The organism is Gordonia sp. UBA7860 (assembly GCF_002500165.1).
Taxonomy (GTDB): Bacteria; Actinomycetota; Actinomycetes; order Mycobacteriales; family Mycobacteriaceae; genus Gordonia; species Gordonia sputi.
On record NZ_DLSO01000030.1, the window covers coordinates 1 to 84,154 of the forward strand.

Genomic DNA, 84,154 nt, shown 5'->3' on the forward strand with positions numbered 1-84,154 from the left:
CCATCGCGGTCAGGTCGTTGATGTTCACCAGCACCGAACACCATCCGGCCCATTCGGGATCGCGCTCCACCATCGAGGGAAGAATCGCGTCGCAGGCGGCGATGACATCGGTGCCCGGCACCGGTGTTCCGTCGTCGCCGCGGAAACCCTTGGGCCCCAGACCGTCGGGTTGATCTGCCAACGGGCTGAGAACCTCGGCCAATATCGCCTTCGTGGCTTCTACGGTCCGTTGTATCCGACCGATAGGCCACCGCATCCGACGATGAGTTCGTCCGGCGATCGTCTCGCCGGCCCCGCAATCACGCCAGCCGAGGGACAAGAACATCGGCGCGTAGCGGTCCTGGACAGTCGCATCGAACCGTACGACACCGATCGACTCGGCATGAGCACACGCGGCCCGCACGAGAGCTGCCCCGATCCCGGCGGAGTGCTGGGGGTCGAGCACGACCAGACGGCTACCCGACCACCAACCGATGTCTGGAGTGTGGTTGGGCGCCAGACGAACTCCGCCTACGACAGCACCATCCCGGGTGACCGCGACCAGAACGACGGTCCGGGGGTCGTCATCGATGTCGTCGCGGTCCGACGCGTCGAACAGTCCCTGACGTTCGACGAACTCGCGATGGCGTAGTGCGTGATGGGCGGTCACCGTGGACGGTTCGTCGGCAACTCGGATGAGGAAGGTCGGCGGAGCCGGGGGTTGGCCGGCCAGTATCGAGAGATCACGGTGGGCGGTTCCGTATGGAGTCGTGTCTCGACCATCGAGAATCATGTCACCCTCCGACGTTCGGTAACACGCTGCACGCGCCACAAGCCGCGCAACCCGCACGTTGATCCGACCCCGACATGCCGATCAGTTGCAGATGTCCGGCGACCTCGCGGCTGATCTTCTCCACGATGGCGGGATCGGGGGCCCGCGCGTCGTCGACGTCGACGGCGAGGGTACCGACATGTGGTCGGAAGGGAACGATGAACGGATACACCCCTGAGTCCGCGAGTTGCTGTGCGCCCCGGATCATCTCGTCCGGGTCCTCACCAAGACCGACCAGGAGGTAGGTGGACACCTGGTTTCGGCCGAACACTCGGACGGCCTCGTCCCAGGCGGCGCGGTATTCGCCGAGCGACACAGTTGCCTTGCCGGGCATCCAACGCCGACGAACATCGTCGTCGAGCGATTCGACGTGTATGCCGATCGCGTCGGCTCCGGCCTCGCGAAGTTCAGTTATCGTGTCGAGCGTGGCGGGCGGTTCGCACTGCACCTGGATCGGAAGGTCGGGCACAGCGGTTTTCACGGCACGGACGCAGCGCGCCAAGTGTTTTGCGCCGCGATCGCGGCCCGCCGATGTGCCCGTGGTCATGACCATCTGCGAGACACCGTCGAGTTCGACGGCTGCACGCGCGACTGCCGCGAGGTCGGCGGGCTTCTTCACCGCGACTGTCGACCCCGACCGCAGTGACTCCTCGATCGAACAGAATCGACACCGTTGATCGGCGTCGTAGCGGATACAGGTCTGTACGACGGTCGTGGCAAGAACATTGCTGCCGTGCAGTTTTGCGATCTTCTCGTAGCTGACGCCCTCGTCGGTGACCAGGTCGTAGAACCGCGGACGAGAGATGGCTTGTACGTCGAGTCCGGTGTCGTGGCCGTCGTAGAGGACACGGTCGCCGTCGAAGCTGAACGGGCTGGCCGGATTTCGTGGGATCGCAGCATGTAGGCCGTCGATCATCAGGTGTCCGTCGTCGGTCGGCCCGGCACCACCGGTCCGGTTGACGGGAGGGGTGCCGCGGATACCCAGCAGGGCGAGATCTGTACGGGTGGAAACGGTCACGTGTGTGCTCCGTTCGGTGGAGAGTGGAAGTGAAGCCGAGACATCGATGGCCCGTCACGTCTGGTTGGCTGTCAGGAAGCGACGCGGACGTGTTCGTGCGTGTCGTCGAGCGCTTCGATGATCGAGTCGGCGACGTACTTTGCGTCGGCGTCGATTCCGAGGAATCGTCCCGACCCCCAGGTGTGCATCCACGGCAGTCCGATGAAGCTCAGGCCGGGTACCTGGGTGATTCCACGCGTTTGCATGGGACGACCCCCGCCGTCGAACGCACTCGCCTCGATCCAGCGGTAATCCGGTCGGAATCCGATCGCCCACACGATGCTGGTGACGCCCGATTCGATGAGATCGAGATCTGTGGGCTCAGCGTCGGGCTGCCACACGGGTTCGTATCGCGATGGTGAAGGTGCTTGAATCTCGTGGGCGTCGATGTAACGGTCGATGTCGGCGCAGATCGAGTTGTACACGGAATCGGCCTTGTCGAGCGCTGAGCGCAGTGTCGGCGCGAAGGTCAGTCCTGAGTCCTTGCCGCCCGTGAGCGAGCCGTAGACGCGCATGCCCTCTGTGGCGAACTGGCGGAGGTCGACGTCGCGGCCACCGTCTCGGCCCGTCACGTAATGGTTTGTCTTCTCCTGTGCCGCTTTGCCTCCCGGGTACTGTGCGGTGGGGGTGTCGTACAGGCCCATGTCGGCCAGCCACGTCATGCAGTCCCGTCCCCGGTAACGTCGTGCAACCCGCGGTGCGTTGCCGACTGCGAGATGCACCTGACGGCCTGCCAGATGAAGGTCTTCGGCGATCTGTGCACCCGACTGCCCGCTCCCGACGACGAGGACCGCGCCATCCGGAAGCTGTTCCGGGTTGAAGTACTGCTCGGAATGCAGTTGCTGCACCGAGGAATCGAGTGCTGCCGCGTAGGGCGGTATCACTGGGAGTGGGTAGCCACCCGTCGCGACGACGACCTGATCGCACGTGAACAGTTCGACGTCTTCGCCGGATTGCAGGGTGAGTTCGAAAGTCGCCGAGTCGATCTGACGTAGCCGGGTTACCGTCGTATGCGCGCGGATCGGGGCGTCGAATGTCTCGAGCCACCCGCCCAGCCACTCGACGACCTCGTCTCGGGTCATGAAGCCGTCGGGGTGGGGACCGTCATAGGCGTAGCCGGGGAGGCGGCAGTGCCAGTTCGGAGTGACGAGAGTGAAGTTGTCCCACCGTGAGTCGGCCCAGGCGTGCGTCGGGGTCTTGGCCTCCACCACAAGGTGTTCGACGTCGGCCTGACACAGATACCAGCTGACCGACAGGCCGGCCTGGCCACCTCCGACGATGACGACCGGCACGTGAGTGGAATGAGCCGGTGTGCTCATGAGGAGGTCTCCAGGGTCGACGGGGCTGGCAACGGCGGATACATGTCGACGATGTGCACGTTCTCGCGCGAATCGAATCGTGCTGCCGCTTCAGTGATCTCATCGATCGTCGCGGCTGCCGACGTACATGCGAATCCATACTTCGCGCGGACTCTTTCGGCTGCTTCGCGCAGAGCCGTTGTGGAGCGCTCGCGGAAGTCGCCGACGGTGTACTGCTCACCGGCCCTGAGATGGTCATGCATCACCAGGCTGGGCGAGTAACAGTTCTGGGTGGTTCCGTCTGGCCACCGAACCACGAATGTCATCTCAGGCATGGGCCAGATCCCTCCACCCTGCGGTGCCGGTCGCGTCGAGTTCGGTGAGCGGTCCGTAGACGTCGGGTCGGCGGTCGCGCAGATGGAACATTCCGCCGCGCATCGTCGTGAACGTTTCGGCGATGTCGATGTCGGCGACAGCCATCCCCTCCGACAGCAGGGTGGTTGCCAGTACATTGCCGCCGGGGTCGACGATCTTCGCGTTGGCGACGTAGCGCAGCGATCCGAAGGTCCCAGACTGGTTCGAGGCGATCCAGAACACCTGATTGTCGAGCGCTCGTGCGGCGTCGAATAGGTTGAACCGGTAGGTCCAGCGGTCCTCCTGGAGGTTTTCCGCAGTAGCAGTTCGAGCGGCAGGCCACGCCGACAGGCTGGCGATGATCTCGGCGCCGTCGAGTGCCATCAACCTGGCTGCCTCGGGAAAGGCTTTGTCGTAACAGATCTGGAGTCCGACGCGCCCGACCGGCGTGTCGAAGACGCCGTAGTGGGTGCCCGACGAGTACGACATGTTCTCACCGAGTGGTTGATGCACTTTTCGGTAGCTGCCGTAGATCTGTGCGCCGTCGAGCAAAGCTGCAGCGTTGTAACGGGTTTCGCCGTCGTCGGCCAACTCGCAGAAGCCGATCGCAATGACCATGTCCCCCGCGATTGCCTGCACACGGCGAATCTCGGGACCGTCGAGAGTGATCGCAGGCGGAAGTGATCGTGTCGTGTTCTTGATGGTGTCGCCGTGATTGCCCAGCGACGAGAGATAGCCACCGATCGCCGCTTCGGGGAACACGAGGAAGTCGACGCTCGCACGCCTCGCCTGGGCGACGAAGTGTTCGATGGTTGCGTAGTTCTGTTCGAGATCGCGCGAGAAATTCGCCGCGACTGCTGCCACTCTGGTCATGTCAACCCCGGAACATGGTCGAAGTATGTTGTGCGCATTGTCATCTCAGACCATGTAGGTCGAGTTGATGATCGCGCCCTTACGGGCGTAGTGGATGACAGCATCCTGCACGTCGAGTGGATGGGCGGGGATCACGCCCTCGATGAGGTCTTCTTCTCGACCGCCGTGCAATGCCAGTCCGAACCGGCAGCAGAAGACGGTCCCGCCCTCGGCGATGAACGTGGCCAGGGAGTCGTTGATGTTCTGCTCGCCCGGGAAGCCGGAGTCACCTGTCTTCGGGAAGCCGCGTGTGGCAAGGCAATTGATGGCACCCGGACCGTAGAAGTAGATCGCCGACTCGAAACCCTTGCGGAGTGCGCGGGTGGCCTGTAGGACTGCGACGAATGACACCGACGACTCGTGGGCGATGCCGTGTACCAGGGTGAAATACGTTTCGCCGTCCTCTGCCTGGTAGTCGGGGAAGATCTTCGTCCCGCCGTAGATGTTCGAGCCCTTGGGCAGGGAGGGATGGGGAATCTCGTTGAGGGACTTGGTGATGTTGTCGCTGATCGACGCGTCGAAGGAAGACACGATGCTCCTCGGGGTGCTGCCGCGAGTCCACGCGGACGGGTGAAGGATGGTGAGGCGACATTGCCTCGAGAGTGGAGCCGACGCTTCGCTGCGGGGCGGGTGCTGGTCGTTTCGGCTACATCAGTAAGTTCACGCCCGAGATATTTCGTGGTGGTTACGCGCGGAATAACTCATACGCGGCAGCGCGTAACCAATGCCGACGGCGTCCGAAAGATGGTGGGCAGGCGCGTGTGCTCAGAAACTCGGCGGCGTACTCACGAACAGGAACCGGGTCTCGGCGTCGGACTCGTTGTGCCAGCGATGCGGCACCATGGCCGCGTAGTGGATGGTGTCGCCAGCGCCGAGTGTGTAGTCGCGACCGTCGACCGTCATGTGCAGCTCGCCCGTGATCACGAAAACGAACTCCTCACCCGCGTGCGTGTTGTCGGAGTCCTGCTCGGTGTGAGGTCCTGCCGTGACTTCGTTGCAGTCGAGGAGACGTGTTCCCGAAATGCAAAAGCGGACAGAGGCGTTCGGTCCGAGGTCGTAGCCGGGGGTGTCACTCGAGCGGGAGACTGTCGTTGGCATTCGGTCGCTCTGCTCGAGCAGGGCGTGCGCGGTGGTGCCAAGGGTCTGGGCGATCTTGTGGAGGTTGAGCACACTCGGCGTCGTATTGCCGTTCTCGACCTGACTCAGGAACGGCTGCGAAAGTGCAGTCTTCTTGGCGACTTCAGAGAGGGTCATCCCCAGGTTCTTGCGCGCAACGCGGATGGCGGCGCCCAGTGCGCGGGCGAGGTGATCCTGGTCGTCCTCCATTCGGGCAACTTATCAGGCGGAGATGCCGCCTCGGATGCGGCGAAGAGCACCGAAATGCGAGCAAATATTGATTGAGGTAATATTCCATTCATGCTGCAGGTCGCAGCCCGCGATCACCCCTCCCGCACACGTGTGTGTCATCGGTGATCGTGCTCAGTGAAAGCAACATTCAAGCCATGAATACACAAGAAGACTCCTCAATGTTCTCGGTGCCCGTAGTCGACATCACCCCCTACGTGGACGCCGACAGCACTGCGGCAGACCGCGCGCGTGTCGCGGCCGAGATGGACGCAGCGTGCTCGACCGTCGGTTTCATCCAGATCCTCGGACATGCCATTCCAGGAGGCGTATGGGCTGGACTGGGCGAGGCTGTCGACGACTTCTTCGGTCAATCGCTCGAAGACAAGAAGAGCTATGTGGCACAGGGTAATCGGGGGTACTCACCGCCCAAGAGCGAGTCGCTCAGTCTGAGCCTGGGTCTCGAAGCGCCGAGCCGGATGAACGACTTCTTCGAAGCCTTCAACGTCGGTGTCGAGGCGAGATCATTCACCGGCCTCAACCTCTCCGAGGACGACTACGGAATCAACGTTTGGCCCGATGTCGATGGCTTTCGGTCGAAGGTGGAGAACTACTTCGAGCACGCTTCTCGTGTTGCGCGCGTCCTGACGTCGGTCTTCGCCGACGCGTTGCGGGTGCCGCAGGGTTACTTCGACGCCATCACCGACCATTCGATCGACGTGCTGCGGATGAATAACTACGCGCTGCCCGAGGGCACTGTGTCGCTCGACGGTGAGCTGACCGGTATGGGCGAGCACACCGACTTCGGCATCGTCACGGTTCTCTGGGCCGACCAGGTCGCCGGATTGCAGGTGCTCGGACGCGACGGCGTCTGGCACGACGTGTCGCCCATAGATGGTGCGCTGCTGGTCAATCTGGGTGACTTGACTGCTCGCATGACCAATGACCGGTGGATGTCGACGCTGCATCGGGTCAAGCCGCCGATCGTCGACGGGACGATCAAGCGCCGTCGATCTGTGGCGTTCTTCCATGACGGCAATGTCGACGCGACGATCGAGACGCTGCCAAGCCATCTCGAATTCGACAACGGGATGGCCTACGAGCCGATCGTGGTGCGCGATCACATCGCGGCGAAGCTCGCCGGTTCGCGTCAGGGCAAGGCCAACACCGCAGCGGTGCGTGAGGCGGCACGGGTTCTGTCAGCGGGCAAGCCGCAGTGACGCAACGTCCTACCGCGGTGTTGATCCACGGCGCGTGGGCGGGTCCCTGGGTATGGGATCGCGTGCGTGAACCCCTGCTGCGGGCTGGTGTCGAGTCGATCGCGGTGACGTTGCCGGGCGTCGGCCCCACCCTCGACGAGCCGGCCGAACTCGACGACATCGCCATCGCGGTGATCGGTCAGGTCGCCGACGTCGACGGGCCGCTGTTGCTCGTCGGCCATTCGGGCGGTGGGATCGTGGCCACCCATGTCGCAGAACAGATCTGTGAGCGAGTGTGCGGCGTCGTCTATGTCGCCGGCATGATGCTGCCCTCGGGCTGGGGGTTCGGCAGATTGTGCGACGACGCGGGGCTGCGTGCTCCGGTCGGGATTGCAGCCTTCTTGGACTCGACAGATGATTCGACGGTGACGTCGGTCAGCCCCGAGGCGGCAGTTAGCGTGTTCTTTCACGACGCCGATCCCGCCGACGCGATCGCCGCGTCGAGAATGGTTGCGCCGCAGCAAGAGTCGGGACGCCTCATCTCGCCGTCGTGGACCCCGGAGCGCTTTGGCCAACTACCCCGCCTCTACATAGAGGTCACGCGGGACCGATCCGTGCCGCTCGTGGCGCAGCGCCACATGCAAGAGCTCGTTCCGGGAGCGCGGGTGGTGACCCTCGACAGCGATCATGGGCCACAACTCTCACAACCGGCAGCTGTGGTCGACGCGATCCTCGCGGCCGTCGGTGCGCGGGAATGGTCGTGATTGCGCCGCGCGCATTCATACCGCTGCGCGACGGTGACTCACCATGGGTGAACGAGTCGTCACTGAATGATCGCATGACTCTGCCCAGTGGCCAGTCGAGGGGGACAGCTGGTCAACCGACTCCGAGTAGCCGGTCGATCAGCGGGCCGACATCCTCGGCCAGTTCGTCGACGGTCGCGTCGGCGATCTCCGGACGACGGAACACGTACCTCATGGTGACGAGGCTGAGCATCTGACCGGCGACGAGAACGAGCCGACGATCTCGATCGTCGGCCTCGACGATGTCGCCGAGCGCGACATGCGCCACGCCGACATAGAAGCTCACCATGCGCTCCGACACTTGTTCGTCGGTCAGCGCAATCCTCAGTAGTGCGATGGCCCGTTGTCGTTGCGCGGCGTCGTCGTCCCAGAGATGCAGCGCGCGTCGAACGAAATCTCGCCCCGGATGCGCCGCGTCCAGCGGTGTATCGCGGAACACTGCCGTGGGGTCGACGTCCGGCCGCAATGCCTCGACCGTCAGCGCGCGCTTGTTGCCGAAGTAGTGGTGGATCAGGGCGGCGTCGACCCCCGCACGGCCTGCAATCGCGCGCATGGTGGTCCGCTCGAACCCTTTCTCCGACAGCAGCTCTCGGCTTGCGGAGAGGATCGCGTTCCGCGTGGCAGTGGAATCGGATGACGGGGGTCTTCCGGTTCTTCGGCCGCTCATGCTGGTGCGCTGTCCCTCGCAAGCGAAAGCATCTTCTCCTCGATGGTCGCGGGAACTGTTGTCACGCTTGCATGTATGCCTGCTTCGTCGAGGACCTGCTGGAGTCGTGCGGGGTCGGTGTCGACAACACGGATCGATGTTCCGGACAGAATCACGGGCACGTTGGCGTCGTTGAGCACGGAAAAGGTGTTCGCCCAGTCGTCTGTGACGACCTGCACGGCTGTGGTGTCACCGACGATATCCGCCTCACTGCCCTGGGCCACGAGTTCTCCCGCCGACATCAGCAGCAGGCGGTCGCACTCCTGCGCTTCTTCCATGTAGTGCGTGGTCACCAGGACGGCTGTGCCCCGATCTGATTCGCCCCGGATCGTATCCCACAGTCGCGCGCGTGAGAGCGCGTCGACGCCCGATGTCGGCTCGTCGAGGATCAACGCGTCAGGAGTGTGTGCCAGTGCCACCAGAAATGCGATCCGACGCTGCGCTCCGAGGGGTAATGAACCGACGAGCGTGTCCTGGTGTGCTGCGAGGTCCTCGGGGAGTTCCGGCACCGCGACGCCATACGCCCCGGTCGAGAATTCGAGATTCTCGCGCACAGTGAGATCGCGGTAGAGTCCGAGATTCTGTGGTACATAGCCCAATCGGGCTCGTCGGCGCTGATCAGGCGGACCGTCGAACAGGGTTACCGAGCCGCGGGTGGGTCGCAGCAACCCGAGCAGCATACGGATGAGTGTTGTCTTACCTGCACCGTTGGCGCCGAGAAGTCCGACGACCTCTCCGCCGCCGACACTCATCGAGACGTCGTCGACGGCGGTGAAGTCGCCGAAGCGCTTCGTCACCTCATCGGCAGCGAGCAGGGGCCGGTCGGCGGTCATCGTGCACCTGCTGAAACGAGTTGGCGCCGTAGTGACAGCGAGATCACGATGTCCTCCAGGTCGGGATCTACGGTGGTGGCTCCCGAAGAGGGCCGCTCGGTTGAGTCCTCGGGCCAGTACTCGTGACGCTCATGTCCTCGACGCCATGACCACTCCCGTCGGACCGGGTGAGGTGACGAGGTGATGATTCCGGTGAATTCGGCGCACACGGCGGCGTACGAACCCTGCGCCAGCGTGCGGCCTTCGTCGAGGACGAGTAGTTCTGCTGCGCGTTCTGCCTCGTCGAGATAGGTCGTCGACATGATCACCGCCGATCCTGCTGCAGCCGACTCGGAGATCATGCGCCACAGATCGATTCGACTCACCGGGTCAACCCCGGTGCTCGGTTCGTCGAGGATGACAAGGCGCGGTCGGTGAATGAGCGCCATCGACGTGGCGAGCTTGCGCCGCATGCCGCCCGAGAGTGCACCGGCCGGTCGATCAGTGGCTACGGTCAGTCCTGCGCGCTCGATCATCTCGTCACGACGTGCGACGAGTTCGTCGCCCCGTAGTCCGTACATCTCGCCGACGAAATCGAGGTTCTCCCGCACGGTGAGTGCGGCCCAGCACCCGGGACCGGCGGGAAGATACCCGAGGTGCTGCTTGTCCGGTGACGTGATCGTCCCGGAGTCGCAGACCACCTCGCGCGCAAGAACTCGCAGGAGCGTCGTCTTGCCTGCGCCATCACCGCCCACCGCAGCCAGAATTGTTCCATCGGTGAGTTCGACCGATACGTTCTCGAGAGCGACGGTGTCGCCGAACCGAACGGTCACCGACGACGCTGCGGCGATCACGACGCCGCACCGCTGGTCGTATCCGCCTGCTCTCGTGCCGACGCGGACGGACGTGCATTGGGAGCGAGGTCGCGACGGAACCGCAGTGTGGCGGCGGTGAATACGACGACGGCCATCGCCGCCAGAACCAGCAGCGGGACCCAGAGCGAGCCGATCGATGCGCCTCGGATCATGACACCCTGCGAGATCATCGTGAAGTAGGTGAGCGGGAGTAGGTAGCCGATCCAGCGGACCCCAGCTGCCATGGCATCGAGCGGAAAGATCATGCCCGACAACAGGATTTGTGGCATGAGAAAGAGAAAGGCGGTCTGGATGGCCTGCCCGGTGGTCTGCGAGATGGTGGAGATCAGCACGCCGAGTCCGAGGACGACGAACAGGAACAGGGCGGCGCCGAGTGCGAAGACCCCGACATTGCCGTTGAAGGGCACACCGAAAAGCCACATGCCGAGCACGGTCACGATGATCATGTCGATGGCCGCGAGAAGGAAGTAGGGCGCTATCTTGCCGAGAATGACCTGGCTGGGCTTGATCGGCATGACGGCCAACTGTTCGAGCGTTCCTGCCTCACGTTCGCGTACCAGCCCGATGCTGGTGACGATCGTGCCGATGAAGGTGAGGATGAGGCCGATGATCGCGGGGACCATGACCCACGATGTCTTGAGTTCAGGGTTGAACAGCACGCGGACCTTGACGCTGTTGCCCATCTTGTTGAGCAGACCCGATGTTGCCTGTGCGCCAAACAGATTCGATCCGTCGAGCAGTGCCACGACGGTCGGTTGACCTGGTGTGCTGTGCCCGGTGACGAAGGCGGTGTCGACCTTGTTGTCGCGCAGCAGCTCGGAGGCGTCGGCCTCGGTGCCGTTCGTGTCGACGGTCGTGACGTCGAAATACTCCGGCAACGACTTCGCGAACTGCGTCGCCTGGGGGCCTACGACCGCAGTCGTCGACGACGACACGTAGAAGTTGGCCGCGTACCCGAAGATCACGAGCAGCAGCAGCGGTAGTACGACCAACATCGCCAGGGTGCGCGGATCGCGCCGTAACTCGCGGAATTCCTTCAGGATCATCGCTCGCATGTGGCGAGTGTAGGCACGATGCCCGCCAAAAGTCATCAGATGATGAATTATCGTTACGGAGTGAACACGCATACAGGGGCGACGGCTGTGCGCCGTCGCCCCTGTAGGTCAGAACGTCAGGACATCAGTCCTCGATCGTCTCCAGCTGTCCGAAGATCTCCTCGCGACGATCCTCGAACTGCGACGGGAGTTGGAAGCGCATGCCCAGTTCCTGCGGCGACTCGTCGCAGTCCCAGCCGCCGTCGGCGTGGGTGACAGCGATCTCGAACAGCGCCCCACCTGGTGAGCGCACGTAGACCGACTTGAAGTACTTGCGGTCCTTGAGCTCGGAGATGTCGGTGTAGCCGGCCCCCTCGATCTCGAACTTCAGCTCGTCCTGGTTCTCCAGGCTCGACGCATTCCATGCGAAGTGGTGGTAGGTGCCCGCGCCGTAGCTCCAGGTGCCCTGGTCGTCGGTGCGGTTGCCCACCAGCTCGACCCAGTTGCCGACCTTCTCGTTGCCGACGCGGAATGCAGCACGGTCGCCGTCCTCGATGATGTCGCCCTGCGAGTAGAAGACATCCTCGGCGAAGTCGACCATCCGGTCCGGAGTGTGGGCGTGGATGCCGACACCGTGGATTCCGTGAATGGCGTGCTCCTGCGGTACGCCGTTGCCCGAGTAGCCCTCACGAGCGTCGTTGTCATTGGCGACGAAGACGTACTCCAGGCCCGAGGGATGACGGAATGCCAAGCGGCGCTGACCGAACACCTCGATGTCCTGCACGTCCTTGACGTCGTGCTCGGTCAGGCGGGAGTGCCAGTAGTCGAGCGAGTTGGTGGGCACCGACAGCAGCACCTCGCGCGCCTGGTTGGTGCCGGGCTTGCCGAAGCGACCCTGCTGCGCCCACGGGAAGGTGGTGATCACGCTCGACGGATCGCCGTTGGCGTTCGAGTAGTAGAGGTGGTAGATCGGCAGCGAGCCGTCGAACAGCACGGTGCGCTTGATGAAGCGCATACCGAGTGTCTTGACGTGGAAGTCGACATCCTCCTGTGCGCCTGCGACGGAGAGGGTGACGTGGTGTGAACCTTCGACAAAGGCCATGATTTCTTTCCTTTCGGTGATGAAGCGAACTTCGTTGTTATCCAGAGGTTTTCAGTGGGTGACGAGTGATCAGGACGCGGTGGTGAGCAATGCGGACCCGTAGATCGGAGCCGTGATGTCCTGGACGATCGTGTTCTGGTGACTGTGCAGCATGCTGAAGTCGCGCCAGATCCGTTCCATGCGGGAACCGTTCACGAGGTGGCTGGAACCCGAGGTCTTCATGAGCGTGCCCTCGAGCACCTGCCACGCCGTCGCCTGCGCTGTGTAGGCGCACCGCCCGATTCCAGCGTCGTCGGTCATCGAGAACGTGCCCTCGCCCTTCGCGGCACGCGTCGCGCACTCCGTGAACTGTTCGGCGGCGGCGTCGAGCGTCGCTTCGGCCACCTGGAGTCGCGTTGCCGCGTCCGCGTACCAGAGCTGGTATGTCGGATTCTCCGACCGAAGTGTGATGGGCGGCAACGCAGTCCGCTTGGTCGTGATGACCTCCCGGTACTGATCGAGGGCGCCCAACGCACCACCGACGCCGAGGCTCGCGAGTTCGAGCGTGAAGGTCGACAGTCCCCTTCCGTTGTAGATCGGGTTCTTGTGCAGTGCGTAACCCGGCGTACCTTCGTCGACGGCGATGTCGGTGATCGCCTGACCCAGGAGAACGTGTGAATCGGGAATGAATCCGTCGGTGATCTCCACGGTGTGCGAGCTGGAGCCCTTGAGTCCCAGCGTCTTACCCCAGTCGTCGCGCACGGTCCAGATGTCTCGCGGAGCCATGAACACGCTCAGCGGACCCTGGCTACCGTCCTCGTTGACCGGGAACACGTGGCCGAGGAAGTGGGTGGAGTACGCTCCGCCGGAGGCGTAGGGGAAGACACCGTTGACGATCCAGCCGCCGTCGACCTTTGTCATCCTCCCGCCGGGAGCCGACGTACCGCACGCTGCCGTGTGCGCGCTGGCGAAGAACTCGCGTTGCGCCTCCTCGGGCCACCACGATGCCATCCACAGCACGTGTGCCGAGGCGAGGCAGAAGCCCCATGCGGTGCTCATGTCTGCGCGTGCGATCTCGCGAACCACCTTGAGGTAGGCGGCGATCGGGAACTCGTAGCCGCCGAATGTCCTCGGTCGAAGCATGTTGTAGAGGCCTGCGCGCATGAAGGCCAGGTGGAGGTCCTCGGAATAGAAGGTGCGCGCCTCCGTCTCGGGTGCTTCCGCGCGGATCTGCGGGGCGAGTTCGGCGACGACGGCGAGTGCTTCGGCGACCGTGAGGTCTTTCGGCGGGTCGACGACTGCGACTTCTCTTGGTGGGATGGGCATCTGGGCTCCTCTGCTGATGAGTTCGGTTGGTGAATGTGGGTGCTGGTGGGCGACTGGTTATCGGGTGACTGGGGACTACTGGGCGACGTAACCGCCGTCGCAGGCGAGTTCGGCGCCCGTCACGTATGCGGCGTCGTCGCTGGCCAGGAATGCGATGGCCGCGGCCACCTCGGCTGGTCGACCGACACGCGCCATGGGGATCACCGGTGCGAAGACGGAGTCGTCGGCCCCGCCGAGCATCGCGGTGTCGATGAATCCGGGATGGACGGAGTTGACGCGGACACCGTCGGGCGCCCAGGCGACCGCAGTGCCCTTGCTCATGCTGCGGAGAGCGCCCTTGGCCGCGTGATAGGCGGGTGACACCGTTGCGGTTCCGACGAATCCGAACATGGAGCTGACGTTGACGACGGAGCCGCCGGTCTCCTTGAGTGCGGGGCCGACCGCCTTCATCCCGAGAAAGGCGCCGGTCTGCAGAATGCCGATCACGTGCTCGTAGCTGGCCCGCGTGCTCTCCTCGATCGTGCGGAGGTCGCCGATACCCGCGTTGTTGATGAGTGCGTCGATGCGGCCGTGCTCGGCGAGTGTCTGCTCGACCACTGCGTCCCAGCCGTCCTCGTCGGTGACGTCGAGCGTGGTGAACGACCCGCGTGAGAACGGGACGCGCAGTTCCTTGGTGATCTGTTGTGCGTCGGCGTCATTGACGTCGGTGGCGATCACGACGGCGCCCTCCTCTGCGAGGCGTTGCGCTGTCGCGCGGCCGATCCCGCCGGCCGCCCCGGTCACAATTACGACCTTCCCGTCGAATCGATTCACTGTGCTTCCTCACTGTGCGCTTGCGTATTGAGCCGGACGATTCCGGTGATTCCCTTGCGATTTCGCATGTCATCGAATGCGGTCTCGATGTCGGCCATCTCGTAGACGTCCGTGACGATCGCCGTCGGATTCAGCGCACCTGTGTCGAGTAACTCCGAGAATCTGGGGATCATCGAGATGATGTCGCCCCCGCCGGTCTGGGAACTCAGGATTCGCTTCGACCCGATCGCGAACTCGTACCCGTGCAGGGTGACCGTGGCGCTTGGGCTTTCCATTCCGGTCGGCACGACCGTGCCGCCGCCCCGCGTCATCGCGAATGCCTGCTCCATGGCCGCGGTGCGACCGGCGGCTTCGAGTGCGACGTCGACGCCGCGCCCGTCGGTGAGTGCTTTCACCTGCGCGACGGGATCCGACTCCTCCGGGTCGACGAGGTCGGTGGCCCCGAGTTCGCCTGCGAGAAGGCGCCGGGACTCGATGGGCTCGACGGCGATGATCTGAGCGGCTCCGGCAAGAACCGCAGCCTGAATCATCCAGAGTCCGAGATGGCCGCACCCGAGAACCGCTACCGAATCGCCCGCTTTGACCTGAGCAACATCGAGGACCGCTCCGAGACCTGAGACGATCCCGCAGCCGAGCATCGCCAGATGCTTCGGATCAGTGGCGCTGGAAACGACGACCACGTTGGATTCGCGGTAGATCATCTCCTCCGCCATGGTCGCGACGCCGCCGTCGGCATGGACCGCCCGGCCGTCGGAGTCGGTGCCGATGACGCGGGACATGCCGTCGAAAATCTGCTCGCAGGCGCCGGGGGCGTCGTGCTCGCAGTAGTAGCAGTGGGTGCACTGGGCCGAGCCGACGACGATCACCCGGTCGCCGGTCGCGACTCGGGTGGTGTCCGGTCCGACCGCCACGACCGTGCCAGTGGCACTGTGTCCGGGAATGAGCGGAAACGGCGTGAGCCCGTCGCCGGCGAGGCTGAGGGTATCGGTGATGCACATCGCTGCCGCGTCGAGACGGACATGTACCTCGCCTGCCTCCGGGGCCCGGAGGGTCACGTCGATCACCTCGAGCCTGCCTGCCTCGGGAACGACGACTGCCTTCATCGGAATCCTCCAGAACGGGTGGTAGGCGACTGATCGCCGTGCTGATCGGTGGGGTGACATCGCCCTGATTGCGTGTCACACTCGAAGCTATTCGTGACCGGCATCACTGCCATCACGGATGTGTGCACACCGATGTTGTGGATGCGAACACCCTCACAGTGAGGACGTCAGCGTCCGTGGCGAGAAAGAACTACTGCAGTGACAAAGATTTGCGACGACGCAAGTCGAGAGCGAGAAGCCCACTCGGCCGCATGGTCGGGCGATCACGATCTCAGCGTCGAGGAGTGGGGACCGGCGATCGCCGCGCTCACCACCCGATTCGACGTACGGCCTGATTCGGCCAATGACTTCCACGGCAGACTCCGAGCGCATGTCGCCGACGGAATCGGGTTGTGCGACTTGGTGACCGGCAAGCACGAGGCCTACCACGACCCGGCAGGACGCGACGGTGCAGCTCCCGTCCACATGCTCTCCTTGCAATTGAACGGCCACGCCACGATGGAGGTCGACGGCCAACAGTGCGTGTTCCGCCCAGGCGACATCGGCTTCTACAGCGCCGATCGAGTGGGGCTCGTGGCGAGCAGCGACGACTACCGCAGTCTGTGCCTGACGCTTCCGTCTAACGCCATCAGCATTCCGATCGACTACATCCGGAATGTGCAGGCGCGCACGCTCGGACCCGACCGCGGATTGACCCCTGCGGTGGCGGGACTGCTGATTTCTCTCAACGAGACCCTCCCGAAAGTCGGTCCGGCCCAACGGGCCAGAGCTCTACGCAGCGCGGTCGACCTCGCCGTGACGCTGGTCCTGCAGGAGGTCGGCGAGTCGGTGGTTCCGAAGGATCCGACGCAACGGCTGCGCGAGCAGCTGTTCGCCTACATCGAAGATCACCTCGACGATCCCGAGTTGGACGTGAAGCAACTCGCAGACGCCCACTATGTCTCGGTTCGGCAGGTGCACAACGTGTTTCGGGGGGCGGGTCAGACTGCCGCCGAACGAATCCGGACACGGCGGATCGAGCTGGCGCAGCGCGAACTCGCCGATCCGGCGCAGTTGACGGTGCCCGTCGGGCAGATCGCGATGCGCTGTGGATTCGCGAATCCCTCGCATTTCGGCAACCTGTTCAAGGAGCGGATCGGCGTCACCCCGGCCGCCTACCGCGCCTCTGTTCATCCGAGCCTCGGCTGACCTCTCGCGAACCGTGCGCATCCACGACAGATCGGTGCGCAAACGCAACAGGGCGCGGTGATCGACGCCGGATACGCTCACGAATCACCGACTAGTGGACGGAGCGCAGCGTGGCGTCGAACCCTCATCTTTCTTCTCCGTTGATCGAGTGGGACGCCGAGCCCGCCGATATGACGACCGCAGTACTGGCTGTGCACGGGCGCGGGCAGAGTCCGGACTTCATGAGGGAGCAATCGCGCCGACTCGATATCGACAACGTCCGCTACTTCGCACCAGCGGCCGACGGGAACTCGTGGTATCCGCGACCGTTCCTCGAACCCCTCGATGCCAATCAGCCGAGTCTCGATCACGCCCTCGACACCATCGATGCACGCGTCGACGCGCTTGTCGATTCTGGGGTCGATACCGCGCGGCTCGTCGTCTGGGGCTTCTCACAGGGCGCGTGTCTGCTTGCACACTGGGCGCTGACCCGGCCACGGCCTGTCGGCGGGATCATCCTGTTCACCGGCGGCTACATCGGACCTGAAGATGTTGTGGCGCAGCCTGAGTCGCTCAACGGTGTTCCCGTGGTGGTGCGCAGTATCGAGCACGATCCCTTTGTGCCGCCCGAGCGGGTCACGCAGACTGTCGCCGTGCTCCGCGCGGCTGGAGCTGATGTCGACGCACTGATCGTTCCGGGCGACGAGCACATCATCACCGATGAGGCGATCGACGCTGCACGGAAGCTCTTGCGTCGCGAGGAGACGATGTCGCTCACGTAGTGGCCACAACACAAGGTGCTCCGCGGCCCATGATCTGTTGCCGCGGAGCACCTTTCGTCTCGCTGCTATCGGTTGGTCGTCGCTGCTCCGTGCCGGTGCAACAGGTCGAGATCGGTGACCGAGACATCCCACAGTCCCGCACCACCCGCGTTGCGGTTGGTGTTCTGGATGTTGGCGCCTCCTTCGACCGAGAGGATCTCGCCGGTGACGTACGTGGCATCGTCGCTGAACAGATACGCCACCGAACCGGCGATCTCCTCCGGGCGTCCCGGCCGTCGCAGCGGTGAGGTACCGGCACGGCGGATCATGTCGTCGCGGCCCGCGGGGCCGAAGATCTGCGTCGGGACGATACCGGGTGCGATGCCGTTGACCCGCACTCCGATGGGGCCGCCATAGACGGCCGCGCCGTGCACGAGTCCTATGACGCCGTGCTTGGACGTCGTGTATGCCAGGAGATCGTTGCTGCCGCGCAATCCGGCGATCGACGAGGTGACTATGATCGCGCCGTGCCCACCCGTTTTGTGGAACTCGCGGAACGCGCCACGAACCCCGAGAAACGGGCCGCGGAGGTTCACAGCCATCACCGCATCCCACTCGTCGACGGAGACGTCGACCAGTGGGGCTGTCGATCCCGCGATACCGGCATTGAGGAAGTGGAAGTCCACCGCATCGAATCGATCGAGCGCGGCGGCGAGGTAGCTGTCGACGCCACTCTCCGTGGTCACGTCTGCGCCCACCCCGATCGACTCGGTCGACAGCGCGGATGCGACCTCACGTGCTGCGGCTTCGTCGAGGTCGACGGCGACGATGTGCACACCCTCGTCGGCCAGGCGAATCGCGGCAGCGCGCCCGAGACCACCTGCGGCTCCGGTGACGACCGCCACCCGCCCGTTCAGTCCGGTCATGGTCATGAGTGGGAACCTCCGATGGCATCGGTTGACGAGGCCGACCGACGTGACCGGCGGTCGAGTTCGTCTGCGAGAATGGGAAAGGCGGTCGTCGCGGACTGGAAGCCCAGCGCGCTGGAGATCTCCATCACTTCAAGGATCTCCTCCTTGGTTGCCCCATGGTGAATTGCGTTGCGGATGTGTAGCTTCCAGCCTTTGACGTAGAGATGTGTTGCGGCAGAGTCGAATGCGATGTAGATGAGTTCTTTGACCTTTGGCGAGAGGGATCCCGTGCGCCACGGCAACGCCGAGAACTCGGTGTACGCCTCGAACATCTCGGGATCGAGTTCGAGGATTTCGTCCCAGAACTCATGCCAGTAGCCGCGCTCGGTGGTGAACTGCTCCTGCAGGGACCGCTGGTATGAGGTCAGTTCGGCCGGCGTGTCGCGCAGACCCTCCTCCTCGAGCACCTCGGTGAGCAGGGGCACACCGATATTCATCGCATGGATCCCGAGCGTTGCCGTCAGCTCGATGGTCTCCATGATCTCGTCGGGAGTAGCACCGTGGTCGAGTGCGGCTCTGATGTGTTGACGAACGCCGGGACTGTGCAGATGGGTCGCTGCGGCGTCGACCGCGAGGTAGATCAGTTCCTTGGTCTTGTCGTCGAGATGGTTCTTCTTCCACGGAACCTCGGCGAGGTCGGCGTAGGCGGCGAGGAAGGTCGGCCGCAGGTCGAGAATTGACTGCCAACCGTCGTCCCATGTCCCATGAATATCCCGAATGCGTTGAGCCAGAGCATTCTTCGATGCTTCTGAGTCCACTGTGGAATCATCGGCCACGGGATCGTCGACGTTGTTGTCGATCCAACGTGCGATCTCCGTGTGGTCAGCGCCCGGTTCCAGTTCGGTCTGGGCACGCTCCCACATCGCGACCGCCTGCTCGCCGAGCAGTGCGGGCGCACCCACCTTCGCGGCCAGATCGGTGGCGATCTTCATGTCCTTGAGCATCAGCGCGAGCGCAAAGCCGGAGTCGAAGGTGCCGGGGAGAATGAAGTTCGGGTACTTGTTGTCGGTCGAGCCGCTCCGGCCGCTGGACGTGTTCACCATGTCGATCAGCACCGCTGGGTCGAGCCCGAAGCGCTGTGCAGCAGCGGCTGCCTCCGCAGTGGCCAACAGGTGTGTGGCCGAGAGCAGGTTGTTGATCGCCTTGATGGCGTGCCCGGCTCCGACGTCGCCCCCGAGTCGCGGGGTGCCCAACGATTCCAACACGGGGCGAACCGTCTCGAATGCCTCGGGGGAGCCGCCGACCATGATCGTGAGCTTGCCGTTCTTTGCACCCTTGACCCCACCGGAGACCGGTGCATCGACCAGGGTCACGTCGGCGGCCGACAACGTCTGTGCGAGTTCGCGAGTCGACGCCGGATCGGACGAACTCATGTCGACGACGACAATTCCGGGCGCGAGTGCAGCAGCGTCGAGCAAGTCCCGGACGACGGCTTCGACGACCGTGGAGTTGGGCAGCATGAGGATGACCACCGATGCCGCCCGTGCCGCCTCGACGGCAGTGGCCACGCCGGTACCGCCGTTCGCGGCCAACCGATCCCGAGCCGCGGGATCGAGGTCGAAGCCGGTGACCCGATACCCGGCGCCGATCAGACGCGCAGCCATCGGGGAGCCCATGTTGCCCAGTCCGATGAGCGCGATGTCGGGAAGGGCCGCTGTGCTCATCGGAGTGCTCCCACGCTGGCCTGGTCGGATGAGCTCGTGTCGGCCCCAACCACCTCGGCCGCCGCCACGAAGTCTGCATCGTCGAGCGGGTCGGCCCAGGTGGTGACTCCCAGGGAGATGGCGGTGTGTGTCATGAACGATTCGGCTCCCGCACCATGCCAGTGCTTCTCGCCTGGCGGGCACCAGACCGTGTCGCCGGCCTTGAGCCTGCGGACCTCTGTCTCGGTCCCGATCAGACCCTCGCCTGCCAAGACCTGCAGGATTTGACCGTGCTCGTGGTGATGCCAGAAGGTGCGCGCGCCGGGAGTGAAGTTGACCGAGTTGATGGTGATCCCGTCGGTGGCGGGCATGGTCAGGTAGTTGTACACGTTGCCGGTGAACTTCGAACCGGTCTTGCCTGCCGTGCCCGAGTGGTCGACGGAGTGAATGAGTTTCATGCGTTGTCCTCGATCGTGGTGGGTTGTAGGCGAACGTTCCCGGAGAGATCGCCGATCGCGTCGACGACCGTGTTGCTGATGCGATCGGCGTAGCCGAGTTGGATCGCGAGTCCGAAGGCGGCGACGGGTGCGGACGAGTTGGGACTCGTGACGCCGAGACCTGCGGCCAGATCGCAATATGCGAGAACGTCTTTCATCATCAACGAGTTGGTGAGACCGCCTTCGAGGTAGTCGCCGTGGATGATCTTCGGGAAGCGATTCTGGGTCGCGAAGTTGACGCCGGAACTGCTGTTCAAGACGTCGAGCAGTACGTCGAGGTCGAGCCCGGCCTTGCGTCCGGCGACCATCACCTCGGCTGTCGCCGACAGCGAGATCGCGTTGAGGAAGTTGTTCAACAACTTCACCGTGTGCCCCGCACCGACGTCACCGCAGTGGAAGACCTTGGCGGAAAAGAGATCGAGGATCGGGCGTGCGGATTCGAGAACGTCCGACTGACCGCCGACCATGAGGGTCAGCGCGCCCTTCTCCGCCGCAGCGGCACCGCCGGAGATCCCGGCATCGAGTAGGGCGACGTCGCGCGCGGCGAGTTCGTCTGCGAGCACCTTGGTGGACGCGGGCTCGGAGGTGCTGAGGTCGACGATGATCTGTCCCGGCGAGCAGTGCTCGAGGATTCCGTCGGCGCCCCTGACGACGCTCTCGACGATGCGGCTGTGCGGCAGCGACAGCAACACGACGTCCGCGCTGCTGATGACATCCTTGACCGAGGTGGCCCTGGTGGCGCCGCAGTCGGCCACGTTGGCTGCCACGGTGTCGAAGCCGATCACCTCGACTCCGGCGTCGACGAGGCAGCGTGCCATGCGGCCGCCCATGTTGCCCAGGCCGATGAATCCGACAGGACCGCCACGACTCGACTTCTCTGATGTGACGTCAGACAACGTCTGCTCCTCTCTGTGTGGCTGCGACGCAGCGCGATGGTGTTGGCGTAGGGGCGATGACGACCGCGAAGTCTGCGGTGTCGTGCGCGGGAAAGCGCGTCATGACCTCCGGATCGTGGCCGGGCACCAGGATGGCGTTTCGCTCGTCGACGATGCGCTTCATCGTGTCGAAGCCGGCGTACATCGCCTCGAGGTCGGCGACGACGAGGAACGGCATGTCCCGCTCGATCTCCTCGTAGTAGTGCGTCGCGTCCGAACTGAGCAGGACGGTGCCTGCTTCGGTGTTGACCAGGACGATCGCCTGCCCCGGAGAGTGACCGCCGAGTTCGATCAACTCGATTCCCGGCGCGATGTGGCAACGCCCCTCGAAGAAGGTCATCCGTCCTTGGCGTGCGATCTCGCCGAGCAATTGAAGTTCGCGGGTCTCGGCCGAGTGTCGAAACTGCAAGCGATGCGCCATCTTTCCGGTCCAGAAGTCGAATTCGGTTCTGGGGGTGATGATCGGCGACCGCGGGAACAGGTCCAGGTTGCCGGCGTGATCGTAGTGAGCGTGGGTGAGTATCACGGTGGCGTCATCGGGGTCGACGTCGAGGGCCGTGAGTGCCTCAGCGGGGTGGATGAGATGACCGCGGTTACGTGCCAGGCCACCCTCGACGCTGTATCCGGTGTCGACGACGAACGTGCGTTGGGCGTTTCGCACGATCCAGATGAAATAGTCCATACCGATCGGGCCATCGGGCTCGTCGTAGAGATGATGATTGAGATACACGAGGCTGCGCAGCGTCTGCCTCGACGCGTAGCAACTGCGAGCACCTCGTAGACGTCGTCGTCCATCAGGTTCACCGGATTTCCCTTTGCACGTGTCCTCGGGACCGAGGACTGAGATGTCATACGGTAAGGCAATCTGAGCGCGGTGCCTATGGCGTTGATCGACGACGGATGATCTGTGCGCAAATCTTAAGCCGGACAGCGCGATTTCTAGATCTTCTGACCCGAAGACGTCAATAGGCTGAGCGTTGGATCAGACCGTCCCCGGTTGAATGTATGACAACAATCTCAGGAGGAACCATGAAGTTCGACGACACGCACGACGAGACATATCGCGAGGGCATCGAGATGCGTAAGACGGTGCTCGGGGCGGCGCACGTGCAACGCTCACTCGACAATGTCACCGAATTCTCGCGGCCCATACAGGAATTGGTCACCGAGTACTGCTGGGGTGCGGTGTGGACGCGTCCAGGGCTCGATCGCAAGACGCGGAGTCTGCTGAACCTCGCCATGCTCACAACACTGAATCGCGGACACGAGTTGGCGGTCCACTTTCGCGGTGCTGTCACCAATGGCTGTACCGAGGAAGAGATCCAGGAAGTGCTGATCCAGGCCGCGATCTACGCCGGTGTGCCCGCGGCATTGGAGTCGTTCCGGATCGCTGAGGCCACCCTCTCGGAGATCCGCGTCAACGCCTGACGACTCGGGCAAGACTCGGGCACCTGACGAGTCGTCCGACCCCGGACGCTACCGTGCCGACATGGATACCGCGTCCGGGGTACGTCGCGCAGTGGTGCGCGCGCGAAACGCCGCGGGCGTCTCGCCGGTGGTGCTCTTGAACACCTGACCGAAGTGCGATGCACCCGAGAAGCCCCAATGCGCCGCGATGGTGGCCACGGGCACGTCCACCTTCATCAGGTCGGCGAGTTCTTCGCACGCGCGCGCCACCCGCCGCTCCCGGATCCGCGCCGCGGCGCTCTGACCACTGAGTCGAAAGATGTTGTGCACGTGCCGGACTGAGAGATGATGAGTGGCCGCGAGCTGGTTGACGTCGAGACCGGGATCCGAGAGGTGTTCTTCGATGTGGTGGTACATCTCGCGGAGCAGGACCACGTGCGGGTCGGATTCCGACCAGGCGCCATCGCAATCGTCGAGGATCACCGCAAACCCCAGTTGGGCTGCGCTTCGCATCACCCGGTAGCGCTGGTGCCCGTCGAGCGCCTCGAACCCGACCACGATGGTGTTCATCAGGTGAGCGAGCGCCTCTGCGAGCGACCCCTGGCCTGCACGGATCGCGGTGAGGCCGAATTCCGCGAGGGGTATCTCCACCTCGCTCCACGGAATCGACAGGTCGATGCAGTGGCAATCGGGAGACGCCTCGGTCGTGGTTGTCCTGTCGGTGAAAACCCCCGTGTCACCGGGCCCGAGCGTCGTTTCGCGGGCGCCGGAGTCAACCCTGCTGCGCCCGGAGAGCTGGACTCGCACCACCGTCGACGACGAATCCGGTGAGGAGGTAAAGCACTGTCCAGCAACGTCTTCGGAGAGCATCTCGGTGACCCGGACATTGGTCGCGGGAGCCGTGAACGCTCGCACTGGCGATCGGCCGAGGGTCGGGCCCGGGATTCGGGAGCCAGTGCGTCCCCCCGACAGTGGTGTGCGCTTTTGGCCCATGCCTGCACAACGATCAGCATCTACATTCATCTGTGAATCGCGCAACACAGAACCTCCGGTGTGACTTATGACTCGTCATAATTGTATGACAATCGTACAACACGTTCAGGAGTGGCGCGGTCGAGCGGCGATCGTCCGAATGCGATCGAGACGTCTGAAAGGAATCAGGAGCGATGCACAACTTTCCACGGCCGACGCAGGAGCGGCTCTACGCCCAGCGATCACCGGTCGACGAGACCTGTCCGGAATGCGGCAGTGCAACGGCAGTCGCCGAGTACCGGGTGCTCGGCGAGGGTGGCTGGTGGGACGTCACCAAGTGCCAAGACTGTCTGTACACGGTGACCAAGACCAGGACACCGCGGCTGGGCTCGTTCACACCTGTCGTACCCGCCAGGACAGCCACTGGCGTCGGGCAGCGGGGGGAGTGAGCGCGATGTTCGGAGTTGATGTCGGCGGCACTTTCACCGATGTCGTCGCGGTGCGCGACGGCAAGATCTCGGTGACCAAGGTGCCCAGTAGTCGTTCCAACCCCCCTGCGCCGGTTGTCGAGGGTGCCAAGAGACTCGGCGTGGCCGGTAGCACCGTGTTCAACCACGCCAGCACGATGGGGCTCAACGCGGTCATCGAGCGACGACTGCCCAAGATCGCATACCTGACCACAGACGGTTTCCGAGACGTCCTCGACCGAGGAAACGTGCACCGCCCGCTCGACGCGCAGACCGATCCCGCATGGCGTCGGTCGTTCGGCGATGCCAACCGGCCGCTGGTGCCGAGATACCTGAGGCGCGGCGTCGTCGAGCGTGTGACCGCCGACGGAAGCGTCCTCATCGAACTCGATGAGGACAGCGCGCGCCATCAGCTCGAGGTGCTCGGTAAGTGCGGCGTCGAAGGCATCGCCATCTGCACCATCAACAGCTACATCAACCCGGCGCACGAGATCCGGCTCCGCGAACTCGTGCACGAGGTTCTCGGCGACGACATGGTGGTGTCCATCTCCTCTGAGACATCGCCTCTGGCAAAGGAATACACGCGCGCGTCGACCACGGTCATCGACGTCTTCATGAAGCTCATCTTCACCGACTACTCGGCCCACATCGATCGCGAGCTACGGGAACTCGGTTTCGACGGCGAATTGAACTTCGCCGACTGTGCCGCAACACTTCTGCCGTGGCAGGAGGCGCTCAATCGCCCGTTCCGTATCCTGTTCGCCGGGCCGGCGGCAGGCACCATCTCCAGTGTCCGACTCGGTGCGGCCATCGGCGAGAACAACCTCCTCTGCGCCGATGTCGGCGGGACATCGACCGATGTGTCGTTGATCGTCGACGGAAAGCCGTTCATCGAGAACACCTTTGAGCTCGAGCACGATCTCGTGATCAATGCGCTCTCGACCGAGGTCTACAGCGTCGGCGCAGGCGGCGGCAGTCTGGTCGGGATTGCCCCGTCGGGCGGCATCCAGGTCGGTCCGGGGTCGGCAGGCGCGGAGCCGGGACCGGCCTGCTACGGACGCGGGGGCACTCAGCCTGCGGTGACCGACGCCTGTCTGTTGATGGGCATCCTCGACGGCGAGGCGTTCGCCGCAGGTGAGATGTTCCTCGACAAGGAGGCATCGCGCGCAGCGTTCGAAGCACTCGACACTCCCATCGAGTTCTCCGAACGGGTCGCCTCGGCGTACTGGCTGGCGGTGTCGAACATCGCCGAAGAGGTGCTCAACGTCGCCGTCCGGCACGGAGTCGACATCCGTGACTTCGCGCTCATGTCCTACGGAGCTGCGGGACCGATGCTCCTGCCGGCGGTGCTCGACCTGTTGCCTCTGAAGAACGCAATCATTCCGCCGTACCCGGGACTCTTCTCCGCGCTCGGCCTGCTCTCGACGGATCAGGTCTTCTACGAATCACGTAGCGCATACATGGTGTTGAGTCCGGACAATGCCGACCAGGTCGCAGAGGTCTTCGACGAGATGGAGCGCACCCTGCGTGAACGCGTCGGCGCTGCTGGCGCAGACCTCAGGGTCAGGCGCAGCTTCGACGGACGTCTGCTCGGCCAGAGTTGGGAAACCCCCTTCATCGAGATCACCGGTGACACGATCACGCATGACACGGTGGGCGACATGATCGCGGCATTCCACCGCGCCTACGAGGATCGCAACGGGCATCGCTTCGAGCAGATCCCGGTGGAGGGGGTCACCTATCGGGTGGAGTTGATCGTCCCGTCGGAGAAGGTGGAGTACATCCCCGCCGAGAACCGGGCACCATTCACCGCGTCGCCCGACAGGTTGATCACCCTCGATTACCTCACCGACACCCCGGTCACCGCGGGCGAGTACCAGCGCGCAGAGCTCGCCGTTGGGGCGACCGTCGAGGGGCCCGCGGTGATCCGCGAAGACCTGTCCACCACCATCGTCCTGCCCGAGCAGACGGCCCTCGTCGGGCGGTGCGGCGAGCTCATCATCGAAAGGAAGACGAAATGACACTCGTCGAACAGACGGCCCCCGTGGAGTCGTCGCAGATACGTGATCTCGACGCAGAGATGTTCACTCACCTCTACGGGTGCGATCGGTACACCGCCACCGTTCTGAGCAACCGTTTCGACTACCTCGTCGAACACATGAGTGCTCGCCTGCTGACCGGTGCATTCTCGCCGGTGCTCCGCGACTTCTACGACCTCGCGTGCACCATCAGCGGACCGACAGACCTCGATTACCTTGTGCCTGCGGCAAGCAATGGCATCGTGCTGATGGCGGGCACAGCGTTGGACGGAGTCGCCAACACAGTCGAGGAGTTCGGCCCGGAGAACCTCGCCGAAGGCGACGTGCTCATCTCCAACGACCCCTACCGCACGGGCAACCACAACAACGACCTGACGTTCATCCGGCCGGTCTTCGTCGACGGCAGGATCATCGGCTTCGTCAATCTCAATGCGCACCAACTGGATATGGGTGGTGTGGTGCCGGGCGGCTTCAGTGCCACGAAACGAAACGTCTACGAGAACGGGCTGGTGATCTCGCCGCGCCTTCTGGTGCACAAGGGCGAGAAGGTCCCCGAGACCTGGAATCTGATCTTCGACAACGTCCGGATGGCCGACATCCTCTACCCGGACATGCTGACGATCTGCTCCAGCCTCGAACTCGGCGAGCAACTGTTGCTCGAGTCGGTCGAGCGATATGGACTGGCGGCGGTGCACGGCACCATGCGCTACGTCTGCGACCTCGGTGCTGAATCCATGGCAACCGCGTTGTCGGTGCTCGCCGACGGCGACTGGACGGGAAGCGAGCAGATCGACTGCGACGGAGTCGATGACACCGAGCACTATTCGCTCGAGGTCGCGATCCGCAAGCGGGGCGCGCGCATCGAGGTGGACTTCTCCGGGACGTCACGGCAGGCGCGTAGCTCGGTCAACGCCACCGCGTGGGACACGAAGACATCGGTGGGCATCGCCCTGAAGTATCTCTTCCTCCCGCACGGGCGGTTCAACTCAGGCCTCTACCGCAATGTCGACATCGTGCTTCCGGAGGGCACCATGCTGTCGGCGCTTCCGCCCGACGGTTGTGTCTTCATGTACTGGGAACAGAATCAGATCATCCTGACCGCCATGCTGCGTGCGCTCGCCGATGCGGTGGGCGACGCCGCGATCGGCGGCGATCGTGGCAGTGCCGACCTGCATACCGCGTTCGGTGAACTACCGGACGGAACGCAGTGGGTCTCGGCGCTGCAGTGTGGTGGCGAGGTCGGTCCTTACGGCGCCAACCAGTTCGGCGATGCCGACAGCCAGTGCATGAGCTATCAGGCCAATGGCGTCGCACCTCCCATCGAGGCGATCGAGAAGAACGCGCCTGCCGTTGTGCTGCGTCATGAGATGAAGATCGATTCCGCCGGGCCCGGTCATTTTCGCGGGGGTGCCGCGGTGCTCCGGGATACGGTGTGGAAGCTCGACGCCGGACACTCCCTGACATCGCTGCGGTACAAGAACGCAGCGGGATTCGGCGCACAGGGCGGCAAAGACGGTGCCCGAGGCGGGATCTGGATGTTCGAGCCGCAGTCCGACGGTTCGCTGTCGGCGCCTGACGCCGACGATGCGTCGTACCGTGACGCGACGCCGTGGGCGGGAGTTGTCGATCCCGAGACGCACCTGCCGTCCGATGACGGTGATTTCGTGTACCCGTTCTCCGCTGATCGCAACGTCTCTCGGGCCAATTCGGTAATCCGTTATGTCACCAACGCCGGCGGCGGTTGGGGAGATCCGTTCACCCGTGATCCGGAAAAGGTACTCATCGACGTCCGTGATCAGTACGTGTCGGTGGACGGGGCAGCGCGAGACTACGGCGTTGTAGTGATCGGCGATCCCGAGAACGATCCCGAGGGCCTCGTCGTCGACGAACAGGCGACGAACGAACTGAGAAAGACCCACACGGGGAACACACACACGGAAGGACAGCGACGATGACCGGCAGCTTGTTCGCGCCACCGAGCGCCGTCGACAACCGATCGGTTGTCGACACCCTGATCGCCCGTGCGGCAGACCTACGTCCGCGGCTACGGAAGATGCAGGCACAGCACGAGGACCTCGGCGGCTACAGTGCCGAGATCCACGAAGAGTTCCTCGACGCGGGGTTCTATCGGGCCCTGGTTCCGCGCCGCTACGGTGGCTTCGAGATGGGTCTCGACGACTTCATGCGCCTCGGCATCGAGATCTCGCGTGCAGACCCTGGGGTGGGGTGGAGCTTCATCCTCGGCGCGGGTCACGCCTACCACGTGGCATGCTTCTTCGGCGAGCAGGCGCAGGAGGAACTGTTCGCGGGGACGTTCATCGCTCCCGGTCGAACGGTGCCGTCGGGCAAGGCCGTCAAGGTATCGGGCGGCTATCGACTCAGTGGACGGTGGGACTACTGCTCCGGTTCCGCATGGAGCACTCATGCGATGGTGCTCGCACGGACAGAGGGAGCCGACGGCGAGGCAGGTGAGCAACGGATCTTCATCATCCCCCGGTCCTCCTACACCATCCTCGACGACTGGGGCGGCGACCAGACCATCGGCATGCGCGCCTCGAGTTCGAATTCGATTACCGCCGAAGATGTTCTGGTTCCCGACCACCTCAGTGTCGCCTACGATTTCCGCGATCACGTGCTCGGCACCGATGGCACACCCGGGTACCGGCTGCACAAGAATCCGATGTATCTCGGTCGTACGCTCACCTACTTCAACGCAGAACTGGTGGCGACGCAGGTCGGCGCGGCATGGGCGGCCATCGACCAGTTCGAGGAATTGATGGAGGCGCGCCCGGCCAGCTTCCCGCCACGAACCCCGCGCATCCAGACCCCCGAGTACCACCGGTGGTTCGGAAGTCTGCTGGCACAGATCGATTCGGCCGAGAACCTGCTGATCTCCGCGGTGCGGCAGCACGAGGCCCTCGGTCGGAAATGGGTGGATACGGGCGAGGAGTTCACTCCGGAGCAGGATGCACGTCTACGTGGAATCGTGCAGACCGCGGCTCGGATCGCCAACGATGCCGTGGATCTCGCGTTCTCCACTGCGGGAAGCACGTCGGCCAAAAAGGGCTCGTCGATGGAGAAGTACTACCGTGACGTCGCGATGTACAAGACGCACATCGCCGCACAGTGGGATGTGACGTTCAATTCGTTGTCGCACTTCCACTTCGGAGAACCGCTGGTCTTCTGACGAGCTAGACCGTGAGTCGCCGCAGGCTTCGCACCGCGTTGTCTGCGGCGGCTCGCAGGTGGTCGTCGTAGAGTTCCTCGGCGCGGTCGGCATCGCCGTCTCGTGCTGCGTCGACAACACCGCGGAGTTTGTCGATCGAGATCGAATGGTCGGCGGGCATACCCTGAGCTCGCAGCACGCGTAGTCGGCTCTGCAGATTCCCGACCAGGGATTCGAGAACCGGGCTGCGCGCGCCTGCCACGATCACGGCGTGATAGTCGTCCACGGCGTCGAGAATGCGTAGTGGCTCGCCGGATTCCGTCGCTTCGGCGAACGCCTCCGCGGCCGCGGCCAGCGCGATGATCTGCGACTTTGCGGCACGCTCGACGAACCGTCGGACCAGAAGTCCCTCGAGACGACGACGCGCCTCGTACAGTTCCTGTGCTTCCTCCACCGAAGGGGAACTGACGATGGCGCCCTTCTGCGGCACGACGGTGATCAGCCCCTCGGAGGTCAACTCGCGCAGTGCTTCACGCACCGTCGTACGGGAGACGCCGAGTTGTTCGATGAGTTCTCGTTCGATAAGACGTTGCCCGGGAGCGAGTGTGAAGTCGAGAATGGCCGCTCGCAGCGCGTCGATGACCTGTTCGCGCAGCGGAGCGGCCACCCGGCCAACGGGGCCGGGCGTCCAACTCTCGGCAAGCGTCCTGCTCGGCGACACTTCTCTACTCGCAGCCACTCGCTCTCCCTACCCGCTTCACCCACCTGTACGACAAGTCTACGAAACCGCAGTGGGTACTGACCGCCACTACTTCCGTGCAGGTTCTCGGCAACGTTGATTGTCATATCGTCCGATACCCGAGGAAAGGTTCCGCATGCGTGCACATGCAGCAGTGATGGTCGCAGAGGATGCGCCGCTGGAGTACATGGAAATCGACTTCCGATCACCGGCCCCGACCGACGTCGTCGTGCGTGTCGAAGCGACACCGTTCTGCATCACCGACTGGCTCGGCGTGCACGGATCGCTGGGCATCGCCGCTCGCGGAATCCTGCCGACGGTCCTCGGTCACGCTGCGGTGGGTGAGGTGATCGACGTGGGCACCGACGTCACCAGGGTCCGCGCCGGTGATCGTGTGCTCGTTCCCGCCACGCCCGAATGCGGTCGCTGTCAGTGGTGTGCGCGCGGGCGAATGGATCAGTGCGTCGAGCTGTTCGCGCCACCGGCGGTGATCGGCTCGACGACCGACGGTGTACCCGTCACCGCATATGGAAACGTCGGCAGTTACGCGGACGTGGTCGTCGTGCGTGAGATCGGGGTGTTCGCGGTGCGCAGCGGTCTCCCGGCCGAATGGCTCTCGATGATCGGTTGCGGGATCTGTTCCGGCGTCGGAGCGGTGCTCAACGTGGCGCAGGTGCGCCCCGGCAGTTCAGTGGCGATCATCGGCTGTGGCCAGGTGGGGCTGTGGATGGTGCAGGGCGCGCGCCTGGCCGGGGCAGACCGCATCATCGCAGCCGATCCGGATGAGTCGCGTCGCAGCAGCGCACTCCGGCTGGGCGCGACGGACGTCATCGACTCCGGCGCGGTCGACGTCGTCGGGTGCATCAAGGATCTGACCGCGGGCATCGGAGTCGACTACGGCTTCGACGCCGGCGGGACCTCCGACGCTGTCGTCGACGCATTCAGGGCGACGTCCCTGGCGGGGGTGGTGGTGCTCACCTCCCTCGAAAGCATCTCCGCGACAGTGACTCTCCCGCTGTTCGACCTCGCACTGCGTGGTCGGGACGTGCGCAGCGCGCAGTCCGGACGTACCTCGTTCACCCGCGACATTCCCTTGTACACACGTTGGCTGGAGACCGGGCAGCTCGATGCGGCCGCGATGCTGGGTAATCGTTACCGGCTCGGCGACGTGAACGGGGCGCTCGATGCCGCTGGGCGGCGCACGGAGTTGACGCCCATGATCGTGAACTGACCTCTTCGCCGCAGCATCCTGCTTCACGTTATCGACACGGATGTGCACATTTCTCCGATGTGGGTGACGTGCATCACGCCATACCGTGAAAGCAATCCACAAGACATCTGGGGAATCGGAAGACGTAAGGGTCTCGGTTTCCGAGCACGGAGGAGCAGCGATGACAACCACGAATCCGATAAGCGCCGACGCGGCACCCCGGGTCGACGCCGACAGCTACCGGGCCATCTTCCGCGACCACCCCGCGGGGGTCGCGGTCATCACCGCAGACGCAGGGAATGGGCCCGCGGGGCTGACCGCGACATCGGTGTCGTCGGTGTCCGCCACCCCGCCCATGATCGTCTTCTCCCTGTCGAACGCCTCGTCCGCGGCGCCGACGATCGCCGCAGCGGAGACCGTCGTGGTGCACATGATGACGGCCGACCAGATGCACCATGCACTCACCTTCGCCACGAGTGGAATCGACCGGTTCGCCGACCGCTCCACCTGGACGCGACTGCCCAGCGGAGAACCGCTGCTGCAACCGGCCGCACGATGGATGCGCGGCAAGGTCATCGATCGCGTCATCGCGGGCACTGCGACGGTCTTGACCGTCGAAGTGCTCGAAACCCACATCGACAACGATGCCGATCCGTCGGTGCCGCTCGTCTACCACGACCGCACATGGCACACACTCGGCGAGCATTCGCGCGTGAGCTGATCAACCACACTCGTGCCAGAAGGAGACGATCATGACCACTCTCACCAGCAACGACGGCTTTGTCGAGCACTACGACGCCACCAAGCTCCGGAAATCCTTCGTGCGCTCCACGTCGTGCATCAATCGCATCCACCATGCGCGCGAAGAGCTGCTGTCGGGCAAGCCGGTACTGCTCGTCGACGACGACGGTGATGAGGCCGCGGGCCACCTGGTGATCTGCGCAGAGCAGGCGCGGGTCGGTGCGGTGTCGTTCCTGGTGCGTCACAGCTCCGGGTACCTCTGCGTCGCAATGGAATCCGAACGGTGTCGCAAGCTCGGACTGCCGCCGGCGTGGGAGTCGGACGCACCGGATCGCAGTCGATTCGACTATCGGATAGCAGTGGATGCAGCGACCGGCATCGGCACCGGGATCTCGGCGACCGATCGTGCTCGGACCGCGCACGTACTCGCCGATGAGGCGACGGTTCCGGCTGATCTGACACGTCCGGGTCACGTCATCCCCGTCGCCGCAGCGCCGACAGGCGTGCTCACCGCGGATGCGTCAGTGCCCGAGTTCGTTGTCGAACTCGTGCGCGCCACCGGCAAGAATCCGGTGGCGATGTACGGCGCGATGGTCGGTGAGGGCATCACCTCGCTGCCGAGCCGGCGCGAGCTGTTGGACTTCGCGGCGGAACATTCACTGGTTGTCCTGACACACAACGACATTCGCATGGCGTCGGCTCATCGGGATGGACGTTCACCCGAAGCTGCGGTTCTCGTCGAGGCAAACGACACCGTCAGCATCTATCAGCTCGACTGTGTCGGTCTCCCGACGCCGTGCCACGTTGTCGCGCCGGCGCAGTTGCGCCAAGAGTCCGAAGTCGTCGTAGAGGTCCGCCAGGTAGAGGGCGTCGCGGGGCTGCTCACCGGCCTGTCGACAGCTTTCGCTACCGCGTCGTCGACCGATACGGTGACCGTCTACGTGCCGTCGACGTCGCGACTGACGCAGATCCTCGCGCCGACCCTCGTGACCCGGGCACTCGACGCAGTGGGTTGCACCGCATCGGCGCGACGCGACAACCCCTCGTCGCGCCGGGCACACCTGCCGGCCCGAGAACCGGTCGCCGCGACGAACTGAACGTCGTCCCTGCATACGAGTCACCTGATCACAGTTAGGGTTTCATGGAATTCACACATACGACGCTCGGCCAGCGGGTGCGTTTCGCAACGGGGTGCGCCGCCGAGCATCTGCGATCGGAACTCTCCGAGCAGGGAATCTCGCGGCCGATGGTGATCGTGTCCGACCGCGACCGTCCCCTGGCGGACGCGGGAACCGCCGACACGAAGCCCTCGGTGTGGTGGAGCGACATCGCCCAGCATGTTCCGGTAGAACTCGTGGAGCGAGCCACCACCGCTGCGCGGGATAATGGTGCGGATGGAGTGGTCTGCATCGGTGGCGGATCGATCACCGGACTGGCCAAAGCTGTTGCATTACATACCGGACTGGCCATCATCTCGGTGCCGACCACCTACGCGGGGTCGGAAGCCACCAACGTGTGGGGGATGACCGAGAACGGCGTGAAGACGACCGGTGTCGACGACCGTGTGCTCCCCGCCGCGGTGATCTACGACGCGGAGCTGGTACGCGGGCTGCCGACTGAACTCGCCATGGCGTCCGGGCTCAACGCTCTGGCACATTGCGTGGATTCGCTGTGGGCGCCCCGAGCGGATCCCATCAACCGGGCACTGTCGCTCGAGGCCGCGAACGCGCTCTCGTCGGCGCTGCGCGGAATCGCGGCGAACAGCGGCGACACGGAAAGCCTTGAAGAGGCGCTGTACGGCTCCTATCTCGCGGGGGTCGCGTTCGCCAGCGCCGGGTCAGGACTGCACCACAAGATCTGCCATGTACTCGGCGGTGCCTTCGATCTCCCGCACGCGCAGACGCACGCGGTGGTTCTCCCGCACGTCCTGGCGTTCAACGCTCCGGCGGTGCCAGAACTCGCGGCACGGCTCGCGACTGCGCTGGGTGCCTCGGCATCCGAGCACGGTGAGGTGACGGCGGTCGCGGCACTGAACGAGCTCTATTCCGCCGTCGGCGCCCCGAATCGTCTGTCGGACATCGGCTTTCCCGACGATGGTGCAGAGCTGGTGGTCGATCGCATCCTCGAGGTGGCCCCGCCGTCGAACCCGATGCCGGTGACCCGAGGCGCACTGCTGTCGCTGCTCGCTGCTGCTCGGGTGGGAGCGCCAGCCATCGGCGACGAGGTAGGAACTCGTAGTGAAGGGGGTGCGCGATGAAGGCGGCCGTTCTGCAGACGCTGGCCTCCCCCTTCGTCGTGGAGGACCTCGACTACCTGGCGCCGGAGCCTGACCGGGTGTTGGTACGCACCCACGCCACCCCCTTCTGTTCGACAGATTGCACGAACTGGGCGGGCAAGTTCGGCAAGGTGCCGCCGGTCATCCTCGGTCACGCATCCATCGGAGAAGTGGTGGAGGTGGGCAGCGACGTCGGACATGTAACCGTCGGGCAGCGCGTCGTCGTGCCTGGGACACCGGAATGCGGGCGCTGCTACTACTGCTCGATCGGACGCCCCGACCAGTGTTCAGAGCTGTTCGACCGTACCGACGGCTATCCGGTCGTCGCGATATCCGGTGCGGGGCAGAAGGTCCGGGCGTCGGGAAACGTCGGTGGGTACGCCGAGCTGATGAGTGTGTCCGCCAACCAGGTGTTCGCCGTCGAGTCAGATCTCGGGTCCGACGTGCTCTCCCTGATGGGCTGCGGGATCATGACCGGCGTGGGCTCGGTGGTCAATGTCGCGCGGGTCCAGCCCGGCGAGAGCGTCGCGGTCATCGGCTGCGGGCATCTGGGACTGTGGGTCGTACAGGCGGCGAGACTCGCAGGGGCTGCGCAGATCTTCGCGATCGACCCTGTTGCCGAACGCACGGCGATGGCATTGAAGCTGGGAGCCACGCATGCGATCGATCCGGCCACGGAGGATGCGATCGAGCTGGTGCGTGATGCCACTGACGGCAGGGGAAGTGACCACGCCATCGAGGCTGCAGGGCCCGCGGGGTCCCAGGAACTCGCGGTCGCCGTGACCAGGAGAGCGGGCACGGTCGTACTCAACGGGGTCAAACAGCTCGGTACGACGGTGACCTACCCCCAGGTGTCCATCGCGGTGCAGGGGCGCGCGATCCTCTCGTCGCAGAACGGCAATGTGCGGATGCGACGCGACCTAGCGCGCTATGTGTCCTTGCTCGAAGGAGGTCTGCTCGACCCGGAGCCCATCATCACCTCGCGGTATCGGCTCGACGGCATCAACGACGCCTTGCGGGCATCGGCCGAGCTGCGAGACCTCAGTGGCCTGATCGTCTTCGACCACTGAGGTCTCGCGACCGCATCGGCACTTTCACGCCAGTGCGACCGCCCGGTGAGCGGAGACCGTGAACGCCTCATCGGCGAACGGGTTCTGTCCGTTCGTTGCGAGCGCGGCGAGACATTCACCCCACACCGGTGCGAACTTGAAACCGTTGCCGCTGAACGCGGTCGCGACGATCACGCCGTCGGACGCCGTGTCGATGATCGGCATCTTGGTCGGCGTCCACGAGTCCGAATGCAGTGACCATCGGACGACGTCGGGTATCAGATCGGGGATCATGCGCTGAGCCTGCTCCCCGATCCAACGGAGCTGTCCGCGGTCCAGTGCTGTCGGCCGGTCGGCCCAGTCGTCGAAGGCGTCGAGATCGATGTGCGGGCAGATCTTGATGCTGTACCCGTCGAGTGTCGGCACGCCGAACGCGTGCACGTCGTCGATGTCGCGCATGAATCCGGGAAACCTGTCGGCGGTGAACCTCTCGACGTGACGCGGCATCAGCCACGTCAGTGCGAACGTCTTGGTCTGCACCACATCGGAGAGATCAGGCAGTAGGCGTGCCGTCCACGGGCCTGCGGTCACCACGACGCGGTCGGCGGTGAACGGCCCTCGGCTCGTATGGACGACCACGCCGTTGCCGGAATCGACGACGTCAAGCACCTCTGTCTCGTAGATCGCCGACGCCCCGTGCGCGAGAGCCTGATCCGTTGCCGCTGCCACAGCCATCTCCGGGCGCATGGCACCACCGAGGAGGTCGAGCACGCCGATGTCGTCGTCCTCGATGTGGAACTGGGGATAGCGCTTACGCAGTTGCGCGGCGTCGAGGATTTCATGGGGAAGATCGAAGTGCTCGATCGACGCCAGCGTCGGCTTCAGGTCGGGATGGTCCGCGGGCGCGAGGCTCAACGCCCCAGCTTCGAGGAGGACATCGGTGCCGTATGCTGCGCCGAGTTCTTTCCACAGCTCGCGCGAGCGGAGGAGTGCGGGCGTGAAGAGCTCGCCTTCCTTGGCCGCGACGCGGAACAGACGTGATTCTCCGGCATACGCTCCCTCGGTGTGCACGTGTCCGAACTGCTCGATACCGAGCACATCGACACCCTGTTTTGCCAACTGCCACAGCGTCATCGAGCCGATCGAGCCGAGACCGACGACGATCACCTCACGGTGCCGAGCGTTCTCACTCATGACAGCGCCGGGCTTTCCCACAGGTTGAGCGGAGTACCGATACCGCGTTCGACGGCGTTGCGGTAGATCACGGTTCCCCACGCGACGTCCTCGACGGGCATGCCGCCAACCGACAGGATCACGATCTCGTCGTCGTTGCGTCGTCCCTCGACGGCGCCCGCTGCAACCGCGCCGAGATCGACGAGTTCTGAACGCGGCATCGAGCCGTCGTGGATCATGTCCATGAACTTGCAGCCGATGATGGGAATCGAGTTGTGCGAAGGGTATTCGGTCTCGTCGAACCAGGCGTCGTAGAGGCCGATGTTGTCGACGACCTTACGAACGTCGGATGCCTTGAGGCCCTCGTCGATCTCGCAGCTGGCGGGCATGCTCAAGAACGCCCCCGGTTTCAGCCAGTCGCGGCGGACGAGGGGATAAGTCGACGGATCGCCGATCTCGCCCGAGGTGCAGTAGGTGACGATGTCGCTGTCGCGCACGGCATCCTCGACGTCGTCGACCTCGATGACGGTCAATTGCGGGTACTCCCGCGCGACCCAACCGGCGAAGTTGTCGAGGCTGCCGCGGCTGCGGCCCTTCACCTTGACGGTGTCGATCTTGGGGCAGGTCGCCATGAATGCGGCCAGCGAGGTCCGGGCCATGACGCCGGGGCCGACGATGCCGACGACCTGTGCGTCCTCGCGTGCCAGGAATCGCGCGCCGACGCCCGGGACAGCTCCGGTTCGATACGCCGACAACAGGTTTGCCGACATCAATGCCAGCGGAGCACCTGTATCTGTGTCGTTGAGCATGAACATCAGAATGGACCTTGGAAGGCCCTTCTCGCGGTTGGCGATGTTGGAGCCGTACCACTTCATACCGCTCGTGCCGAAGCTGCCACCGAGGTAGGCGGGCATCGCCATGAAACGACGATCCGCCGTGTTCTTGGGCATGGTCTCGAACGGGGACTCGTCCGGGAAGGTGACCATTGCGCCGTGGGAGTCGCTGTTGGTGCCCGCCATGCGGTAGTCGCCGGAATGCAGCAGCACGAAGGTTTCCTGCATGGCGTCGACGCACGCCGCCATGTCGGTGACGCCTGCGGCGATCATGTCGGGTTCGGAGAGATAGCGAAAGTCGATGGAGGTCATGGATTTTCCTGTTCTGTTCTGAGAGAAGGAGTCAGACTGCGATGGCCGAGGTCAGGGATTCGTACGCAGCGACGTTGCGGCGTCGCATGATCAGTGCCTGGACCACGCCGAGCGCGACTGCCGCGACAACGAGTGCGATGAAGAAGTCGGCAAGCGACTGCGAACCGCCGATCAGCGTCGGGAAGTTCCAGATCACCGCCACGAGGATGGTGATGAGTCCGATGAACCCGAGCGTCGGTGCGATCACCGCTCGCCAGAGGCCGGCCTGAATGTTGTTGCGGCGGAAGTACACCAGCACCGCTAGGCAGGTCAGCGCCATCAGCACGACGATTCCCAGGGTTGCGACGCCGGAGAACCAGGCGAAGACCTCGAGTTCGGGATCGAGTCCCAGGGCAGCGAAGACGACGATGAGCAGTGCTGCGGTGATGGTCTGCACGAACGAACTGACATGGGGTGACAGGTGATTCGGGTGCACCGTGCCCAGCTTCGACGGCATCGCCGTCGCCGAGGCCATCGAGTGCTGGTAGCGCGAGATCACGTTGTGGAAGCTGAGGATGCACGCAAAGAGGCTCGTGATCAGTAGCACGTTGACCGTCGTCGATGCCCAGGTGCCCAGGTAGGTCTGTGCCGTCGCCATGATCATGCCCGACGGGTCCTTCGCGGCAGCGGCGACCACGTTGTCCGGTCCCCACGCCATGACGAGTGCCCAGGACGAGAAGGCGTAGAAGACTCCAATGAGCAGGACGGCGACGTAGGTGGCGCGCGGGATGGTGCGGTCGGGGTCACGAGCCTCGTTGCGGAAGATCGCGGTTGCCTCGAAGCCGATGAATCCGGCGACGGCGAACATCAGGCCGATTCCCGGTGCGCCCGACATCACCTCGGACGGCTTGAACGAGGCCATCGAGAGTCCCTGGTTGCCGCCCTTGGCCATGATGGCGATGTCGAGGATCAGCACGATCCCGATCTCAGCGATGAGCAGCAGACCGAGAACCTTGGAACTCAACTCGATGTGCCGGTAGCCGAGGATGCCGGTGAACGCTGCGATCACCAGCGCCCACACCCACCAGGCGATCGACGGTCCGCCGAGGTCGGAGACGCCGGAGGAGATCAGCACACCGATCAGGCCGTACACCGCTGCCTGGATCATCGTGTAGGTCAGCAGCGCCAGATGCGCGGTGCCGAGTCCAAGAGGCCTGCCGAGACCGTAACCGACGTAGGTGAAGAAGGCGCCCGGCCGGGGGATGTAGCGGGCCATCGTGCTCAGTCCCACCGAGAAGAGCAGCAGGACGACGGCGGCGATGACGAACATCGACGGCACGCCCGCGCCGTTGCCGAGCAGGAATGCGACGGGCACACCACCGCCGACGACGGTGAGCGGAGCGGCCGCGGCGACCACCATGAAGACGATGGCTCCGACGCCGAGCGACCCCTGCAGGGATCGAGACGACGAGCCGGATTGGCCGGCGGTGGCAGCGCCGGTATCGATAGATGTCATGTGATTCTCTTCTGCGATCAGACGGACGACATCATGCAAGGAATCGTGCAGGGAGATGTCGTGAGGACTGGGCGTCGATGCCCGTGGATATATGTTCTGACCGCCCCGTCGCGGCGCCGTTGCCCGCCGGTAACACGTCTGGACACCCTTGTGGGACGACGCTCGACGCCGAGACCCGTTGCGTGTCACGCCCACAACACCATCGAGTAACACGGCCGAAACACGCTGTGGTTAGCGTCCGCGCTATGCCGGGACCAGCAAGAGAGCGCGTTCGCGAGCGACTTCGGCTGGGCGCTCGCACTCAGTTGGTCGGGCTTGATCGTCGAAGTCTTGGATTCACCGATGTGGTCGCGCAGTCGGTGGCCGTCATGGCGCCATGCGCTGCAGCCGCAACGATACCCATGCTGCTCGGCCAGGCGAACGCGCCGTTGGTGTGGTGCGTCGTCACGGCAACCGTGCTCTGTGCGTTGGTCGCATCGACGCTCGGTGTCTTCGCTTCGCGCGTGGTTGCTCCGGGCGCCCTCTACACCTATGCGGCCAAGGGGCTCGGCCCCGGGGCAGGCGCTGCCACTGCGGCCGCGATGACACTCGGCTACGGGTCGCTGGCGATGTTCACGCTCTCGCAGACCGCAGCCTATGGGCTACGGATTTTCGGCCTCGGTGCACCGTCGACGCTGACGACGTGTCTTGCCGTTGCGGGGATCGCGGTGGTCATGGGGGTTGTCCTGATCCGAGGCGTACGAGTCTCGGCGCGAGTCGGGCTGATCATCGAGGCCGTTGCGGTCGCCGGATTGTTGACCCTTGTCGGAGTGCTGGTCACACGCAACTGGGACCACATGTCGGTGCGCGCTGCGGTCGCGGTGCCGACCGGATGGTCGCACTATCTTGCGGGCGTAGCCGTCGCGACATGCGGGATCATCGGATTCGAAAGCGCCGCAACACTGTCGGTCGAAGCGAAACGTCCGCTGCGAACCATTCCGCGGGCGATCAACGTCTCGCTGGCCCTCGGCGCTGTCGTCGTTCTCATCGCGACACTGGCACAGGCGGGCGGAGCGAACGTGCTCGACGGCATCTCGGCACTCGGCGAGGGAAACGTCGATGTGCTCACCGAGAGTATCGGAGCGTCGTGGGTGGCCCCGCTCGTGAATCTTGGTGTGTGCGCATCGTTTCTGGCGTGTGCGCTTGCGAGTACGACGGCGCTGACCCGAACTCTGCTGTCGCTGGCCCGAGAGGGCGTCCTTCCCGGCCGACTCGGCTACACGCATCCGCGATTCAAAACGCCGGTCGTCGGCCTGGTTGTGAGTCTGCTCGTGATGGTCGCAGTCATTGTCGTATCGCTGGCGGCGGGTGCGTCGGAGAGTTCCATGCGCGGCTCGATGGCGGCAGCGCCGGCCATCGGATTCATGGTCGCCTACGTCCTGGTCTGTGTTGCGGCGCCTGCCTTTCTGCGCAAGACCGGTGAATTGCAACGACGGGCGGCGGTGACAGCCTGGCTTGCCGCGGTCGGATTCGGCGGCATCCTGGTGGTGTTCGTCGCGACGAACATCGGCGGCATCTGGGCACCTGGAATCATCGGCGCGTTGGTCTGGCTGGCGCTGGCGGCAGTCGGCTATGCGGCGCTGCGTCGCGTTCGGCCACTGGTCACAGCGCACATAGGAATACACGAAACACCTATGCGCTCGGAGGTGTTCAGCGGACACCTCGAGTCCGACGACGCAGTCAGTGGCGGACCGTCGCGATGAGTCCTGCCTTCGGGGGCGACTCGTCGTCGAAATCGGTGATCAACGCACTGCAGATCCTTGAAGAGGTCGCGACGATGGGACCGGGTGTGACCGCCGTCGAGTTGTCCAGGCATCTCGGATTGTCGAAGTCGGCGACGTACCGCCTCGTGAATCTTCTTGCGCAGGAGGAGTATTTGGTCCGTACGCCCGATCTGGGCGGCTTCGCGCTCGGCGCCAGAATCGATCGCATGCTCGGCGCCGCGGCCGGCCCACCGGTCTCCGACCAGCTCCGTACCGCTCTCGACGAGGTGCGCGCGGGTCTACGGTTCGGTGTGCACTTGTTCGGGTGCCACCGCGCGGGGACGTCGCGGGCCCGGCTGAGCCTGATGGACATCGATCCGGATTACCCGCTCAGTGATCCCGGCCGGCTTCTCCATGATCTGACCGCGTCCGCGGCGGGCCGGCTGATGACCGCCGTCGGATCCGGGCATCCCGCCGCGGCACCGACGCATGCGAGCCAAATCGGTTCGTGCATACCCAATTTCGGCTGCGTCTCGGTACCGGTGTGGGGAGCAGATTCGACGCTGGTCGCCGCGCTCACCATCGCCGCGCCCGCCAAGCACATCGAGAACCCGGAGACACTGGTCCGATTACTGGCCGACCCTGCACGACGGGTCGCCGAGATCATGGACTCCGGCGAGGAGTGAGCTGAAGACGGGGAGTAGCTCATATCGCTGAGATCAAGACATGGTCGTGCCGCTACGTCGCCACCGGCCATCCCGGCAGATGCCCCGTCAGTGCCCAGGCAGCCTGTCGGGCCGCCCCGAGTGCGACCCATTCACTTTCGGCGGGAAGAATGACGGCGCCTTCGAAGACTGATGGTGCGATGGCACGTATCGCCGGCGATTTCGCTCCACCTCCGATGAGAATGACCCTCTCGACATCGACGCACTGCGCCTCGATCTGCTCCCGGCACCACACCAGCGAACCGAGTAGTCCTTCGACGGCAGCACGTGCGACCGATGGCGCTGTGAAGTTCTCGGTCGTGATCCCCGTCAGCGATCCAGTCGCATCGGGCAGGTTCGGCGAGCGCTCTCCGGCGAAGTAGGGCACGAGACGCAGTCCGTGTGCGCCTGCAGGGGCCGAGACCGCCAGTCGTGCAAACTCTTCGAGGTCGACGCCAAGCATTCTCGCGGTTGCGGCGAGAACCGGTGCACCGTTCAACGTGCACACCAGTGGCAGATGGCGGCCGGTGCCATCGGCGAAGCCCGCGACAATGCCGGATGGATCGCACGGCGCGACATCGGTGACAGCGCTAATGACTCCGGAGGTACCCAGCGAGACAATCGCGTCGCCCGGACCGGCCTGTAGTCCGAGTGCAGCGGCGGCGTTGTCGCCGAGCCCCGCGCCGAGTAGCGCGCCGCCGGGGATTCGCGCGGCAGCCTGTTCGGCTTCGATCACCCTGGGCAACAACGGACTTCGCCCGTGGAGTGCAAGTTCAAGGAGGTCGGGGCGATATTCGTCTCGGGCAGCGCTGAAGTATCCTGTTCCCGAAGCATCGCTGCGGTCGGTAGTCAGTGTGGCGATGTCGGTCGACCCGGACAGGCGCCACGTCAGCCAATCGTGGGGAAGACATACAGCGGCAGTCGTGTTGGCGTTCTGAGGTTCGTTGTCGGCGAGCCAACGCAGTTTTGCCGCAGTGATCGAGGCAACCGGGACGACGCCGACTGTCTCCGCCCATTTCTCGGGTCCGCCGAGCTCGTCGATCAGATCGGCGGCGCTCGTCGCCGATCGGGTGTCGTTCCACAACAAAGCATCTCGAATCACCCTGCCCGACTCGTCCAGGCAGATCATGCCGTGTTGCTGTCCGGCAACGGACACGGCCGCGACGTTGTCTAGCCCGCCTGCGGCGGAGATGGCCGCGCATAACGCAGTCCACCAGTGCTCGGGATCTACTTCGGTACCCGGCGGGTGTGGCGCGCTCGCCGAGCGAACGACGGCGCCGGTCTCGGCATCACAGATCACGATCTTGCAGGATTGCGTCGACGAGTCGACCCCCGCCACGAGTGTCATGAGAGCAACTCCTTCAGGGTCTCGCGGGAACCCTTGGACCGCAGAGTTTCCAGCGCCCACAGGTAGGGCTTGGTGAAGCCGTCATGGTCGGCGAGTTCGCCGAAGAGCCCTCTTTCCGATACGAAGGCGAGCGGTTCGGTCCGCGACTTTTGTGCCAGTGGCACGAGTTCGTCGGCCTTCGGGTCGACGACGTCGATCGCGTCGCCGTTCTCGTCGATGCCCTCGGCGTATCGCGTCCAACTCGCCACGACGGCAGCGGCAAGATCGACGTTGCCACCCGCCTGGAGCCGCTCGCGAATCACGGGCACGAGCCATTTGGGAATGCGGTCGGAGGAATCCTGGCACAGGCGTGCGATCGTGTCGGCAATGGCGGGATTGGCGAAGCGCTCGAGAAGTGTGTCGATATATGCGTTGACGTCGACACCGGGCAATGGTGCAAGTGTCGGTTCTGCTTCGTCGAACATGTAGCGGCGCAGCAGTTCACGGATGTCGGAATCGCTTGCAGCGTCGTGAACATAGCGGTAGCCGAGTAGGTAACCGAAATAGCACAACGCTTGGTGGCTCGCGTTGAGCAGACGCAGCTTCATGAGTTCGTACGGCGTGACGTCATCGACGATCTGCACTCCGACATTCTCGAGCGCAGGCCGTCCGTCGCTGAACGAGTCCTCGAGGACCCACTGGGTGAATGGCTCGGCAACGACAGGCCAGTTGTCGACGATGCCGGTGCGTGCCTCGACCTCCGCCGCCAATTCAGGCGGGGTGACCGGCGTTATCCTGTCGACCATCGAATTGGGAAACGACGTGTGGGTGTCGATCCACTGAGCGAGCTCAGGATCACGCAGATGCGCGTAGGCAAGGAACGTCGAGCGCGCTACGTGGCCGTTGCCCTGTATGTTGTCGCACGACATCACTGTGAACGACGGAATGCCGCGTGCACGCCGACGTGCAAGGGCTTCTGTCACCAATCCGAAAACCGTTGCCAGAGGCTGATTTCCACTCAGATCTGCGACGATGGCTGGATTCTCGGCGTCGAATTCACCTGTCGCAGGGGAGAAATTGTAGCCGCCCTCGGTGACCGTGAGCGACACGATGCGGGTGCCGGGGTCAGCGAGCTTTTCGAGGACAGTCTCGGGATTGTCTGGAGCATAGAGATACTCGACGATCGATCCGATGACCGAGGTCTCGACAGCGCCATCAGGACTCTTGAGGGTCAATGTGTAGAGCCCGTCCTGGGGCACGAGGGCGTCCCGCATGGCCTGATCGGCATGCCGGACACCGACGCCGCAGATACCCCACGATCGTGACTCGGGTTCGGCGAGAAGGCGATCGACATACATTGCCTGGTGTGCGCGGTGAAATCCGCCGACACCGAAGTGGACGATTCCGGCGGTGATGTGTGCGCGGTCGTAACCGGGAGTCGGAATGCCGGTGATTGTTGGGAGAGCGTCGTTGCTGAGCCGGATACTCACGAGTGCGCCTTTCGGGTGTCGGGTCGGGGTTCGGTGTAGCGCGAGAGTGCCGGGTACACAACAGCTTTGATGTGTCCTGTGATGTGATCGGCGTTGAGCGCCGCGGGCAGCTCGTCGAGTCCGAAACGGGCGGTGACCATGGAGTCGAGGTCGACGGCGCCGGTGGTGGCGAGTCGGGTCGCCGTTGGCCAGGTGTTCGCATAGCGGAAGACGCCCGTCAGGACGATCTCGCGGTTCTGTATCAACGATATGGGCAGTTCCATGGTGTCAGCACCCATGCCGACGAGCACAGCACGGCCGCCGGGTCGAAGAGCGGAGATGCCCGCGGTGACCGCTGCCGGCGCGCCGCTCGCATCGACGAATGCGTTAACGGGTGCGATGACCGTGCCGGGAACGGCGACATCGGTTGCCCCGAATCGGAGTGCCTGCGACCGACGCTGTTCGTCGGGCTCGGTCACGACGATTCGTGAGAGCCCGGCCGCACGGGCTACCTGCGCGCACATCAGCCCGATCGGCCCCGCTCCGCTGATCAGAAGTGAATCACCAAGTCGAACCGATGCTTTCGCGATCGACGCGAGACCGACCGACAACGGCTCGAACAGTGCGGCGGCCTCATCACTCACGTCGTCGGGTACGGCATGAGCGAATGCGGAACCGATCGTCACGAACTCGGTCAGTGCGCCGTCGACCGGGGGCGTTCCGTAGAAGCGCATGGCCGGGCACAAGTGGTAGTCACCACGCATCGTCTCCGTGCTCGTCGGGTCGGGTCGCTGCGGCTCGATCGACACGCGTTGGCCGATGCGTGAGGATCGGACGCCCGCTCCGACGTCGACGATCACCCCGGCGGCCTCGTGTCCGAGGATCAGCGGCTCGCGCACCACGTGCTCACCAATGCGTCCGTGGCGCAGGTAGTGCGTGTCCGAACCGCATATTCCGACCGCGCTGACCTGCACAAGGACATCTCCGGGGCTGGGCCGGGGTACGGGTCTGGTCTCCACGGTCAGCTGTCGGCCGGGTGAGAGAACCGAAGCCCGCATTGCGCAGAGTCCCTGATCACTCGTTGTCGAGGATGTTGCATAGCTCACATCACGGATGTTAGCGTATTGAGCACATTCACCGCTAGTGAGCAAATGCTCACCAGTCGACATCACGCGAACAGGCGATGCTCATGGCGACACGCAACAAGACACCGGCACAGACCCGAGCCGAGGCGACGCATTCCGGTGCCGGCACCTCTTCACGTTCGACGTCTCGCGCGACGTCGGATAGTGGATCGGATCTGAGGTTGCTGGTCCGAGCGGCAACGATGTACCACCTCGAGGGCTTGACCCAAGCCGAGATCGCCGCGCGTCTCGGCGTCTCACGCCCGACCGCTGGGCGGCTCGTGGCACGTGCTCGGGCGCAGGGCCTCGTCCAGGTGACGGTTTCGGCTCCGCCGCACCTCTCCGCGTCGATTCACACCGATGTCGAGCGGAGCGTCGAGCAGGCATTCGGACTCGATGAGGCGCTGGTCATCGATGAGGTCGCCGACGGGACCACATCCGGTAACGCTGCACTCGGCAGGGCCGGGGCTTCGGTCCTCGCACGCCGAATCCAGCCCACGGATACATTCGGATTCACCTGGGGCCCTGAACAAGTCGCGGTAGCCGATGCGATGAGCGCCTCGGCGTCGTGTCAACGGGTGGTCCAGATGGATGGTTCGATGACATCCGTCGAGTACCACACCGGCGTCGATCATGCGCTCGCGAGATTCTCTGAACGATTGCATGCGCAACCACTGCGGTTGGTCGCCCCGCTCTACGTCGACGCAGAGACCGTCACCGCCCTCAACCGCGATTCGATTCTGTCCCAATCGCTTTCCGCGGCGCGGGGTGCTCACATCATGCTCTTCGGAGTGGGCTCCGTGTCCACCTCGACGACGCTGTTCGAGGGTGCGTACATCGACGCCATCGTGCTCGACGAGCTCATCGAGCTGGGCGCGGTGGGAGAGATCGGCGGACGCTTCTACGACGCCGCGGGCGAGCCCGTTTCGTCGAGCCTCGTGGAACGGACGGTGTCTGTGCCGCTCGATGCCGTGCGCGCCTGTCCCACATCCATTCTCGTATCCGGTGGAGTTCACCGCCGTGAATCGATACTCGGAGCCCTGCGCGGCGGTTTCGCCACCATTCTGGTGACCGACACCGAAACCGCCGAATGGCTTGTCATGCAAGAGAAAGGCCGACAGTGAGGTCACTGAGACAACGAAGTCTTCGCGCCGCGCGACGACGGACGACATACATGGTGGCCGCGGTGTGTGCCGCTGCATCACTCGCATTCGTCACAGGGTGTTCGGGCGCGGGTTCGCTTGGCGGAGGCAGCCGAGAGGTCACCGTCGCCATGGTGTCGAACTCGCAGATGCAAGACGCCGTCAAGCTCTCCGAGCAGTTCGAACAACAGAATCCGGGAGTGCACGTCAAGTTCGTGACGTTGTCGGAGAACGAGGCACGAGCGAAGATCACCGCGTCGGTCTCGACCGGCGGTGGCGAATTCGACGTGGTGATGATCAGCAACTACGAGACACCCATGTGGGCAAAATATGGCTGGCTGGTCAACCTGACGCCCTACATGAATGCCGACTCGTCTTACGACGCAGACGATTTCATTCCCTCGCTCAAATCAGCACTTTCCTACAACGGGCAGATGTACTCGGCGCCCTTCTACGGTGAGTCGTCATTCCTCATGTACAACAAGAAGCTGTTCGCGCAAGCGGGTGTGAGTCTGCCCGCCACCCCGACGTGGCCGCAGGTCGCCGACGCCGCTCGCAAGCTCACCAACGACAAGACAGCCGGAATCTGCCTACGTGGCAAGCCCGGGTGGGGCGAGGTGCTTGCGCCGCTCAACACGGTGATCAACGCGTACGGGGGACGTTGGTTCGACGAGGACTGGAACGCTCAACTAACCAGCCCGGAGGCCGAGGCTGCGGTGCAGATGTACGTCGACACGGTTCGCCGATCCGGCGAGGCCGGTGCCTCGTCGTCCGGTTTCCAGGAATGCGGAAACCTGATGTCGCAGGGGCAGGTTGCCATGTGGTACGACGCGACGTCGGCGGTGTCCGTGCTGGAGAGCCCCGACGACTCGACCATCGCCGGCGACGTCGGCTATCTGCCCGCGCCGACGATGGCCAAGAAGGACAACGGGTGGCTCTACACCTGGTCGCTCGGCATTCCGTCGAGTAGCGACAACAAGGACGACGCGTGGAAGTTCATCGACTGGATGACCAACAAGCGCTACATCCAGCACGTCGCCACGACACTCGGCGCGACGCATGTCCCGCCGGGCAGCAGATTGTCGACGTATCAGTTGCCCGCTTATCAGAAGATCTCGCAGCCGTTCGCCGAGCAGACGCTGTCGGCGATGCAGGCGGCAGATCAGCTCAAGCCGACGCTCAAGCCGGTGCCCTACACCGGAATCCAGTTCCTCGCGATCCCAGAGTTCCAGGACCTCGGTACCCGTGTCAGCCAACAGATCTCGGCCGCGATCGCAGGTCAGATCAGTGTTCATGACGCACTGGAGCAGGCGCAGCAGTACGCGCAGGTCGTCGGTAAGTCCTATCAGAGGGAGAGGTAGACCATGGCGACTGCAGTCATGACACCGCCGGCGCAACCCGACGCCGGTTCGGGTAAGGCGGTAACGTCCAAGCGCGACCAGATCACGCGCGCCGAGGGTTGGCGCAGGCGGGGACCGCTGCTACCCGCGCTGATCTTCATGATCGTGGTGACACAGATTCCGTTCGTGTTCACCCTCTACTACTCGACACAGTCCTGGAACCTGGTCCGCCCCGGTTCGCGTCGATTCGTCGGACTCGACAACTACGGCGCCGTCTTCTCCGATAGCCAGTTCTGGAAGGTCACGCTCAACACCATCGTGCTGATTGTGGGAACGGTGCTGATCTCGGTGGTGTTGGGGCTGATCTTCGCGCTGCTGCTCGACCGAAAGTTCTTGGGACGAGGGATCGTACGCACCCTGCTCATCACCCCGTTCCTGGTGACACCCGTTGCGTCGGCGCTCCTGTGGAAGACGAGCCTGCTCTCGCCGACCAACGGCCTGGTCAACTGGGCGCTCAGTCCGCTGGGGATTCACGTCGACTGGTTGTCGCAGTTCCCACTCATGAGTGTGATGGCCGAATTGATCTGGCAGTGGACGCCGTTCATGATGCTTCTCATTCTCGCTGGACTGCAGTCGATGCCGCGCGACATCCAGGAGGCAGCGCGAGTCGACGGTGCGACCAGCTTCCGGCTGTTCCGCGAGCTGACGCTCCCACACCTGCGTCGCTTCATCGAACTGGGCACGGTACTCGGTGCAATCTATCTGGTCAACACCTTCGACGCGGTCTACATGATGACGGCGGGCGGGCCGGGTGTTGCCAGTTCCAACCTGTCGTTTTACATCTACCAGCGGGCGTTTCTCGGATTCGACATCGGCCAGGCCGCCGCGATGGGTGTCGTCACTGTCATCGGGACGATAGTCGTTGCATCGCTGGCACTTCGACTGATCTTCAAATCATTCACCGGAACCGAGGAGGCAGCCTGATGACCGCCACCGCCACCCCGACAACGTCGAGGTCTCCCTCGACGCCGACCCCGATCATCCGACGTCGACGCGATCCGCGCGGCGGTGTGCTGACCGCGATCACCTGGATACTCGCCATAGGGTTCTTCTTCCCGGTGTTGTGGATGGTACTGACGGCGTTCAAGCAGGAGAGTGACGCGGCAACCAACCCGCCCACCTTCTTCTTCACGCCCACCCTGCAGCAGTTCCGCAATGTGTTCGACGCCGGGATCGGCACCCCGCTGCTGAATTCGTTGTGCGCCACCGTGGTCTCGACGATCCTGGTGTTGCTTCTCGGTGTACCAGCAGCTTTCGCGCTGTCGCTGCGCCCGGTGCGTAAAACCAAGGACGCTCTGTTCTTCTTCATCAGTACGAAGATGTTGCCCATCGTCGCGGCCATTATCCCGCTGTACGTGATCGTCGGAAAACTGGGGATGCTCGACAACGTCTGGACGTTGATCATTCTGTACACGGCGATGAACCTGCCGATTGCAGTGTGGATGATGCGGTCGTTCTTCCTCGAAGTGCCCGGAGAACTGTTGGAGGCGGCCAGTATCGACGGCGCGAGTATGTGGACCGCCGTGCGCGAGGTGATCTTGCCGCTCATCTCACCCGGTATCGCTGCCACTGCACTGATATGCGTCATCTTCTCGTGGAACGAATTCTTTTTCGCCGTCAACATGACCGCGGTCAACGCGCAGACCATGCCGGTGTTCCTCACCGGGTTCATGTCGGGGCAGGGACTGTACTGGGCGCAACTGTCTGCGGCGTCGGTCTTGACTGCACTTCCCGTCGTCGTTTGCGGGTGGATCGCGCAGAACAAGCTCGTCCGCGGACTGTCCTTCGGCGCCATCAAGTAGTCAACAGACAATCCAACATTCAGCACACACAGGAGTTCACAATGGCTTCCATCACCTACGACAAGGCCTGCTGCGTTTATCCCGGAGCCGAGAAACTGGCTGTCGACTCACTCGACCTCGACATCGAGGACGGCGAATTCATCGTTCTGGTCGGTCCCTCGGGATCCGGCAAGTCGACGGCCCTTCGAATGCTTGCAGGTCTCGAGGAGATCGACTCCGGCGCAATCCATATCGGCGGGAACAGCATGGTGGGTGTTGCGCCCAAGGATAGGGATATCGCGATGGTGTTCCAGAACTACGCGCTCTACCCCAACAAGACGGTCGGGGAGAACATGGGATTTGCGCTCAAGATGCGGGGAGTGCCCGCAGACGAGCGTAAAGCCAAGGTTGCCGAGGCGGCAAAGCTGCTCGACCTCACCGACTTCCTCGATCGCAAACCCGCGAAACTCTCGGGTGGGCAACGGCAACGTGTGGCGATGGGCCGTGCGATCGTGCGTGAACCGCAGGTGTTCTGCATGGATGAGCCGTTGTCGAACCTCGACGCCAAGCTCCGCGTGCAAACCAGAACTCAGATCGCCGCACTGCAGCGTCGGCTCGGCACCACGACGGTGTATGTGACCCACGACCAGGTAGAGGCCATGACGATGGGCGATCGGGTCGCCGTACTGAAGAACGGGGTGCTGCAACAGTTCTCCACTCCGACCGAACTTTATGACCGACCTCGCAACGCATTCGTGGCAGGCTTCATCGGGTCGCCGTCGATGAACCTGTTCACCGCTCCGGTCACCGACGGCGCGGTGGGTATCGGCAAAGCGAGTGTCGATCTCGACGCAGAATCTCAAGCGGCGCTGCGTAAGTCCGGTGTGTCGTCAGTGACCGTCGGTATCCGTCCTGAGCACCTTGCACTGGCCGATGACGGGGATGCCGGTATCGACGCCGACGTCGCTCTTCTCGAGGAACTCGGTAGTGAGACCTATGTGTACGCGTCTCTGGTCGACGACTCGATCAGAAATCTCGACGGCGACCCGATGACCGTGGTGATCCGATCCGCCGATCGCGCACCGGCCAAGAGGGGCGACGGCATCCGACTGCGCCAGGCCGATCGCGCGGTACACCTCTTCCATCCCGAGACGGGGGAGCGGCTGAACTGATTTCTCCTGGCCATCTGTGCAGTTGGCACCGACTTTTCGGTGGTCTATGGACCCTTTCGATGGTCGACGCACCGTCTTTGGGTACGTAGACTCCGCGAGTGCATGGGCCGCGGTGTGGTTTCGTGCCCACCCGCCGTCTGCAGGCCGGTACGAGTACGCTGCGGCTCCGCTGCACCAACACTCGACCATGGCGAAATGCAGATTGAGGAAGGATCAGCGTTGATCACAGAAACTCGAACGGCCAGCCGCCCCGTGGACGTGTACCGAACACGGCTCGCGGATCACGGAGAGATCGAACCCCGCCCACACCCCGTCGTGTGGGCACAGGACCAGCAGGGTCCGCTGTCGACCGCGGAGATCGATGGCTACCGCGACCGGGGATACCACACAGCTGAAAACGTATTGTCCGACAACGATATCGACACATGCCTGACCGAGGTCGCCTCGATCACGGACAGGTTGGGAGACGACGAGCGCGTGATCCGCGAATCGTCGAACGGTGAGGTGCGATCACTCTTCGCGGTGCACCACCTCAGCGACGCGATCGCGGAGATCTGCGAGCGCACCGAGATCGCAGGCGTCGCACGGCAGATACTCGGAGACGACGTCTACATCCACCAGAGCCGGATCAATCTGAAGCCGGGATTCGCTGGTGGTCCGTTCTACTGGCACTCCGATTTCGAGACGTGGCACGCCGAGGACGGCATGCCGACGCCCCGTGCGCTCAGTGTCTCGCTCGCGCTCACGCCCAACCTCCTGACCAACGGGGCCCTGATGATCATTCCGGGTTCGCACAAGCAGTTCGTCGGATGTGTTGGACGGACCCCCGACGACTACCACAACCAGTCGTTGGTCTCCTACCGTCCGCCGTTCGGGACTCCCGAGGAGTCCGACGTGACAACGCTCGCAGACGAACACGGCATCGACATGATCACCGGGCCTGCGGGGTCGGCGCTCTACTTCGACTCGAACTGCATGCACGCATCGTCGGGCAACATCACGCCGTACCCGCGTAGCAACCTCTTCGTCGTGTTCAACGCGAAATCGAATGCGCTGCAAGAACCTTTTGCCGCCGATGCACCCCGACCGGACTACCTCGCACACCGCTGAGCGGCCAACCGGCCGAGTGCGCTGCCGCCGGACGGCCGCATGCCCGGTCGGATCAGTCGGTCAGGGCGTCGGCGAACCCGAGTCCCTCCGAGGTGAGAAAGTAGAACAACGGAAGGATCGGAAAGACGACGAGCGCAATGAGCGGGTAGACGAAGAAGCCGAGTAGTCCGGCAATCAGATAGAGCCCGATTCCCGCCACCGACCGCCACACCCCGTGCCGCGTGTAGTTCGGTTCCACGCCGTCGGCAAGTAGGTCCGGACGTCGAATCAGATAGGCGTACAAGAGAACCCAACTGGCACACATCGCAGCTGTGATCAGCGCGTAGAGCGCGACGGCGGTGCGGGCGTCGGCGCCGGTGAGATCCTCACGCAACGCGTCGGAGACGACGGCGGTGGGGAATGCGATGAGCGACGTCGTGAAGAGAACGCCGAGGTTGAGTGCGAGTAGCGGCCGATTGGCGTAGCGGATTCGGGCGAAGGCCTGATGGTGGTTGAGCCAGATGACACCGACGTAGATGAATCCTGCCGTATAGGCGACGTAGTCGGGCCAATGTGCGACGAGCGACGGAAACAGTTGACCTGGTTCGTGTCGTGGATCGACCAGACTGAGCACGATGATCGTGACGGCGATGGCGAACACGCCGTCGGAGAAGGCTTCGACGCGGCTGGTCGGCAGAGCCGAGAATCGCTGCCTCTGGTCCGGTGCCGTCATGCAAAGACCTCCCGGTCGGATCCGTCGTCTGATGTCGACGGTATCCCGGCCGGGAGGTCTTCGGACTCAGCTGGTGCTGCCGACCGCCTGCGCGTCGTCGGACGACGGCGTCGCCGTCGGTACCGGCTGCGGACCGCGCTTCGGGATCGTCAGCGTGATCGCGACGCCCACGAAAGCGGCGATGGCTCCGACGAGGAAGCACAGCCGGAACGAAGTGTGTGACGGCATGTCCTGTCCCCCCATCGAGACGGTTGCTGTGGTCAGCAGCACCGCCATCACGGCAGACGAGACCGTGGTACCGATCGAGCGCATCAATCCGTTGAGGCCCACGGCGGAACCGGCCTCGGTCATGGGTACCGAACCCATGATCAGTGTCGGCATGGCCGCGTACCCGATTCCGACGCCAGAAGCCGCGATGATCGATGCGATCATGAGCTGCCACGGCGAGTTCATCAAGAACAGTGCGATCAGGTAACCCACGCCGAGAACGGTCGCACCGATGGCCAGCGTGTATTTGGCGCCGATCTTGTTGATCAGGATGCCCGACACCGGAGAGAAGACCAGCATCATCAGTCCACCTGGTGCCATCCAAAGCCCGGCTGCCAGCATGGTCTGGCCGAGTCCGATCCCGGTTTCCTTCGGCATCTCCAGCAGCGCCGGGATGACCACCGACTGAGCCATCATGCCGAAGCCGATCGCGATGGCGGCGATATTGGTCAGCAGCACCGACGGCCGCGCGGTGGTACGCAGGTCGACGAGCGGGTCTGTGGTGCGCAGCTGGTAGAAACCCCACGCGATCAGAACGACGATGCCCGCAGCCAGCAGTCCCAGCGTGGTGCCGGATGCCCAGCCCCAGTCGTTGCCCTTGGAGACGGCGATGAGCGCGGCGCACAGTCCGATGGCCAGGCCGATGGCGCCGACGATGTCGAGGCGGCCACCGGTGGCGTCGGGCACGTGCGGCACGACGACGACGACCAGCGCCAGCACGACGGCGCCGAGAGCCGCGGCGACCCAGAACAGGGCGTGCCAGTTCCATGTCTGTGCGATCCACGCAGACAGCGGCAGGCCGATCGCACCGCCGACACCCAAGGTCGCGCTCATCGCGGCGATGGCCATCGAGGTGATCTTCGGCGGAGTCACCTCGCGCATGAGGCTGATGCCCACCGGGATGAAGCCCATCGCGAGGCCCTGGATGGCGCGACCGATGATCATCGGGATGACCGAGTCGCTCAGTGCACACACAACCGAGCCGACGACGAGTAGGACGCCCGAGCCGACCAGCACTCGCTGCTTTCCGAACATGTCACCGAGTCGGCCCGCGATGGGCATGGCCACAGCTGCGGCGAGCAGCGTAGCGGTGATGACCCACGAGGCGTTCGAGCGCGACGTGCCGAGCAACTGTGGCAGTTCAGGTTGGATCGGGATCACGAGTGTCTGCATCAACGCGGCGACGAGTCCGCCGAGGCACAGGGCGATCACGGTGGCGACCGCGCCGGTCGCGGTCTTGTTCTCCGCATGCGGCAGTGAAGTTTCTGCAGCAGGGGAAGATTGTGTGTCGGACATGGACACCTCCTTGGGATATGCACAATACATATGTAAACTACATATGCCTAATCGCTAGGGATATTTCGGACATAGTGGACAGTGTTGAGGGCGAAGGGAATTCGTGTGACGAGGGAACGCGTGAGCGGCACCGACGACTCGAGCGATGAGTACGCACCCTGGCCTTCGCCCCTTTATCGCGATCTCGCGGAGGAATTCCTCCGCATGACGCGCCGTCGTTCGCACGTCGATCCCGACTCGATCCTCGAGGTCTCCGCTTTCAACCTGCTCTGGATACTGTCCGATGGCAGGCCCCGCACCCTGCGACAGCTGACCGATGCCATGCAACTGGAGCAGTCGACCGTCAACCGGCAGGTGAACGCGGCGATCAAGCACGGCTATCTCGAGCGCTTCGACGTCGCGGGATCGATCAGCAAGCAGGTCAGGCCGACGAAAGCGGGTCTCGACGCGTTCGAGCACGACGGCCTGCTACGTGCGCGACGCCTCGAGCGTGTGCTCTCCGACATGGGGCCCGGATCTCCGGAGGCGTTGTTTCGCCAACTCCACGCGTTCAACAATGCGTATGACCGTACGCTGGCCGACGACGACCGCAACCGGCGGCGACACGGATAGGAGGCACGATGGCCGACGCTCCGCGGCGATACGTGGTCACCGGAGCCGCCTCTGGAATGGGCTGCGCAGTGGCCGAATCCCTTCGGGCACAAGGGCACACCGTCATCGGTGTCGATCAGCGTGACGCCGACGTCGTCGCCGACCTCGCGACGTCCGACGGTCGAGGCGCCGCCGTCGCGGCCATTCTCGCACTCTGTGACGGTGAGCTCGACGGCGCCGTGCTGGCCGCGGGAGTCGGGCCCAAGGCGGGTGCAGAACGCGCGATTGTCGAGGTCAACACCTTCGGTGTCACAGAACTGCTCAGCGGGTTGCGCGACGCGCTCGCGGCGTCGAACAAGGCGAAAGTGGTTGTCTTCGGCTCCAATTCGACGACCTCCACGCCGTTCGTGCCGAAGTCCGCGGTGCGCAGACTGATGAAGGGCGACGCGGCTGGGGCGGCCACGATCATCCGACGCCGAGGTAAGGCACTGTCGGGGCCGGTCGCTTACGCGGCGTCGAAACTCGCTGTGACCCAATGGTGTCGTGTGCACGGTACCGATCTCGACTGGGCAGGCGCGGGTATCCGGTTGAACGTGATCGCGCCGGGTCCGGTGATGACCCCGCTGTTGCAGGCGCAGCTAGAAGGTGCGTCGGGCAAGAACGTCCGGTCGTTCCCGGTTCCGTTGCGCGAGTACGGCACGCCGGAACAACTCGCGGCGTGGGTCATGGTCATGCTGTCATCGGATGCCGACTTCATGTCGGGTTCAGTGGTCACTGTCGACGGCGGCACGGAGGCGTATCTCCGGTCGCGCGATTGGCCGGTCCGGCTGCCGTTGCACGAGGTCCCGAGAACACTGTGGCGTATGTACCGGGCTCCCAAGGAGGGTCGTGTTGCCAGATACTGAAGGTTCGTCGTCCGAGAATGATTGGGCACCAGGAGCTCTCGACGGCCTTGTGGTCGCCGACTTCACCCGCGTGCTCGCCGGTCCGTACGCGACGATGATGCTCGCAGACCTCGGCGCCGACGTCGTCAAGATCGAACGCCCGGGGGTGGGGGACGACACGAGGACGTGGGGGCCGCCGTTCACCGCCGACGGCACCGCAACCTATTTCGCGTCCGTCAATCGCAACAAGAAGTCGGTGACGCTCGATCTACGCGATCCGGACGATCTGGCCCGCGCTCGCGCGATCGCGCTGCAGGCCGACGTCGTGATCGAGAACTTCCGGGCCGGGACGATGGAGCGTCTCGGTCTGGGATATGACCAATTGCGTTCGGAAAGACCAGATCTCGTGTACTGCTCGATCACCGGATTCGGTCGTGACGGGGGCGCGGCACTGCCCGGATACGACCTGCTCGTTCAGGCGGTCGGCGGATTGATGAGTGTCACCGGCTCTGGACCCGACGAACCGGTGAAAGTCGGTGTCGCGGTCGTCGACGTACTCGCCGGATTGCACGCGGGCTTGGGAATCCTTGCCGCACTTCGTCATCGCGACCGGACCGGACACGGTCAGCGCGTCGACGTCGACCTGTTCTCGGCGTCGTTGTCGTCGCTGGTCAATCAGGCGTCGGGGTTTCTCAACGCAGGTGTAGTACCCGCGCCGATGGGAAATCGCCATCCGAGTATCACTCCCTACCAGGTGTTCTCGACGGCAACCCGTCCGATCGCGTTGGCTGTCGGCAACAATGGTCAGTTCGAGAAGGCTGTCGAGGTTCTCGGCCGCCCGGAACTGGCTGCAGACGAGCGCTTTACGTCGAACTCGGCGCGCGTTGCCCACCGCGATGAATTGATCGACGAGATCACCATGGTGCTCGTCACGAAGGATGCCGATCACTGGTACGCCGAGTTCACAGCGGCGGGAGTACCTGCGGGACCGATCAACTCGGTTGCCGAGGCGTTCGACTTCGCCGACGAACTCGGAATCGACGTGCGCGCCGCGACCCCGGACAGCAAGATCGTGACGACCGCGAACCCGATACGGATGTCGGCGACGCCTGTCACCTACCGCAGTGGACCGCCGGAACTAGGCGCCGACAACGAGGGCTGAGGTCACTCGTTGTGATCCTTGGGCCAGTCGCCCTCAGTGATCAACTCTTCGAAGTTCTTGAGGAGATGCGGATTGAGCTCGTCCTCGACCGCCTTCTCGTAGTTGCCGTTCCACTTGGCGAACCACTTCTCGTCGCGATCCATCAGATAGATCGGCCAGCCGTGCGTGATGATCAGTTCGTCGGAGTACAAATCCGTCGACCCGTCGTCACGCATGTACCAATACTTCTTGCCTGAGTCGTAGAACGCGGCCAGTTCCTCGGCCGTCACGAAGTATGTGCCGTCTGCCTGCCTCATGGCGACGATCCTACGGAGTTGGGCAGGCCTGCGGGCAGGACTCGACACACGGGCAAAGGCCGGTGGTGGCGAGTTCGGGCGCCGACAGGGCACGATTGGTATGCGCGGGTCGCCATGAGTCCACCTCCGCCATGACAGGTCCGTGATCCTTGTTCGCCCAAGAGTGTTGTTTCCCAGGTAGTTGTTTGTGCAGAGAGGTCTCGTGTGTCAACCGTGCTGATCGACGTTGAGCAACTTGCCGACGCCATGCTCTCCGACACCCCACCGGTCGTGCTCGACGTCCGGTGGCAACTCGGCGACGCCGACGGTCACGCTCGCTACCGCACCGGACACATTCCGGGAGCGGTCTATGTCGACCTCGACTCCCAACTCGCAGCGCCGCCGTCGCCAGAGGCCGGGCGGCATCCGCTACCCGAGATCGACGCGCTGACCGAGGCGGCGCGTTCGTGGGGCATCGACGACACCTCACCCGTCGTGGTCTACGACGACAACGGCAACCTCGCAGCCGCTCGCGCCTGGTGGCTACTGCGATGGGGCGGCCACCCCGACGTCCGCCTTCTCGACGGCGGTCTGGCCGCATGGCGCGATTCCGGCATGCGGTTGTCGAGTGGAGACACACCCGTTCGGCCCGGAAAAGTCACGCTGCAGGCGGGATCACTGCCGGTCGCCACGATCGACGACGTCGCGGCGCTCGGTTCCGATGACTCAAGGGCAGTCCTCGTCGACGCGCGGGCAGCCGAACGTTATCGCGGCGAGGTCGAACCCATCGACCCGCGCGCGGGTCATATTCCAGGCGCGATCAGCCTTCCCACCAGCGAGAACATCGACGCGTCCGGACGTTTCCGCGCCGCGTCGGAGCTGCGAGAGCGGTTTGCACAGGCGGGCGTCACGGACGGATCGGCGGTCGTCGCCTACTGCGGTTCGGGTGTGAATGCCGCACACGAGATCGCCGCCCTGGAGATCGCAGGATTGTCCGGGACTCTGTACCCCGGCTCGTGGTCACAATGGTCGGCCGACCCTGCGCGTCCAGCCGAGATATGACCGAACTGGGACCTGAACACAATCGAATTCGACGAATGTAGTGCGAGAACAGGGTGACACTGGTCACGAACGCGTGCAGAAGGCAGCGCGGCTCCGACCTCCATCACGATGCATAGCTCTGAGACGTCAACGACTCAGAGTTCACCACCGGGTTACGTCCGGCCCGACGAACGAAAAGAGTGAGTAGATGCGCGATTTCCATTGTTCCAACTGTGGGCAGCAGCTGTCCTTCGAGAACACCGTCTGTCTCAATTGCGGACACAACCTGGGATTTCACCTGCCCAGCCGCACGATCCAGGTACTCGACGACGACGAAAAGGGCACCGTCGATGGGGCGACGATCGTCCGCTGCGCCAACAACCTTCCCGCCGCCTGCAACTGGATGGTAGAGGAGGGGCCGGATCTGCCCGCGCTCTGTGAGTCGTGCCGGTTGACGCGCACCAGGCCGTCGGATTCCGACGAACAGGCCATGGCGGCCTTCGCCGAGTCCGAAGCCGCAAAGCGTCGAGTGATCTACGAGCTCGACGAACTCAAGCTCCCGATCTTCGGGAAAGACACCGACCCGGAGACCGGACTCGCGTTCGATCTGCTGTCGAGCCGCGATCAACCGGTCACCACCGGGCACGCCGATGGTGTGATCACCCTCGACCTCGCCGAGGGCGACGACGTGCACCGTGAGCGACTGCGCGTCTCGATGGACGAGCCGTACCGCACGTTGATCGGACACTTCCGTCACGAGATCGGGCATTTCTATCAGATGGTCCTCGTTGGTGACGGCCCGAACCTCGAGCGGTACACAGAGCTCTTCGGTGACCCCAATACGAGCTACCAGGACGCGATCGATCGTCACTACAACGACGGCCCGCCGGAGGATTGGGAACAGGACTACGTTTCCTCGTACGCAACGATGCATCCGTTCGAGGACTGGGCCGAGACGTTCGCTCACTACCTGCACATCCGCGACACGCTCGACACCGCAGCCGCTTTCGCGCTGGCTCCCGCGGGTGCGACGTTGGAGGCAGATCTGCCGGGCAAGGTGGGTTTTGAGCGGATCATCGACTGGTGGCTGCCGTTGACCTGGGCGCTCAATCAGATCAATCGGTCGATGGGGCATCAGGACCTCTACCCGTTCGTGCTGCCGCCCAAGGTGCTCGAGAAGATGGAGTTCATCCACGAGCTCATCACCTCCGACGACCACGCGGTGGTCGCGCAGTAGTCATGTCCGAGCCGGTCCTCTGCGAGGTCGACGGGTCGATCGTCACCATCACGCTCAACCGGCCCGAAGTACGCAACAGCTTCGACGGGCCGACTGCGCACGCACTGCGGGCGGCCTTTCACCGATTCGACGACGATCCCGATCTCAAGGTTGCGGTACTCGCAGGCGCGGGCGGGACTTTCTGTGCCGGAGCCGATCTCACGTCGGTCGGTGATCCGTCGCGCCGCAACGACCTCGACGCCGACGGCGGCGGAGACGGTCCGATGGGGCCGACGCGCATAGCGTTGTCCAAGCCCGTGATCGCGGCGGTCAGCGGGTATGCGGTAGCCGGTGGATTGGAGTTGGCACTCCTCGCCGATCTCCGTGTGGTCGAAGAGGACGCGACGCTCGGCGTGTTCTGCAGACGGTGGGGTGTACCGCTGATCGACGGTGGGACGGTCCGCCTACCGCGCATCGTCGGCCTCGGTAGGGCGCTCGACCTCATCCTCACCGGAAGACCGGTCGACGCCGAGGAAGCCTTGGCGATCGGGTTGGCCAATCGGATTGTGCCGCATGGCGAGTCGCTGGACGCTGCGCGTGAACTCGCACAGCAGATCGCGCAGTTCCCGTTCGAATGCGTGCTCGCCGACCGTGCGTCGGTGTACGCGGGACTCGACCTTCCCCTCGGCGACGCGCTCTGCGCGGAGGGGGCGGCAGGCGTACCCATCGTCGAACGCGAGGGTGTCGCCGGTGCAGCGCGCTTCGCGGGCGGGGCAGGGCGTCATGGCAGCTTCTCGAGCGGACCACGATCTAAGCGCGGCGACGGGACCTGTTGATCGTTGCCGAACCGAGGACGGCGAGGGACACCGCCACGGCGAACGGAACCGCAGTGATGAAGAGGCCGAAGTCCGGTATGCACAATTCGACCTCGGGGCCACAGGTGAATTCGCCGCTGAATGCGCGGATCTGAACTATGGAATACGCGAGCGTGAGCGCCCACATGAGTGCAAAGGGGATCGTCGCGGCAACACTGCGGCCAGAGACGCGCAGTAGCACGGTGCTGGCCAGCAAGAGTCCTGCAGCAACGGCCGCCTTCGTATGAAAGTCCGCAACGAGGCGCACCGAGTCTGTGAAGGATTGTGTGTTGGATCGCAAGTAGTACACAGCTCCTACCCACGGAACCACGACGGTCGCGACCACGTGCACCACCTGCCACACCCGACGTGAGGTGCGCGGCAGGTCATCCATACGCGCATGGTGTCACACGACGTCGTCGTCTCGGCGCGCCCGTGGTCGGGTGACACCGCGATGGTCAGTTGGGTGGCCTCACCGGACTCGCCACGTGGCAAATCTAGTAATCAGTGCGAACGCAACCCTTGGAAAAACTCTCCACCTGCACTGAACTGGTGTAGTTGCGCCTACGGCGCGCCACCTGACGGCGCTCGACGCCCGGATGTGTCGATCGACGAGATGCGTCGATGGAGGAGAGAGGCTTTACGTGAGCTCCCTGAAGTTCCACTGGTTCCTGCCCACCAACGGTGGTGACAGCCGCAACGTCGTCGGAGGTGGTCACGGCGTCGCTGCCGAAGCCGCGGGTCGACCGGCGTCGGTGCAGTATCTGGGACAGATCGCGCGCAGCGCCGAGCAGCTCGGCTTCGAGGCCGCGCTCACTCCGACGGGCGCCTGGTGCGAGGACGCGTGGGTCAGCACGGCCATGATCAGCAGCCTCTCCGAGCGTCTGAAGTTCCTCGTGGCATTCCGCCCGGGGATGACCGCGCCGTTCCTGGCCGCGCAGATGGCCGGGACGTTTCAGAATCTCTCCGGTGGTCGACTCCTGCTCAACGTGGTCACCGGCGGTGAGGACGCCGAGCAGCGGATGTTCGGCGACTTCCTCGACAAGAAGCAGCGCTACGCCAGGGCCGACGAGTTCCTGGAGATCGTGCGACGGCTCTGGACCGGCGACACGGTGAACTTCGACGGTCAGTACCTCTCCGTCGAAAACGCGGTGTTGCACCAGATCCCGGATCCGTTGCCGCAGATCTACTTCGGCGGCTCGTCGCCCGAAGGAATCGCGGTGTCGGCGAAGCATGCCGACGTCTACCTCACCTGGGGCGAGCCGCCAGAGGCCGTGGCAGAGAAGATTTCTCGTGTCCGTGCCGCCGCGGAAGAGCAGGGTCGCGAACTGAAGTACGGAATCCGGTTGCACACCATTGCGCGGGACACCTCCGAAGCCGCGTGGGCCGAAGCGGATCGCCTGCTGGCCAACATCTCCGAAGACGACATCGCGCGCATCCAGGCGGGGCTGAAACGCTCGGCGTCGGAGGGGCAGCAGCGCATGCTCGCGCTGAACAAGGGGTCCAAGGACGGGCTGGAGATCTACCCGAACCTCTGGGCGGGCGTCGGCCTGGTGCGCGGCGGTGCGGGAACCGCAATGGTCGGCTCCTTCACCGAGATCGCCGACCTGATCGAGGCGTATCACGAGGTGGGGATCGACGAATTCGTGCTGTCGGGCTACCCGCATCTCGAGGAGTCGTATTGGTTCGGGGAGGGTGTGCTTCCCGAGCTCACCCGTCGCGGACTGTGGGAGCACCCCGCTCCTGTCGCGGTCAGCGCATCGGTTCCGTTCGGGTCGCCCGCACCGCTCAAGCGGGTGTCGGCGTCGTGACGACTGCGGTCGTCGTCGGCAACCCGAAACCAGGTAGCAGAACACTCGGCGCCGCAACATATCTGGCCGCGGAACTGTCGGGTTCTGAACCCGATCTGATCGTCGACCTGGCAACACTTGGTTCGACGATTCTCGACTGGGGCGACGAGTACGTCAACGATCTCGTGTCACAGGTCGGCCGGGCTGATCTCGTCGTATTCGCCAGTCCCACATACAAAGCCGCATACACCGGTCTGCTGAAACTGTTCCTCGACCGCTTCGCCGGCGGGACAGGACTCTCCGGCATCGCGATTCCGCTGATGCTCGGCGGTAGCCCCGCACATTCACTCGCGCCGGAGCTCACGTTGCGCCCCGTGCTCACCGAGATCGGTGGCACGGTGCCGGGACGTGGACTCTACGTCATCGATTCCGCATACGACGACCCTGCCGCATACGCCGAATGGCTCACTGCGACAAAGCCGATCGTCACGACATTGCTGAAGGCAGGCTCATGAGCGAACCGCGTTCAAATGAACTCCCGACCAACGAGCTGCATACCAATCAGGATCTCGATCCCGCGCGGCTGCGTAAGGCATTCGGCATTTTCCCGACCGGTGTCGTCGCGGTTGCCGCAGAGGTCGACGGCCAGTTGACCGGCCTCGCCGCAAGCTCGTTCACCAGCGTCAGTCTCGACCCGCCGCTCGTGTCGGTCTCGGTGGCGTCGGGGTCCAAGACGTGGCCGGATCTTCGACGCGCAGCACACCTCGGCGTCACAATCCTTGCCGACCACCAGGGTGCCGCCTGCCGGCAACTCGCCGGAGCGGTCGAGCACCGATTCGACGGCATCGCGGTGAAGGCATCCGACGAGGGCGCGGTCACCCTCGACGAGGGACTGGCTCATTTCGATTGCACCATCTACCGCGAGGTCGAGGCGGGCGATCACATCATCGTGCTGCTCGAGCTGCACGGCGTCGACCATCCGGAGACCGGAAATCCGCTGATCTTCCATCGCAGCGGGTTCGGCAAGCTGGCGCAGGTCATCTAGGAAGCTACCCGAGAGACGCGAGGAACGTCTCGGCGATCGATTCGAGACCCGCCTGATCGTCGGCTCCGAAGCGGTGGGTGACCGGACTGTCGAGGTCGAAGACCCCGATGAGTTCGCCGTGGTGCACCAGCGGCACAACGATTTCCGACCGACTGTCGGCGTCACAGGCGATGTGGTCGGGGACGGCGTGCACGTCGGCGACGCGTTGCGTGATGCGGGTCCGTGCGGCAGCCCCGCAGACGCCGCGATCCAACGGGATGCGTACGCAGGCAGGTTTTCCCTGGAACGGGCCGACCACCAGCTCGTGGCCGTCGAAGAAGTAGAAGCCAACCCAATTGACCTGTGGCAGAGCCTGATAGACGAGCGCCGACAGATTGGCAGCATTGGCGACGCGATCGGATTCGCCATCGATGAGTGAGCGTGCGGCGTCGGTGAGCTCGGCGTAGTCGATCGCGGGGCGGCCGGTAGGCGGAAAGTACTCGGTGCTCATCTCACCACTTTGCTCCTGTGCGCAGACTCATTGCCAGACCCGCGATCACACTGGGTTTGTGACATCGTCACACCCGGCACGTCAGTTCCATCGTGTCTGATCCCTTCCCGGGAAAGTTCAGACTCACATAACCGTTGCCGGGGTCGCGCACGTAGGCGAGGTAGTCGATGAGATCGGGACTCTCGGTGTTGTCGGCGAGAACGAGTGCACCAGAGGGCAACTGGTCCTCAATCAGCCGGAACACAGGGAGATACAGGCCCTTCCATCCGTCGAGGAAGGCGAACCCGATCTCACCGGACACCGACTGCAGCGTCTCGAGGGCGTCACCGTCGAGGATGGTCACGACGTCGTCGAGTCCTGCGTCGGCGAACGTGGTCGATGCAGCGGTGACCTTCTTCTCGCTGAGTTCTGTCGTGTAGACGTGTCCGACTCCGTTGTCGCGCACTGCGGCGGCAAGATGCAAGGTCGAAATCCCGTAGGACATACCGAATTCGACGACGGTGGTCGGTCGGGCGGCGTGCACCAACGAGTACATGAGGCGCGCTCCCGTGGGAGACACGGCCATGTACCGGTCTTCGGCAGCTTTCGCCTGTTCGGCGGCTGTGCTCGATTCGAGAGGCCCGCGCGGGCCACCGGGCGAGAAGCCTCCGGTCAAGGATCGGGCGTTCTCGTAGAGAGTCGAGACGATTCGGGCGACGGGGTCGGTGTCGAGGGTCGAGGCCATACGACCACGGTAACCACGGCACGTGGCACCGGCCTGTGAGACGACTGTGGCCGGGAAGCATGCGCTTCCCGGCCACGATATCGCCGTGCCACTGGCGAAGTCGCCGCGTCACCGACGATGTCGCCGCGTTACTGGCGAACGGCGCGTCCGCGAATGGCGAGGTATCCGGCGATCAACACGATCGCGACGATGACACCTACGATGAACGGGATGACCTCCCAGCCGCCGTTCGAGTTGCTGTAGCCCAGCTGGTAGGTCAGCCACGAGCCTATGAGCGAACCGAGCACGCCGAGAACAATGGTCATGATGATGCCGATGTCCTGCTTGCCCGGCATGAACAGCCGAGCGAGCGCACCGATAATCAGGCCGACGACGATGGCGCTGATGATTGTTCCGATCACAAGAAACTCCTCCGTTGGAGGGGCCTGTTCCCCCTTGGACGATCCACGACTGCTTCATGGACGGAGTGTCGACTCATCGACGTATCCGTAAAGGCCCCTGAGTCAACGTACGGCCGCGGAACGGCTATACGGTTCTGCGCAAGCCGCGTCGTGATCCAATCGCAATGTCGGACGAACGACCCATCTCGGGCGTCACTTTTCGGTGTCGACGTATGAGGACTCGACGGCAGCGGAGCAGACGCTCTCGACGTGCGACGACTCAGTGGCGGTGTCGCCTCAGATGCACCAGGTGTGTGTCGCGTTCGTCGTTGACCCACGCGTAGTAGAAGCCGATGAGGATTCCGCCGCCGACGAAGTTGCCCAGCAGCACGGTCCCGAGATTGCCGAACACCAAACCGATCGGTATGCCGTGTTGGAATCCGACGATCATGAACAACACGGTGTTGGCCACGGAGTGCTCGAAATCGAGGAACGCGAAGACGAAGACGGCGGTGATCATCGCCATGCATTTCGCGATGTCTTCGGTCAGATAGCCGTTGTAGACGAGCAACATCGCGAGGTTGATCATGAAGTTGCAGAGCACCGCGCGGATGAACAGGTCGAGCCAACCGCTGAATCCGTTACTGAGATAGCCCGTCTTGACGTCGACCGCGTGCACCATCGCGTTGAGTACCGGGCCGTCGAGAAGTGTTGTGCCACGCAGCATCACGGCGATCAGCAGGCCGCCGAGGATGTTGCCGAGGTAGCAGAACAGCAGGATGCGCATGATCAGGACGGGTGTCACGCGTCGGTAGTACGCGCCGACCGAGACGATCATCATGTTCGAGGTGAGCAGCTCGGACTTGGTGTAGTAGATGAACACCAGCGCCCAGCCGAAGGCGAGCGCACCGATGAGCTTGCCGACCGCGTGCAGTTGCCCTGGCGGATCGGTCATCGTGTCGAATGCGGCGACGATCGTGTAGTTGATGACGTAGAAGATCGCGATGATGATGCCTGCCATCGCGGCGCGCTGGATGAACCGGCGTCGCAGATGGCCGGTCATCTTCTTGGACTCGAGCACGTCGAGCGTGGTGCTGATGAAGAACTTGCCCGGGAAGAGCTTGTTCACATCGAACTCGGGGTCGCTCATGTGTCAACGGTTCCACAGCGCATGGCCGGGCGCCCGTTATACGTACACAACTGCGACCTCAGCGCGAGGCCATCGAAATTATTGTCGTGGCCTCGCGCTGACGACCGAGTTGTGTACGTACCTCGTCGAGGGTTGGGGTCAGTCGGCGAGAGTCGCGGTGTCGATCACGAATCGGTACCGCACATCGCTGTCGACGACACGGTCGTAGGCGGCGTTGATCTCATCGGCGCTGATCTTCTCGATCTCGGCGCCGATGCCGTGTTCGGCGCAGAAGTCGAGCATCTCCTGGGTGGCAGGAATGCCCCCGACCATCGAACCGGCGATCGAGCGGCGGTTGGCCAGCAGCGAGAATGCCTTGATCTCCAGGGGATGCTCGGGCACCCCCAGTTCGACGAGGGTGCCGTCGATGGCCAGCAACCCGAGGTAATCGTCGAGGTCGAGATTCACCGACACGGTATTGATGATGAGGTCGAACTCTCCGCGCAGGGTGCGGAAGGTCTCGGGATCCTTGGTCGCGTAGTAGTGATCGGCGCCAAAGCGTTCGCCGTCATCCTTCTTCGACAGGGTCTGACTCAGGACGGTCACTTCGGCGCCCAGCGCATGGGCGATCTTGACTCCGATGTGTCCCAGGCCGCCGAGACCGATGATCGCGACCTTCTTGCCGGGGCCGGCTCCCCAGTGCTTCAACGGCGCATACAGCGTGATTCCCGCGCACAGCAGCGGTGCCGCGACGTCGAGGTCGACGCCCTCGGGGATCTTCAGCACGAAGTCCTCGGTCACCACGACCTGTTGCGAGTACCCACCGTGGGTGAACTCGCCCTCGTAGGTCTTCGAGTTGTAGGTCTGGACGACGCCCTTGGTGCAGTACTGCTCGTCGCCGTTCTTGCACGCGGCACACTCACCGCACGAGTCGACGAAGCACCCGACGCCGACGCGATCGCCGACCTTGTGCCTTGTCACCTCATCGCCGACAGCGGCGACCGTTCCGGCGATCTCGTGTCCGGGCACGACGGGGTAGGTGGTCCCGCCCCACTCATTGCGGGCGGTATGGATGTCGGAATGGCAGATCCCGGCGAAGGCGACGTCGATCAGGACGTCCTTCGGGCCGAGGTCTCTGCGCTCGATGGTTGTCTTCGAAAGTGGCGCATCGGGAGCTGTTGCCCAGAAAGCATTGACGGTTGTCGTCACTGTGTTCCCTCTCCGGCGTCCGCGGAATCCACGACGATCTGCCGGTGCCGCGGGCACCTCACCACATCCAGCCTGCCGACGTATTGCCGAAAGCGCATGCGACTGTGTCGGGTGACACGCCCGCGCCGAAAAGGGACCGACTTGGTTTTGTCACAGACAACCTGACTAGCATTCGCGTGTGACCGAATCGCCGGAGAAGACGACAGCTGCGCTGCCCAACCGTCGATCCGACGACCCGAATAATCGCGCACGACGCCTCTCACCTGGGACGACGTCGATCGTTGCTGTCGTGGCGGGTCTGATCGCGATTGTTGCGGCAGTACTCACGCCCTTCCTCCCGGTCACCACGACGACCGCAACCATCACCTGGCCGCAGGGCCAGAAGCTCGGTGCGACCAACGCCGACATCACCTCCCCGCTCGTCGCGCAGATGGCGCAGGATCTCGACGTCACGATTCCGTGTTCGCTCATGCGGTCTGCGCCCACGGATGCGTCGTCGACGATCCTCACGACGATGCCGCCCGCGGCGAAGAACCAGCGATCCTCTGCGCTGAACGTGACGGCAGACGCGAACGCGGTGACGGTGACGATGCGTGGCGACACCGTCGCGTCCGCTCCGCGCGCCGACGTCGCGTCGGATCGGTGCACGCAGCTGCACATCTTCTCGTCGGCGGCGGGTTCGGGCGCACGCTTCGTGGGACTCGGACCTGCACAGACGGCGCCGGAGGCCGACCGGCCGCAGGTGGCGGGCCTGTTCACCGACATCCCGACGTCGACGATCACGTCGACGCCCGGCCTGTCGGCGCGCATCGTCGTCGACGATCGGTTCGATTCGAGTCCGTCGGTCATCAAGTGGCTCGTGATGATCGTCGGCGTGCTTGCGGCGATCGTCGCACTCGCGGCGCTCGCACAACTCGATCGCATCCACGGCTACCACCGACGGGTCGGTGGGGTGCGGTGGTTGGCGCTGCTGCGTCCGCGCGTCACCGACATCGCCGTGACCGCCATCCTGATTGTCTGGCACTTCCTCGGAGCAGGCTCGTCCGACGACGGCTACATCCTCAACATGGGTCGGAACGCGGAGCACGCGGGTTACCTGGCCAACTACTACCGCTTCTACGGCATCCCCGAGGCGCCGTTCGACTGGTATTACGACTTCCTCGCGCACTGGTCGTCGGTGTCGTCGACGGGTGTGTGGATGCGCATCCCGTCGTTGGTGATCGGATTGGTGAGCTGGTTCATCCTCAGTCGGGTGCTGCTCCCGCGGCTGGGGCGTGCCGTCCGCACGTCGCAGTGGGCGATGGTGACCGGCGCCGCGGTCTTTCTCGCGTTCTGGCTGCCGATGGCCTCGGGTCTGCGCAGCGAGGGCGTCGTGGTGCTCGGCAGTCTGCTGACCTGGTGGGGCGTCGAGCAGGCCATCGCGACCCGGCGCATGTTGCCTGCCGCGGGAGCGGCCTTCGCCGCCGCTCTGACCCTTGCCACCGCGCCGACGGGTGTCATCGCGGTCGCACTGCTGATCACCGGTGCGCGGCCGATGCTCAAGATCCTTGTTCGACGACGCCGCGAATCGGGCCTCGCCTCCCTTCTGCTTCCCCTGTTGGCGGCTCCGGCGATCGTGGTGATCATCGTGTTCCGCGACCAGACACTCGCGTCGGTGTTCGAGGCCATCCGGGTGCGCTATACCGTCGGGCCGACGCTGGCCTGGTACCAGGAACTCCTGCGGTACTACTTCCTGGCGGTCAACACGCGCGACGGCTCGCTGGTACGCCGGGTGCCGGTGCTGTTGCTGCTGGTCTCGCTGTTCGTGGTTCTCGCGATCATGCTGCGGCGCAAAAAGATCCGTGGAGTCGACAGCGGACCGGTCTGGCGCGTCACCGGGGCGGTACTGATCACGATCGGGCTGCTCTCGCTCACCCCGACCAAGTGGACCATTCAGTTCGGCATCTTCGCGGGCCTCGCCGCGGCGCTCGCTGCGGTCGCCTGTGTTGCGATCGGCCAGGTGGCGCAACGTAATACGCGCAACCTGTCGATCCTGATCGCAGGTCTGCTCGTCGCCTGCGCGGCCGCGGCGGCCGGATACAACGCGTGGCCGTGGTCGTACGACTTCGGGATCTCGTGGTTCGACAAGGCACCAGTGGTTGCGGGACTGCAGGTCTCGTCGATGTTCCTGGTGCTGGCGGTGATCGCACTCGTCATCGCGGTATGGCAGCACCTGCGCCTCGACTACGTCGCCGACACCGGACTGCACCACGACGCGGGCAAGCCGCCCAAGCGGTGGCGAACCGGCATCGCGTCGTCGCCCATCGCCGTCATCGCGGTGATCATCCTGCTCGCGGAACTCGCGGTGTTCGCCAAGGCCGCAGCGGCTCGCGCCGACACCTACTCCGTGTTGAAGGGCAACGTGCACGCGGTCACCGGGGGTTGCGGGATGGCCGATTACGTTCTCGTCGAACCCGATTCGAACAAGGGCAGTCTCGCTCCGGTCGACAACGCCTCGGCGTCGAAGGCACTGGAGGGCACCTCGCGGGGCTTCTCGCCCCAGGGGGTCGCCGACGACCTCACCCCGGAGGCGGATTCGATCAAGCCGGGTACCCAGAACACCTCGGCCGATCTCTCGAAGACCTTCGTCGTCGCCGGTGGTGCGCCGGGCACGACGGGCGGGCGCGGACCAGAAGGGGTCAACGGCAGCACCGCGGCACTGCCGTTCGGACTCGACCCCGCGACGACCCCGGTGATGGGTAGTTACGCAGCCGATGGCCAGGCATCGCTGACGACCGACTGGTATCGACTGCCCGCGCGCGACTCGTCGCCGCTGATCGTCATCACGGCGGCAGGCGCGCTGGCCTCGACCGATCCCGACGGGGTCACGACGTACGGGCAGTCGCTGCAGGTGGAGTTCGGCGTCGAGCAGGACGGAAAGTTCCAGCAGGTCGGTGCGGCCGTGCAACCGATCGACGCCGACCGCAAGGCGAATCGGCCGTGGCGCAACCTGCGTATCCCGATGTCGTCGGTGCCCGCTGGTGCGACCGCGATGCGGATCGTCGCCACCGACAACAACCTCGATCCCGACCAGTGGCTCGCGGTGACACCGCCGCGTGCTCCCGAGTTGAAGACGTTGCAAAACGTCGTCGGGTCGTCGGACCCGGTGCTCGTCGACTTCGCGGTCGGTGCGGCGTTCCCGTGCCAGCACCCGATGGATGCGTCCAACGGCGTCAACCAGATTCCGCAGTGGCGAATCCTGCCGGAGCTGGCGGTAGCGAATTCGCAGTCGAAGACGTGGATGGCCACCGTCAACGGTGGACTGCTCACCACGGCGGAAGCGCTGACGACGCCGTCGACGATGGCGACGTATCTGAAGAACGACTGGTACCGCGATTGGGGCAGCCTGCAACGGTTGTCGCCGTTGGTGCCAGAGGCGGTGCCTGCAGCGGTGAGTACCGGAACGTCGACCAGGTGGGGCTGGAGCCGTCCCGGAGCAATGCAGGTGGTGCCAGAAGATGATGAGTGAGACGCCGGTGAACGCAACGGGGAAAGACGACGACAAGCCTGCCGACAACGGCGCGGGCGGATCGGTGTCGTCGAGGTCGGCCGATCGGATCAGGATCGCCAAGATCGTCGCGGTGGTCGCGGGGCTCATCGGCATCGTGATCGCGTTGCTGACCCCGTTCCTGCCGGTCAACTACACCAAGACGGAACTGACCTGGCCGCAACAGAATTCGGTCGGCAGCGTGGCGGCGCCGAGCGTCTCGTTCTCGCCGGTGTCGATGGACGTGTCCGTCCCGTGCTCGCTCGCCAAGAGTCTGCCGGCGTCGGGCGGCGTGATCGTCTCGACGGTGCCGTGGAACGGAACCGATGCCAACAAGGTCGGCTTCTTCATCCGCGCCACCCGCGACTCGCTGCAGTTGACGCAGCGAAACATCGTGTTGCTCAGTGCCCCTCGAAGCGCGGCCGAGAATTCACCCGGATGCCGCGTCGTCTTTCACGCCGACACCGACGGCGCCGCAGGCAAATTCGAGAATCTCTCGACAACCGACACCGGTCTGGGCTCATTCGACCTGCGCGACGCGACAGCACGACCGCAGATCATCGGTGTGTATTCGCAGTTGCCGCAAGACGCGCCGACGGAAGGCCTGTCGTTCCGCGCCACGCTGGACACCCGGTTCGCGTCGACCCCGACGACGCTGAAGTTCTGGCTGCTGGTGATCGGCGTCGTCATGACGATTGCCTCGATGCTCGCGCTGGCCGTGCTCGACGCCCGTGACGGGCGCGGCGTCCACAAGCTCTTCCCGCAGGGGTGGTGGCGACCGCGCTGGGTCGACGCCTTCGTCACGCTCGTCCTGCTGATCTGGTTGTTCGTCGGTGGCAACACGGCGGACGACGGTTATCAGGTCACCGTCGCCCGAGTCGCCCGCAATGCCGGCTATCTCGACAACTACTACCGGTACTTCGGTGTGCCGCAGGACCCGTTCGGCTGGCACTACCAGTACCTCTCGCTGTGGATGGAGGTGAGCACGGCGACTCCGTGGCTGCGCTTGCTGCCCTTCCTCTACGCGGTGGTCGGCTGGTGGCTGATCAGCCGCGCCGCCATCCCGCGACTGGGCTACGCGGTTCGGACATCGCAATCGGCGATCTGGGCTGCCGCGCTGGTGTTCCTCGCGGTGTGGATGCCGTTCAACAACGGTCTTCGTGTGGAACCGATCATCGCCGTCGGCACGCTCTTGGCGTGGGTGCTGGTGGAGCGGGCGATAGCCACCGGACGGTTCTTCCCGTTGACGCTCGCGATCGTGGTCGCGGCGTTCACGCTCACGATCCACCCGACCGGCGTGATCGCTGCCATCCCGCTCATCGCGGGAATCCGACCGCTGTTGAAGCGTCTGATGATCAGGCGACGACGAGACGGCTTGTGGCCCATCCTCGTACCGATTCTGGCGTCGGGACTCGTGGTGCTCTACGAGATCTTCGCCGACCAGACGCTCGCCACGATTCGCGAAGCGATCAGGGTCAACTCCGCTGTCGGTCCGACCAACAAGTGGTGGGAGGAGGGCATGCGTTACTACATGCTCATGAATCCCACCGCCGACGGTGGCATCGCGCGCCGCTTCGGTGTGCTCATCACCTTCGTGTGCCTGATCGTCGTGGTGGTCATGCTGCTCAACCGTCGACGGTTGGCGGGCATTGCGTCGGCTCCCACGTGGCGGTTGGTTGCCACGGTGGCGGGGACTGCTGTGATGATGGCCTTCCTGCCGACCAAGTGGACTCACCAGATGGGTGTGTATGCCTGCATCGCAGGCGCTTTGGCCGCTGTCGCAACCGTGTGCGTCGACCGCGCCGTGATGCGTCGACGGCGCAACCGCACGCTCTTCGCCGCGGCGTGCGCCTACGTTCTCGCGCTGGCGTTCTCCGGACGTAACCAGTGGTGGTACGTCGGCAGCTACGGAATCCCCTGGCGCGATGCCGTTCCCGACGTGAAGGGGATTCCGGTCTGGGCGGTCATCCTCACGGTCGCGGTGTTGTTGACCATTCTCGGTCTCTGGCAACACTTCCGCGACGACTACGTCTCCGACGACATTCGACGCGGTGAGGAGCGGGTATCGAAGAAGCGGTGGACGGCCTGGCTGCGTTCGCCGTCGATCATCGTCGTATCGGTGATCATGCTGCTGTTCACCCTCGTCTCCTTCGCGAAGGCGGATTGGACACAACGTAATTCGTGGTCATGGCTGAGTTCGAACGTCGCGGCGGTGCGCGGTCAGCCGTGCGCGCTCGCCGACTCGGTGCTCGTCGAGAAGGACGTCAACTCGGCCTTGCTCGCACCTGCACGTGTTGCGGGACAGAACAATCCGTCGCCAGGAGCAGCGCTCGCGGGTGCCGGTGCGACCGGTTTCGACCCGAACGGCGTCGGATCCGACCTCTCTGACGACGGCACCGAATCGGACTCGTCAACGGGGACATCGTCGGCCGAGGTCGACCGGACACAATCAGATGCGACCGATCAGACCGGCACGGACAGCGGTAGTCCGTCGAGCGACACCGCGGGCGGCACGACGTCGACCACCGGCGTCAACGGCTCGAAGGTGAAGCTGCCGTTCGGGCTGTCGCCGCAGCGCACGCCGGTGCTCGGCACCTACGGATCACCGTCGGGCACAGGCAGTCTGACATCCGATTGGTATGAGCTACCCGCGCGCAACTCCGACGCTCCGCTCATCACCATGTCGGTTGCCGGGCAGATCGAATACGTCGACGACCTCGCCGTGACGCGTCCAGGACAGCAAGTCCGCCTCCAATTCGGCCGCGTGGGTCCGGACGGGTCGGTGACACCTGCGGGGATCATGATCCCGATGGACATCGGCGGTGCACCCGCGTGGCGCAACCTGCGGTTCCCGCTCGACGGTGCCCCGCAGGGCGCGACGGTCGTGCGTGTGCTGGCGCAGGACACGTCAACCAATCCCGACCAGTGGCTCGCTGTCACACCTCCTCGTGTCTCGAAGATGGTGACGCTCAACGACCTCGTGGGTAGCGAAGCGCCCGTGATGATCGACTGGGAGGCCGCGCTGGCGTTCCCGTGTCAGCGTCCCGCACAGGTGTACAACGGTGTGCTCGAAACACCGGAGTGGCGGATCTCGCCCGACCGCGAGGGCGAGCGGGTCAACTCGCAGCGCTGGATGGCGGGGACCGCGGGCGGTCCGCTCGGCATCGTCGAAAACGAGATGCGCCCAACGGTGTTGCCGTCGTATCTGCGCAACGACTGGGCCAAGGACTGGGGCATGTTGCAGCGTCTCACTCCGCTTGTGCCGCAGAAGCCAGCAGAGCTGACGGTGACAACCGATGTCCACAACGGACTGTGGTCGCCCGGACAGATCCGCGCCGTGGGCTTCTGAGGTCCGTCGGTTTTTGGGGCCCGTCGGTTTCTGGGGCCTGTCGCGAGATCAGGCGGCGCCGATGTCGGCGGCCGGGGCGTTCGGGGTCTTGCGGCCCCGAACGCGTCGCTCGAAGAGGTAGACGGCGATACTCACCGCGGACCACATGGTGAGCACCAGGAACGGCCAGACATGTTGATGCCCACGGAAATACACTGCGGTGTGCAGTGCGTTGACCGACGCGCCGGGCGGCAGCCAGCCGCCGATGGTCGCGATCACCCTGGGTAGCAGCGGCCACGCGACCGAGCCTCCCGATGAGGGATTGCCCAGCAGTACCATGACCGCCCACGTCGGCAGGATTGCCCAGCGTCCGAACATCGCGCTGAACATCGTGAAGATCATGCCGCAGGTGAACATGGTCAGGGCGAGGATGAGCCATACCTCGAGCACCGGCAGCGTCAGCGCACCGATGATCCAGTCGATCATGGCGCAGATCGTGAAGCCACCCAGTAGCGAATACAACGCGGTGAATCCGATTCTCTCCCAAGGCCGCAACTTGTTGGCGTGTACACCGAGTTGGATCGCGCCGACGAATCCGATGATGACCGCGGCGAGCATCATGTAAAAGATGGTGAGTCCGTGCGGATCTCGCGGTTGTAGCGGGTTGGCGTCGCGAATACTCACGCGGTACCCGGTCCCGGCGGCGGCACGCGGCATGCTCTGTTCGAGTAGTTGGGCGACCGTTGCGCCGGATGCACTCGACAGGTCGACGTCGATGGTGCGTGCCGTGGTGTCGATGTCGACGACCGCGAAGACCTGCTGGTTCTGCAACTGTTCCATGGCCTCGGCGTGCGTCGACAGGTGCCGTACCTCGACGGAACTCCCGAGTTCATGTGCGAGCCGTGCCTCGACATCGGCCGACTGCGGCGGTGGCAGGGTGCCGACGACCGCGATCGGCACGCGTTCGGGTTTCGGGTTGGCCGTGGAGTAGGTGTAGGAGCCGACAAACAACGCCGCGGCGATACCCAGGATCACCACGATCACCAGCGCGGGCGCGAACCGAGAGGTGCGGACGGTGTGCCAAGCCCTGCGGAAGTCATCTGAGGTGCGCACGCTTCAAGGCTATTCGTTGGTCGGATAGGCTGCGGAGAAGCTGATCGGATCGACGCGGAGGTAGGCCCATGACCAGTGCCTATGATTTCACGGCAACGGACATCGACGGCAATACCGTCGACCTCGACGAGTATCGGGGGCGGCCTCTGCTGATCGTCAACACGGCGTCGAAGTGCGGTTTCACCCCGCAGTACAAGGGACTCGAACAACTCAGCAAAACCTACGCCGAGAGCGGACTCGTCGTACTCGGGTTCCCGTGCGATCAGTTCGCTCACCAGGAGCCGGGCGACGAGACGGAGATCAAGAACTTCTGCTCGCTCACCTACGACGTCAGCTTCCCGATGTTCGCGAAGGTCGACGTCAATGGCTCCGCCGCGCATCCGCTCTTCGCGTGGCTAGGCGAGCAGAAGTCGGGCGTGCTAGGCAATCGCATCAAGTGGAACTTCACCAAGTTCCTCGTGAACCGCGACGGTCAGGTCGTCGACCGCTTCGCACCGACCGTGAAGCCGGAGAAGCTGACCGGAGACATCGACAAGGTGATCTGAGAACGGGAACCGCTGTGTGGTCGTTGTGCGCCGTGTGACCGCCGTCAGCCCAGCCACACAGACCGCGCCCCGGAATCGCCGACGCGCACGACCATCACCAGAGCGCCAAGCGCCACAACGATAGTCGCCACCGCGAGCGCGACTCGCAGCCAACGATGCGAGCGCACCGAGGCCGCAGCGGGCACACGTCGTGCGATGGTGTCGTCGTACATCGCCCAGGCGAGCACGACCAGTACGAAAAGCGCTGCGACCCAATAGAGCATCTGGTCGCCGAGCTCGGTATGCAGGTGCAGTGTTTCTGAACGCGGCACCTGCTTCTCCAATGCCTCACCCGCGGAAGTGGTGAGCGGAGTGATGGCCATCGCGACAACCGCGACCGCCGGCGTGAACCAGCCGAGCCGTCGGCGTGCTGCCGGCCATACGCTCGCCAGGATCGCCAGAACGGCCGTCAGGGGAATCGCCACCACTGCAAGGTGAACAAAGAGTGGGTGCGCGGGCAGTCCTGCGATCGTGTCCATCGCACGAGTGTGACGGCCGGTCGCTGAAGGAGCGCTGAGAATGCGTCGGCAAACTCATCGAGTGCAGCGATTCAGTCCGAGAAGCGATGATCTCCGACGCCGAACCAGACCTGCGCGGCCGATCGCATCCGCTCGGGAAGGTAGGTGTACTCGTGCGGCTCAGCGCCCGCCGCACGAGCCGCGGATTCGAGGTGATCGCGCAGGCGCCACACCAGTGCCGGATGGGTCGCCGGTCCGACGTCGAGCGCCTCCTCGACTGCAGCCGTCGACAAGCCGAGTTCTGCTGCGAGCGTAGCGGTATCGAGGTCGGCGAGGTCGAGATCCGCGCGCAGCTCCGCGCTGTGACGCGGCGCTGGTGTTCGTTCAGAGACATGGTGGTCGTCTCCTTTGTCGCGGGCCGGTCTGTGACCTGAGAGTCTATGAAATCCACGCCATACAACGAAGCGACGGGCGTATGGTCTGCCGAAACGGAGCCTGGAAGGGGAGACGATGAGCGAGCGGCTGGCGGGCAAGGTTGCATTGGTGAGTGGCGGCGCGCGGGGCATGGGTGCCGCGCACGTGCGCGAGATGATCGCAGAGGGCGCGCGCGTGGTCGCCGGTGACATCCTCGACGACGAGGGCAAGGCACTCGCCGGTGAACTGGGCGACGCGGTGCGCTACGTCCATCTCGACGTCACAGAGCCCGATGACTGGGACGCCGCTGTCGCGCTGACGGTCGAGACCTTCGGGCGCCTGGATGTCTTGGTGAACAACGCCGCGATCGTGAACTTCGGCCTGTTCGAGGACTATTCGCTCGACGACTGGCGCACGATTCTCGACGTGAACCTGACCGGAGTATTTCTCGGCATCAAATCTGTTGTGCCGCAGATGAAGGAGGCCGGTCGCGGTTCGATCGTCAACATCTCGTCGATCGAGGGTTTGGCGGGGACGATTGCCACTCACGGCTACACGGCGTCGAAGTTCGGTGTGCGTGGACTCACCAAGTCGGCTGCGCTGGAGTTGGGTCCAAGCGGCATTCGGGTCAACTCGGTACATCCGGGCTTGATCAAGACGCCGATGACGGAGTGGGTGCCCGACGACATCTTCCAGACCGCACTCGGTAGGGCAGCAGAGCCGTCCGAGGTGTCGAAACTTGTTGTCTACCTTGCCTCTGACGAGTCGAGCTACTCCACGGGGGCGGAGTTCGTCGTCGACGGCGGTGTGGTTGCGGGATTGGCGCACAAGGACTTCGGGGTAGTCGACGCGTCGGAGGGTGACGGCTGACCTCACATGGACGCGAGCTTCCTACGAAGAAACGAGCGCAGTGACTCGTTGAATCGTTGCGTGGTAGGTGCTTTGGGCACAAGCTGATCGAACGCGTGGAAGGCGCCGTCGGCGACCTCGACATCGCAGTCGACGCCTGCCTCACGGAGTCGGCGAGCGTAGTCGAGTGTCTCGTCGTGGAACAGATCGCAGGTTCCGACGCCGAGCCACGCGGGTGGCAGACCGTCGAGATCTGCGCGGCGTGCGGGTACGGCCTGCTTCCTGTCCGCAGCGCCGAGGTACAGATCCCACCCCCGCTGATTGTCACTCTCGGACCAGAGCACGTATCGACGTCCCGTTGGCGTCGCAGCGGTCCGGTCGTCGAGCATCGGGTACACGAGAACCTGTGCGGCAAGCGGGATATCGCCACGATCGCGCGCCAGTAGTGCGAGCGCCGCGGTGAGGCCGCCGCCCGCGCTGGCACCCCCGATTGCGATGCGATTGCTGTCGACCCACGGCTGCTCGGCCAGCCAGGCGAGCGCGGTGTAGCAGTCTTCGAGCGGTGTGGGATAGGAGAATTGCGGTGCGAGCCTGTAGTTCACGGCAGCCACCGTGATGCCGGTGGCGTCGGCGAGGTCGCGGCAGTAGATGTCATCTTGTCCGGCGGAACCGAGCACGTACCCACCGCCGTGGATCCACAGCATTGCGGTGTCGGTGTTCTGTGCTCCGGTTGGACGGTGCAGGCGAATCGATATCCCCGGCGCGATCGCGACCGTCGGGACGCCGCGCAGGCGTGCCAGCGGCACACCGCCGAGTCGTAGGACAGCTTGCGGCATGTGTCGCAATCCGATTCCGCGAGGAATCCAGCGTGCGGTGCGTCGTAGGTCTGGAGCGATGTCGTCGATCGTCATCGACTGGACTATACATTTTCGGAAAAGTGTCTACATCGACTGTGATCTGTGCCACGATGAGCCCGCGAAGGGAGTGGTCATGTCCACATTTGACACAGTCGTTCGAGGTGGCCGGTGGTTCGACGGCACGGGGGCGCCCTCGGCGATCCGCGACATCGGTATTCGCGACGGTCGTGTGGCCGCGATCAGTACCGAGCCGCTCGACACCGACGGCGCGCAGGTCGTCGACGCCGAGGGTGCATGGGTGACGCCGGGACTGATCGACATCCATACGCACTACGACGTCGAGGTTCTCGACACCCCGGAACTGACCGAGTCGCTTCGCCACGGAGTGACAACGGTATTCATCGGATCGTGCTCGCTGTCGACGATCTACGTCAACGGCGAGGAGGCGGGCGACCTCTTCGGGCGCGTCGAAGCGATCCCGCGCGACCACGTCATCGCCGCGGTGGACGAGCACAAGGACTGGTCGTCGCCGAAGGAGTACGTCGAGCGATTGGAGAGTCTGCCGCTCGGGGCGAATCTGGCTGCGTTCATTGGACATTCAGACATTCGGACGTCGGTGATGGGTCTCGATCGTGCCACACGATCGGATGTGCGACCCACACACGCAGAGCAGGCGCGGATGGAGGAAATGCTCGGCGACGCACTCGTCGAGGGATTCGTCGGACTCTCGTCGCAGCAGCTCAAGTTCGACAAGCTCGACGGCGTGACGTGTCGGTCACGAACGCTGCCGTCGACGTACGCCAAACCCAAAGAGCTGCGCCGACTCAAGAGCATGCTGCGGCACGGTGGCCGCGTGCTGCAGTCGGGACCCGACATTCAGAACCCGCTCAATCTGGTGTCGCAGATGGTGCAGTCGATCGGCTTCGGGCGCCCTGTGCTCAAGACGTCACTGCTGTCCGCTGCGGACGTGAAGTCGAACGAGAAGGCGCTGATCCTGATGGACCGGCCCACCGCGCTCATCAACCGGCTGGGCGGCGACTTCCGCTGGCAGCATCTGCCGGTACCGTTCGAGGTTTACGCGGACGGTATCGATCTGGTGATCTTCGAGGAATTCGGTTCCGGCGCAGCAGCATTGCATCTCCGTGACGACATCGAACGAGATGCGCTGATCCAAGATGAGGAGTACCGGCGCCGGTTCCGCAAGGATTACGAGCAGAAGTTCGGCATCAGGGTGTGGCACCGCGACTTCTTCGACGCCGACATCGTCGCGTGCCCCGACGAGTCGGTCATCGGAAAGTCGTTCGGCCAGGTCGGACTCGATCGCGGCGGACTCCATCCGGTTGACGCCTTCCTCGATCTCGTCGTCGAGCATGGACGTGAGATACGTTGGCGCACAACCATCTCGAATCACCGTCCGGAAATGCTCAAGAAGATCGCCACTTGGCCGACAGTCCAGATGGGCTTCTCCGACGCGGGCGCGCACCTACGCAACATGGCCTTCTACAACAGTGGACTGCGCCTGCTCCGCCATGTTCGCGACGCCGAGCAGGCCGGAAAGCCGTTCATGAGTACCGAATACGCGATCCATCGGCTGACCGGTGAGGTCGCCGACTTCTACGACATCGACGCGGGGCACCTGCGTGTCGGAGACCGCGCCGACCTCGTCGTGATCGATCCCGTACACCTCGACGAGCAGCTCGAAGCGTACGGCGAGGCGCCGATCGAACAGTTCGGCCAGATGCCGCGCATGGTGAATCGAAACGACGACGCGATCAGAGCCGTCATCGTGAGTGGGCAGACCGTGTTCGCCGACGGCGAGTTCGCGTCGTTGGTGGGCACGACGCGCACGGGAAGCTTCCTGCGGGCCGGGCACACCACGCCGCCGACAATCGCGCCGCCGACGACGACAGCTGAGCGTGAACTGATCCGGTCGAACTGAGTGCTGTCGAACTGAGTGCTGTCGAATTTAGTGCGACCTGCGCCATACGCCTCGAAAGTCACTGTTACGTATAGGTGCGACAGCGGTTTGCGTCGCATCTCCACCGGCAGACGTCAGTACTCAGAAGTCGCCAGGCTTTCAGTGCGGTGACCCCCTCCCGCGTGCAACGATCGGAGCATGGCCGATACAAGCACCGCACCCGACAGCATCCTTGAGGCCGGTACCACCGCGCCCGATTTCACCCTCAAGGCGACGCCCGATCAATCGCTGAGCCTGTCCGAACTGAAGGGCAACCCCGTTGTCCTCGTCTTCTATCCCGCCGACTGGAGTCAGGTGTGCGGCGACGAACTCGCCGTGTTCAACCAGTCGCTGCCTCTGCTGCAGGAGTACCGCGCGGTACTCCTCGGCATCTCGGTCGACAGCGCGTGGAGCCATCAGGCGTTCAAGGAGTCGCGCAAGCTCGGCTACGACCTGCTTGCCGACTACAACCCCAAGGGTGCGGTCTCGAAGGAGTACGGCGCGTACGACGAACAGGCCGGATGCTCCAAGCGCGCGCTGTTCGTCGTCGACGCAGACGGTGTCATCTCGTGGAGCTACCTGTCGCCGATGGCCATCAACCCGGGTGTGAACGGGGTTCTCGACGCCCTCGAAGCCCTCAAGAACAAGAACGCGTGAGGAGCCGACCATGCCGCTGACCCAACCCGTGGGATCCGACGACTACATTCTAGGACCGTCCGACGCCGCTCTCACACTCGTCGAGTACGGCGACTATCAGTGTTCCTACTGCGGGCAGGCCTATCCGATCGTCAAGCAGATCCAGCGCACCTACCCCGACTCGCTGCGGTTCGTCTTTCGTAACTTCCCGATTCCCGAGATCCACCCGGAGGCACTTGCAGCCGCGGAGTTCGCCGAATACGCCGGTAGCCAAGGCAAGTTCTGGGAGGCGCACGACGCGCTGTATGAGAACCAGGATCAGCTCGGCGACGCCTTCTACCGCGAGTTGGCGTCGAGTCTCGGACTGAACGCCGCCGCAGCGGAGGCTGCGGTGAGTGCGCAGCAGTTCGGTGATCGTATCCAGGGTCAGATCAACAATGGACTCCGCAGCGGCGTCAACGGCACACCCGCCTTCTTCATCAACGAGCAGTTCTTTCCCGGACCCTTCACCGAACTCCCCGACGTGCTCGAGCAGATCTTCGCGTCGGGACGCTGACACGCCCAGGCAGTTGCTCGCCCAGGTAGTAGTTCGCTCAGGCAGTAGCTGCGGTCGCGCGCAACGCGGCCAGTACACGCGAGTTGCTGAACGCGTCACCGACGGTGATCCGGACGCCGTGACCGGCAACGGTTTTCACCGCAACGCCGCAGGTGCCGAGCAGCGAGCCGAGTGCCAGTCCGTCCGCGCCGGGTAGATAGACGAAGTTGCCCTCACTACCCGCAATGGTCGACGCACCTATCGCGTGCAGTTGCACGGAGAGCCGATCACGCGCGGCGCGCATCGCCTCGACCCGGTGCGCGAGTGCGGTCGTCGCGGCCAATGCCACCGGCACCGCGGCTTGGGCCGGCGCACTCACCGCGAAGGGGATCTCGAAGCGACGGACCCCCGACATCAGCCGCTCATCACCGACGCCATATCCCACCCGCAGAGCCGCGAGACCGTGTGCCTTACTGAAGGTTCGGACGACCACCAGGCGGGGATGCAGTGCGATCAGCCGGTGCAGATCTGGTGCGGCAGTGCTGAACTCGATGTAGGCCTGATCGAGAATGACCGCCACGTGGTCGGGTAATGAAGTCAGGAACGCGTGTATTTCGCGTTCGTCGACGACCGTACCCGTCGGGTTGTGTGGTGAGCAGACGATCACTGCGACGGTGGCCGCGGTGACGGAGGTGCGCAGCGCGTCGAGGTCGACGCCGCCGAAGCGATCGAGCGGCACGCCGCGAAAGTCCATGCGCAGCAACTGCGCGAGGATGGGGAATCCGTCGAATGTCGGGGTCGCGGTCACCAACTCGGGCACGACGCCCCCGTGTTGGTCGAGAGCTGCCTGCAGTGCTTGGAAGATCACTCCTGTTGCTCCAGCGCCGACGGTGACCATGTCGTCGGACACGCCCAGATGGTGTGCGATGACACGACGGGAACCGTGCGGTGTGAACTCCGGGTAGCGGTGCGCCGACAGCACCTGTTCATGGAGCACCTCGGCGACGGCAGGCAGTGGCGGATACGCGGATTCGTTGAGATTGAGTCGAATCATGTTGTCGGCGAGCACTAGTGACGATCCGACCAACGAATCGCTGCCGCTCCGGCGAAATCTCCCGCGTGGGCGAACGCCGACATCATGACGACGTCACCGGGCTGGATACGCCCGTCGGACACCGCGGTGTCGAGGGTGATCGGGAGTCCGACGCCGAACAGGTTTCCGCACTCGTCGAAGGTGTCCGGGTGTCGCTCGGCGGGGAGTTCGAGCGCCTCGCGCCAGTTGCGTAGAAAGATGCGGTTCGGCTGGTTGGTGATGAACCAGTCGAGGTCGGACGGCCGGATGTCGATGGAGTCGGCCACTTCGATGGCGGCGGCGGGGACCATGCGATTGCCGCGCGCGAGAACCTTGGTGATCTTCGCTTCGGTGAAGCCGATGTGGATCTCTCCGGTGCCTGCTTCCCAGTATCGACGGTCGGGTTCTGCGACCGATGTCATGTCGGCCGAGTACTCGCCGTACGAGTGGGTGACAAGTCCGAGGACGGGGGAGCCTGCCGGATCGTCGAGGCTCACCAAGGCGGCTGCCGCGCCGTCACCGGGGATCGCGGCCTGTGCCTTGCCGCGAACCTGCTCCTGGGTGAAGATCTGGGATGCGCTGTTCTGCGCCAATCCCAATAACGCCTTGCCGCCGCCCGCCGCTGCGAGAAGCGCAGCAGCGATATCGATCATGTGGATGAACGCGGCGCAGCCGCCGTTGTGGACGTCGAGGACCGTGGTGGGTCGCAGACCGAGACGGTCGGCGAGTTCGCCACCGCATCCGCGGACCGGTACCTCGGGAAGTTGGCTGTGCGTCAGGACCACAGTGACGGCGTCGAGGTAGGCGTCGCCATGCCTCTCCGTGAGAGTTCTTGCGGCAGAGACCATCATGTCGGCCGACGTCTCGCCTTCGGCCGCGTGATGTCGGAATGCGGGCGCCGAGAACATGATGTTGTCGGCGAGGTCGTCGTTCTCGGCGAACTGGCTGAAATAGGATGCCGGAACGCGATTCTCGGGCAGATATCCCGCAACGTCGGCGAGGACGACGGCGGGTGCAGTCGGGTTGATCATGAGCGCATCCAATCGGGGGTGAGGGGCAGATTGTTGGCGTGGCGGTACTCGGCAATCGCCGTGAGGTTGTTCAGTTCGAGCTGGTGTCCTGCGGCGAACATGTCCCAGAAGTCGCCGACCCAGACCGGCCGGTCGGCCGGTGCCGTTTCCGGGTACGGATTTCGCTCATAGAACGGATGTCGGCAATTGGTCCACAGCACCACCGAACCCGGCTTATCGAGCACGACCTGTGCGTCGACCACGCGCATCAGGTAGATCATCCACAGGTGTTTGCCCTGATCCCACGCGCAGTGATAGTCGACGGTCATGGCGTCGGGATTCGCGACCGTCCGCGTGTAGATGTCGGTGGCGTCGCCGAGTCTGTCCGCCGCCAGCCAC

At 64.2% G+C, this 84,154-nt stretch carries 81 protein-coding genes and 1 pseudogene; 38 read left to right on the forward strand and 44 right to left on the reverse strand.

Translation table 11 applies throughout. The features are described 5' to 3' along the window. The 7 genes from B3T59_RS04225 to B3T59_RS04255 all read right to left on the reverse strand — a co-directional run. The coding region (locus B3T59_RS04225; protein WP_287001563.1) for an MSMEG_0567/Sll0786 family nitrogen starvation N-acetyltransferase at window positions 1–772 on the reverse strand (772 nt) is incomplete at its 3' end. A gap of 1 nt (window position 773) precedes the next feature. Further along, the gene (locus B3T59_RS04230) at window positions 774–1,829 is read right to left on the reverse strand and encodes an MSMEG_0568 family radical SAM protein (RefSeq protein ID WP_251722722.1); all 1,056 of its coding nucleotides are present in this window, start codon (window positions 1,827–1,829) and stop codon (window positions 774–776) included. Between the two features lie 71 nt (window positions 1,830–1,900). Beyond that, window positions 1,901–3,187 carry an MSMEG_0569 family flavin-dependent oxidoreductase gene (locus tag B3T59_RS04235; protein WP_287001564.1) on the reverse strand — a complete coding sequence of 429 codons (1,287 nt, stop codon included), beginning with the start codon at window positions 3,185–3,187 and terminating at the stop codon, window positions 1,901–1,903. Then, window positions 3,184–3,501 (reverse strand): MSMEG_0570 family nitrogen starvation response protein, encoded by a 318-nt coding sequence (locus B3T59_RS04240; RefSeq protein ID WP_251722724.1) that lies wholly within the window; start codon window positions 3,499–3,501, stop codon window positions 3,184–3,186. The genes B3T59_RS04235 and B3T59_RS04240 overlap by 4 nt, the downstream gene beginning before the upstream one ends. Then, the gene (locus B3T59_RS04245; RefSeq protein WP_287001565.1) at window positions 3,494–4,393 is read right to left on the reverse strand and encodes a carbon-nitrogen hydrolase family protein; all 900 of its coding nucleotides are present in this window, start codon (window positions 4,391–4,393) and stop codon (window positions 3,494–3,496) included. Before B3T59_RS04245 ends, B3T59_RS04240 begins: the two co-directional genes overlap by 8 nt. Window positions 4,394–4,438: 45 nt before the next feature. Further along, window positions 4,439–4,963 (reverse strand): MSMEG_0572/Sll0783 family nitrogen starvation response protein, encoded by a 525-nt coding sequence (locus tag B3T59_RS04250; protein WP_251722726.1) that lies wholly within the window; start codon window positions 4,961–4,963, stop codon window positions 4,439–4,441. 234 nt (window positions 4,964–5,197) lie between these two features. Beyond that, window positions 5,198–5,758 (reverse strand): helix-turn-helix domain-containing protein, encoded by a 561-nt coding sequence (locus B3T59_RS04255; RefSeq protein WP_251722727.1) that lies wholly within the window; start codon window positions 5,756–5,758, stop codon window positions 5,198–5,200. Between the two features lie 176 nt (window positions 5,759–5,934). On the opposite strand from B3T59_RS04255, the gene B3T59_RS04260 reads away from it, so the two are divergent. Both B3T59_RS04260 and B3T59_RS04265 read left to right on the forward strand, forming a co-directional pair. Continuing rightward, the gene (locus B3T59_RS04260) at window positions 5,935–6,996 is read left to right on the forward strand and encodes an isopenicillin N synthase family dioxygenase (RefSeq protein ID WP_251722728.1); all 1,062 of its coding nucleotides are present in this window, start codon (window positions 5,935–5,937) and stop codon (window positions 6,994–6,996) included. Further along, window positions 6,993–7,739: an alpha/beta fold hydrolase gene (locus B3T59_RS04265; protein ID WP_287001566.1), complete on the forward strand. Its 747-nt coding sequence runs from the start codon at window positions 6,993–6,995 to the stop codon at window positions 7,737–7,739. Before B3T59_RS04260 ends, B3T59_RS04265 begins: the two co-directional genes overlap by 4 nt. A 112-nt stretch (window positions 7,740–7,851) precedes the next feature. Here the strand turns inward: B3T59_RS04265 and B3T59_RS04270 are convergent, their stop codons facing one another. From B3T59_RS04270 to B3T59_RS04305, 8 genes are all read right to left on the reverse strand, one after another. Next, the gene (locus B3T59_RS04270; RefSeq protein WP_269447016.1) at window positions 7,852–8,445 is read right to left on the reverse strand and encodes a TetR/AcrR family transcriptional regulator; all 594 of its coding nucleotides are present in this window, start codon (window positions 8,443–8,445) and stop codon (window positions 7,852–7,854) included. Next, window positions 8,442–9,317, reverse strand: coding sequence for an ABC transporter ATP-binding protein (locus B3T59_RS04275; RefSeq protein ID WP_064864130.1), 876 nt, complete (start codon window positions 9,315–9,317; stop codon window positions 8,442–8,444). The genes B3T59_RS04270 and B3T59_RS04275 overlap by 4 nt, the downstream gene beginning before the upstream one ends. Further along, window positions 9,314–10,150 (reverse strand): ABC transporter ATP-binding protein, encoded by an 837-nt coding sequence (locus tag B3T59_RS04280; RefSeq protein WP_287001567.1) that lies wholly within the window; start codon window positions 10,148–10,150, stop codon window positions 9,314–9,316. Before B3T59_RS04280 ends, B3T59_RS04275 begins: the two co-directional genes overlap by 4 nt. Continuing rightward, window positions 10,147–11,226, reverse strand: a complete 1,080-nt coding sequence (locus tag B3T59_RS04285) for an ABC transporter permease (protein ID WP_287001568.1) — start codon at window positions 11,224–11,226, stop codon at window positions 10,147–10,149. Before B3T59_RS04285 ends, B3T59_RS04280 begins: the two co-directional genes overlap by 4 nt. Window positions 11,227–11,350: 124 nt before the next feature. Further along, window positions 11,351–12,307: a VOC family protein gene (locus tag B3T59_RS04290; RefSeq protein WP_251722734.1), complete on the reverse strand. Its 957-nt coding sequence runs from the start codon at window positions 12,305–12,307 to the stop codon at window positions 11,351–11,353. Window positions 12,308–12,376: 69 nt separating this feature from the next. Beyond that, a complete protein-coding gene (locus B3T59_RS04295; RefSeq protein ID WP_251722735.1) occupies window positions 12,377–13,612 on the reverse strand; it encodes an acyl-CoA dehydrogenase family protein in 1,236 nt (411 codons plus the stop codon). A 75-nt stretch (window positions 13,613–13,687) separates the two neighbouring features. Continuing rightward, window positions 13,688–14,395: an SDR family NAD(P)-dependent oxidoreductase gene (locus B3T59_RS04300; RefSeq protein WP_287001569.1), complete on the reverse strand. Its 708-nt coding sequence runs from the start codon at window positions 14,393–14,395 to the stop codon at window positions 13,688–13,690. Between the two features lie 26 nt (window positions 14,396–14,421). Further along, window positions 14,422–15,528, reverse strand: a complete 1,107-nt coding sequence (locus B3T59_RS04305) for a zinc-binding dehydrogenase (protein WP_287001570.1) — start codon at window positions 15,526–15,528, stop codon at window positions 14,422–14,424. Between the two features lie 198 nt (window positions 15,529–15,726). Here B3T59_RS04305 and B3T59_RS04310 point away from each other — a divergent pair, with 198 nt between their 5' ends. Together B3T59_RS04310 and B3T59_RS04315 are read left to right on the forward strand one after the other, a co-directional pair. Continuing rightward, window positions 15,727–16,716, forward strand: a complete 990-nt coding sequence (locus B3T59_RS04310) for a helix-turn-helix transcriptional regulator (RefSeq protein WP_251722738.1) — start codon at window positions 15,727–15,729, stop codon at window positions 16,714–16,716. A gap of 110 nt (window positions 16,717–16,826) precedes the next feature. Beyond that, window positions 16,827–17,477: an alpha/beta hydrolase gene (locus B3T59_RS04315; RefSeq protein WP_287001571.1), complete on the forward strand. Its 651-nt coding sequence runs from the start codon at window positions 16,827–16,829 to the stop codon at window positions 17,475–17,477. A 65-nt stretch (window positions 17,478–17,542) separates the two neighbouring features. On the opposite strand, the gene B3T59_RS04320 is transcribed toward B3T59_RS04315, so the two are convergent. The 5 genes from B3T59_RS04320 to B3T59_RS04340 are packed head-to-tail and all read right to left on the reverse strand — an operon-like array spanning window position 17,543 to window position 22,232. Beyond that, window positions 17,543–18,388 carry an SDR family NAD(P)-dependent oxidoreductase gene (locus B3T59_RS04320; RefSeq protein WP_287001572.1) on the reverse strand — a complete coding sequence of 282 codons (846 nt, stop codon included), beginning with the start codon at window positions 18,386–18,388 and terminating at the stop codon, window positions 17,543–17,545. Then, window positions 18,385–20,091, reverse strand: a complete 1,707-nt coding sequence (locus B3T59_RS04325) for an NAD(P)-binding domain-containing protein (RefSeq protein WP_287001573.1) — start codon at window positions 20,089–20,091, stop codon at window positions 18,385–18,387. The genes B3T59_RS04320 and B3T59_RS04325 overlap by 4 nt, the downstream gene beginning before the upstream one ends. Further along, a complete protein-coding gene (locus B3T59_RS04330) occupies window positions 20,088–20,528 on the reverse strand; it encodes a cupin domain-containing protein (RefSeq protein WP_287001574.1) in 441 nt (146 codons plus the stop codon). Before B3T59_RS04330 ends, B3T59_RS04325 begins: the two co-directional genes overlap by 4 nt. After that, on the reverse strand, window positions 20,525–21,463 hold the full coding sequence (locus B3T59_RS04335) for an NAD(P)-dependent oxidoreductase (protein WP_197502432.1): 939 nt from the start codon (window positions 21,461–21,463) through the stop codon (window positions 20,525–20,527). Before B3T59_RS04335 ends, B3T59_RS04330 begins: the two co-directional genes overlap by 4 nt. Then, the gene (locus tag B3T59_RS04340) at window positions 21,456–22,232 is read right to left on the reverse strand and encodes an N-acyl homoserine lactonase family protein (RefSeq protein ID WP_287001575.1); all 777 of its coding nucleotides are present in this window, start codon (window positions 22,230–22,232) and stop codon (window positions 21,456–21,458) included. The genes B3T59_RS04335 and B3T59_RS04340 overlap by 8 nt, the downstream gene beginning before the upstream one ends. A gap of 299 nt (window positions 22,233–22,531) precedes the next feature. On the opposite strand from B3T59_RS04340, the gene B3T59_RS04345 reads away from it, so the two are divergent. Next, complete coding sequence (locus B3T59_RS04345) at window positions 22,532–22,930, forward strand: carboxymuconolactone decarboxylase family protein (RefSeq protein ID WP_287001576.1); 399 nt, start codon at window positions 22,532–22,534, stop codon at window positions 22,928–22,930. Between the two features lie 48 nt (window positions 22,931–22,978). Here B3T59_RS04345 and B3T59_RS04350 read toward each other — a convergent pair whose 3' ends face one another. Next, window positions 22,979–23,824 (reverse strand): helix-turn-helix transcriptional regulator, encoded by an 846-nt coding sequence (locus B3T59_RS04350; protein WP_287001577.1) that lies wholly within the window; start codon window positions 23,822–23,824, stop codon window positions 22,979–22,981. Between the two features lie 251 nt (window positions 23,825–24,075). Between B3T59_RS04350 and B3T59_RS04355 the strand changes: the two genes are divergently transcribed. The 4 genes from B3T59_RS04355 to B3T59_RS04370 are packed head-to-tail and all read left to right on the forward strand — an operon-like array spanning window position 24,076 to window position 29,574. After that, complete coding sequence (locus tag B3T59_RS04355; RefSeq protein WP_287001578.1) at window positions 24,076–24,330, forward strand: hypothetical protein; 255 nt, start codon at window positions 24,076–24,078, stop codon at window positions 24,328–24,330. A gap of 5 nt (window positions 24,331–24,335) precedes the next feature. Further along, entirely contained in the window at window positions 24,336–26,369 is a 2,034-nt protein-coding gene (locus B3T59_RS04360) for a hydantoinase/oxoprolinase family protein (RefSeq protein WP_287001579.1), read from the forward strand. After that, entirely contained in the window at window positions 26,366–28,342 is a 1,977-nt protein-coding gene (locus B3T59_RS04365) for a hydantoinase B/oxoprolinase family protein (RefSeq protein WP_064864539.1), read from the forward strand. The genes B3T59_RS04360 and B3T59_RS04365 overlap by 4 nt, the downstream gene beginning before the upstream one ends. Further along, complete coding sequence (locus B3T59_RS04370; RefSeq protein ID WP_156529456.1) at window positions 28,339–29,574, forward strand: acyl-CoA dehydrogenase family protein; 1,236 nt, start codon at window positions 28,339–28,341, stop codon at window positions 29,572–29,574. Before B3T59_RS04365 ends, B3T59_RS04370 begins: the two co-directional genes overlap by 4 nt. A gap of 4 nt (window positions 29,575–29,578) precedes the next feature. Here B3T59_RS04370 and B3T59_RS04375 read toward each other — a convergent pair whose 3' ends face one another. After that, complete coding sequence (locus B3T59_RS04375; RefSeq protein WP_082933795.1) at window positions 29,579–30,292, reverse strand: GntR family transcriptional regulator; 714 nt, start codon at window positions 30,290–30,292, stop codon at window positions 29,579–29,581. Window positions 30,293–30,428: 136 nt separating this feature from the next. Between B3T59_RS04375 and B3T59_RS04380 the strand changes: the two genes are divergently transcribed. The 5 genes from B3T59_RS04380 (at window position 30,429) to B3T59_RS04400 (ending at window position 35,588) form a co-directional block, all read left to right on the forward strand. Beyond that, complete coding sequence (locus tag B3T59_RS04380) at window positions 30,429–31,523, forward strand: zinc-binding dehydrogenase (protein ID WP_251722746.1); 1,095 nt, start codon at window positions 30,429–30,431, stop codon at window positions 31,521–31,523. A gap of 160 nt (window positions 31,524–31,683) precedes the next feature. After that, window positions 31,684–32,223 (forward strand): flavin reductase family protein, encoded by a 540-nt coding sequence (locus B3T59_RS04385; protein ID WP_064864533.1) that lies wholly within the window; start codon window positions 31,684–31,686, stop codon window positions 32,221–32,223. Between the two features lie 31 nt (window positions 32,224–32,254). Further along, entirely contained in the window at window positions 32,255–33,340 is a 1,086-nt protein-coding gene (locus B3T59_RS04390; RefSeq protein WP_287001580.1) for a 3,4-dihydroxy-2-butanone-4-phosphate synthase, read from the forward strand. Window positions 33,341–33,384: 44 nt separating this feature from the next. Further along, window positions 33,385–34,500 (forward strand): maleylacetate reductase, encoded by a 1,116-nt coding sequence (locus B3T59_RS04395; protein ID WP_287001581.1) that lies wholly within the window; start codon window positions 33,385–33,387, stop codon window positions 34,498–34,500. Next, a complete protein-coding gene (locus tag B3T59_RS04400) occupies window positions 34,497–35,588 on the forward strand; it encodes a zinc-binding dehydrogenase (RefSeq protein WP_064864527.1) in 1,092 nt (363 codons plus the stop codon). Before B3T59_RS04395 ends, B3T59_RS04400 begins: the two co-directional genes overlap by 4 nt. A gap of 24 nt (window positions 35,589–35,612) precedes the next feature. On the opposite strand, the gene solA is transcribed toward B3T59_RS04400, so the two are convergent. From solA to B3T59_RS04415, 3 genes are read right to left on the reverse strand one after another with little or no spacing between them, the layout of a single operon-like run. Beyond that, the gene (gene solA, locus B3T59_RS04405; protein WP_287001582.1) at window positions 35,613–36,761 is read right to left on the reverse strand and encodes an N-methyl-L-tryptophan oxidase; all 1,149 of its coding nucleotides are present in this window, start codon (window positions 36,759–36,761) and stop codon (window positions 35,613–35,615) included. Continuing rightward, complete coding sequence (locus B3T59_RS04410) at window positions 36,758–37,885, reverse strand: tyramine oxidase subunit B (RefSeq protein ID WP_064864525.1); 1,128 nt, start codon at window positions 37,883–37,885, stop codon at window positions 36,758–36,760. The genes solA and B3T59_RS04410 overlap by 4 nt, the downstream gene beginning before the upstream one ends. A 31-nt stretch (window positions 37,886–37,916) precedes the next feature. Further along, window positions 37,917–39,380 carry an APC family permease gene (locus B3T59_RS04415; protein ID WP_287001583.1) on the reverse strand — a complete coding sequence of 488 codons (1,464 nt, stop codon included), beginning with the start codon at window positions 39,378–39,380 and terminating at the stop codon, window positions 37,917–37,919. A 245-nt stretch (window positions 39,381–39,625) separates the two neighbouring features. On the opposite strand from B3T59_RS04415, the gene B3T59_RS04420 reads away from it, so the two are divergent. Together B3T59_RS04420 and B3T59_RS04425 are read left to right on the forward strand one after the other, a co-directional pair. Then, the gene (locus B3T59_RS04420; protein ID WP_287001584.1) at window positions 39,626–41,122 is read left to right on the forward strand and encodes an APC family permease; all 1,497 of its coding nucleotides are present in this window, start codon (window positions 39,626–39,628) and stop codon (window positions 41,120–41,122) included. Then, complete coding sequence (locus B3T59_RS04425) at window positions 41,119–41,808, forward strand: helix-turn-helix domain-containing protein (protein WP_251722750.1); 690 nt, start codon at window positions 41,119–41,121, stop codon at window positions 41,806–41,808. Before B3T59_RS04420 ends, B3T59_RS04425 begins: the two co-directional genes overlap by 4 nt. 52 nt (window positions 41,809–41,860) lie before the next feature. On the opposite strand, the gene B3T59_RS04430 is transcribed toward B3T59_RS04425, so the two are convergent. From B3T59_RS04430 to B3T59_RS04440, 3 genes are read right to left on the reverse strand one after another with little or no spacing between them, the layout of a single operon-like run. Next, the gene (locus B3T59_RS04430) at window positions 41,861–43,174 is read right to left on the reverse strand and encodes a xylulokinase (RefSeq protein WP_251722751.1); all 1,314 of its coding nucleotides are present in this window, start codon (window positions 43,172–43,174) and stop codon (window positions 41,861–41,863) included. Beyond that, a complete protein-coding gene (locus B3T59_RS04435; RefSeq protein WP_251722752.1) occupies window positions 43,171–44,643 on the reverse strand; it encodes a mannitol dehydrogenase family protein in 1,473 nt (490 codons plus the stop codon). Before B3T59_RS04435 ends, B3T59_RS04430 begins: the two co-directional genes overlap by 4 nt. After that, a complete protein-coding gene (locus B3T59_RS04440) occupies window positions 44,640–45,680 on the reverse strand; it encodes an NAD(P)-dependent alcohol dehydrogenase (RefSeq protein ID WP_251722753.1) in 1,041 nt (346 codons plus the stop codon). The genes B3T59_RS04435 and B3T59_RS04440 overlap by 4 nt, the downstream gene beginning before the upstream one ends. A 125-nt stretch (window positions 45,681–45,805) precedes the next feature. On the opposite strand from B3T59_RS04440, the gene B3T59_RS04445 reads away from it, so the two are divergent. The 6 genes from B3T59_RS04445 to thpD all read left to right on the forward strand — a co-directional run bounded on the left by B3T59_RS04445 (window position 45,806) and on the right by thpD (window position 52,351). After that, window positions 45,806–46,870, forward strand: coding sequence for a sugar-binding transcriptional regulator (locus B3T59_RS04445; protein ID WP_251722754.1), 1,065 nt, complete (start codon window positions 45,806–45,808; stop codon window positions 46,868–46,870). 50 nt (window positions 46,871–46,920) lie between these two features. Beyond that, complete coding sequence (locus B3T59_RS04450) at window positions 46,921–48,249, forward strand: ABC transporter substrate-binding protein (RefSeq protein WP_251722755.1); 1,329 nt, start codon at window positions 46,921–46,923, stop codon at window positions 48,247–48,249. Between the two features lie 18 nt (window positions 48,250–48,267). Then, window positions 48,268–49,212, forward strand: coding sequence for a carbohydrate ABC transporter permease (locus B3T59_RS04455; protein WP_251722799.1), 945 nt, complete (start codon window positions 48,268–48,270; stop codon window positions 49,210–49,212). Further along, entirely contained in the window at window positions 49,212–50,090 is an 879-nt protein-coding gene (locus tag B3T59_RS04460; RefSeq protein WP_251722756.1) for a carbohydrate ABC transporter permease, read from the forward strand. Before B3T59_RS04455 ends, B3T59_RS04460 begins: the two co-directional genes overlap by 1 nt. A 41-nt stretch (window positions 50,091–50,131) precedes the next feature. After that, complete coding sequence (locus B3T59_RS04465; protein WP_005201843.1) at window positions 50,132–51,241, forward strand: ABC transporter ATP-binding protein; 1,110 nt, start codon at window positions 50,132–50,134, stop codon at window positions 51,239–51,241. 195 nt (window positions 51,242–51,436) lie between these two features. Further along, window positions 51,437–52,351, forward strand: a complete 915-nt coding sequence (gene thpD / locus B3T59_RS04470; RefSeq protein ID WP_064864512.1) for an ectoine hydroxylase — start codon at window positions 51,437–51,439, stop codon at window positions 52,349–52,351. A gap of 52 nt (window positions 52,352–52,403) precedes the next feature. On the opposite strand, the gene B3T59_RS04475 is transcribed toward thpD, so the two are convergent. Continuing rightward, complete coding sequence (locus B3T59_RS04475; RefSeq protein ID WP_251722758.1) at window positions 52,404–53,063, reverse strand: TMEM175 family protein; 660 nt, start codon at window positions 53,061–53,063, stop codon at window positions 52,404–52,406. 66 nt (window positions 53,064–53,129) lie between these two features. Continuing rightward, entirely contained in the window at window positions 53,130–54,626 is a 1,497-nt protein-coding gene (locus B3T59_RS04480) for an MFS transporter (RefSeq protein ID WP_251722759.1), read from the reverse strand. 204 nt (window positions 54,627–54,830) lie between these two features. Here B3T59_RS04480 and B3T59_RS04485 point away from each other — a divergent pair, with 204 nt between their 5' ends. From B3T59_RS04485 to B3T59_RS04495, 3 genes are read left to right on the forward strand one after another with little or no spacing between them, the layout of a single operon-like run. Then, window positions 54,831–55,238 carry a MarR family winged helix-turn-helix transcriptional regulator gene (locus B3T59_RS04485; RefSeq protein ID WP_251722760.1) on the forward strand — a complete coding sequence of 136 codons (408 nt, stop codon included), beginning with the start codon at window positions 54,831–54,833 and terminating at the stop codon, window positions 55,236–55,238. An 8-nt stretch (window positions 55,239–55,246) separates the two neighbouring features. Beyond that, window positions 55,247–56,122: an SDR family oxidoreductase gene (locus B3T59_RS04490; protein ID WP_064864506.1), complete on the forward strand. Its 876-nt coding sequence runs from the start codon at window positions 55,247–55,249 to the stop codon at window positions 56,120–56,122. Further along, window positions 56,109–57,263, forward strand: a complete 1,155-nt coding sequence (locus B3T59_RS04495) for a CaiB/BaiF CoA transferase family protein (RefSeq protein WP_251722762.1) — start codon at window positions 56,109–56,111, stop codon at window positions 57,261–57,263. Before B3T59_RS04490 ends, B3T59_RS04495 begins: the two co-directional genes overlap by 14 nt. A 2-nt stretch (window positions 57,264–57,265) precedes the next feature. On the opposite strand, the gene B3T59_RS04500 is transcribed toward B3T59_RS04495, so the two are convergent. Next, window positions 57,266–57,559: a hypothetical protein gene (locus B3T59_RS04500; protein ID WP_005201837.1), complete on the reverse strand. Its 294-nt coding sequence runs from the start codon at window positions 57,557–57,559 to the stop codon at window positions 57,266–57,268. 204 nt (window positions 57,560–57,763) lie between these two features. Between B3T59_RS04500 and B3T59_RS04505 the strand changes: the two genes are divergently transcribed. The 3 genes from B3T59_RS04505 to B3T59_RS04515 all read left to right on the forward strand — a co-directional run bounded on the left by B3T59_RS04505 (window position 57,764) and on the right by B3T59_RS04515 (window position 60,631). Further along, window positions 57,764–58,600: a sulfurtransferase gene (locus B3T59_RS04505; protein WP_197502439.1), complete on the forward strand. Its 837-nt coding sequence runs from the start codon at window positions 57,764–57,766 to the stop codon at window positions 58,598–58,600. Window positions 58,601–58,787: 187 nt separating this feature from the next. Then, window positions 58,788–59,816 (forward strand): zinc-binding metallopeptidase family protein, encoded by a 1,029-nt coding sequence (locus B3T59_RS04510; protein WP_064864504.1) that lies wholly within the window; start codon window positions 58,788–58,790, stop codon window positions 59,814–59,816. A gap of 2 nt (window positions 59,817–59,818) precedes the next feature. Next, a complete protein-coding gene (locus B3T59_RS04515) occupies window positions 59,819–60,631 on the forward strand; it encodes a crotonase/enoyl-CoA hydratase family protein (protein ID WP_251722763.1) in 813 nt (270 codons plus the stop codon). On the opposite strand, the gene B3T59_RS04520 is transcribed toward B3T59_RS04515, so the two are convergent. Then, window positions 60,606–61,043 carry a hypothetical protein gene (locus tag B3T59_RS04520; protein ID WP_251722764.1) on the reverse strand — a complete coding sequence of 146 codons (438 nt, stop codon included), beginning with the start codon at window positions 61,041–61,043 and terminating at the stop codon, window positions 60,606–60,608. The two genes, B3T59_RS04515 and B3T59_RS04520, sit on opposite strands and share 26 nt — an antisense overlap. Window positions 61,044–61,248: 205 nt before the next feature. Here B3T59_RS04520 and B3T59_RS04525 point away from each other — a divergent pair, with 205 nt between their 5' ends. The 3 genes from B3T59_RS04525 to B3T59_RS04535 are packed head-to-tail and all read left to right on the forward strand — an operon-like array spanning window position 61,249 to window position 63,484. After that, window positions 61,249–62,460 carry an LLM class flavin-dependent oxidoreductase gene (locus B3T59_RS04525; protein ID WP_251722765.1) on the forward strand — a complete coding sequence of 404 codons (1,212 nt, stop codon included), beginning with the start codon at window positions 61,249–61,251 and terminating at the stop codon, window positions 62,458–62,460. Continuing rightward, a complete protein-coding gene (locus B3T59_RS04530; RefSeq protein WP_251722766.1) occupies window positions 62,457–62,954 on the forward strand; it encodes an NAD(P)H-dependent oxidoreductase in 498 nt (165 codons plus the stop codon). The genes B3T59_RS04525 and B3T59_RS04530 overlap by 4 nt, the downstream gene beginning before the upstream one ends. After that, entirely contained in the window at window positions 62,951–63,484 is a 534-nt protein-coding gene (locus B3T59_RS04535) for a flavin reductase family protein (protein ID WP_251722767.1), read from the forward strand. The genes B3T59_RS04530 and B3T59_RS04535 overlap by 4 nt, the downstream gene beginning before the upstream one ends. A gap of 4 nt (window positions 63,485–63,488) precedes the next feature. On the opposite strand, the gene B3T59_RS04540 is transcribed toward B3T59_RS04535, so the two are convergent. The 5 genes from B3T59_RS04540 to B3T59_RS04560 all read right to left on the reverse strand — a co-directional run bounded on the left by B3T59_RS04540 (window position 63,489) and on the right by B3T59_RS04560 (window position 67,416). Further along, on the reverse strand, window positions 63,489–63,974 hold the full coding sequence (locus B3T59_RS04540; RefSeq protein WP_251722768.1) for a GAF domain-containing protein: 486 nt from the start codon (window positions 63,972–63,974) through the stop codon (window positions 63,489–63,491). A 67-nt stretch (window positions 63,975–64,041) separates the two neighbouring features. Further along, a complete protein-coding gene (locus B3T59_RS04545; protein ID WP_251722769.1) occupies window positions 64,042–64,698 on the reverse strand; it encodes an O-methyltransferase in 657 nt (218 codons plus the stop codon). Window positions 64,699–64,826: 128 nt separating this feature from the next. Further along, window positions 64,827–65,099, reverse strand: a complete 273-nt coding sequence (locus tag B3T59_RS04550; protein WP_251722770.1) for a GlsB/YeaQ/YmgE family stress response membrane protein — start codon at window positions 65,097–65,099, stop codon at window positions 64,827–64,829. Window positions 65,100–65,358: 259 nt separating this feature from the next. After that, window positions 65,359–66,228, reverse strand: a complete 870-nt coding sequence (locus B3T59_RS04555) for a formate/nitrite transporter family protein (RefSeq protein WP_251722771.1) — start codon at window positions 66,226–66,228, stop codon at window positions 65,359–65,361. A gap of 138 nt (window positions 66,229–66,366) precedes the next feature. Beyond that, window positions 66,367–67,416: an NAD(P)-dependent alcohol dehydrogenase gene (locus B3T59_RS04560; protein WP_251722772.1), complete on the reverse strand. Its 1,050-nt coding sequence runs from the start codon at window positions 67,414–67,416 to the stop codon at window positions 66,367–66,369. A 178-nt stretch (window positions 67,417–67,594) separates the two neighbouring features. Here B3T59_RS04560 and B3T59_RS04565 point away from each other — a divergent pair, with 178 nt between their 5' ends. Then, window positions 67,595–70,924, forward strand: a complete 3,330-nt coding sequence (locus B3T59_RS04565; RefSeq protein ID WP_251722773.1) for an arabinosyltransferase domain-containing protein — start codon at window positions 67,595–67,597, stop codon at window positions 70,922–70,924. After that, complete coding sequence (locus tag B3T59_RS04570) at window positions 70,914–74,291, forward strand: arabinosyltransferase domain-containing protein (RefSeq protein WP_251722774.1); 3,378 nt, start codon at window positions 70,914–70,916, stop codon at window positions 74,289–74,291. Before B3T59_RS04565 ends, B3T59_RS04570 begins: the two co-directional genes overlap by 11 nt. Window positions 74,292–74,339: 48 nt before the next feature. On the opposite strand, the gene B3T59_RS04575 is transcribed toward B3T59_RS04570, so the two are convergent. Then, window positions 74,340–75,383, reverse strand: a complete 1,044-nt coding sequence (locus B3T59_RS04575) for a hypothetical protein (RefSeq protein ID WP_064864485.1) — start codon at window positions 75,381–75,383, stop codon at window positions 74,340–74,342. A 68-nt stretch (window positions 75,384–75,451) separates the two neighbouring features. Between B3T59_RS04575 and B3T59_RS04580 the strand changes: the two genes are divergently transcribed. Beyond that, on the forward strand, window positions 75,452–75,928 hold the full coding sequence (locus B3T59_RS04580) for a glutathione peroxidase (RefSeq protein WP_251722775.1): 477 nt from the start codon (window positions 75,452–75,454) through the stop codon (window positions 75,926–75,928). Between the two features lie 44 nt (window positions 75,929–75,972). On the opposite strand, the gene B3T59_RS04585 is transcribed toward B3T59_RS04580, so the two are convergent. Together B3T59_RS04585 and B3T59_RS04590 are read right to left on the reverse strand one after the other, a co-directional pair. Then, on the reverse strand, window positions 75,973–76,446 hold the full coding sequence (locus tag B3T59_RS04585) for a DUF2231 domain-containing protein (RefSeq protein WP_064864482.1): 474 nt from the start codon (window positions 76,444–76,446) through the stop codon (window positions 75,973–75,975). Window positions 76,447–76,517: 71 nt separating this feature from the next. Next, the gene (locus B3T59_RS04590) at window positions 76,518–77,051 is read right to left on the reverse strand and encodes a DUF2316 family protein (protein ID WP_308204779.1); all 534 of its coding nucleotides are present in this window, start codon (window positions 77,049–77,051) and stop codon (window positions 76,518–76,520) included. Between B3T59_RS04590 and B3T59_RS04595 the strand changes: the two genes are divergently transcribed. Next, complete coding sequence (locus tag B3T59_RS04595) at window positions 76,936–77,709, forward strand: glucose 1-dehydrogenase (RefSeq protein ID WP_287001585.1); 774 nt, start codon at window positions 76,936–76,938, stop codon at window positions 77,707–77,709. The two genes, B3T59_RS04590 and B3T59_RS04595, sit on opposite strands and share 116 nt — an antisense overlap. A gap of 2 nt (window positions 77,710–77,711) precedes the next feature. Here B3T59_RS04595 and B3T59_RS04600 read toward each other — a convergent pair whose 3' ends face one another. Beyond that, window positions 77,712–78,599 (reverse strand): alpha/beta hydrolase, encoded by an 888-nt coding sequence (locus tag B3T59_RS04600; RefSeq protein WP_251722778.1) that lies wholly within the window; start codon window positions 78,597–78,599, stop codon window positions 77,712–77,714. A 79-nt stretch (window positions 78,600–78,678) separates the two neighbouring features. On the opposite strand from B3T59_RS04600, the gene B3T59_RS04605 reads away from it, so the two are divergent. The 3 genes from B3T59_RS04605 (at window position 78,679) to B3T59_RS04615 (ending at window position 81,694) form a co-directional block, all read left to right on the forward strand. Continuing rightward, a complete protein-coding gene (locus B3T59_RS04605; protein WP_251722779.1) occupies window positions 78,679–80,484 on the forward strand; it encodes an N-acyl-D-amino-acid deacylase family protein in 1,806 nt (601 codons plus the stop codon). Window positions 80,485–80,661: 177 nt separating this feature from the next. Then, window positions 80,662–81,159, forward strand: a complete 498-nt coding sequence (locus B3T59_RS04610; protein WP_005201795.1) for a redoxin domain-containing protein — start codon at window positions 80,662–80,664, stop codon at window positions 81,157–81,159. A gap of 10 nt (window positions 81,160–81,169) precedes the next feature. Next, complete coding sequence (locus B3T59_RS04615) at window positions 81,170–81,694, forward strand: DsbA family protein (RefSeq protein ID WP_287001586.1); 525 nt, start codon at window positions 81,170–81,172, stop codon at window positions 81,692–81,694. A 37-nt stretch (window positions 81,695–81,731) separates the two neighbouring features. Here the strand turns inward: B3T59_RS04615 and B3T59_RS04620 are convergent, their stop codons facing one another. From B3T59_RS04620 to B3T59_RS04630, 3 genes and pseudogenes are all read right to left on the reverse strand, one after another. Then, the gene (locus B3T59_RS04620; RefSeq protein ID WP_287001587.1) at window positions 81,732–82,742 is read right to left on the reverse strand and encodes a pyridoxal phosphate-dependent aminotransferase; all 1,011 of its coding nucleotides are present in this window, start codon (window positions 82,740–82,742) and stop codon (window positions 81,732–81,734) included. Further along, the gene (locus B3T59_RS04625; RefSeq protein WP_287001588.1) at window positions 82,742–83,776 is read right to left on the reverse strand and encodes a 3-oxoacyl-ACP synthase III family protein; all 1,035 of its coding nucleotides are present in this window, start codon (window positions 83,774–83,776) and stop codon (window positions 82,742–82,744) included. Before B3T59_RS04625 ends, B3T59_RS04620 begins: the two co-directional genes overlap by 1 nt. Next, a pseudogene (locus B3T59_RS04630) lies at window positions 83,773–84,154 on the reverse strand (SRPBCC family protein); the annotation flags it as partial. The gene B3T59_RS04625 and the pseudogene B3T59_RS04630, both read right to left, overlap by 4 nt.

Coding starts and splice junctions, on each gene's coding strand:
- B3T59_RS04235 (WP_287001564.1), bottom strand. CDS start 3,187: ATGAGCACACCGGCTCATTCCACTCACGTGCCGGTCGTCATCGTCGGA.
- B3T59_RS04240 (WP_251722724.1), bottom strand. CDS start 3,501: ATGCCTGAGATGACATTCGTGGTTCGGTGGCCAGACGGAACCACCCAG.
- B3T59_RS04245 (WP_287001565.1), bottom strand. CDS start 4,393: ATGACCAGAGTGGCAGCAGTCGCGGCGAATTTCTCGCGCGATCTCGAA.
- B3T59_RS04255 (WP_251722727.1), bottom strand. CDS start 5,758: ATGGAGGACGACCAGGATCACCTCGCCCGCGCACTGGGCGCCGCCATC.
- B3T59_RS04260 (WP_251722728.1), top strand. CDS start 5,935: ATGAATACACAAGAAGACTCCTCAATGTTCTCGGTGCCCGTAGTCGAC.
- B3T59_RS04270 (WP_269447016.1), bottom strand. CDS start 8,445: ATGAGCGGCCGAAGAACCGGAAGACCCCCGTCATCCGATTCCACTGCC.
- B3T59_RS04275 (WP_064864130.1), bottom strand. CDS start 9,317: ATGACCGCCGACCGGCCCCTGCTCGCTGCCGATGAGGTGACGAAGCGC.
- B3T59_RS04285 (WP_287001568.1), bottom strand. CDS start 11,226: ATGCGAGCGATGATCCTGAAGGAATTCCGCGAGTTACGGCGCGATCCG.
- B3T59_RS04290 (WP_251722734.1), bottom strand. CDS start 12,307: ATGGCCTTTGTCGAAGGTTCACACCACGTCACCCTCTCCGTCGCAGGC.
- B3T59_RS04295 (WP_251722735.1), bottom strand. CDS start 13,612: ATGCCCATCCCACCAAGAGAAGTCGCAGTCGTCGACCCGCCGAAAGAC.
- B3T59_RS04305 (WP_287001570.1), bottom strand. CDS start 15,528: ATGAAGGCAGTCGTCGTTCCCGAGGCAGGCAGGCTCGAGGTGATCGAC.
- B3T59_RS04320 (WP_287001572.1), bottom strand. CDS start 18,388: ATGACCATGACCGGACTGAACGGGCGGGTGGCGGTCGTCACCGGAGCC.
- B3T59_RS04325 (WP_287001573.1), bottom strand. CDS start 20,091: ATGAGCACAGCGGCCCTTCCCGACATCGCGCTCATCGGACTGGGCAAC.
- B3T59_RS04330 (WP_287001574.1), bottom strand. CDS start 20,528: ATGAAACTCATTCACTCCGTCGACCACTCGGGCACGGCAGGCAAGACC.
- B3T59_RS04345 (WP_287001576.1), top strand. CDS start 22,532: ATGAAGTTCGACGACACGCACGACGAGACATATCGCGAGGGCATCGAG.
- B3T59_RS04355 (WP_287001578.1), top strand. CDS start 24,076: ATGCACAACTTTCCACGGCCGACGCAGGAGCGGCTCTACGCCCAGCGA.
- B3T59_RS04360 (WP_287001579.1), top strand. CDS start 24,336: ATGTTCGGAGTTGATGTCGGCGGCACTTTCACCGATGTCGTCGCGGTG.
- B3T59_RS04365 (WP_064864539.1), top strand. CDS start 26,366: ATGACACTCGTCGAACAGACGGCCCCCGTGGAGTCGTCGCAGATACGT.
- B3T59_RS04370 (WP_156529456.1), top strand. CDS start 28,339: ATGACCGGCAGCTTGTTCGCGCCACCGAGCGCCGTCGACAACCGATCG.
- B3T59_RS04380 (WP_251722746.1), top strand. CDS start 30,429: ATGCGTGCACATGCAGCAGTGATGGTCGCAGAGGATGCGCCGCTGGAG.
- B3T59_RS04385 (WP_064864533.1), top strand. CDS start 31,684: ATGACAACCACGAATCCGATAAGCGCCGACGCGGCACCCCGGGTCGAC.
- B3T59_RS04390 (WP_287001580.1), top strand. CDS start 32,255: ATGACCACTCTCACCAGCAACGACGGCTTTGTCGAGCACTACGACGCC.
- B3T59_RS04395 (WP_287001581.1), top strand. CDS start 33,385: ATGGAATTCACACATACGACGCTCGGCCAGCGGGTGCGTTTCGCAACG.
- B3T59_RS04400 (WP_064864527.1), top strand. CDS start 34,497: ATGAAGGCGGCCGTTCTGCAGACGCTGGCCTCCCCCTTCGTCGTGGAG.
- solA (WP_287001582.1), bottom strand. CDS start 36,761: ATGAGTGAGAACGCTCGGCACCGTGAGGTGATCGTCGTCGGTCTCGGC.
- B3T59_RS04410 (WP_064864525.1), bottom strand. CDS start 37,885: ATGACCTCCATCGACTTTCGCTATCTCTCCGAACCCGACATGATCGCC.
- B3T59_RS04415 (WP_287001583.1), bottom strand. CDS start 39,380: ATGACATCTATCGATACCGGCGCTGCCACCGCCGGCCAATCCGGCTCG.
- B3T59_RS04420 (WP_287001584.1), top strand. CDS start 39,626: ATGCCGGGACCAGCAAGAGAGCGCGTTCGCGAGCGACTTCGGCTGGGC.
- B3T59_RS04425 (WP_251722750.1), top strand. CDS start 41,119: ATGAGTCCTGCCTTCGGGGGCGACTCGTCGTCGAAATCGGTGATCAAC.
- B3T59_RS04430 (WP_251722751.1), bottom strand. CDS start 43,174: ATGACACTCGTGGCGGGGGTCGACTCGTCGACGCAATCCTGCAAGATC.
- B3T59_RS04440 (WP_251722753.1), bottom strand. CDS start 45,680: ATGCGGGCTTCGGTTCTCTCACCCGGCCGACAGCTGACCGTGGAGACC.
- B3T59_RS04445 (WP_251722754.1), top strand. CDS start 45,806: ATGCTCATGGCGACACGCAACAAGACACCGGCACAGACCCGAGCCGAG.
- B3T59_RS04450 (WP_251722755.1), top strand. CDS start 46,921: ATGGTGGCCGCGGTGTGTGCCGCTGCATCACTCGCATTCGTCACAGGG.
- B3T59_RS04455 (WP_251722799.1), top strand. CDS start 48,268: ATGACACCGCCGGCGCAACCCGACGCCGGTTCGGGTAAGGCGGTAACG.
- B3T59_RS04460 (WP_251722756.1), top strand. CDS start 49,212: ATGACCGCCACCGCCACCCCGACAACGTCGAGGTCTCCCTCGACGCCG.
- B3T59_RS04465 (WP_005201843.1), top strand. CDS start 50,132: ATGGCTTCCATCACCTACGACAAGGCCTGCTGCGTTTATCCCGGAGCC.
- thpD (WP_064864512.1), top strand. CDS start 51,437: ATGCAGATTGAGGAAGGATCAGCGTTGATCACAGAAACTCGAACGGCC.
- B3T59_RS04475 (WP_251722758.1), bottom strand. CDS start 53,063: ATGACGGCACCGGACCAGAGGCAGCGATTCTCGGCTCTGCCGACCAGC.
- B3T59_RS04480 (WP_251722759.1), bottom strand. CDS start 54,626: ATGTCCGACACACAATCTTCCCCTGCTGCAGAAACTTCACTGCCGCAT.
- B3T59_RS04485 (WP_251722760.1), top strand. CDS start 54,831: ATGACGCGCCGTCGTTCGCACGTCGATCCCGACTCGATCCTCGAGGTC.
- B3T59_RS04490 (WP_064864506.1), top strand. CDS start 55,247: ATGGCCGACGCTCCGCGGCGATACGTGGTCACCGGAGCCGCCTCTGGA.
- B3T59_RS04500 (WP_005201837.1), bottom strand. CDS start 57,559: ATGAGGCAGGCAGACGGCACATACTTCGTGACGGCCGAGGAACTGGCC.
- B3T59_RS04510 (WP_064864504.1), top strand. CDS start 58,788: ATGCGCGATTTCCATTGTTCCAACTGTGGGCAGCAGCTGTCCTTCGAG.
- B3T59_RS04515 (WP_251722763.1), top strand. CDS start 59,819: ATGTCCGAGCCGGTCCTCTGCGAGGTCGACGGGTCGATCGTCACCATC.
- B3T59_RS04520 (WP_251722764.1), bottom strand. CDS start 61,043: ATGGATGACCTGCCGCGCACCTCACGTCGGGTGTGGCAGGTGGTGCAC.
- B3T59_RS04525 (WP_251722765.1), top strand. CDS start 61,249: ATGTGTCGATCGACGAGATGCGTCGATGGAGGAGAGAGGCTTTACGTG.
- B3T59_RS04535 (WP_251722767.1), top strand. CDS start 62,951: ATGAGCGAACCGCGTTCAAATGAACTCCCGACCAACGAGCTGCATACC.
- B3T59_RS04540 (WP_251722768.1), bottom strand. CDS start 63,974: ATGAGCACCGAGTACTTTCCGCCTACCGGCCGCCCCGCGATCGACTAC.
- B3T59_RS04545 (WP_251722769.1), bottom strand. CDS start 64,698: ATGGCCTCGACCCTCGACACCGACCCCGTCGCCCGAATCGTCTCGACT.
- B3T59_RS04555 (WP_251722771.1), bottom strand. CDS start 66,228: ATGAGCGACCCCGAGTTCGATGTGAACAAGCTCTTCCCGGGCAAGTTC.
- B3T59_RS04570 (WP_251722774.1), top strand. CDS start 70,914: ATGATGAGTGAGACGCCGGTGAACGCAACGGGGAAAGACGACGACAAG.
- B3T59_RS04580 (WP_251722775.1), top strand. CDS start 75,452: ATGACCAGTGCCTATGATTTCACGGCAACGGACATCGACGGCAATACC.
- B3T59_RS04585 (WP_064864482.1), bottom strand. CDS start 76,446: ATGGACACGATCGCAGGACTGCCCGCGCACCCACTCTTTGTTCACCTT.
- B3T59_RS04595 (WP_287001585.1), top strand. CDS start 76,936: ATGAGCGAGCGGCTGGCGGGCAAGGTTGCATTGGTGAGTGGCGGCGCG.
- B3T59_RS04590 (WP_308204779.1), bottom strand. CDS start 77,051: ATGTCACCGGCGACCACGCGCGCGCCCTCTGCGATCATCTCGCGCACG.
- B3T59_RS04600 (WP_251722778.1), bottom strand. CDS start 78,599: ATGACGATCGACGACATCGCTCCAGACCTACGACGCACCGCACGCTGG.
- B3T59_RS04605 (WP_251722779.1), top strand. CDS start 78,679: ATGTCCACATTTGACACAGTCGTTCGAGGTGGCCGGTGGTTCGACGGC.
- B3T59_RS04610 (WP_005201795.1), top strand. CDS start 80,662: ATGGCCGATACAAGCACCGCACCCGACAGCATCCTTGAGGCCGGTACC.
- B3T59_RS04615 (WP_287001586.1), top strand. CDS start 81,170: ATGCCGCTGACCCAACCCGTGGGATCCGACGACTACATTCTAGGACCG.
- B3T59_RS04625 (WP_287001588.1), bottom strand. CDS start 83,776: ATGATCAACCCGACTGCACCCGCCGTCGTCCTCGCCGACGTTGCGGGA.